Here is a 115,343-nt window from a genome sequence, read left to right on the forward strand (position 1 = left end):
CAGGAATATTATTCATTACGTTGTGTGCCACAAATTTTAGGGCCGGTTTTAGAAACTATCAATAATGTGGCTTCTATTCTGGAAGACGAATTTAACTCGGCAAATGATAACCCGATTATCGACGTAAAAAACAAACACGTTTATCACGGGGGAAATTTCCATGGCGATTATATTTCGCTTGAAATGGATAAACTGAAAATTGTGATTACCAAATTAACGATGCTGGCAGAACGTCAATTGAATTATTTACTGAATTCAAAAATCAACGAAATTTTGCCTCCATTTGTCAATTTAGGAACATTAGGATTTAATTTCGGAATGCAGGGTGTTCAGTTCACAGCCACCTCAACAACTGCCGAAAGCCAAATGTTATCAAACCCAATGTATGTTCACAGTATCCCAAACAACAATGACAATCAGGACATTGTAAGTATGGGAACAAATGCCGCAGTGATTACCTCAAAAGTTATCGAAAATGCTTTTGAAGTTCTAAGCATTGAAATGATTACCATTGTTCAGGCAATTGATTATTTGGGTCAGAAAGATAAAATTTCATCGGTTACCAGAAAATGGTATGATGATGTTAGAAATATCATTCCTGTATTTAAAGAAGATCAGGTGATGTATCCTTTTGTACAAAAAGTAAAAGATCATTTGATAAACAATTAAGATTTTATTTCCAGTATTAATATTGAACCTTAAAAATTATGAAAAAACCACTTATTTTTTTGTTGTCATTCTTTATTCAATTTGTTAATAGTCAAGAACTGGCACTAGTAAAAAAGAATTCAAAAATTGGATATATTTCTAAAGACGGATCTTTTAAAATCGAACCGCAATACAAATCTGCCAGAAGTTTTTCTGAAGGTCTCGCTGCTGTAGAAAAAGACGGAAAATGGGGCTTTATCGATACTAAAGGAACATGGGTAATTCCTGCCGGTTTTAAAGATGCCAAAGATTTTAACAGCGGTATTGCCATTGTGCAAAGAGACAAGGAATGGGTCTATATTAATACAAAAGGAGAAGTTCTAACGGCACCTGCTTCTGAAAAATTATTTGATTTTAACGATGGCGTAGCTTTTATCAGACAGAACAATAAAGTTGGCTTAATCAGTTCAAAAATGGTTGTTGTTTTAGAACCAAAATACGATCAGATCAAGCCTTTTGAAAATGGTTTTGCCAGAGTTGAACTAAATAAAAACTGGGGAATTATAAACACAGCCGGTACAGAATTGGTTGAACCTGCGTATGCAGAAATCGGAAATTATTTCAAAAATACAACCTGGGCAAGAAAAGACAAAACTTTCGGAATTGTTAGTGCCGGGAAATTTATTCCGGTTGACGGAGCCGAAAAAATCTGGGATTTTGAAACGCAGGATTTGACTTATGCCAAGAAGAACGGAAAAATTGGATTTATAGACTTAAAAGGAAATTGGGTAATTACTCCTATATATGATAAGGCGAAAGCTTTCTCAAAAAATTTAGCTCCCGTTTGTGTAGGATCTAAATGGGGATACATCAATCCAAAAGCAGAATTTATTATACCGCCAACTTATAGTGATGCAGAAATTTTTAGTGCAAACGGGCTTGCCCCTGTAAAAGAAAAAAACTGGGGTTTTATTAATGAGGCAGGAAAAATAGTAATCCCAACACAATATGGTATTACAGCAAACGGACTTATAGCCCTTTTTGTACAGCAGGACAAAGGATTCATTAATGGTATCGCCAGAGTAAAAAATGAAGGAAAATGGGGTTTTCTAAAACCAGACGGTACTGTTTTAGGTAACCAGTGGTTTGAAAATGCTGAATTATTTTCAAAAACAACAGAAAAAAGCAACACAAGTGAAGCCGTAGCTGAAAAGCCAAAAGCTGAAACAAAGCCAGCTACAAAACCAGTCAATAAAAAAAAGAAATAATATTTATCTCCTATAAAAACAAACTCAATATATGAAATCGCCACTAATAAAATTGTGCCAGTAAACCAATTAAAAAAAGCGATAACATATAGACCAGTAAAAAATAAACTCCACATATATGAAATGTGTATTAGTAACAGGCGGTTCAAGGGGTATTGGAAGTGCTATTTGTAAAAAATTAGCCGTTGAATCTGATTATCATATTCTGATCAACTATCATTCAAACAAAACTGCTGCCGGGGAAACACTTCAGGAAGTACAAAGATTAGGAGCAACCGGAGAGATTTTGGGTTTTGATGTTTCGAATTTTGAGGAAGTGCAAAAAACGTTAACAGAATGGCAGGAAGCTAATCCGGAAGCGATTGTAGAGGCAATTGTAAACAATGCAGGAATTACAAAAGACGGTCTTTTTATGTGGATGACTCCCGAAGACTGGAACGGCGTTGTCAATACAAGCCTGAACGGATTTTTTAATGTGACGCAATTCTTCATTCAGAAAATGTTACGCAATAAATATGGCCGAATCGTAAATATGGTTTCCGTTTCGGGCGTAAAAGGAACAGCAGGACAAACGAATTATTCCGCTGCAAAAGGCGCAATTGTTGCCGCTACAAAAGCACTGGCCCAGGAAGTAGCCAAAAGAAATATTACGGTTAATGCTGTAGCACCGGGTTTTATCAGAACGGATATGACGAGTCAGTTAGATGAAAAAGAATTATTAAAGCTAATTCCGGTAAATCGTTTTGGCGAAGCTGAAGAGGTTGCAGATTTGGTAAGCTTTTTGATTTCAAAAAAATCGAGTTATATTACCGGCGAAATTATCAACATAAACGGAGGAATATATTCTTAAAATTCTAACACATAGAAACATAGGTTTTAGATGCAAAAGTGTACAAAAAAAGGAATAGATTTCTTTATTATAGAATACTATATTTTTTGCAAATAAGTAAAACGCCTTTTTTTTGAATTTGCAAAAACTATGATTTTAGCCTGCACTGAGCGTAGTCGAAGTGTTAAAAAAAATTACACGTAACGGAAAAAATTACTTTAAAAGAAGATGAACAGGAGAGTTGTAATTACTGGAATGGGAATTTATTCCTGCATCGGAACTTCGCTGGATGAAGTTAAGGATTCATTGTACAATGGAAAATCCGGTATTCAGTTTGATACTGAAAGAAAAGAATTTGGTTTTCAGTCTGCTTTGACCGGAATGGTTCCAAAACCTGATTTAAAAAATTTACTGACACGCAGACAACGCATGAGTATAGGTGAAGAAACCGAATATGCTTATATGGCTACTATTGAAGCGTTGAAAAATGCGAATATAGATGACGCCTTTTTTGACAATCGCGAGGTTGGGATCATGTACGGAAATGATAGTGTTTCTAAAGCTATTATTGATGCTACCGATATTGTTCGTGAGAAAAAAGACACTGCTTTGATAGGTTCAGGAGCTATTTTTAAATCGATGAATTCTACGGTTACGATGAATTTGTCTACCATTTTTAAACTCCGCGGAATCAACCTTACCATAAGTGCTGCCTGTGCAAGTGGTTCACATTCTATAGGACTGGCATATTTTTTAATAAAAAGCGGTTTTCAGGATATTATTATTACCGGAGGCGCACAGGAAATCAACAAATTCGCCATGAGCAGTTTTGATGGTTTAGGTGTTTTTTCTAATAGGGAAAATGAACCTGAAAAAGCTTCCAGACCTTTTGATGCTGACCGAGACGGATTAATTCCGAGTGGTGGTGGGGCAACTTTAATCCTGGAAAGCTACGAATCTGCAATAGCCCGTGGTGCAACCATTATTGCTGAAGTTTCAGGTTACGGATTTTCATCAAACGGAGGGCATATTTCGACCCCAAATGTTGATGGCCCTTCAATTGCCATGCAGAGAGCACTTGATGATGCCCGGTTAAAAGCTACAGACATCGAATATATCAATGCTCATGCCACATCAACTCCGGTTGGAGACGGAAACGAAGCCAAAGCCATTTTTGAAGTTTTTGGAGAAAAAAACCCGCACGTAAGCTCTACAAAATCAATGACAGGCCATGAATGCTGGATGGCCGGAGCCAGCGAAGTGATCTATTCTATTATCATGATGCAAAATGATTTTATAGCCCCAAACATCAATTTGGAAAACCCGGATGAAGACGCTGCTAAATTAAATTTGGTCAAAACTACTTTAAACAAAAAATTTGATATATTTTTGTCCAATTCCTTTGGGTTCGGAGGAACCAATTCTGCATTGGTAGTAAAAAAGTTTAAATTAGACGATGAATAAAGAAGAGATTATAACAAGAATTAATGGTTTTTTGGTTGATGAGTTTGAAGTTGACAATGATGAGATTGAACCAGATGCTAATTTAAAAGATACACTTGGACTGGACAGCCTTGATTATGTTGACCTTGTCGTTTCTATCGAAGCTAATTTTGGCGTAAAACTAGTTGAAGTTGATTTTGTCGGAATTGCTACTTTCCAAAATTTCTATGACCTTATTGAAACCAAAATAAAAGCCAAAACTGCTTAATGAGTCAATGGGACGGGAAATCAAAAGGGACAGTTTTAGGCTATAGAATATTTGTCTTTTTAATACAAAAAGCAGGTATAAAAGCAGCTTATGTTTTACTTTATTTTGTAGCCTCCTATTATTTCCTGTTCCTGAAAAAAAGTAATAAAGCCATTTTTTATTATTTTAAAGAAAGGCTAAACTATTCTTATTTCAAATCAAAAAAAATGGTATTCAAAAGTTACTATACTTTTGGGCAGACCATTATTGATAAAATCTCGATTTCTGCCGGAATGCGAGATAAATTCACTTATGAATTTGACGGAATCGAAGTGCTGAAAACTCTTTTGGCAGAAAAAAAAGGAGGCGTCTTAATTAGTGCTCACGTAGGTAATTTTGAAATCGCCGAACACTTTTTAGGCGACATTAATATTGATTTCAGCATCAATCTGATCACTACAGATCTGGAGCATTCTGCCATTAAAAATTACCTTGAAAGCCTGGCTCACAAACCCAGCGTTAAATTCATCATCATAAAAGATGATCTTTCCCATATTTTTGAAATCAATGCCGCTTTAGCAAATAACGAATTGGTTTGCTTTACCGGAGACCGCTATTTTGAAGGCACAAAATCGCTTTCTGAAAAAATTATGGGCAAAGAAGCTAATTTTCCTGCAGGTCCGTTTTTAATTGCTTCCCGATTAAAAGTTCCCGTTGTTTTTGTTTATGTAATGAAAGAACCGGATTTACATTATCACTTATACGCCAGAGAAGCCACTGTAAAACATCGTGATGAAAAAGCGCTACTTAAGGAATATATAAAAAGTGTTGAAACTATTCTGCAAAAATATCCCTTGCAATGGTTTAATTATTTCGATTTCTGGAATAATAACTAAAGTATAATCCTTAATTAAAATTAAACAGCCACTCATTTCATACTTTAGTAAACACAAACTAAACCCGCTATGAACTGGAAATCCATAGATTTAGTTGGCTGACTGAAAATCCGCAAGGTTGTAACATTATTTAACCACAAATTACACTAATTTATTTATGAAAATTTGTGTAATTTGTCGCTAATATTTTTTAGAAGCTAAATGCACTAAAGCACATAGTTGTAAACTATATCTGAGACCAATAAAAATATGGAAGAATTTGATTCGGTTATCATAGGTTCCGGTGTTGGGGGTTTAGCAACTGCAATTTGTCTGGCAAGAGCGGGGCAAAAAGTTTTGGTTCTGGAACAGCATTATGTTCCCGGTGGCTGGAGTCACAGTTTTACCTTAAACGGACAACGTTTTAGCCCTGGCGTACATTATGTCGGGCTTTTAGGCGAAGGTGAGCCTACGAACGAATTGTATTGCGGCCTCGGAATTGCCAATGATCTGGTTTTTTTCAGAATGAATAAAAACGCTTACGAACATTGTTGTATTGGCAACGAAACTTTTGATTTACCTGCCGGAATTGAAAACTTAAAAAACACACTTTCCAGTTATTTTCCTGAAGAAGGAAAAAACATTCATGAGTATCTTTCTTTAGTTCAAAAAGTAAATGAGGAATTACAGCTCATTCCAAAACTGAAAGGATTTTGGCAAAAAATAACCGTGCCGTTCAGAACTAAACATTTTGGCAAATTTGCTTTATTTTCGTTAAAAAAAGTTATTGGCTGGCATATTAAAAATCCGATGCTGAAAGCCGTTCTGAATATTCAGTGCGGCGATCATGGTCTTTCGCCAAACCGCGCCTGTTTTCCTGTACATTGTTCGGTCATGGGGCATTATTTTAATGGCGGCTATTATCCGATGGGCGGCGGTGGCGGAATCGTAAAAGCCATGACAAACGGAATAAAGAAACATGGCGGAGAAGTTCGTGTACAGCAAAATGTGCAAAAAATCATCATCAAAAATAAAAAGGCAATAGGCGTTCAATTAGAAAACGGTCACCAGATTTTTGCTAAAAACATTATTTCAAATGCTGATCCTTCTACTACTTATCTTCAATTAATTGGGAAAGAACATCTCAGCAATTCACTTCTTAAAAAACTCCAAAAGACCAAATATTCTGTTACATCGCTCATTTTATTCCTGACATTAGATATTGATGTTACCCTTTACGGAATTGATTCCGGAAATTTCTGGCTGATGAAAGACGAAAATGATGACGCCAATTTTGAAGATTTAATGGGCGACACTATAACTTCAGGGGATTTATTTCCGACCGTGTTTATGAGTTGCACAACGCTCAAAGACCCTCCAGGTTTTAACGGACGTTATCATAATTTTGAAATTGTAACGTATGTTAATTACCAACATATTCCTGATTTTTCTGATAACAACGATTACCATTCTGAAGAATATCTTACTTTCAAAGAAAAGATCATCAACAAATTACTGAATAACGTGGAGAAAGTTATTCCGAATGCCAAAAACCATATCGTTCAAGCCGAATTAGGAACACCGAAAACCAATCAGTTTTATATTAATTCGACTAACGGAAATGTGTACGGAACGGAGAAAACCCTGAATCAGGTTGGCCCCTTTTCGTTTAAGAACAAATCTGAAATTGAAAACCTGCATCTCTGCGGAGCCTGCACTTTATCCCATGGTGTAACCGGAGCGACATATTCCGGCGTTGCAGCGGCGGCTTCTATTTTAAATTGTAGTTCAGATGATTTATTGATAGAAGATTCCGGGCAAAAAATACGGATTTACGATGCCGAAGATTCATCCACCTGGCCAGACTGGGTACACACCAAACGAACTGACAAAATCCGTAAATTCGTTTAAAAAAAATACTTATTTTTGTTGCCTACCAAAGCCAAAAACCTAAATGAAAAATGTTCTTGTCATTTATTATACACAATCCGGGCAGCTCGGATCGATTGCGCAGAATATTGCAAAACCGTTTCTGAATTCTGAGGACATAAAAGTAACTTTTTACGAAATTCAACTGGAGAAACCATTCCCTTTTCCCTGGAATAAAGAGGCTTTTTTTGACGCTTTTCCGGAATCCTTTCTTCAAATTCCGACCGGATTAAAACCGGTACCGCAAGAGATTTTAGATACAAAATATGATTTGATATTATTTCATTATCAGGTTTGGTATTTATCACCTTCCATTCCTGTTAACTCTTTTTTGAAAAGTGAAGAAGGGAAAAAAATAATGAACAACACTCCTGTTATTACCATAAGCGGTTCGCGTAATATGTGGATAATGGCACAGGAAAAAATTAAGGTTTTACTAAAAGAAGCCAATGCACAACTGGTAGGAAATGTGGCATTAGTTGACAGGGTTGGAAATTTAATCAGTGTCATTACCATTGTTGAATGGATGTTTTCCGGAGTGAAAAAAAAATATCTGGGGATTTTTCCGTTACCCGGTGTTTCAGAAAAAGACATTCAGGAATCTGATAAATTCGGAGAAGTGATGCTTTCTGAATTCAATCAAAATAATTTTACGCAATTACAGCCTAAGTTAGTTGGAATTGGAGCCATAAAAATTAGCCCATATTTAGTTACGGTTGACAAAACGGCAAATAAAATTTTCAATAAATGGTCTACTTTGATTTATAAAAACCATAAAAAAAGAAAACAACTGCTTAAAGTATTTTACGTTTATTTATTCCTGGCAATATGGTTAATCTCGCCAATAGTGTATATATTGCACCTGATTACCTACCCATTTAAATTAAAATCCATAAAAAAACAAACTCTGTATTATCAGGGAGTTTAGAAATTAGATTATGTTTGAAGTATATATTACCAAAGCCGCAAAATATTTGCCTAATGAAGCTGTTTCAAATGATGAAATGGAAGATTATCTGGGACTTATTAATGATACCGCTTCAAAAGCAAGACGTATTATTTTGCGCAACAATAAAATTACAAGCCGTTACTATGCTGTTGACAAAACAGGCAAAAGTACACATACAAATGCTGAATTAACCCATAATGCAATTGTACAGTTATTTGATGAAAACTTTACGCCGCAGGATTTGGAGGTACTTTCATGCGGAACCTCAACGCCTGATATTTTTTTGCCATCACATGCCGCAATGGTTCACGGTTTACTAAAAAATAAATCGGTAGAATTAAACTCTTCAACCGGTGTTTGTTGTGCCGGAATGAATTCATTAAAATATGGTTTTCTGTCGATAAAATCAGGAAACTCAAATAATGCAATCTGCACAGGATCTGAAAAAGTGTCGACCTGGCTGGCCGCTCAAAAATACAATCACGAGATTACTAATTTAAAAAACCTCGAAGAACAGCCAATCATCGCTTTCAAAAAAGATTTTTTACGCTGGATGTTATCTGACGGTGCGGGAGCTTTTTTATTAGAAAATAAACCGAGAGGTGCTGTTTCTTTAAAAATCGAATGGATGGAAGCATTTTCGTATGCTTTCGAATTAGAAACCTGCATGTACGCCGGAGGTGATAAATTAGAAAACGGAGAAATTAAATCCTGGAGCGATTATGCCCCGGAACACTGGTTGAACGAATCCGTTTTTGCTATTAAACAAGATGTCAAATTGCTGGATGAATTTATACTTGTCAAAGGAGCAGAAAGTATGAAGGATGCCATGTCTAAAAATAATATCACACCAGACCATATTGATTATTTTATTCCTCACGTCTCTTCTAACTTTTTTGTGGAAGGATTAAAAAAAGGTCTGACTGAAAAAGGAATTGGGATGGCTGATGAAAAATGGTTTATGAATCTTTCAAAAGTTGGAAATGTAGGCTCTGCCTCTATTTATTTAGCTTTAGAAGAATTAATGAATTCAGGAAATCTCAAAAAAGGCAACCGTATTCTTTTATCAGTTCCTGAAAGCGGAAGATTTTCTTTTGCGTATGCGTATTTAACTGTTTGCTAATGAAAACAATTTTACTTTTAGAAAAAGAAGCTGTCGAAAATTTATTGCCACAAAAGTTTCCTTTTGTAATGGTTGATACAATGTATTCGTTTACCAAATCGTCATTGGTCTCCGGATTAAAAATTCAAAATGATACTATTTTTATTGACAATGGCACTTTTCTGGAAGCAGGTTTAATTGAACATATGGCGCAATCGGTAGCCTTACATACCGGTTATGATTTTTTTTTAAGAAATGAAATTGCACCAACAGGTTACATTGGCTCAATTAAGGATATTGAAATTAAAAAACTGCCTAAAATCAACGATACGATTCAGTCAACGGTGACCATTTTACAGGAATTTGCCGGAATTACTCTGGTCAATATTGTGACTTCCCTAAATAACGAAGAAATTGCCAGCGGGCAAATGAAAACCGTTTTAGCCCAATAATGCAAAGTATGAATCCTGCAGTCGACATACAAAATTATTTACCGCACCGTTCACCAATGCTGATGGTCGATTTAATTTTGGAGATAGAATCCGACTTCGTAGAAACAATATTTTTAATAAAAGAAGATAATATTTTTGTTGATAATAACATTTTTATTGAAGCTGGCTTAATCGAAAATACAGCTCAAACCTGTTCCTCCATCGTTGGAAAAAAGTATTTTTTTGAGGATGACGGAACAGAAAATGAAAATGTAAACGTTATTGGTTTTATCAGTGCTTTAAAAAACCTGAAAATATATATGTTGCCAAAAGTTGGAGATTCAATTATCACCAAGGCAACTTTGGTTTCAAAATTTGCAGGCGACAATTATACGTTGTGTACCATGAGCTGCCAAAGCTTATTAAAAGACAAAATACTTTTAGAATGCGAAATTAATTTGTTCATTCAAAAAACAATTTCGACTGTTTCATAATTAATTCAGTAAAAAATGAAAAAAACAATTTCTTTATTGCTGCTTTTTCTATCAGCCCTTGTGTACTCTCAAGAAAATGATGATTTCACACAACGTTTAAAAGCAATAAATACTTCCAATGTTGTTTATTATAATGTCGAAGGAGTTGATTTTTCAAGTCAAACCTATAATTATGATTTTTCTGAAAAGTCATTAAAAAAGATTTATAAAAAATTCAATATAAAAGACAGCGATTTAAAAAATAAAGAGAAATTTCTTTCAAACAATAACTTACATATTGTTAAAACAAAAAATATTACAGAAAATTTAGTTCAGACAAATTCCTATTATTTTGTAGAAGATAATAGTAAAACCATTACCATTGTTTGGTTTGGTTACTACAATAAACCAGATGAGGATTTTGAAAAACAATATATAAACCGGATTTTAAAGAATGAAATACCAAAAGATGTTTTTGAATCAATGAATATTGACTCCATCGGTTTTGCAGGAAGAAAGATCAAGCTCGGAAATAATTGTTCCTGGACAAATGTTAATACCGTTCAATGCCCTTATAACGGAGAAATGAATTGGTCTATTCATAAAAATATTGAAAGTGCCAAAACTTCGGTTGAAAACCAATTCACTGTTACAAAAAGCAAGAATGGGATAAAAATTATTTCAGAAGAACAAACTGCTGTCATATTTGAAGGAACCGAAACTACTGCAAAAAAAGTTGTTTTTGATTTTTCAGGGATGAAATCATTATTGGCAGGAATGTCTGGCGGAAAAACTTTGACTGTTTTTTATGTTGCAGAAAAGGTAAGAGATAATTTTGTAAGTTGTGTTATGAGTTTTTGGAACAACGATAATTTGTCCAAAAACGGCTTAGCACCATTATTAGAAAAAGTAATGCACCTTAAAAAATAAACTCTCATGGAAAAAGAAAAAGTACCACAAGACAAGGGTAATCTAACCAAAAATAATCTGAAAGAATTGTTATATGCTACCGATGAAAATGGTGAGTATACCACAACTTTAAGTACGGGATGGGAACCGAAAACCATTGCACTTTCCAATTCTATAGATGAAATAAACGAACGAATTGCCGAAGCAAAACAACAAGTCCAAAATGGCGAAGTAAGTCCGATTTGTTATTATATGGAACTTAATAAAATGGATCTTCCTATTTTGGCAAGCTATGTTGGCCTATGGAAATGGCGGGTAAAAAGACATTTTAAACCAGCGGTTTTCGCCAGATTAAGCGATACCATTTTACAAAAATATGCCGATGCTTTTGAAATTTCAATAGCCGAATTAAAAAATATCAAAACGGATTAATGAAAACGAAATTCACCCATCATCAATCTGCTCATTGCGAAAATGGAGTGGCATCCAACCTATTAAAAAACAGCGGACTGAACATCAGCGAACCGATGATTTTTGGAATTGGTTCGGGGCTTTTATTTGTGTATTTGCCTTTTATAAAAGTGAATCACGCACCGGCTATCAGTTACAGAACATTGCCCGGACAAATTTTTAATAAGGTTGCAAGCCGTTTACATTTAAAAATCAAAAGGCAAAAATTCTCTTCTGTAAGCGATGCCAACAAAGCTTTAGAAGAAAATTTGAAAAATAATATTCCAACCGGGTTACAAGTCGGAGTTTACAACCTGAGTTATTTTCCGGATGAATACCGCTTTCATTTCAACGCACACAATTTAGTAGTTTACGGAAAAACCGAAACTGATTATTTAATCAGCGATCCCGTAATGGAAACCGTTACGACTTTAACTCATACGGAACTGGATAAAGTGCGTTTTGCAAAAGGCGCTTTTGCCCCAAGAGGCCAAATGTATTATCCAATTCATATTCCTGCAGAAGTCAATTTAAAAAGCGCCATCATAAAAGGAATCAAAAGTACCTGTCGAGATATGCTGGCACCAGTACCAATTGTTGGGGTACGTGGAATTAAATTAGTATCCCGCCGAATTAGAAAATGGCCTGTAAAACACGGTGTCCGAAAAGCCAATCATTACCTGGCACAAATGGTGCGCATGCAGGAAGAAATTGGTACCGGAGGCGGTGGTTTTCGTTTTATTTATGCCGCCTTTTTGCAGGAAGCTTCGGTTATTTTGAATAATGAAGAATTGAAGGTACTATCAAAAGAAATGACAGAAATTGGAGATTCATGGCGCGATTTTGCTGTTGAAGCCTCCCGAATTTATAAAAACAGAAGCGCCAAAGAAGATGCTTACAATGCCATTGCTGATGATCTTTTGGACATCGCCAACAGAGAAGAAATCTTTTTTAAAAAATTGAAAAAAGCAATCAGTTAAGATATTTTGCAACCCATTATAAAAATAGAATCCCTTTCGAAAAAGTACAAAGATGCAGAAATGTATTCTTTGAACGATGTTTCGCTGGAAATAAATGAAGGCCAGATTTTTGGATTATTAGGTCCGAATGGCGCCGGAAAAACTACTTTAATTTCAATGCTCTGCGGTTTGATCAAACCAACTTCAGGACATTTTACAATCGATGATTTAAATTACACACATCATGCATCCAAAATCAAAAAAATAATTGGCGTTGTCCCTCAGGAATATGCTTTGTATCCAACGCTGACAGCCCGCGAAAATCTGCATTATTTTGGAAGTATGTACGGTTTAAAAGGTTCAGACCTGAAAGATAAGGTAATTGAAACTTTAGACCTTTTGGGATTATTAAAATTTGCTGACAAACGCATTGAAACTTTTTCAGGCGGAATGAAACGACGTGTCAATTTGATCGCCGGAATCCTGCACAACCCGAAAGTTTTATTTTTGGATGAACCTACTGTTGGTGTTGATGTTCAGTCTAAAAATGCCATTTTAGATTATCTGAAAGTTTTAAATCAAAACGGAACTACAATTATTTATACATCGCACCATTTGGCTGAAGCCGAAGATTTCTGCACCAATATTGCCATTTTAGACCGTGGCAAAATTTATGCAAAAGGAACACCATCAACCTTAATTGAGACTACTGAAAATGCCAGAAATCTCGAAGATGTTTTTATTTCATTAACCGGTAAAGACTTGCGAGATGATATATAAAATTTGGATGTCAATAGTAAAAGAATTTTTGCTGCTTAAACGTGATCTGGGCGGATTAATTATTCTGTTTATTATGCCATTAGTTCTTGTCATCACGGTAACTTTAATTCAGGACAGTACTTTTAAAACCGTAAGCGATTCTAAAATTCCGATTTTATTGGTTGATAACGACCAGGGTTCCGTTTCGAAAACGGTTTTTGAAAATCTTGAAAAAAGTCAATTGTTCAGCGTTGTTACTCAAATCGACAACAAACCCATTACGGAAGAAATTGCCAGAGAAAATGTCTACAAAGGAAAGTTTCAACTGGCGATTATAATTCCAAAAAACCTGAGCATTGATTTACAAACCAAAGTCGATCAGAATGTAGAAAACATTGTGAGTAAAATAGGTTTAACAGAAACGGATAGTACTGCACAAACCGAAAAGGCAGTAATTAAAGAAAAAGAAGTGAAATTGTATTTTGATCCGGCTGTACAGATGAGTTTCAAAAATGCGGTGATGAGCTCAATCGATAAAATGATTTCCCAAATCGAAACCAAATCAATTTATACTACTTTTCAAAATCAGCTTGGCGAAGAAAATACCCAATTCGAGCAAAAAAGTTTTATCACTTTCAAAGAAATAATTCCAAAAATCAATAATAAAGAAGTGTTGCCAAATTCGGTACAGCACAACGTACCGGCCTGGACACTTTTTGCCATATTTTTTATTGTGATTCCGTTGTCCATCAATATTGTAAAAGAAAAATCGCAGGGCACATTTGTTAGGTTATTGACCAATCCTGTCTCCAACTTAATTGTCATCATTGGGAAAACCATTACGTATTCTGTTATCTGTATGATTCAGTTTTATATGATGGTAGCTGTCGCAATTTTCTTGTTTCCACACATTGGTCTTCCTGCGTTAAATATTGAAGGGCATTTATTTTTAATGAGTGTGGTCGCTTTATTTTCAGGTTTTGCCGCCATTGGTTTCGGAATTTTATTAGGAACAATTGCGAGTACACAGGAACAATCAGCTCCATTTGGCGCGACAAGTGTGATCATTTTAGCTGCTATTGGAGGCGTTTGGGTTCCGGTTTTCGCCATGCCGAAAATTATGCAGCTTATTGCCAAATCATCGCCTATGAATTGGGGACTGGAAGCTTTTTACGATGTTTTATTGCGCAACGTTTCTTTCCTTGAAATCATTCCAAAAATAAGTTTGCTATTTTTGTTCTTTATAATCACAACTTCCATTGCCTTATTTTATGACAAAAAGAAAAGAACAGTATAACGAAGCCACAAACCTGACTGTTTCGCATGAAATCCGAATTCGTTTTAACGAAACTGATCCGCTGGGAATCGTTTGGCACGGCCATTATATTACCTATTTTGAAGACGGAAGAGAAGCTTTTGGACGCCAACACGGACTTACCTATTTAGATATTGCTGCAACAGGTTATACAACTCCAATTGTAAAATCAAAATGCGAACATAAATTATCATTACGTTACGGCGATGTAGTGACAATTGAAACAACTGTTGCCGAAACACCCGCAGCGAAGATAATTTACCGTTTTAAAATTATTGATGCAAAAGGTGAAGTGGCCTGCACCGGAGAAACCGTTCAGGTATTTTTAGATAAAGAAGGCAATTTGATGCTGACGAATCCTCCTTTTTATGAGGAATGGAAACGTAAAGTGGGATTATTAAAGTAAAAACATTTTAACCATAAAACAACATGAAGCTAACCAGCAAATTTATTTTTTTAATCTTATTTCTATGTTTACTTAGTTGTAACAAAAATGGAGTTGAAGATTCAAACCTATATTACGGTAACAATAATTATTATATTCCTGCTTTAATAATAGATACTGACAAAGTTTTAAATAATCCAGAAATAGAAAAACTAATAAAAGGATATTATTCAGATGATAAAAAGATAGAAGGAAAAATTAAAACCATATTAAATTACAACCATAAACCTTATAAGATCGTTTATTCGGAGAGAGAACAACTAACTGGAAATATTGATATCAATATTTTAAATTTCGATAAAATCAGAAAAGAGTTTCATCAAAAAATCACAGCATTTAAATCTATACAGAATACAACATCTTTAAAGGATCAAACTATTTATGGATATTATTTTAATCTTGGAAGCTGTGCTCATATTTCCTATATGGATGAGTTAAGTCTTATTTCAAAAGATAAAAAAGGTACTTATTTTTTAACTTCTTTATATAAAAACCAAGTTTCAAGAACTGATACTCTTTTAAAAAAAGAAAATAATTTTGAGAAAAACTATTTAGTTTGGCACGGAATCAACGAACCGCAAACAAAATCTAAACAAATTTTATACGAAACGAAAGATAAAGACATCATTGTTAAAGACCTTGACTATGTGAGTGAAAATGAAGAAAAATATGTTCATTATTATTTTAAACTTGATAAATGACAAGAGAAGTATTTATAAATGAAACCAATTGCATCACGCCTTTAGGATTTGATGTTGACTCCAACATCGAAGCGATTCTTCGCGGTGATTCCGGCATTCAGCTTCATAATGATATTTCTTTGATGCCAATTCCATTTTATGGTTCGGTTATAAGTAATGAAAAAATAAACAGCACTTTTGAAAAAATCAGCACTGAAACAAAATATACCCGCTTAGAAAAAATGATGATTTTGGCTTTAGAGCCGATTATTAAAAGTTCAGGAGTCGAATTGAATTCGAAAACAGCTTTTATCCTTTCGACAACAAAAGGAAATGTTACGGCTTTAAAAGATGATTCTGAAAAGAGTTTTCAAAACGCCCATTTGGATGTTCTAGCAAAAAATATTGCCGATTTCTTCGGATTTAAAACACAGCCAATTGTCGTTTCAAATGCATGTGTTTCCGGAATTTTAGCCGTTTCGGTTGCGAAAAGAATGATTCAGTCTGAGCTTTATGATCAAGTTTTTGTTGTTGCGGGCGATGAAGTATCCGAATTTGTTTTGTCCGGTTTTAATGCTTTTCAGGCAATGAGCGATTTGCCTTGTAAACCCTATTCTAAAAACAGAACCGGTGTAAGTTTGGGCGAAGCAGCCGCAGCGATTTTAATTTCGGCGGAAGCGAAAAATGCTAAAATAAAAGTGATTGGAGACAGTTCAATTAACGATGCGAATCATATTTCCGGACCTTCAAGAACAGGCGAAGGTTTGTTCCGAAGTATTCACAATGCGATGAAAGAAGCGGAAATCAATTCTAATCAAATCGGTTATATTTCAGCACACGGAACGGCAACTCCGTTCAACGATGAAATGGAAGCAATTGCCCTGAATCGTTTAGGTTTGCAAAATGTTCCTGTAAATAGTTTAAAAGGTTTTTATGGTCATACTCTGGGCGCTTCAGGATTATTGGAAACAGTAATCGCGATAGAATCAGCTAATCTAAATATGCTTTTTGAATCGAAAGGTTTTGATGAAATTGGGGTTAGTGAAGCTATAAATGTTATTGAGAAAAATAAAGAAAAGAACATTGAATATTTTTTGAAAACGGCTTCCGGATTTGGAGGTTGTAATACGGCGGTTGTTTTTGAGAAAGTGAAACACTAATTGCACTAATTTTCACGGATTAATTTCTTGAATTTAGTGCTTAATTAAATAAATGGAAAACGACAAAACATTCAAGACAAAAACTGGATTTTGCCACATCCTTCCAGAGAAAATAGTTTTAACTCGAGATGGAATAATTGGAAATATTTCAAAAACAATTGTTGGAAATGGAATGTCAAAAATCTTAATTATTTATTCCGCAGTTGCACTTTTCATGTTTTATAATGCTTTTACATATTTTCAAAATAACCAAAATGGTTCAGCAGTACTATTTAGTTTCTTAGGTGTTTTCTTGATCTATGGAATTATAAAAAGTCTTAACAATTCGGCCACTCCAATAATTGAAAGAAATAAAATTAAAGACGCTCAATTTATTAATGGCAAAAGTGGTTTGACACACACAAGATTTGAAATTATGTTTGAAGATGAAAATGGAAAATTAAAGAAACGTTTAATTATGCTTCCTGGGTCTTTAAATGATGGACAAAATGAAACTGAAAAAGCAGTAGAAATAATGAGAAGCGAAAGAATCCTTAAATCTTAAGTAACTAAATTAGATGAAACTATCGAAATTCATATTTATAACTCTAATCCTTCTTTCATCATTCGGATGCAAAAAGAGAGAAATGTCCGAATCTGATTTTGGAAAAGATGTTTTAAATAGCGTTTTTCTCGAAATTGTAGATTCTATTTATATGGATAGAAGAACTATGTATCCTCCTCCTATGCCGAGGATCGATTTTAAAACCAATAAAGAAGACACAATTGGATATCATGATAAATTAAAAAGATATCAAATTGCACAAGACAGTATTAAAAATGATAAACACAGAATTCTAATTGGCGTTCATGATTTTATAGTAAGCAACGGAATTAACGATAGTAAATTTAATTTGACTCTTTTTAAAAACAACAAAAAATTTGATTTTCAATATGCATCAAAATTTCCTGATCAAATATATTGGGACATAAACGACAAAAAAAGCAAAATGCCTGTTGGCACTATTAAGATTCATAAAATTCATTTCAATAAAACTAAAACATTAGGAACTTTATCTGCGAGTGCATCTTGTGGAGGAGGGAAATGTGGACAAGGATTTGAAATTACAATTGAAAATAAATCTGGGCAATGGCATATTTCAAAAATTGAAAATACTTGGTTATCTTAAATAAATCAATGACTCAAAATAAAACCTACATACAATCCTGCCTCACCATCCAAAACAATGAAATTGTTTTAAACGGAACTTCTGTATTCAAAACTGAACCAACTGATTTTGGTGATTTCGCAAAACAAGCGTATCGCAATTTTGATATTCAATATCCGAAGTTTTTCAAAATGGATGCTTTGAGCAAACTGGCTTTTTTAGGATCTGAATTACTTTTGGCTCCGATAACTTCATCGGATAAAGAAAATAATATCGCTTTGGTTTTGGCTAATAAATCCTCCAGTTTAGACACTGATGTAAAATATCAGGAATCAATTTCGGACAAAGAAAACTATTATCCGAGTCCGGCGGTTTTTGTTTATACGCTGCCCAATATTTGCCTGGGCGAAATAAGTATTCGCCATCAGCTGAAAAGTGAAAATTCTTTCTTTATATTTGATGCCTTCAACACGGATTTTATGTCGAATTATTCCAATATTCTTCTGAATACCAATAAGGCGGATATGGTTTTGTGCGGATGGGTAGAGTTTTTTAATGATAATTACAACGCTTTCCTGTGCACAATCGGCAAAGAAGAAAATACAAAATATACAAACGAAAATATCAATACATTATACAATAAATAATCATGGAAGCATTAAAAGAAGAATTAAAAAATAAAATCATCACGACTTTAAACTTAGAAGATATCGCAATCGAAGACATTGCTGATAACGATCCTTTGTTTGGAGACGGTTTAGGTTTGGACTCGATTGATGCACTGGAACTAATCGTGATTTTAGATAAAGATTACGGAATTAAATTGGTTGACCCAAAAGAGGGGAAAACCATTTTCCAATCCATCGAAACCATGGCGGGCTATATTAGTGCGAACAGAACAAAATAAATTTTTAGATTATTGGATATTCTTATTTATGTAATTTAAAAGTATAACAATCCAAAGATCTAAAAACCTAATAATCGAAATGAAAAAAGGTGTTGCAATAACAGGAATGGGAATTATCTCTTCGATTGGAAATTCAGTCGAGGAGAATTATATTTCGTTAATCGAAAATAAAACAGGCATCTCCCAAATTCAAAATATTCCGACTGTTCATGCTGATATTATCAAAGTTGGCGAGATCAAAAAAACCAATAAAGAATTGGTAAACGAATTGCAGCTTTCTGAAAATAATAATTTTTCGAGAACGGCTATGATTGGAACTTTAGCAGCTAAACAAGCTGTTGAAAATGCCGGGATTACATCAATCAACGAATTCAGGACCGGACTTATTTCTGCCACAAGCGTTGGCGGGATGGACATTACTGAAAAATATTATTACGATTATTTCAAACATCCTGAATTGGTTAAATACATTAGCTGTCATGATGGCGGTGATGTAGCTGAAAAAATTGCCGAGGAATTAGGTTTAAAAGGACTGGTTACAACAATTAGTACAGCCTGCTCATCGGCAGCAAACTCAATTATGCTGGGTGCACGATTGATCAGATCCGGAAAACTGGACCGCGTTATTGTTGGCGGAACAGATGCTTTGGCAAAATTCACCATCAACGGATTCAAAACTTTGATGATTTTATCTGACGATTACAACAAACCTTTTGACAATAATCGAAAAGGTTTGAACTTGGGTGAAGCAGCAGCTTATTTAGTTTTAGAATCAGAAGAAATGGTTCAGAAACAAAACAAAAAAGTTTTGGCCAGAGTTTCCGGTTACGGAAATGCAAACGATGCTTTTCATCAAACTGCCTCTTCAGAAAATGGCGATGGCGCTTATTTGGCGATGAAAAAAGCCTTTAAAGTTTCGGGTTTAAAACCTTCTCAAATTGACTACATCAACGTACACGGAACGGCAACACCTAACAATGATTTATCTGAAGGAAGAGCTATAAACCGGATTTATGGTGACGAAGAAGTGCCGGATTTCAGTTCCACCAAACCTTTTACCGGGCATACTTTGGCGGCAGCGGCGGCTATCGAAGCAGTTTACAGTATTTTGGCGATTCAGAATAATGTTGTTTATCCGAATCTGAATTTCGAAACTCAAATGGAAGAATTTGATTTGAAACCGCAGACTTCCTTAAAAAATAAAAATATTGAACACGTTTTGTCCAACTCTTTTGGATTTGGAGGAAATTGTTCTACTCTCATATTTTCAAAAAGCGAATGAAAACATATATAAATGGAATAGGTTGTATATCTGCTCAAAAAACATTTGATACTGTTTTTTTAGAGGAGGTCGTTGTAAATACTACTGAAAATGTATTGGCCGTGGTTGCTCCGGTTTATAAAGATTTCATTTCTCCTGTTGCTGCGAGACGAATGGCGAAAGGTGTTAAAAACGGAATAGTAGCTTCTGCTTTGGCCATGAAAGATGCCAATGTCGAAAATGTTGACGCCATTATTACCGGAACAGGTTTGGGATGTATTGAAGATTCTGAAAAATTTCTGAAAAATATTCTGGACAATAACGAAGAATTTCTAACTCCAACTTCTTTTATTCAGTCAACTCATAATACTGTTGGTGCTCAAATTGCTTTAACATTACAATGCAAAGGCTATAATTTCACATATGTTAATGGAGCTGTTTCTTTTGAATCGGCACTTTTGGATGCTAAAATGCAAATTGAAGAAGAAGACGTTAAGTCAGTTTTAGTAGGCGGCGTTGATGAAAACGGTGAATACACAACTGCTCTTTTCAAATTAAATGGTCGTATCAAAGCAGATAATACAGCACCTTATGATGTTTTAACCTCAACTTCAGGCGGTGCCGTTTATGGCGAAGGTGCCAGTTTTTTTGTTTTGGAAAATGAAAGAAATGATAATACGTATGCTGAAATTCTAGATATCGCTATTATCAATACTCTTGAAGAAAGCGAAATTGAAGATGAAATTAAATCTTTTCTGAAATCAAATAATTTAGATATTGAAGATATTGATGCTTTGGTTTTAGGTTTTGACGGAAATGCAGATTTTGAAAATTATTATAAAAATCTTGCTAAAAATGCTTTTGAAGAAATTCCTGTCTTGTATTACAAACATTTAAGCGGCGAGTATGATACGGCTTCGGCTTTTGGCTTATGGATGACAGCGAAAATTTTAAAAACACAGGAAATTCCGGAAATTGTAAAAGTAAATTCAATTGAAAAACCGGCTTACAAAACCATTTTATTATACAATCAGTTAAACGGAAAGAATCATAGCTTTACGTTACTTTCAAAATGATAACGCATAAAAACATTTCGTTATTTTTTATTTTTCTCCTGCTTTTATTGGTTCTTCTGAATCTTTATACAGCAATTAACTGGTTATGGTTTCCTGGTCTGATTTTAATCTGGCTTGGGATCAATGCTTTTGGTTCTGCCCGAATTTCTTCTAATTATCATGTAAAAACTTTCTGCAATAATCCATCTGAAACAGCAAAAAAAATTGCCATTACTTTTGATGATGGTCCGGGTTTTTTTACATTGGAAGTTTTAGAGCTTCTGAAAAAATACAATGCAAAAGCGACTTTTTTCTGTATCGGGAAAAACGTTGAACAACATCCGGAAATTGTAAAACAAATTATTGCCAAGGGTCATTTAGTTGGCAATCATTCTTATCATCATTCTCCTTTTTTTGATTTTTACAATGCCAAAAGAATCAGAGAAGAAATTGAAAAAACGGATGCCCTTCTTGAAAAATTCACTTCAAAAAAAATAAACTTTTTCCGTCCACCCTATGGAGTGACGACACCTTCAATTCGCAGGGCTTTGCAACTAACCGGTCACAAGGTTATTGGCTGGAATATCCGGTCCTTTGACGGCGGTACTAAAAATCAAAATTTAATTTTCAGTCGAATTATAAAACGGGTTTCTCCAGGCGGAATCGTACTTTTGCACGACACGGCATCACACTCTGTTTTGGTATTGGAACAGTTTTTGCAATTTCTGCAGCAAAACAATTATAAAGTGGTTTCTGTAGAGGAACTTTTGAACCTTAAAGCTTATGAAGACTAAAATATATTTATTCCTTTTACTAGTAATCGTTTTCGGTAATTCATTTGCTCAGGAACAAAAAATGACTGCAGCAGAAATCGCCACATTCAAACAAGATGTAAATGTTGTGGCAAAAAAAATAAAAACACTAAGTACCGATTTTGTGCAGTACAAACATTTGGATTTTTTATCAAAAGATATTGAAACTTCCGGAAAGATGATTTTCAAGGAACCGGGTCTTTTACAATGGCAATATAAAAAACCATACAATTATACTATAGTTTTTAAAAACGGGAAAATCCTGATTAATGACGAAGGAAAGAAAAGTGCCGTAGATATTGGTAACAGCAAAATTTTTGGACGAATCAATAAATTAATTGTGGGAAGCGTGAGCGGTAATATGTTTGATGACAAAGAATTTACGATTTCGTATTTTAAATTAAAAGGGCAAAATTTGGCGAAGTTCATTCCGAAAGATGCGACACTAAAAAAATACATCAAACAAATTGAACTGACTTTTGACCAGGAAGAAGCCACTGTTATACAAGTAAAACTTTTGGAATCATCTGACGATTATACGCGAATTGTTCTTAAAAATAAAATAATCAATGCAAAAATCGACGATTCAGTTTTTACTAATTAATTGCTTTTTAGCAGTTTTTCTAATTTCTTGCGGCTTGGTCACAAAAAATTATATGCCAAAAAAATTAGACAAAACGTCTTATGAAGTTCCGTATTTCTCCAATTCAAAAACCGATTATGTTTATAAAGCCAATATTATGGTTTACGGCCATGAATTATCCGGGATTTTTATTGCCAAAAAAATAAACGATACCACACACCGAATTGTTTTTACAACTGAGTTTGGAAACAAATTACTGGATTTTGAAATTTCTGAAACTGCTTTTAAAATCAATTCGATTGTTTCTGAATTAGACCGAAAAATACTGATTAATACGCTAAAAGAAGATTTTAGGTTACTGCTTAAAAAAGAATACCTGATTGAGCAACAATTTGAAAATGACGCTTCTGACATCTACAAATCAAAAGATGGAAAGCGTGACAACTACTTGTTTTTATCCAAAAAAGATAAAAAATTAGAAAAAGTCGTTCATTCATCAAAAATAAAAGAAAAAATAACTCTTACTTTTACTTCAGAAAACAATATTTTTGCGGAGAAAGTGGAGATTATTCATCAAAATATTAAACTGAAAATCGAGCTGAATTATTTTAAATCAGAATAGAATTTTAACCTAATCGTAAAATTAAATCTTTCTAAAAAATGAGAAAATTATCTGTAATTGCTTTTGTTTTATTTGTAAGCATCATGAATGCGCAAGTAACATTTAAACCTGGTTTAAGAGCCGGTGCCACTTTTTCTACATTTTCAAATACACGTTCAGATTATAAAACTGATTTTTATATTGGTGGTTTCGGTGAAATCAAATTAACTAAAATTTACACTCTGCAGCCTGAAATTACTTATAGCCAGCAAGGGTCAGATAATGTTAAAACCTTTGTTAGTTACAATAGCGGTCAGGATGTTGTTGAATCCAGGGATTTGGAAATTGACTACCTTTCGATTGCCATGATTAATAAATTTACTTTTAATGGTGGTTTTCAGGTTCAGGTGGGTCCAACTTTAGACTTTAGATTACGAGATAATTTAATCTATGAAAAATCTGATATTGATTTGGCTTTTATTACCGGTATTGGTTATAGACTGCCTTCGGGATTAACTTTTGAGGCTCGTTTCAAAAAAGGGCTGATAGATGTTTTAAACAGTGATTTTTACGGAAGCAAGAGTGATAATAGAGATTATTGGTTTGGTGATTATAATACAAATATCAGTTTTCAGTTGGGTATTTCTTTTCCTTTTGGTAAATAAAAAAATATGGTTTTAAAAGATTTTTACAAAGTTCTTTCAGAAGAGAAAACAGGAGATGCTAAATATAATTTTCGTATATTAGTTAATGCCGATCATGAGGTTTTTAAAGGTCATTTTCCGGGAAACCCAATTATGCCGGGAGTCTGCATGATTCAGATTATCAAAGAACTTACAGAATCTATAACGAAAAGTTCACTAATGATACAAACACTGACTAATGTAAAATTCATGGCACTGATCAATCCCGAAGTTAATCAGGAATTACGTTTGGAGCTTGACATTACAACCACAGATGAAAATTTGGTAAAAGTAAAAAACACCACTTATTTTAACGATACTGTTGCTTTAAAACTGAGCAATGTGTACAAAAAAATATAAAATATGAAACTTCTTTTTTCAATCTTTTTATGGATTGCTTTTATTGGAAATCCCGATTTGGCTTCTATTCGTAAAATGTACCCAACAGTTACAAAATCTGAAAACAATGCCAAAGAGTTTACGGCTAAGTTAGCGACTATTTCAAATGATGATGATAAAATTCTGGTAGCTTATAAAGCAGCTTCCATTTTATTGGAATCTAAGTTTGAGAAGAAACTGAAAGATAAAATGGAACGATTTAAAGAGGGGGCAAAACTATTGGAATCGACCATAAAAAATGACCCAAATAACATAGAAATCAGAATGATCCGTTTGAGCATTCAGGAAAATGTTCCTGGAATTACAGGATATAAAAAGAATATTAAAGAAGACAAAAAATTTATTACCGCACATTATAGTGAGCAAAATGCCACTTTAAAAGAATACTTAAAAGACTTTATTTTACAATCTGATAGTTTCTCTGATAAAGAAAAACAATTCGTGAAGTAAGCTAAAGCAAAACTCCAAATGAATTCTACTTTATCACAGCAAAAACAAGTAAATGCAACACATTTTTGTGTCATTGTTCCCACATACAACAATCACAAAACATTAAAAAGAATGCTGGATTCTATTTTAGATTTCACTACAAATATCATCATCGTCAATGACGGGTCGACTGATGAAACCTTTGGGATTTTAAAACAATATTCGCAGCTTACCCAAATTCATCATCCTAAAAATATAGGAAAAGGAAGAGCGCTGAGAAACGGATTTCGAAAAGCAATAGAAATGAATTTCGAATATGCGATTACGATCGATTCTGACGGTCAGCATTTTGCTTCTGATATTCCAGGTTTTATTGAGGCAATTCAAAAAGAACCCAATTCTTTATTGATTGGAAGCCGAAATATGACACAGGAAAACGTGCCAAAGAAAAGCAGTTTTGGAAATAAATTTTCTAATTTTTGGTTTTGGTTTGAAACCGGAATCAAACTCGAAGATACCCAATCCGGTTTCAGATTGTATCCTTTACGATTAATTCCGAAACAATTTTATACCAATAAATTTGAGTTTGAAATTGAAGTCATTGTGCGTTCAGCCTGGAAAGGAATTGTTGTAAAAAACATTCCGATCAGGATTTTATATGATCCTGCAGAGCGCGTTTCGCACTTTCGTCCTTTCAAGGATTTTACACGAATCAGTATTTTAAATACCGTTCTGGTTATCAATGCATTACTGTATATAAAACCCCGGGACTTTTTTCGAAGAGCAAAAAAAAAAGGCCTTAAAAAATTCTTCCTTGAAGATATTTTAGAGAGCGGAGATTCTAATTTCAAAAAATCTGCAGCTATTGCTTTAGGAGTTTTTATCGGAATTTCTCCTTTTTGGGGTTTTCAAACCGTCTTGCTTTTTACTTTCGCAGCTTTATTCAGGCTTAATAAAGTCATAGCCTACATGGCTTCGAATATAAGTTTTCCTCCTTTTATCCCGTTTGTTATTTATGGCTCATTAAAAATGGGAAGCTATTTTGTACCTACTGATATACCCTTAATTTTAGACAGCTCCATTACAATTGATGATATTCAAAAAAATGCAACACAATATATCGTCGGAAGTCTTACTTTAGCATCCGTTTCAGCGCTGTTTTTTGGAGTTATCAGTTATTTGCTTTTAACTGTTTTCAGTAAAAAAAATATGGAATAACTTTGGCGAAAATTCATATCAGGAAAATCTAAAATTTTAAAAATGCATCAGTATTTCTACGCCATACATCAATTTGTAAACCGAAGAAAATCTTTATCGGTTTTATTGGCTGTTCTGTTGCTTTTTATATTTGGATTTTTTGCTTCTCAAATCAAATTTGAAGAAGATATTACCAAACTTATTCCAACAAGCGACAAAGCGGATGTGACGGCAAAAGTGCTGAAACAGCTCAATTTTGCCGACAAAATCACGGTTATTTTCAAAGTCGGAAAAAACGGAACTGACGAGGATTTAAAAGAAATGGCAGCTGCTTTTTCGGATAGTGTAGCTCAATCCTGTAAACCTTACGTTACAGGAATCCAGGGCAAAATTGATGAGGAAAATATTCAGGAAACTATTGATTTTGTCTACCAAAATCTTCCGCTTTTTCTGGAAAATAAGGATTACGAAGCAATTCAAAATAAACTTCAAAAAGACAGTATTTCAGCAACCGTTCAGGGAAATTACAAATCGATTATTTCACCATCCGGATTTGTAACCAAAGATTTTATTCTGCAGGATCCTCTAGGGATTTCATTTATCGCTTTAAAGAAATTACAACAGCTCAATGTTGGTGATGATTTTATACTGGACAACGGTTTTGTAATGACCAAAGACAAAAAGAAATTGCTGCTTTTTATCACCTCCAATCTTCCATCAAGCGAAACTGAAAAAAATACGATTTTTGCGGCAAAACTCAAATCCATTCAGGAAAATCTCAACCAGCAATATACAACCAAAGCTGCTGTCAGTTATTTTGGTTCAGCTTTGATTGCGGTTGCAAACGCCAATCAAATTAAAAGCGATATTATCTTAACGACAACTATTGCAATGTTTACGTTGATGTTAATTTTGATTTTATTTTACAGAACAATTTTTATCCCCATAATTATTTTTATTCCAACAGTTTTCGGTGCTTTGTTTGCCGTTGCATTTTTATATTTTGTAAAAGAACAAATTTCAGCCATTTCACTCGGAATTGGTTCTATTTTATTGGGAATCACCATTGACTATTCCTTGCACATTCTTACACATTACAAACACAACAGCGATGTAAAAACTTTGTACAAAGACATTACAATGCCTGTAATTATGAGCAGTTCAACGACAGCCGTTGCTTTTTTATGCCTGCTTTTTGTAAAATCTGATGCACTGAATGATCTGGGAATTTTCGCAGCTGTCATTGTAATGACTTCGGCGTTTTTCTCTCTTTTGATCATTCCTCATTTATACAAACCAAAAGAAAATAATTTTGAACACAAGAAAAATGTAATTGATAAATTAGCTCATTTTTCTTTTCATAACAATAAATTTCTAATTAGCTTTTGCCTTTTAATTACGATTGTTTGTTTTTTTACTTATAACAATGTTGGTTTCAACAATGATTTGTCGCAATTGAATTTTGTTCCAAAGGAAATAAAAGCCGCAGAAAAAGATCTGGAAGAAAGTACCAGTTTAACTTCAAAAACAATTTATGTAGCTTCATACGGAAAAAGTATGGAGGAGGTTTTGCAAAACAACAGCCAGCTTTTTCAGGATTTATCTGCAGCAAAACAACAAAATAAAATTCTAAATTTCAGTTCTGTAGGTGGAATAATGCTTTCGCAGAAGGAACAGCAACAGAAAATTAGCACGTGGAATTCGTTTTGGGATGACAATAAAAAGCAGCTTTTAAAATCAGAATTGATTACTGAAAGTTCAAAATTTGGGTTTAAACCCACTACCTATACTGCCTTTTTTGATCATTTGTATTTTAATTTCAAACCCATTTCAGCCGAAGATTATTTAAAAATACAGGCTTTGCAATTGCATGAATTTGTAACTCAAAAAAATGGATTTTTTACGATTTCGACTTTAGTAAAAGTGACACCTCAACAACGTGATGTTTTTGTAAAATCGGCTGCAGCCAAAAATAATCTGATTGCAATTGATCGCCAGCAAATGAATGAAACTTTTTTCAGCACTTTGAAAACCGACTTTAATTCGCTTGTCAATTATTCGTTTATCGCCGTAATTTTAATTTTGTTTTTCTTTTTCCGAAGAATCGAATTGGTTATCGTCAGCTGTATTCCGATTGCCTTAACGGGAATTGTAACAGCCGGAATTATGGCAATCTTTGGTATTCAGATGAATATTTTCAGTATGATTGTCTGCACTTTGATTTTTGGGCATGGTGTCGATTTTAGTATTTTCATGACAAGTGCGCTCCAGAAAGAATATACCACCGGAAAAAACGAAATTGCGATTTACAGGACTTCCATAATTTTGGCCGTAATTACAACGATTTTAGGTATTGGCGCAATGATTTTTGCAGAGCATCCTGCGTTGCAATCTATTTCATCTGTTTCCTTAATTGGAGTTTTTGCCGCATTGATTATTACGTTTATTTTCTACCCTATTCTATTCAAATTATTTATTACGAATCGTGCGAAAAAAGGAAATGCCCCTTTTCAATTGCGAACGTTTTTTCATGGGGTTGTATCCTTTTTCTACTACGGAATGGGCGGTATTTTAATGTCCCTTTTTAGTTTTACCATTATGCCGATTCTTCCCATAAAGGAAAAAACAAAAATGAAAGGTTTTCGATATGTGATTTCAAAATTCATGAAATCGGTGCTTTATTCGAGTCCATATCTTCATAAAAAAGTAATCAATAAATTCAATGAGAATTTCGATAAGCCAGCCATTATAATTGCCAACCATTCTTCATTTCTGGATATTCTGTCCATGGGAATGCTGAGTCCAAAAATTATTTTTTTGGTAAATGACTGGGTGTACAACTCTCCTGTTTTTGGCGGTACGGTCAGAAAAGCAGGTTTTTATCCCGTTTCTGAAGGATTAGAAAGCGGAGTCGAACATTTACGTCAAAAAGTAAATGAAGGATATTCGCTGATGATTTTTCCGGAAGGAACACGGTCTGAAAGCAATCAGATCAACCGTTTTCATAAAGGTGCTTTCTATCTTGCTGAGGAATTCAATTTAGATATTGTCCCTGTTTTGATTCATGGTGCTTCAGAAGCGATTCCGAAAGGTGATTTTGTAATTCATGACAGCACTCTGACCATTTCTATTTTAGAAAGAATCTCACCTGATAATTTTTCGTTTGGAAAAAATTACATTGAGAGAACCAAACAATTAAGTTCCTATTTTAAAACTGAATTTAGTAAAATTCGTAAAGAACTCGAAGGCCCTGAATATTTCAAAAAAATGCTGACCAACAGTTATGACTATAAAGAAATTGAAGTCATAAATAGTATCAAAAACAATTTAAAAACTCATTTGGAAGTATATCATCGCTTAAACGGTCATCTTTCGGCGAAAGCCAAAATATTGCATTTATCAAACGATTACGGACAATTAGATGTGTTATTGACCCTGCAGGAACCACAAAGAAAAATATATTCATATAGTACTGACGAAGAAAAACGAGATGTTGCCAAAACCAATTATATCGTTAAAAAAAGAAAAATCATTTATCTGGAAAATATAGAAACGGTGATTCAAAATCAATACGATGCTGTTTTAATTTCAGATGAAAAACACAAAACCGATTTAGAGAAAATTACTTCAGTGACTTCCTGTATTATTTTAATCGATAATCCAGGTTTAAAAAGCACTTTGATTAATTTTGGTTTCGATTCTGTTTTGGAAGAAGATTCCATAATCGTATTAAAGAAAATTTAGAGATGAAAGAGCAATATGATGTGGTAATTGTTGGGAGCGGTTTAGGCGGTTTAGTTTCATCGATTATTCTGGCTAAAGAAGGCTACAGCGTTTGTGTGCTCGAAAAAAACAATCAATACGGTGGAAATTTACAGACTTTTGTCCGGGATAAAACTATTTTTGATACCGGAATTCATTACATAGGAGGTTTAGGTGAAGGACAAAACCTGTATAAATATTTTAAATATCTGGGCATTGTTGACCAATTGCATTTAAAAAAACTGGACGAAAATGGTTTTGATATTATCTCTTTTGAAGATGATCAAAACGAATATCCGCATGCTCAGGGTTACGACAATTTCGTTAAACAATTAGAGCATTATTTCCCGGAAGAAAAATCAAATATCGAAGACTATTGTCAAAGATTAAGAACAATTTGCGATTCTTTTCCACTCTATAATTTGGAATATGAAGGTAAATATGACAATGCTATTTTAGAATTAAATGCTAAGGCAACTATTGACGAATGCACAAAAAATGAAAAATTAAGAGCCGTTTTAGGAGGTTCTAATTTTTTATATGCCGGAATTGCAGACAAATCTCCTTTTTATGTTCATGCTCTTTCGGTTAACTCCTATATTCAGAGTTCCTGGCGCTGCATTAATGGCGGCAGTCAGATTACGAAACAATTACTCAAACAGCTAAAAAAACACGGAGGAGCGTTTTATAAATACAAGGAAGTTACCCGTTTTAATGTGGAAAACAACAAAGTAACTTCGGTAAATATGAAAGATGGAACCCAACTTTCAGGCTCTTATTTTATCTCGAATATAGAACCAAAAACCACACTGAAATTAGCCGGCGAAGAGAACTTCAGGAAATCATTTTACAGTCGGATCCAGAGCCTTGAAGGCGTTATTTCTGCCTTCAGCATCTATATTGTTTTTAAGCCGGAAACTTTTAAATACATCAATCATAATCATTATCATTTTAAAAAAAGCAACGAAGTCTGGACTGCTCATGATTATGATGAAGATTCATGGCCAAAAGCTTTTATGGCTTCTATGAATGCTTCAAAAAAACAGGAAGAATGGGCAGAAGGAATGACGTGTATTACCTACATGAAATATGACGATGTCGCTCCCTGGATCGATACCTTTAATACAACGGCTGAAAAAAATGACAGGGGAGAAAGTTATGAAGAATTTAAATCCAGAAAAACGGCGAAATTTTTAAATGAAATTGAATTGAAATTCCCCGGAATCAAAGATTGTATTCGATCAGTTCACACCTCAACACCACTTTCTTATCGTGATTATATTGGCGGCGACAAAGGCAATATGTACGGTTACGTAAAAGATTCAAACAATCCGATGAAAACCCTGATTGCATCAAAAACTAAACTGGATAATTTATATTTAACCGGGCAAAGCATCAATATGCATGGTGTTTTGGGTGTTACAATTGGTGCAGTGGTAACCTGTTCTGAAATTGTTGGAAAAGAATATTTAGTAACCAAAATCAATAAAGCATCTGAATAAAAACGTGGGTATGAAGAATCGAGTTATAATACTTTTCTTTGTTGGATTTTGGTTGGTTTTCGCTTCCTGCGGTACCTCAAAATCAAAACGCCATTTACCGGATGTTACGAATTACAATACAGTAAAACCCGTTGTAACCAAACAATCCGATACGGTTTTTATTTCCGGTAAAAATTCATTTTTAAAAAATAAACAAGGTCTTTGGGAGTTGTATGTTGAAGGTGGCCCGTTTGAAATTGGACTAACCACAGGAGCCTTATCCGATTCACTTTTGCAACAACAGGAAAAAATATTTTTCTCCAGAATTGAAGATATTGTTCCTTCAAAATTACAGCAAAAAATACTCCGGAATTTTCTAAAATGGTACAATCGGAAATTATATACTAATGTCCCGGAAGAATATCAAACCGAAATTTATGGGGTTTCGCAATACACTTCTCAGAATTTTAATGATATAGCACCACAATACCAACGCAGTTTATATTTGCATGCTGCCCATGATATTGGTCATGCCTTGCAGGATTTGGCTTTGGTAGGCTGCTCCTCATTTGCCGCCTGGGGAGAAAAATCAGAGAACGGGAGTTTAATTCTGGGTCGTAATTTTGATTTTTATGTAAATGACGCTTTCGCTGAAAATAAAATAGTTGCCTTTATAAAACCAGAAGAAGGATATCCGTTTATGATGGTCACCTGGCCCGGAATGATTGGTGCGGTTTCAGGAATGAATAAGGAAGGTTTAACTGTGACGATTAATGCATCGAAATCTAAAATTCCGATGAGTGCCAAAACCCCGATTTCTATTTTGACCCGGGAAATTTTACAACATGCAAAAAACATTGAGGAAGCTATTGCCATTGCAAAAAAAAGAAAGGTCTTTGTTTCTGAATCTATTATGGTAGGAAGTGCCCAGGATAATAAAGCCATTTTGATTGAAGTTTCTCCCAGGAAAATGGATGTTTACGACGTTCCAAACAGCAATCAATTAATTTGTTCGAATCATTTTCAAAGTAACAATTTAAAAAATGACAAACGGAATCAATCGCAAATTACCACTAGCCATTCTAAATATCGTTATGACAGGATGCAGGAACTTTTTTCAGAAAAACCGAAAATCAATCCTGAAATCGCTTCTGAAATTCTTAGAAATAAAGAGGGCTTGGAAAATATCTCTTTAGGTTATGGCAACGAAAAAGCATTAAATCAATTGATGGCGCATCACGGAATTATTTTTAAACCGAAAGAAAAAAGGGTTTGGGTTTCGGCAAATCCCTATCAATTGGGAGAGTTTGTCTGTTACAATTTAGATTCTGTTTTTAAAGAAAGAAAAACTGATTTTATAATTTCATTTGAAGAAGAAAAACTGACTATCCCTAAAGACCCATTTTTAGAAACTGCTGCATTTCAAAACTATCAGAAATTTAGAATTGAAGATCATAAAATAGATGTATTTTTGAAAAATAAAACGGAAATCACATCTGAATTTATAGCAAATTACCAATCCCTAAACCCTGATTATTGGGTTGTGTATTACAAAGCAGGACTGTACTTTTATCAAAAAAAACAATTTCATCTGGCTCAAAATAATTTTGAAAAAACATTGACAAAAGAAATTACAACAACTCCTGAAAAAACGACAATTGAAAAATATTTAAAAAAAATCAAAAGAAAATGACCATTATTCCAGCAATAGAAAAGGATTCTTTAGAACAGATTAAAATTTTTCAGGAACGAAAATTAGCCGAATTTTTAGAATATATCAGTCAAAATTCACCTTTTTACAAACGGTTATTCAAGGAAAAAAATATTGATCTTTCGAAGATTAAAACCCTTGAGGATTTACAACTTTTACCCGTCACTACAAAAGAAGATTTACAACAATATAATGATGATTTTTTGTGCGTGCCACTGCATAAAATTATTGATTATGCCTCTACTTCCGGAACATTGGGCGATCCCGTAACTTTTGGCTTAACTGATTCTGATTTGGATCGACTGGCGTATAATGAAGCCATTTCGTTTGCCTGTGCCGGAATTGCAGAAGGTGATGTGGTACAATTGATGACGACAATCGACCGGAAATTTATGGCCGGTTTGGCTTATTTTCTTGGACTTCGAAAACTGAAAGTGGGTGTTATCCGCGTTGGTGCCGGAATTCCGGAATTGCAATGGGATTCTATTTTAAAATACAAACCTTCGTATCTGATTACCGTTCCTTCTTTTTTACTAAAGCTAATTGAATATGCCGAAATTCACGGAATCGACTATAATAATTCAAGTATCAAAGGAGCAATTTGTATTGGGGAATCGTTGAGAAATCAGGATTTTTCGATGAACATCTTGTCAAAAAAAATAACTGATAAATGGAATATTAAGTTGTTTTCGACTTATGCTTCTACCGAAATGAGTACTGCTTTTACTGAATGTGAACACGGTGTTGGCGGTCATCATCATCCGGAATTGATTATTATTGAAGTTTTAGATGAAAATAATATTCCTGTAAAAAATGGAGAAGTGGGTGAATTGACGTTTACCACTTTAGGAATTGAAGCCATGCCGTTGTTGCGTTTTAAAACCGGTGATATTGTACAACTTCACAATGAGCCTTGTGCCTGTGGTAGAAATACTGTACGCGTTGGTCCGGTTGTAGGCCGTAAAAAACAAATGATCAAATACAAAGGAACAACACTTTATCCGCCGGCAATGAATGATGTTTTGAGCGATTTTGATACTATTGAAAATCACATTATTGAAATCTCTACCAATGATTTAGGTACTGATGAAATCCTTATCAAAATTGCCGTAAAAAATCAATCACCTGAATTTTTACAGGAAATCAAAGATCATTTCAGGGCTAAATTACGAGTAACTCCTAAAATTGAATTTACTTCAAAAGAAATTTTAAATCCTTTGGTTTTTAACCCGATGAGTAGAAAACCAATTCGCTTTTTTGATTTCCGAAATAACATATAGAACTTTTTTTTCACCATATAGTTCATTCTAGCTTTGTGTAAAGTTTTATATGAACTTATATTACTTATATGGTTTAATTTCAACGCTTTGAATCTCACTATTAATGTTTTGCGTGGATTCAGCTAAAAAGTTGTAATTTTGCAAAAAATAGTGAAGATGGTCAAGATTGGCAACATAGAATTACCCGAATTTCCTTTATTACTTGCACCGATGGAAGATGTGAGCGATCCACCGTTTCGCAGATTATGCAAAACCCACGGTGCTGACATGATGTATTCTGAATTTATTTCTTCGGAGGGGTTGATTCGTGATGCTATCAAAAGCCGAATGAAGCTGGATATTTTTGATTATGAACGCCCAGTTGGAATTCAGATTTTTGGAGGTGATGAAGAAGCAATGGCACTTTCGTCTAAAATTGTTTCTACGGTAAAACCGGATTTGGTTGATATTAATTTTGGATGTCCCGTTAAAAAGGTAGTTTGTAAAGGTGCCGGCGCGGGTGTTTTGAAAGATGTAGATTTGATGGTGCGTTTAACCAAGGCCGTTATCCGAAGTACTGATTTGCCTGTAACGGTAAAAACGCGTTTGGGCTGGGATGACAATTCCATTAACATTGATGAAGTTGCCGAAAGACTTCAGGATATTGGTGTTCAGGCTTTAACCATTCACGCCAGAACCCGAGCGCAAATGTATAAAGGACACGCTGATTGGTCGCATATTGCACGCGTAAAAAATAACCCGAGAATTACAATGCCTATTTTTGGAAACGGCGATATCGACTGTCCTGAAAAAGCATTAAAATATAAAAATGAATATGGCATTGACGGCATCATGATTGGTCGTGCCGCTATTGGTTATCCCTGGATTTTTAATGAAATCAAACACTATTTTAAAACCGGAGAACATTTAGCTGCTCCAACCGTTGCTGATCGTGTTGAAGCTGCCAGAAATCATTTAATCTGGTCGATGGAATGGAAAGGCGAACGTTTAGGAATTGTAGAAATGCGCCGTCATTATACCAATTATTTCAAAGGAATTCACTCGTTTAAGGAATATAAGCAAAAGTTAGTCACCACTGATACACCTGAAGATTTATTCGCTGTTATGAAAGAAATTGAACAGGTTTATGCGGGTTATGAATTTGTTTAAAAAAACATAAAAAAGAGGCTGTCCTTACTTTTCGGACAGCCTCTTTTTCTTTGTAGTACTCGGATTAGAGGAGATGGAGAGTACTCTCGTACAGACGATTCTCAGAGCTTCCATTTTATTTGTAAAACGGACTTTTTAATTTTAGAGGACTTTTCAGTGCCCTCCAAAATAAAGATCTTTTTTTTATAAGCTTATACCTGAATACGTTTCCATTTTCCTCTTTTGTAAAAGAAAATACCTGCAAGAGTTATAGCCGTTTCAGCAACAGGAATTGCAATAAAAACGCCAGTTGGTCCCATTTGAAAATGTTTTGCCAATAAATAAGCCAGTGGAATTTGAAACAGCCAAAACCCAAAGAAATTTATTCCGGTTGGTGTCCAGGTATCTCCTGCTCCATTGAAGGTGTTGATTAAAACCATTCCGATTCCGTAGAAAATAAATCCGATACTCATAATTTGTAACGCTTCGACCGCAACTATTTTTACCATTTCATCATTCGTAAAAAACGAAATAATGTATTTACCAAAACATAATGTAATGACCATAATTGTTGCCATAAAAATCACATTGTATCTGGCCGTTGTAAAAACAGATTTTTCGGCACGTTTAATTTGTTTGGCTCCTAAATTCTGACCGACCAAAGTCGCAGCGGCATTGCTCAATCCCCAGGCTGGAAGAATAAAAAACATCATGATTCTCAAGGCAGTTTGATAACCTGCTGAACCCTGATCGCCACCTGTTGTCGCTACTAATTGTGCAAGAAAAATCCAACTGCAGGATGCTATTACGAATTGTAGAATTCCCGGAGCCGCAATTTTTATCAATGCTTTTATCTGTTTAAAATCCGGTGTGAAATAGGCGATTTTAATTTTTAAAATTCCGTTTCCGGAAAACAAATGATACACTTGATATAATACTCCGATACTTCTTCCTAAAGTAGTAGCCAAAGCCGCTCCTATCAATCCAAAAGCCGGAATCGGACCTATGCCATTAATCAAAATTGGACATAAAATGATATTGCAAATATTGGCCAGCCAAAGACTTTTCATGGCGATGGCGGCATTTCCTGCACCTCGAAATATTCCGTTGATCAAAAATAAAAGCATAATGCATAAGCTCGAACCAATCATTATTTGAGTAAATCGGTAACCATGTTCGGCTGCATCAACAGATGCTCCCATAAGCAACAGTATATCTTTGGCATAAATCACACCCAAAATACTCATTATACTGTTAACAACAAATGCGATAATGACTGCCTGCATTCCTGCTTTTGCCGCAGCAATTGGATCTTTTTCCCCAATTCGCCTGGCTACAACTGCCGTTGCTGCCATACTCATTCCAATTGCTATAGAATATATGATAGTCAGTACAGATTCCGTTAAACCCACCGTTTGAATCGCAAAACTACTATGTTCTAAATGTCCGACGAAATATAAATCGACTAAAGCAAAAACCGATTCCATCATCATTTCTAAAACCATTGGAATGGCTAATAGAATAACTGCTTTTTTGATACTTCCAGCGGTATAATCAAAAGATTCATCGCCTTTGATGGCTTGTTTTAAAGTAATATAAATTTTAGAAAATAAACTTTTCTGTATTATTGTTTCTGTCATGATAGGTTAGGATAAATAATAGAATTAGTCCAGATCCAATATCTGAACTCAAAAATAAAAACGTAAGTATCCTAATTATTTAAAAATAAAATAGGATTAGGCAGAAACAATCATATGCTTGTAGATTTTAAGGCGATAAATATAAGTATTTTTTTTTATGTAAAAATATTAATCCAGCAACTTTTTACTCACACGACTACTGGCAATTAAAGAAGCCACAAATCCAAGAGAAACAATAGTTCCCATAACAATAAGTACGTTTTCGAGTGTAAAAATTACTGGATATGCCAAAGTTGACGTGATCATAATCAGTTCAAATTGCTGTTGCAGCAATACCAAAGCAATACCCAGAACTAAACCAATTATACCTCCAAAAACACTTAACAAAGTTCCCTGAAGCAGGAATATTTTTCTTAAATGATGAATGGGGGTTCCAAGATTAAACAAGGTTTTGAGATTTCCTTTTTTATCCAGAATCATCATTATCAAAGCCCCAATCAAATTAAAAAGCGCCACGATAATCACTAAAGTAAAAATCAGATACACGGCGATATTCTCAGTGTTGAGCATTTTATACAAAGACTCATTGAGCTGTGCCCTGTTTTTTAAAGTAATTTTGTTTTTAAAAATAGTCTGAAGTTCAGCTTTAATTGCATTTTCATCTGCGTTTTCTTTCAGATTCAACTCAATTCCGGAAATTTGGTTCGGTTTGTACATCAGCAATTCCTGTACTAAACCCAAATCGGCAAATACATACTTAGAATCTAACTCTTCGCTTACAGAATAAATTCCTACCGGCAGTACATCTGTTTTATTAAAAGCTTCATCCGGATTTTCAATAGCACCTTTTCCGGGTTTAGGTGCAAATACCTGCAACGGATTTTCAAAGTCCATTATTCCCATCGAAAAATTCTGAGCAATTCCGTAACCAATCACCACCTGATACGTATCCGGTTTAAGCCATTGCCCATTGAAAAGTTTTTTTTTGATATTATTCACTGCCGGATAAAAACTATCCACCCCTTTTAAATTGGTTACCTGTTGTTTGTCTTTAAACAAAAACAAAACCCGTTCTTCGATAATTTTTGTGTACGAAGCAACGCCTTCTGTTTTTTTAATTTGATTTTCCTGATCAGGTGTAATCAAAAATGATTTTCCGTATGTACTGGTGATTTTTAAATCCGGGTCAATTTCATTTGTAAAAGAAAGACTAAACACTTTTAAACCGCTAAAAACAGATAATACCACAAACAAAGCCATTGTACCAACAATGATTCCCATGCTGGCAATATAATTGATAACATTAATAGCATTGTTTTTACTTCTGCTAAAAATATAACGTTTGGCTATGTAAAGGGGGAAATTCAATTTATAATTTTCTTCTTTTATCTAAAAGATCACGATTCTCGATTGGGTTTTCTCTATTTGATAAAGCGTTGTCAATTTTCTCGATATAATCTAACGAGTCATCGATAAAAAACACCAAATTAGGCACACGACGCAATTGCAAACGCACACGTTGAGACAAATCGTGTTTGATTAGGGTTGTATTTGATTTTATCCCTTCTAATGTTTCTTTGGCTTTTTCTTGTGGAAAAATACTTAAATACACTGTTGCCACAGATAAATCTGAAGTTACACTAACTTTGGATACCGAAATTACTAAATTATTAATTCCGTTTTTTCGCACTTCACCTTGCAGGATATCAACCAAATCTTTCTGGATGACACCGCCTATTTTTTTCTGTCTATTTGTTTCCATACTGCAAAAATACTATTTTTAAATTCAATCGTTGCAATTTCATATTCAACAATCAAATGATTTTTTATGTGATTAAACACTCCTTATTATTAAATCTTTGTTATTCGATTCTAAAAGCTGTGAATCTTCTTTCCTTTCTAAAAACATTCCAATCATTTGAAAATGTTTTTTAAGAATGTCAAATCTCAAAAAAACACAGGCTTAAAAAAGAATATTTTCAAAATTAAAACGTCAAAAAATGAATTTTGTATAAGTTATAAAATTCACATAAAAAATACATTTGTACATCTTTAAAAGTTGTATTTTGGATTAAAAAAATAAATATTTTTCATCAAAATGCTTAAAATGGTATTTATTTAATAATTCAAATATGGCAAAATTAGCACCAAGTTTAAATCACAGCGGCTGGGATGAAATGTTTTCTAATAAGGGCGTCCGGGATTCCTATCGTCAGGTTTTTCAAACCCTGCAAAGTCTGAATCATAAAACTTTGACCAATAAGCAAAAACAAGCCTCTGATTTATTTATGAATCAGGGAATAACTTTTACTGTTTACAGCGATGACGATAAAGGAATTGAACGAATATTTCCTTTTGACATTATCCCAAGGATTATCACGCAGGAAGATTGGCTCGAAGTAGAGTCTGGAATCAAACAGCGATTGTTAGCACTGAATTTGTTTTTAGAGGATGTTTATAATGATCAGAATATCATAAAAGATGGTATTATTCCGGCTGGATTAATTGCTTCATGTCCACATTATATTCAGGAAGTACAAGGTATAAAAGTACCCCATAATATTCATGTACATATTGCCGGTATCGATTTGATTCGGGGTTCCAAAGGCGAATTTTATGTTTTGGAAGATAATTTACGTTGCCCAAGCGGTGTGAGTTATATGTTGGAAAATAGAGAAATCACTAAAAGAATTTTTCCTGATATGCTCTCGTCCAATCATGTGAGTATGGTAAGCAATTACCCTATGATTTTTCATAGTATTTTAGTTTCATTATCTCCAAGAAATGTACCCAACCCAAATGTTGTTTTACTCACGCCCGGCGTTTATAATTCTGCTTATTACGAACATACGTATCTGGCGCGACAAATGGGAATTCCGTTAGTAGAAGGTCGGGATTTAGTGGTAAACAACAGCCGGGTCTATATGAAAACCACATCCGGATTACAACAAGTTGATGTTATTTATCGTCGTTTAGATGATGAATATTTAGATCCTTTGGTTTTTAAACCAGATAGCGCCCTTGGTGTCCCTGGTTTAATTAGTGCCTACCGACAAGGAAATGTAGCGCTCGTAAATGCCGTTGGAAATGGGGTTGCCGATGATAAAGCCATTTATGCCTACGTTCCGGATATGATTAAATATTATATGAATCAAGAACCTATCCTTAAAAATGTTCCGACTTATCGTATGGAAAATTTAGATGAACGGGAATACGTTTTTGCCAATATGGAAAACATGGTCATCAAAGAAACCAACCAAAGTGGTGGTTACGGAATGATTATGGGCAACAAAGCGACTCAGGAAGAAATGGACGAAGCCAAAATCGCTATTATTGAAACTCCCAGAAACTTTATTGCTCAGCCAATTATTCAGCTCAGTACTGTTCCCTGTCTGATTGACGGACAACTTAAATTACGCCATGTCGATTTAAGGCCTTATGCATTATGTGGCCCAAAAGGAATTCAAATCGTGCCCGGAGGGTTAACCCGTGTTGCCTTAACCGAAGGATCATTGGTCGTAAACTCATCACAGGGTGGCGGCAGTAAAGACACCTGGATCATTAAATAAATTATAAACATTCAAAATAAAAGTAAATATGCTTAGTAGAGTTGCAGATGGGATGTTTTGGCTCAACCGATACATGGAAAGAACTGATGGAATGTTGCTTACCCTAAACACATCCTATATTTTATCTTTTGATAAAGAAATTAGTGATTCGCAGGGATACAAACCACTTTTAGAATATTACACGAGTTTGTCACAGGCCAAAATTCATTCGATACAATATGATACAACTTATGTATTGAAGTACATTATTTGTGACAATCAAAATGATAATTCAGTAAAAAATTTAGTAGTAAAGGCACGTGAAAATGCCAGAGGTTCGCAAGATAAAATTACCAAAGAATTGTGGGAACACATCAACTCCATGTACCATTTTGTGAATTCACCAGATTTGCCCAAAAAACTGGAGACCTCTGATGCACTAAATGTGATTACAAAACTTAACAAAGATTTATTACTCTATAACGGAATTCTGCAAGTAACCATGCCCCGGGGTTTGGGATGGTGCTTTTCGAGTATTGGCAAACATATCGAAAGATGTTTACAAACCATATCGATGACTCAGGCCTATTTTGCACCTATAAATTACAATCTTGAGGGCGAAGAAGATTTGATGTATTGGCGAAGATTATTGTTGTCACTTTCCGGTTACGAGTTATATCTCAAAAGTTACAGTAATATTTCCCATAATCGAAAAGTAGCGCATCAGGTAATTTTTAATAAAGATTTTGCACATTCTGTAATCTACACGCTGGACTTTATCAATACCTATCTGGATAGTTTGTTTAAAGATAATGATCTGAGTGAAGCACGTACTTTATTAAATCAGTTTGGGCGTCTTAAAAGCTACATTGATTTTACTGATTATCAGCATTTAAGCAATCAGGAATTAGAAGATGTTTTGAAAAATACCAAAAGCCAACTGATTCAATTTTCAACCGATTTCTCAAAATTATTCTTTTCTTATACCTAACAAATATGGCGCTTTTCAAAATAGTTCACCTCACAAAATACCAATACAATTGGCCCATAAAAGAAAGTATCAACGAAATACGTTTATTTCCTCATCATTTCGAAAATCAGGAGGTATTGCAGTACCAACTTTTAATAACACATGCTCCTGATGTTGATATTTCTCAGGATTATTATGGAAACCGGGTTGGCAATTTCAATGTTTTAGACACCCATACCGAAATGACCATTGAATCCAGAATGCTGGTTCGGGTAAATCATTCCCTTAAAATTCCCGAGATTGATTCCACTTCCGTGAAAGATATCCAGACCGAAAAAGAAAAAAGCATTTTATTATTACGTCTTTGTTATATTGATAAAATCGAAAAGCAATCCGAGATTGAAAGTATTTTAAAAGAAATAGGCATAGAAAACAAATCCATAATCGAAATCGCACAACAATGTAATGCGTATGTTTTTGAACATTTTACCTATACCAAAGGAATAACAAATATTGAAACAACTGTTGATGAAATTTTAATGCTTAAAAAAGGGGTTTGTCAGGATTTTGCTCATATTTTATTACATCTTTTGCGTACAATTGGCATTCCATCCCGTTATGTTAGCGGTTACATTTGTCCTAACGAAAGTGGTCTTCGCGGAGAAGGGGCAACACATGCATGGGTTGAAATTTATACCCCAAATCAGGGATGGTTAGGTTTAGATCCCACCAACAACATCTGGACAATGGATAATCATGTGCGTCTTTCAGTCGGTAGAAATTTTAGTGATTGCACACCCATAAAAGGAACTTTTAAAGGACTTGCCAGACAGACACTTTCTGTTTGCGTTTCTATAGGATACGAAGATGGCAGACAATTTGAAGAAATAAACGATGTAAAATTACAGGAAGTCTCCTCGAAAGTAGAGGATCAATTAAATTATATGGATCAATTACAACAACAGCAGTAAACGAAAAGGGAGCCTAATTAAGCTCCCTTTTTTTGTTATCTGTTTTGCAGCCATCCCTCAGGATTATTATTTGATGTGTTTTGAAGAATCAAAAACTTAATAATTGTTTTTCCTGTGTCCCCGCTTGTTCTTACTTTTCCAAGGCTTTGTTTAATATTTACCTTGTCTCCTTTATTGACAAAAACCTGACTCAAATTTTGATATACAGTAAAATAATCTCCATGCTGAATCATAACGGCCCTGTTTATTGGGGATAAAACCATAATGCTTGAAACTACGCCTTCAAATACTGCACGTGCAGTAGCACCTGTCTCTGTGGTAATTTCAACTCCTGAATTATGAACGGTTAATGATGGATAAATCGGGTGTGGCTGATCTCCATATCCTAATGAAATAAAACCCTTTTCTACTGGCCATGGTAATTTACCTCTATTTGCTTTAAAGTCAGCAGCTAAAATTTTACCCTCTGGAGTTAATGCAATTTTTGATGATGAAACCGATGCTTTTGATGTTGAACCAGGATTTTCTTTCTCCCTTTCTGCAGCTGCTTTCCTGTTCGCCTCTGCAATAGCCTCGCGAATTAAACGATCAATTTGTGCATCAATCCTTTTTGCTTCCTGTTGTTTACTTCTGGTATCGGCAATAATTTTATTCTTATCCTTTTTTATAGAATTTACCAGCTTTTCCTGTTCTTTCTTTTCTACTTCTAAACTTTGTTTTTCCTTTTGATTTTCGGCAATTATCTTTTTCTTTACTTGTCTTTGTCCATCTAATTTAGCATTATAATCAATCAACTCTGCTGTTTTAGACTGAATTTCTATACCTTGGTTTTTTCTGAAATTAGTATACTGCTTTAAATATTGTGCCCTTTTATAGGCCTGTAAAAAACTTTCTGAAGACAAAATAAACATTGCCCTGCTTTGCTCAGAACGGCTTTTGTATGATTTCAAAATCATTTTTGCATAATCCGCTTTCAGTACCTCCAATTCTCTTTTCAGCTTATTTACTTTTAACTGATTAATATACATATCATTGCTTAAAAGCTTTTCCTGCTTTGCTGTGGTATTGATCAATTGTTCTTTCAGTTTAATTTTATTGGCCTGAATTAAAAAAACATTTACTGCCGATTTTTCTTTACTCTTTACAGATTGCAGCATTTTCTCATTGTCTCTGATTTCCTGCTGAATCTGAGCTTTTCGCTGTTCCAGTTTTTCTTGTTGCGAATCCTGCGCCCACATAAAAGTTGTGGCACATATAAAAATTAGGCTTAGGAGAAATTTTGGCATTTGTCTGTTATCTTTTTGCAAATTTACTTAATTATAATTTTTTTATAGCCACTTGGAACACTATATGGAAAAGAAAGTTCCTCATTAAACGAAATAGTATTGTAATTTAAATTAATATCTGTCTTTCCTTTTGGCTGAATCGCATTAATTTCAATACTTGTAGGAAGTGTTCCCTGATCGAAAACTTTATGGTTTGAGTACGAAATCTCCAGTTTTCTGTTTTCCTGATCTTGAGATATTTCTTCTTTTTGCAACAAATATTTTTCAGGTTCGAGAAAGAAAGCCTTTTTTAAATTAGCCCCGTTTTCATCTTCTAAACGAAAAAGATTTTCTACGATAGTCTGGGTATATTTGCTTTTTCTTAAATCATCCAAAGCTTCCCCAACCAACAAATTCTGAACTTTACTATAATCTAATTCAGTTCCCAGCCATTTGCTCAAACTGGTAAAATCGCCTTCATAAAAAGTTCCGTTTATCTTCTCATAATAACTTACAGCTGTTGGCGTAATTAGTGCTTTTGCCATTGTGATTCCTAAGAACCGAACACTTACCAAAATTTGTTTGTCATTCTCGATTTTAATCTCTGCAGTAACATTCTGGCTTTGCTTTTCATCAACATATCTGGCACCTGCTTTTATGTATAATGTTTTGAAATCTAATTTATTATCGTAATACTTTTCTATTATCCTATTGTCTTTTTTTGCTTCCACTTCTGTAGTACTGTTTTGTACAGCAACCGCTTTAGATTTACAGGAAAGCATAAAAATTAATACTAATATTATTGCTATATATTTTTTCATCAGAATTTAATCTTTTACTTTTTTTGTTTTAATAACTCATTTGCTCTCAAAAAGTATTCCTCTTTTTTCTTAGCGTCTCCTAATCCATTATGGGCTTCTCCTAACTGAATATTAAAATTTGCTTCCAATTTTATATCATCCACAACATAATCAAGACCCATTTCTAAAACGGTTTTTGCATTTTTAAATTGTTGCTGCTGATTGTTTCCTAAACCTGCATAATAATAAAACTGAGGCTGGCTCGGATAAACTTCGATCATATTCATGGCTCTTTTGGTCATGGCATCAAATTGTTTTGCCTGAAAACAGGCTTCAAGCAAAAGCAAATTGGTCTCACGATCTGTCTCTGAATTGGCGCTTAAATCTTTTTCATAATACTTAATGGCATTCTCAAACTGGCCTTTTGCATGATAAAATTTCCCTATCTCTTTAGCAACATCAACCTCCTTATCGTTATCAAAATAAGCAATTGCTTTTTCTAAATCAGGAGTATATTGTGGATTCTTATTTACATAAATCAAAAATTCATTTAAAGTACGATGCTTTATTTTTGAATCTATTTTTTGACTTGATAAAATAGTATTCATTGATTTTATCGCTTTTTCTGCCTGATTATCGTCTAAATATCCTTTAAACAAACTTACCTGCCCCCACTCTGATGTTGGAATTTCATTTGCTAATTGTTTCGCTATTTCTAAAGCTTTGTCTGTTTGCTCAGCTTTTGAATACAAAAAGATCAGATTTACGTAATTCGATTCTTCTTTTGGATTTTGTTTAATTTGATTAACCAGATTATCAATTTCGGCATTTTGATATTTTCCCTGGGATAAAATTTGCATTTTATAATTGTTCCTTTCTTCAGATTTTCCAAACTTTTCATTCATTTCATTAATCAACAAAAGCGCCTTGTCAAATTGATTGGTAATCATGTAAAGTGTAATCAGATCATCCTTATATTCTTCATCAAAAGGAATGATTTTTTGAATCGTTTCAATTGCCAGGGGATAATTTTTTGTTTCAAAACTCACATCATAAACACCTAACCAAAACCATTTGTTTTTCGGATCTAATTGTGTTGCTTTTTCAAAAGAATCCTGTGCATTTCTGTATTCTTTTAAGGCCAGATAATTTTTCCCTAATTCAAAATAAGCTACAGCATCATTTGGTTTTAACTTAACGCATTTTTCTAATGATACTATTGCTTTGTCATAATTTTCAATTCCTTTCTGTTTTAATGATTCATAAAAAGAGTCCTGATATTCATCGATTGCCATAGCAATATCTTCCGGTTCAGTTTGAGCCATAACCAAAGCTGAATTGCCTAGCAATGCAAAAAATAAAATTACAAAAAACCTTTTTTTCATCATTTACATAATTTTATTTTAAATTATCATTTTATTCCAAAACAGAATAATCACCAATGCTGATACTGCTAAACTGACCATCATAACTAACATGGTTTCCAATCATGGCATTATCCAGATTAGCGTTTTTAATATGAGAATGTGTCTGAATTAAACTATTTCTTATTGAACTGTTACTAACATGGCACCCTTTTCCTAAAGAAACATTTGGTCCTACTGTTGCATTTATCAACACAACATTTTCTCCAATATAACAAGGTGGAATAATTGTTGAATTTTCTGATTTTACACCATAATCAACTAAATGCTCACCATCATTATGTAAAAATCCCAACATTCTGGAATTGGTTTCAACCGTAACATTTTTGTTTCCGCAATCCATCCATTCATCAACGCTTCCGGTTTTAAAAACTTTTCCGTTAGCCATCATAGCTTTTATTCCGTCATTAATTTGATACTCTCCTCCATTTTGAATATTATTGTCCAAAACCCCTTGAAGTTCTTTTTTCAAATCCCCAACTTCTTTAAAATAGTATATTCCGATAACGGCTAAATCACTTACAAACTCTTTTGGCTTTTCTACCAATTCTATAATTTCATTATTAGTGTTTAATTTTACTACACCAAATGCTTCCGGCTGATCTACTTGTTTAACCCAAATCACAGCATCTGCAGCAGGATCTAACTCAAAATCAGCTCTTATTAAAGTATCTGCATAAGCAATTACGGCCGGCCCTGATAAAGAATCTTTGGCACACATGATAGCATGTCCTGTACCTAAAGGCAAATCCTGTCGATAAATAGACGGTTTTGCACCTAAACTCTGTGCCAGTTCTTCTAAACTTGCTACAAGATCATCTCCAAAGAAAGCTTCATCCCCTAAAATAAAGGCCACCTCTTCTATTGGTTCTTTTAATATTTTGGCAATATCTTCAACTAAACGGTGTACGATAGATTTTCCTGCTACTGGAATTAATGGTTTTGGAATAGTTAATGTATGTGGCCTAAGTCTGGAACCCCGACCCGCCATTGGAACGATTATTTTCATGTTATATGAAGGATTGAAAGATTAAATTGAAAGATTAAAATCATTCAATCATTGAATCTTAAAATTATTAAATTTCTATTTTACTCCGGTACTTCCAAATCCGCCTTCGCCTCTTGATGTTACTGAAAGTTCTTCAACTTCTATCCATTCGGCTCTTTCGTGCTTGGCAATAATTAATTGTGCAATTCTTTCACCGTTTTCAATTACAAAAACTTCATTTGATAAATTTACTAAAATTACACCTATTTCTCCTCTATAATCGGCATCAACAGTACCGGGTGAATTTAAAACGGTAATTCCTTTTTTAGCAGCAAGACCACTTCTTGGTCGTACCTGAGCTTCGTAACCAATTGGCAATTCAATAAAAAGTCCCGTTTTTACAATCGTTCTTTCTAAAGGCTTTAGCGTTATCGATTCGGTTAAATTAGCACGCAAATCCATTCCTGCCGAAGCAATTGTTTCGTAATTTGGTAAGTCGTGTTGCGATTTATTAATGATTTGTATTTTCATGTTTTTTTATAAAAAAGTAAAATTGAGTCTATAAAATCAAATTACTTTTTATTCATAATTCCTTTGATTGTGTCCTTTTCGTTATGATAAACAAAATAAATAAAGCACAAAAGTAATGGAATTCCAACGAAATAATTTTCTCTAAATCCGTAAAAAGAAATAGCTGAAAATATAATTGAGATTCCTAAATATGCACCAATCTTGTTCATGTCATAAGGTATTGGATAGTACTTGTTTCCTAAAAAATATGAGATAAGCATCATGCTTCCGTAAGCCGAAATAGTTGCAATTGCTGAACCATAATAACTGTAAATTGGAATTAAGAAATAATTTAATGCCAAGGTTACAATAGCTCCTACAATAGAAATATATGCCCCAATTTTTGTTTTGTCTGTCAATTTGTACCAAACTGATAAGTTATTATAAATTCCTAAAAAGAAATTTGCCAAAATTATTAACGGAACTACTTTCATCGCTTCCCAATACGATTTATTGTCAAGCAAAAGAAACTTTAAAATATCGGCAAAAACAATCACTCCTAATAAAATTAAAGAGCCAAAAATCACAAAGTATTTTGTAATAATGGCATAGGTCTGAGGAGCATTTTCATTTTTGGCATGACTAAAAAAGAAAGGTTCAATTCCTAATCTGAAAGCAGTAGCAAACAAAACCATAAATAATCCTAATTTATAACATGCCGAATAAGCGCCAACTTCAGATTTTGCAAGATTTTCCGGTAACAAATACCCTAGTAATATTTTATCAAAGTGTTCATTAACTGCAAAAGCGATACCGGCAACTAAAATTGGTAATCCATATTGCATCATTTTTTTCCAAAGAGCCGGATCAAATTTTCTTCCAAGCAAAAGATAATTGGGAGAAAGAACTATAAAAGTCAATAAGCTTGCAATTAAATTGGCAATGAAAATATAGGCTATCTCAAAATTTTTAATGTATAAATTATCCCAGACAGAGCCTGGATTTGACATGGCGATTTTAGGCAAATACAATAAGAAAAAGAGATTCAGTAACAAGTTTACAACCACATTGCCAATTTTGATTACGGCATACAGCATGGGCCTCTGATTTGCCCTGAGCTTAGAAAAAGGTACTATAACCAAAGCATCTAATACCAAAATCCAGACTGAGTAAGTAATATATTGCGCATCAACTTCTGCCCAGTTTGCTAAAGTATTTCTAAAAATTAAAGCCGCAAAAAGAAATCCTATTGAAGACCAAAATATGGATATGGTGGCAGTTGCAATTACATTTTTCTTATCCTCTTCGGCACTGTAAAACCTAAAAAAAGCGGTCTCCATTCCGTAAGACAGCACCACGTTGAAAAAAACTATCCAGGACAAAACAATCGAAACTTCACCGTATTCTGCTGTGGGCAAAATACCAGTATACACCCTAACCAATAAAAAACTAAGCATTCGAGGTAATACTGTCGCCAATCCGTAAATAGCAGTCTGTTTGAATAGATTTTTATATAATCCCAAAATAATTTTAATGATAAAGTTTATAAAACAAAAATAACTATTCTTTTGTTTATAATTGTGCATATTGTTTCAATTAAAAAACTAAATACATTTAACCGTGTTAATTTTTCTTTTTAAATTTTGGCAAACCACACATTTAAACTCCTTTAAATTTATAACACCTATACCGTTTCCTGTAATAAATTATCATGAAAATACTTATTTAGTTTATTAATGCTGTATCAAAAAAAATAAAATGTGAAATATATAATTAAATCTAAAAATTATATAAATATTTTCGTTGCATGTCGTATTAAATTTGTTTCACAGGGATTGAGAAAGCTAAATACAACCCTTATAAAAAAGGAAGCACTGGGACTGATAAAGCTTGTTTGTTCCCATAAAAGACAAAGCATAAGGGATTGATTCTGCTGTATTGTAACCCTAAAAAAAAACAGAGCATTGGGATTAATAAAGCTTGTTTGTTCCCATAAAAGACAAAGCACTACAGATTTAATTATCTGTTCAGTAATTTTATAAAATGGTCCTGATTCTCAATTTTTGGGAAATTGAGAATCACCATTTTTAAATACCTTTTTTTAAACTACAATTACCCTATAAAAAGAGCCGGCAATAGTTATTTATCGGAGCCTTTGGTCTTACATTTAAAAACAAGGTTCTCACTTTTTTATTTCAAAATTAACATGTTGTTCTGTTTCTTTTGGCTCTGGAATATCTTCTTCAACAAGTGTTTTTAAGGCTTTATTTGTTATTTTTTTTAATTTAACAATTCTGTTGGCCTGATTTTGAACGCATTTTTCAAATAAATTTCTAACGGCCCTGGCATTTCCAAAACTCTCATTCTTACTCTCGTAAAGTAATTCAAAAGTGTCTTTTAGCTTTTCTTTTGCATCATTAGAAACTATAAAATCGGATTTAGTACAAAATGATTCAAAAATCTGAAATAATTCGGCTGGATTAAAATGGTCAAAATAAAAAAATCTATTAAAACGAGAACGTAATCCTGGATTTGATTCTATAAAATTTTTCATAGGTTCTGTATATCCTGCAACTACAACCGCTAAATCTTCACGATGATCTTCCATTCTTTTAAGCAGCGTATTAACAGCTTCTGCCCCATAATCATTACCAAATGCATTTTGTGTTAAAGCATATGCTTCGTCCACAAACAAAACACCGCCAAGACTTGATTGTACGGCATTATCAACTTTTGCTGCTGTTTGCCCAACATATCCTGCAACCAATCCTTCTCTGTCTGTTTCGTACATCTGCCCTTTAGATAAGAAGCCTAAATGTTTAAAAATTCTGCTTAAAAGTCGTGCAACAGAAGTTTTTCCAGTTCCGGGAGGTCCTGAAAAAACAGTATGCAATGTAATTTCTACATTTTTTAGTTCTTGTTCTGACCGCTTTTTTTGAATTGCCAACAAATTAATAAGTTGTTCAACATCTTTTTTTACAGTTGCAAGTCCAACTAATTCGTTTAATTCTGCCAATACTTTTTCCAGTGTATCTTCTTCTTCGAGTGGAATTTCTTTTTTGTTACTTTCAGATTTATTTAAATTTAAACCTAAATAACTACTCAAAATTGCTGTAGTTTCCACTTTTTTCTCAAAGGCAAAAAAAAGGAAACTCTGATACTGAGTTAAGATTTCTTCTAATTTAGGATGTTTCTCTTCTGCCAAAACCTGAGGCAATATATACTGATTTTGTTGAATGTCTGAAGCTATTATTTTATTTTCTTTTTTGATTTTCAGCAGAAGATTTCTAAATTCATCTGTAAGGATCAATTGGTTTAATTCATTTACAGCATTTTCATTTGCAAAGTGTTTATTTCGCAACACATCATAATAATAAGCTAAAACAAACTGTTCTTTTTGATTTTTATTCTCAAGTTCTTTTTCATAAAGATTAATAATATCCGAAAGAAAAAAATGTTCTGCTTTAAACAATAAACCTTTAGAAAAAGCAGGGTTTACGCCTTTATTTATTTTTTGAATAAAATCGCTATCCTGATTTAATACAGTACAAACTTGAAGTAAACTCGTTGTTTCTTTCTTCAAATCATTAATAAATGAAGCCGTAAAAACGGCTTCACTTGAATTTATATTTGTCTCCAGATATTTTTTCAGAGACAAAAATGATTCTTCTATAATCGATATTGGATTGTTCTTTTTTGACATATACTAAATTTAAGAAATCATCATTTGATGAATAATCTCTTTTGATAATTTATGATGGTCATCACAATAATCTTTCCATGCCAATTCCATATCCCTTAAGTCATATTTGGCAACGATTGTTCCGTAATGTTCCTTTTTACCATTTATGGTTGGATATCCAATAACATAAATAGTCTGTGCTAATTCTATTGCCAGTTCAATATCATGAGTAGAAAAAATAACCGTATTAAAGTCTGAGGAATTACTAAGTAACTCAAAAGATTTTTTTACTTCTTGAATATTTCCTACATCTAAACCAGAGAAAGGTTCATCTAAAACGATAAATTGATCAGATGAAAACAGTTGTTCTATTATGGCTGTTCTTTGTCTTTGCCCACCAGAAAGTTCGTTAGGATATTTGTCCTTACAATTCTCTAATCCCCATTCTTTTAAATAGTGCTGTATTTTTTCTTCTTTTTCAGTATTCGAAAGCGTTGTTTTTCGCAGCGAAAATTTCAAAGCTTCAGTAACAGTTTTATGTCGAAACAAAGTGTATTTCTGATCAACAAAACCAATGTCACCTTCCTTAACAGATTTGGCTGCATTTGGCTCTTTGTTTTCAAAATCACGAATTAATATTTTTCCTGAATTACAAGAAACTAATCCCGTCAATGCTTTAAAGAATGTTGATTTTCCTCTCCCGGATCTTCCAACAAAAGCAATTACTTGTCCTGTGTAATGTATCCCATCCCGAACAACGTCTTTTTCTATAAAACTTATATCTTTTATAATTACAGTATCATCATACGCAACACTAAGATTTTCTACGTATAAAAGTGTTTCCCTATATTCGTGTTTCATGATTATATTTTTGAATATCTAAATATTGCTTTTCTTAAGAAATTTATTCCTGCATCTAAACCTAGCCCTATTAATAAAATGATAATTTGAAGTGCTATAATTCTACCCGTATTCATAAACTTATCAGAGTTTTTGATTAAAAACCCTAAACCGCCTGATGCAACAACTATAGATTCTACCGTAACTAACATCATCCACGTAATGGCGAGATTTTGTCTGATTACATCCATAACATAATCTAATCTTCCTAAAACGATAACTTGCCAAAGCACTTCTAAACGGGTACATTTTAACATTTTTGCGTGATCAAATTCTTCCTGAGGTATATCTTTAATAACAGCAATTAATGATGTCGTTAAAAATGTAGTCAGGAAAATAACTAAAATCCAAACCTGCATTGTTCTTGCTTCGTGAATTACCATAGTAATATAAAAGGAAAGTCCGGTAAAAGGCAGAAAACGAAACTTAGTCACAAATTCAGAAATTGATTTTAATACCGGAATTGGCCAGGAATAAGCCAATACCAATGAAATTACAGTAGCCAGAAAAATAGAAATAAAACACAGTTTCAAGGAATTGAAGATATGCACCACCAAACCTTCATTATACAATTCTGAAAATCCCTTCATGACCTGAGTTGGAGAAGGAAACAGATGTTTTTCACCAGCTGTGGTTGCGAACCAGATTACAATCAAAAGAACCAGCCAACCTGTTAAAATAATAGTTTTATGGAATTTTGATATTTTTTCAAAAGGAGTAAAATATTTTATCATAATTAATAGTAGAAGGCTATCCTGGAAGATAGCCTTCAATTTAAATATTATTTTAAGAAAGTGATAACAACACGTCTGTTTAATGCTTTTCCGGAAGCTGTATTATTATCTGCAATTGGATCGTTTTGACCTTTTCCATCTACCATCTGGAAACGATTTGCCGGAATTCCTTTTTGCTTCAGGTAATCTACAACTGACTGAGCCCTGCTTTTTGACAATGCTAAATTAGAATCTGCATTTCCAACATTATCAGTATGTCCAACAACTGTAAGTTTTGTGTTTTCTGCTTGTACTAAAAGATTGTAAATTTTTTCAACCTCTTTACCAGATGAATTTGAAATTTCTGCACTTCCCGTATTAAAATTAATTTTCCACTCTCCGGAAGCTACAACATCTGTTGCCTGATTACTATAATCTGCTTTATCTGCAGAAGTTGATTCGATGTCGTTAATATTCTTCAGGAAGAATAAATTTACCGCCTGATCGTAAGGGACAACAGCTCCTACATTTTCATTAAATCCAAAGGGATTCAATTCAGTTAAATATCCTGAAACTTGGTTATAAACTGATTTGTATCTGTTCACGCCATCTGATAGGCCAAAATATTGCATCGCATCAGCATAATTGAAAACTTTTGAACCACCCATGTTATAAGTTAATCCTGCTTTAGTTCCTTGTTGTCCTTTAAACATTTTATACCAATAATCCGGAGTTTCCATTTTATAGGTGTCTGTAATTGCCTGAGAAGCTCTTACTCTCCAGTCCTCATAATTTTTCATTTGGTTTGAAGCCGTCAATGCCGATTTCAATATATTAGAAACAATGTCAGGATTTTTTACTGCCCATTCTTTTACACCAATAAGTGCTGTTGGCATTTGGTTATTGAATTCTTTTGTTGAAACAATATCCACAAATCCGGAAAGTTTATCAAAAACTGTTTTATCTCCTGGCGTCCAGGTTGCACAGCCATCGATTTTTCTGTTTACTGATTTTCCTGTCAATTTTCCGTTTACCACTTCTTTCAAAGTAACTGTCCATCCTGTTGTTTGAGATTTAATCAATTCTTCAGCTGATTTAATATAATCATCATTTTCAGATGGATAGATATTTACCGCTTCAGCATCATACGTTGTTGGGTCCGGGTTTACTTTTAATCCGTTTGCAAAACAATAATTTACAGTTGTAACCCAGTCACCATCTCCAAGAACCGCAGATATAACAGAACCTTTCATAGATTTTGGATCTGATTTCCAGTTTGGTGGCCCGATTAATTTATCTTCACCATAACTCATACCAACAACACCCATCACTTGCAGGTGATATTTATCTTTTCCGTATTTTTCGTCTAATGATTTTTGAACAGAACTTATGTAAAATGGAGCGCCATCACCCATAATCATAACTGCAAAAGCACTTTTATCTGAAGTTGGAAAAGCTTCTCCTTTATCAAATTCTTCGATAAATTTCATCTGCATATTACGCAATTCTGAAAGCCAGTCCTGACGGATAATTTCAAGATTAATTCCGTTTTTTTCCATTAACGAACCTTTGGTAGTTTTTGGACCTCCATTAGAAACAATAATTCCTGACTGAGCATTCCACGCATAACCTGCAATTCTTACTAATGGTTTACCGCTAACTTCAGAAGAAATATCTGTAGATGGAATCGCTATTTTTTCAGCATTGGTTACGTTATTAACATCCGTTTGATTAAGATCTATCCCGTCTAATTGTTTTGAAACTGCCGTTTTAATTCCTGGAGAGATATAATAAACCCCTGCTAAAATTGCTCCAATTACAACTATAACAATTATGAATTCAGAAAATGTTGTTAACTTTTCTGTTCTTAAAATTTTTCCCATTTTATTTTTAAAATTTAATTATTTATTAGAAAATATCTCCAAAACCACCACCGGATAATTTATCATCTTTGGTCATTTTATAATTTGGATTTGTGTATTTTGTTGAATCCGGAATAGTATTATCGCCAGTTTTAATTTCATCAGCTAACGAATCTAACCTTGAATAAAGCTCATCGTTGTCAACAGAATATTTAGAAGTTAAAGCATCAATATCAATTAAGTTCTCCGATGTTTTTGCGATATCTAAGGCAATCGTCGATGTCACTACTTCCAAAGCATATTCTAATTCCCAATCTTTAGTAAACAACATGGCGCTTTTAGCACTTTCGGTTGCTTCTTTAGCATTTCTGGCAAACTGATATTCTTTTTGAAGCATTTTAACTGTAACATCAAAATCAGCAATTTTAATATCGATAGCTGTTCCTGCCAAAGTTAGTTTTCTATCCATTTTACCAAGAACATTGGCGCGAACACCATATTTCTGGATAAAACTTTTACTTTGCTCATATTGTGTTGAAATTCTTTGTGAGTCACTTAATTTTCTTGCTAATTCGCTTTGTAAAGTCACATATTCATCGGTATCTTTTGCTGCAACTCCATTAATTTTTACCATTTCGTCCATGGCTGATTTCAGCTTTTCTGACTGACGTTGCAAACTCAAAACATCTTCCTGAAATGCTTTGGCTTCTTTTTCAGATTTATTGGCTTCAATTTCCATTTCATTTTTAAGCCCTTTTAGCTTTGCTTTTGTGTTCTTAAAAACTTCACGGTTTTTAATCATTTTTTGCTTTTGCTCTTCCAGTTCATTAAAAGGATTACTTTGGATTAATGCTTTATGAAGATTTTTTGTTGCAAAACGAAGTCCTTTCATAATCACAGGAAACATCATTACCAAAAAAACTAAAAAAACACCCGTTGCAGATAAAGCTATAGCTTGCCCAAGCATTGTAAATAATGGCGGAATGATATATGTCCAGACTAAATATCCTCCAACTCCCAATAAACCAAGTGCCAAAACCAAAAATAATGACTTTTCTCCTTTTTTAAGAGCCCCGGATTTTAAAGCAATTTCTCCTTTTGATTCATCAAAATGTTTTAAAATTGGGAGTGTTAAAAGCGTGCTTTTTTCTTGTTCGTATTTATTCATTATTATAAATATTGATTAATTCCTGTTATTACAGTATTGATTGATGTTAAGATTTTTTGTTTTGCTAAATTATTGGCATCCATTTTTAATTGAATTTCTGAAAGCTGCTCCATATTAACCGGATCAATTTTTTGAAGTTCTGCTTTTTTAGATTCCAGTTCTTTCTGAAGTTCTATAATTCTCGCTTCTAATTCAGAAATATTTTTAGAAAGATTATTTTTTTCCTTAGTAATATGGTTGTCTAAATCTGCCTTTTTTGTTTTACCAATGGTATCATATTTAGTATGCACTTTTTCAATTTCAGCCATATAAAAACTTCCTTTCTGCAAAAGAAATTCTTTCGTTAAATCTGGCCTTATTGTTTTACCCATTGTAAAAGCCATCTGATAACTTTGTGGATTTGTAACTCCAACAGCTAAAACGGATTTATATAATTCGAAAAAATCAAAACCTGATTCATTTAATGATTCAAAACCTTTATCATAAACTTCAAAAATTTCGTTTAAAAAAGGATTTGTTAAGGAATTAGTTGGAAATGATTCCGTAATTTGAGTTGGAAATTTATTGTCTGGTGATGATAGAGGGGGTGTTGAAGATTGAATATTTGTTGATTCTTCTTTCTTTAATGTCTCATCATTTATAAAGAGACTTTTCCAATTAAAACTTTCTTTTGCCATTGTTTTCTGAGTGATGATGTTTTTTAGCACTTCTATATTTTATCAAATGTAAGACGTAGCAAGTGTTAAAAAGTTACTAATTTAAAAATATAAATATATTCTTTTTTTCAATTAATTCTTATTGAATTTATTGAGTCAGTTTTGTTTCATCTAATATTTTTACAAAATGAAAGCCTTTTGGTACATATCCCTGATTATAATAAAAGCGATGAGCAGCAAAATTACCTGTAAAGGCATCCAAAACAATACTACTACAGTTTAGATCTAATGCTTTTTTTTCAATATAATCTGTTAATAGTTTACCTATTCCTTTTGACCGATGTTTCGGGCTGACTACAAAATTATCAATTTCAAGATATTTGCCTGTCCATAATTTAGTAGCTGACCAACAACCTGTTATTCCTACACAAACATCATTTTCAAAAACAACAATCTGAGTATAATTATGCGGTATCATTTCTAAAAGGTAAGATCTGTATTGTGCCAAAGAAAGTTTAGGATACAAAAATTGCATGATTCCAATCTGATCCAGCATTTCTTCGATTTTGATAAGCTCTTGTATCTTTAATTCCATTCATTGAAAAATTATTTCAAAAGTACATTAATTTTTTTAATGTTAGTATGCCATTTCCGATCTGCCCAAATTTCAGGATTAATTTATCCAATCTATATGATATTTAGAAAAAATGTTTTTTTATGAAAAATCACTAAATATGGGTATTGTGGATACCATCTTATTTTTAAATATTTGTAATAACAAAATGAGTAACCTTTTTTAGTTTTTAAAATTATAAAAAAGTCTTGTTTTTAAAATTATAAGGGACAGATAAAGCTAATATGTAACCCTCAAAAATACAAAGCACTGGGATTAAAAAGCTAATTTGTTCCCATAAAAACAAAGCATTAGGATTGATCAGCTGTGTAACCTAACAAAAAACAAAGCATAACAGGGATTTAGCTATTTGTACCTAAAAAACAAAGCATGGGATTGATATAGCTGTGTAACCCTAACAAAAAAACAAAGCATTGGGATTGATAAAGCTAGTTTGTTCCCATAAAAACAAAGCATTAGGATTGATCAGCTGTGTAACCTAACAAAAAACAAAGCATAACAGGGATTTAGCTATTTGTACCTAAAAACAAAGCAAGGGATTGATACAGCTGTGTAACCCTAACAAAAAAACAAAGCATTGGGATTGATAAAGCTAATTTGTTCCCATAAAAACAAAGCAAACGGGTAAATCCGTTAACGAATGTGTAAAATGGAATTGATTCTTGGGAAGAACAGTTCTCAGGAATCACCCATTTTAACATTATGTTTAAAATTTAATCTATTTATTTTTTATACAAAAAAAAGAGCCAACAATCGTTAGCTCTTTTTTTATGTATTTAGTACAATAACTATCCGTTTAAAGCTTCTGCTCCACCAACAATTTCAAGGATTTCGTTAGTAATAGCTGCCTGACGAGCTTTATTGTATGTTAATTTTAATTGGTTTCTTAATTCTGTTGCGTTGTCAGTTGCTTTGTGCATCGCTGTCATACGCGCTCCATGCTCTGAAGCAAAAGAATCGCGAATACCTTTATATAATTGTGTTTTTAAGGATTTTGGTATCAAAGTCAACACAATTTCTTCTTTTGAAGGTTCAAAAATATAATCTCCGGCTGAAACAGGCACTTCCGATTTAATTGGTGCTAAAGGCAAAAATTGCTCCGTCTGAACGATTTGTGTTGCAGCATTTTTAAACTGATTGTAAATCAATTCTATTCTATCGTAGTCTCCTGATATGAATTTTTCAGTTAAAGTATCTGAAATTGCAGCAACATTATCAAAGGTTAAATGGTCAAAAATAGCATTATGATGACCGTAAACTTTATGCGTTTTGCTTAAAACATCATTTCCTTTTTTACCAATAGCAAAAACGTCAACTTGTTTTCCTGCATAAAATTCAGTCCGGCTTTTAATTTCTTTAATTACATTCGTATTAAATGCCCCGCATAAACCTCTGTTAGAAGTTATAGCCACAAGCAATACTTTTTTTACTTCACGTTGTGTTGTATAATCTCCTCCAACTTCACCCTCAAGTGTAGCAGAAAGATTTTGAAGCAACTCCGTTAATTTCTCGGCATAAGGGCGCATTGCAGTGATTGCATCTTGTGCTTTCTTAAGCTTTGCTGCAGAAACCATTTTCATAGCCGATGTAATTTGCATCGTCGATGAAACGGAAGTAATTCTATTACGGATTTCCTTTAAATTTGCCATTTTATTATAGTTGTTGGTTGTTTGTTATTGGTTGATAGTTTCTTGGATAATTCCAACAACAATCAACCAACAACGATCAACTAAATTTAGATATATTTTGCTGAAATTTCTTTTGCTGCTTTTTCAATAACATCAGTAATGTTATCATCTAATTTACCAGCTTTCAAAGCATTAAGCGTATCTTTATGCTTGCTGTTTAAGTATGCTAAGAAATCAGCTTCGAATTCTTTTACTTTATTTACAGGAACGTTTCTTAATAAGTTTTTAGAACCCGCGTAAATAATAGCTACTTGATTTTCTACTGTATAAGGATCATTTAAACCTTGCTTCAGGATTTCAACGTTTCTCTTTCCTTTTTCAATTACATTTAAAGTAACAGAATCCAAGTCAGAACCAAATTTTGCGAAAGCTTCCAATTCACGGAATTGAGCCTGATCTAATTTTAAAGTTCCGGAAACTTTTTTCATCGATTTAATCTGAGCATTCCCTCCAACACGAGATACAGAGATACCAACGTTGATAGCAGGACGAACTCCGGAATTGAACAAATCCCCATCAAGGAAAATCTGACCATCAGTAATCGAAATTACGTTTGTTGGAATATAAGCAGAAACGTCACCAGCCTGGGTTTCGATAATTGGCAACGCAGTTAATGAACCACCCCCTTTTACGATAGACTTGATAGAATCTGGTAAATCGTTCATGTTTTTAGCAATTCCGTCATCAGCAATTACTTTACAGGCACGCTCTAATAGACGAGAGTGTAAGTAGAAAACGTCTCCAGGATAAGCCTCACGTCCCGGTGGTCTTCTTAATAAAAGAGAAACCTCACGGTAAGCAACAGCTTGTTTAGATAAATCATCATACACAATAAGTGCAGGACGACCTGAATCTCTAAAATATTCTCCAATTGCTGCACCTGCGAAAGGAGCATAAACTTGCATTGGAGCTGGGTCAGAAGCATTAGCTGCAACAATAACGGTATAAGCCATTGCACCTTTTTCTTCTAACATCTTAGCGATTCCTGCTACAGTTGAAGCTTTTTGTCCAATTGCAACATATATACAAAATACAGGTTTTCCTGCATCGTAAAATTCTTTTTGATTTAAGATGGTATCCAAACAAACAGTTGATTTACCTGTTTGACGGTCACCAATTACAAGCTCACGTTGTCCACGACCAACCGGAATCATAGCATCGACTGCTTTTACTCCTGTTTGTAATGGCTCAGTTACTGGCTGACGAAAGATAACCCCGGGAGCTTTTCTTTCTAATGGCATTTCGTATAAATCACCACCAATTGGTCCTTTTCCATCAATTGGAAAACCAAGAGTGTTTACTACACGTCCTACCATTTGCTCACCTACTTTAAGAGAAGCGATACGTTGTGTTCTTTTTGCTGTTGATCCTTCTTTGATTCCTGTTGATGGCCCTAAAAGCACCACACCAACATTGTCTTCCTCAAGGTTCAATACAATAGCTTCAAGTCCGTTATCAAATTCAACTAACTCACCATATTGTACATTAGACAGCCCGTAAATACGAGCAATACCGTCTCCAACCTGAAGTACCGTTCCTACTTCTTCCAGTGTAGCACCAGATTCAAAACCTTCTACTTGCTTTCTTAATATTGCTGAAATTTCAGCAGGTTTGATTTCCGCCATCTTAATTTATAATTTAGACACTTTTATGTGTAATAAAACTAATTACTTAACTCTCTTTTTAATACTTGTAATCTGTTTGCAACAGAAGCGTTGTATTGTTGATCACCTATTCTTAAAATAAATCCTCCAATAATTGACGGATCTACTATATTTTCAATTGTTATTTTTTTATTTGACAAAGTTGCAATTTTAGCTAAAACTTTAGCCTCTAAAGTAGCATCCATGGGGATTGCTGTCGTAACTTTTGCTACTTCAATTCCATTACCTTCGTCAAATACTTTGCTGTATTCTACTGCAATTGCATTTAAAATTTCGAATCTTTTATTTTCGAATAATAAATGAAATAGACCTTTGGTTACACCATTTACATCTGCAAAAACTTCTAAAAGAGCACTTTCCTTAACTTCAACTCTTGTAGTTGGATTTTGAATAAAGTCACTCAATTCTGAATTTGTTTCAATTGTCGAAGCAATTGATTTCATATCGTTATTAACAGCTTCGGCAACACCTTTAGAGTTTGCTAAGTCCAGAATTGCTTTTGCATAACGAATTGCTGCTCTTGTACTTGCCATAATATTAGTTTAGCTTTACGTCACCTAACATTTTCTCTACTAGTTTAGTTTGAGATTCTTTGTTAGATAATTCTTCTTTCAATAATTTTTCAGCAATGCTTAATGATAAAGCTGAAACCTGTGATTTCAATTCAGCCATTGCAGCATTTTTTTCACTTTCGATAGCAGCTTTAGCCTGCTCAATCATTTTTTGACCTTGCGCTTGTGCTTCGTTTTTAGAATCAGCAATCATTTTCTCTTTCATTTCACGAGCTTCTTTTAGCATCGCGTCACGTTCAGCACGGGCTTCGTTCAAAATTCTTAGATTGTCAGCTTGCAAGTTTTGCATTTCCTGTCTGGCGTTTTCAGCAGAAAGCAATGCATCCTTAATACCTTGTTCTCTGTCGTTTACCGCATCAAGAATTGGTTTCCATGCGAATTTTTTCAACAAAAGAATCAATCCAACAAATATTAATATTTGCCAAAAGAACAAACCGAACTCAAACTGATATATTAACTTATCCATTATATATAATTATAAATTTTAAATTATGTCTTTTTAAATTGCTTAGCAATAAAGCAACTTTAATGTTTTAATTTTAAAACAATAGTTGCAACCAACCGTTGCAACTATTGTTTTTGTGTTTTAATTAAGCAGCGAATAACGCAGCGAAACCAATACCTTCAATAAGTGCAGCTGCAATAAGCATAGCAGTCTGGATTTTTCCAGAAGCTTCTGGCTGACGAGCGATAGCGTCCATTGCTGATCCACCGATTCTACCGATTCCTAATGCTGCTCCGATTACAATTAATCCAGCTCCAACGATATTTGGAATTACCATAATAAATATATTAAAAATTAAACATTCGATTTTGATATTAGGATTTCAGATTATTTTTAATCTAAAATCTAAATTTTAATGGTGAGCGCCTTCTTCGTGATGATGCTCTTCTACTGCTGAACCAAAATAAAGCGCAGACAGCATTGTAAAAATATAAGCTTGTAAAAATGCTACTAGTATTTCAAGTATTGAAAGCACAAATGACAATCCAAAAGATAAACTGCTTCCAATCCAGCTTTTAAAGATAAACATTAATCCGATGATACTCATTAAAACTATGTGACCTGCAAAGATATTAGCGTACAAACGAATCATTAATGAAAATGGTTTGATGAAAACCCCTAACAATTCAATTGGAGCTAATATAATTCTCATTGGTTTTGGTACACCCGGCATCCAGAAAATGTGACCCCAGTAATTTTTATTTGCAGTAAGATTTGTAATTAAGAAAGTAAGAAGTGCTAAAGCAAATGTAATGGTTAAATTTCCTGTAGCATTAATTCCCAGTGGTGTTAATCCTAAAATATTTAAAAACAGAACAAAGAAAAAGATCGTCAATAAATAACTCATGTATTTCTTATAATGTTTCTCACCAATATTTGGAATCGCAACCTCATCACGAATATAAACTACCAATGGTTCAAAAATTCTTCCAACACCTGAAGCAATTCCTCCATTTTTAGTATATGATTTTGCTAAGCTTGAAAACAATAAAAACATTAATAATGCAGCTGCAAAAATAGAAACTACAGTTTTAGTAATAGAAAAATCTAAAGGGCGCACATTTGTCGGATGAACTGTTTTTTCATCTTCGTTGATTTTTCCTGATGCATCTGTTTTGTATATTTTTCCATCATGATGATTAATCACATAATAGTTGCCTTTTGATTCTGCTACAGCATGACCGTGATCAAATTTTGCAGAAGAAAAAATATGCAAACCATTATCCCAGATAATAACCGGTAATGGAAAACCATAATACTTTCCAGTTTCATCGTCCTGGGTCAAAGTAAAATCATGAGAATCTAAAACGTGATGACCAATGAAAGCCTTAATTTTAGATTTCACATCTGTTGGTTCTGCATGCTCCCCTTCATGATGGCCTTCCGAAACAGCTTGGTGAGCAACTTCAGTTTGAACATGTGTAGAGTTGTTTTCTGAATTAGCAAAACTCATTGCCGGAAGACAAGCTACTAAAGCTACAAGAATAAATCTGAGTGGTTTGTTTGTAATCCCCATATCTGTTGAAAATCTTATTTTTTTACGTTTCTAAAATTTGGTGCAAAGGTACATTTTTTATTAATATTCAAAAGGATATGAAAAATTATTTTTGAACCTTGTTTTACAGAATCCTTATTTTAATGCTTTTCATTTAATAATCGGATAGTTAAAACCGTTTCAAATAACAAAAACAAAATAAATGTTATAAAAAAATTAGTTTTTTCAACAGCAACATTATGAATTTTATCAGACAAAATTGGTCTCAAAACCAAATAAGAAAAAAACATTTGGATTAAAGTCCCCATCATAAAAATCATTCCAATACTGTCAAAATTATCCTTTTTAAATTTTAATAGTATAATAAAAAATACAACTGTGAATGCAAAAAAAATCAAATACAAAGATTCTATATTGTAGTAAAAATTTTCATCCTGAATCTCAAAAAAAGCAAATATTGCTTTATGCAAAATGCAAGCGCTTAAAGCAAGAAAAAATAAGTGTAAAATAAGTTTATAATTTTTTAAACGCATTTGAAAATTTTATGCAAAGATGCAATATTTATTTAAAGCTGTTTTTAAAAGATAATTTACTTTATTTTATTGATTTCGTTAACCTGGCGTATCACATTATATAAAGCAAGACCAACACCAGCCATAACTAAAATTTTATTATAGTACACTTTTGGACTTGGATGATTCTCATCCAGCCAGGTTCCTAAATAAGAAAATAGAAAAATAATAACTCCCATCTGAATCGGAATATTGATGAGTGCTATCCATTTATTCCTTTGGTTCTTGTTCGGCTCTTTTTCCATCTTTTACAGTTACTTCCTTTTTAGGATTTGTTATCATTGTACAGGTTGCGGTAAAATCAGCGCCTGGTTCAATAGAAAGCTGGCCTACTATTACTTCTCCATGAATCTCTGCTGTGGCTTTTATATTAAGTACTTCCAGAACTTTTATTTTACCATGAAATATTCCTTCAACATCAGCATTATTGCAAAGAATTTCACCTTTTACAACACCTGCCTGACCAATAACTAATTTTCCCTGGGAAGTAAAATTTCCAATTAATTCACCGTCTAACCTAAAATCTGCTTTCGAAACTATATCGCCTATAATTGATGTTCCTTCTACAATTCTGTTCGTTTTTCCTAAAAGTTCGGTTCCGGATTTTTTGACTTTATCAAACATATTTATGGGGTTTTGGGGGCTAAATATTTTTCAATATTTTTTTTAATTTGAACTATTTTGTAATTATCGCTTGATATAATAATAGGCGGATGTGTGATTTTATACTTTTTATCCTCCTTCAGAACACCTGCTACATCATGAGCATACGCTTCAGACTTTATACCATGTATAACAAAAAAGCTTTCAGTTTTATTGTATTTATCAAAAGAAGTTGTTAATCTTTCAAAATTTTCAACTAACAAAAAAACCCTAATTGCTTCTTCAATTATTTTAGCCGTTTTAATATCATTATTAGGAACTGAATATAAAATTTTCCAGTTTTTCCCATCAACTGCAGTAAAATCAAGTTTTTCTAAGCCCGGGATTTGTTTTTCTAAAATTTCACGTGCATTTTTACCTTCTTCGCTATTTGGATAATTGTCTGCAACTTCTTCAAGTCCTTTTTTATAAGCTTCTAAACCGTTTACTTTTGCTAATGTATTTGCTTTTAACAAAACGTATTTAGACACTATATCATCTCCTGAATATTGATTTATTAAATTGTCGAGATTTTCCAGTACTGCATCATATTGTTGTTCTTCATATAATTTATACCATTTTTGATATTCTTTTTCAGGTGAAATGTTCGAATTGTCTTCAGCTGTGTTATTAAGTATTTGGGCATATCTGGAATTAGGATATGCTGAAGAAATATCAGCTTTAACCATTTCTGCTTTTGATGGATTCGTAATTTGATATATTTTATACAAATTATATTTTGATGGCAAAATCCATTTCTCTTCGGGATTATTACGCAATAATTGTTCAAGCTTGTTACTGGCTAAATCGTATTCCTTAAACTTTTCCTTGTAAATCAATCCTAATTGATAGTAAGCGAAATTACGCTCTTTCCCAATACTGTCCATTGCATTTTGTGTTGTGGGAAGTTGTTTTTCGTAGAATGCAGTTGTATACTTTTCGACAACGATTGAATCTTTCAATGGATTTACTGAATCCTGATTCAGGTTTATGGAATCTTTTGATGTATTATTATCAGATTTTGAGGCTAATCTCCAGTTCCCTGCCAAAGCCCTGTTGCCCCACATTTTCTTAAATTGTAATTTTCCGTATGCAACCGTTGATGGATTATAAAAATAAAATACACTTGCAGTTTCATTGCCCGCTGGTGGATTAAAATTGCCTGCTGTATTTATTGGAGGGTTATTTCCTGTTGATTGTGGATTTACTGCTACAGGACCACTACCGGAGTTAGTATTCTGCTCTATATTGGCCAATCTTTCATTTTCTTTTTCTTCTAAAATTCGTTTAGCCTCGTCTTTCTTTTTAAGTTCTGAAATATAATTTTCAAAATATAATTTTCTTTCAGGTTCCGGTAAGCCATGAACCATAATAATACTGTCATTGCGTTTTGCAATTGATTCGTATTTGATAACATTGTCAAGATTTTTTCTGTTCTTTTCGATGTAGGCAAACTCTCTTGTTTTAGGGTCCAGCTTAACCAATGTACTGTCATAATATTTGGCAGCCATTGTATAATCCGTATTTTTAAAATACATATTACCAATATTTCGGTAGGTTGATGCTACTAAATAGGAATCTGTAGATTTTCTTTGCAATGAATAATTATAAAATTCCAATGCTGCTTTCTGATCCTGATTTTTATCAAAGTAAACACCCATTTCATAAAAAAGAAAATCATAATATGGTCTGTTTTCGCGATCCTCTACAAGTTTATTATACGTTTCTATAAACAATTCATGATCGCCATTCTCATAATCAAACATTTGTGCTTTTTTTGCGTAGGCATGCATCATATATTTTCGATCCGCTTTTCGATTCATATCAATTACACCATCATAAAAATAAATCGCACTGTCTTTTTTCCCCGCTTCCTGGTACATTTGCCCCAGAATGAAACCATATCGGGCTTTGTCTTCGTTTATTTTGGTGAATTTTTCGGCTATTTTAAGTTTGACAACTGCACTGTCTTTTTCTTCGAGATTTAAAAAAGCTTCCGCTAATAAAGCATTGGCATCAGAAAAAGTTTGCTTGTCCAAATCATGTTTTTTTAGTAAAAAATTGATGTTTTTTACCACAATAGCATCATTTCCTAAACGCATATTTGTTTTTTCACGCCAAATCTTAGCTGTATAAATATTACTGCTATTAGGATATTTGTATAAAATATAATTAAAAGCATCTAAAGCAGGAATAAACCGTTGGTCATAATATCTTGCTTTTCCAAGCATTAAATATGCCTCATCAATCTGGGTATTTTTTTCTCTTCCTCCAATATTCATCGAATGCTTCTGAATGGCTTTTGTTGCTTTGGTTTCAGCCAGTTCAAAATCAGGGTTTTTAGTTTTCGCTTCCCCCGAAAAATTTTCATCAATCTGCATTTTTTCAATCGGCAACATTTTCCAGAAATTATCCTGGTTATTTGCTTTTATGGATGCCAATCCTTTATCAAGCCCAATTTGTCCATTATATAAAATATTATATTTGGTACTTAACGCATGTGAATTCCTGGATAAAAACGTGTTTTTTTTGGTAGAACAGGCTATCAAAAAAAACAAGGCTATGAGGGTGAAACTATATTTAAATGTATTGTTTTTCAATTAGAAAGAGTTTTTATCCTTTAACTTGTAAAAAGAATTTTTAGTATAATACCTTGTAAAAATACTCTTTTTTTAAAATATAAAAACTTATACCGCAAAAAACGCTTCGAGTTCCTGTAATGTTTCTTTTGATGTTTGAATATCTTTTACAATTTCTCCTTTATTCAGAGCAACAATACGATCACATACCTCAACAGTATGTTGCAAATCATGGCTTGAAACCAGAACAGTAACATTTGGATTTTCAGCTAGTTCTTTGATTATTTTTTTTAATCGGCTTACTGTCGTTGGATCTAAATTGGCAAAAGGCTCATCTAAAATGATCACTTCCGGATTACCAATAAGTGTAGCAATAATGCCCACTTTTTTTTGATTTCCTTTAGATAAATCACGCAGGTATTTTTTGTTTTTCAGGATTTCTCCATTAAAAAATTCTTCGTGTTGAACTAGTAGTGCATCAACATCAGCCTTATTTTGATGGCGTAAATCTCCAATAAAATAAAAATATTCTTCTGGTGTCAGATATCCGATAAGGAAACTTTCATCTAAAAAAGAACCCGTAAATGATTTCCAGTTTTCATTTGCATTTACCTGAATACTATTGCTTGTAATGTTTCCTGTTGTTGGCTGAATCAAATCCAGCAATAAACTAAAAAAAGTTGTTTTTCCGGCTCCATTATTGCCTACTAATCCAAAACTTTGTCCTTTTGGAATTTCAAGATTGTTGATATTTAAAACTGCAGTATCGTTATATTTTTTTGAAAGTTGATTTACTTGTATCATGGTAAGTTTATATTTTAGATTGTTGATTTTAAATTAAAAAAACTGTTTTATGTTGATATTGATTTCAATCAAGATAAAAATTTTCTATTATCCCATTGATTCATTCTCTAATTAATTCTTTTGTTTATATGCACTGATGGTACTGTATTTTTCGATTTTATATCTTTTTTCGATAATTGAAAATACTTTATTCCTAAAGATAAAACCTAAAACCCCTGCTCCGGCAACTAAGGCAAGTGCCAATGTTTTATCTCCAAAATGAAGTCCTGTCCAATACAATAATAAGGGTAGTAATAATTTTGGCAAGGTCAATAGCATAGCACTTACATTGAATGCTTTTTTATCTCCAAATGCGCCACCGGCATTACTCAGATCGATTGGGGTTTTAGTAAATGCACCGCCTAAAAGTACCAGATGTGAGTTGACTCCGATATTGTAAATTGCCCCTACAACAATCGTAAGATAAATTTCCAATCCATAAAAAAGATAAAAAGATGCTAAAATTGTCGAAATAAAAGTAGCAATAACAATCAGCCACCATTTTGAAGTAATATAGCCGCGATAAGGAATATTTTGTGTCATCATTAATTGATAATACGAGCTATCCCAGCTAGGTACAAACTGTCCAAAGACAAATAAAAATCCGCCAGAAACAAAGATCCCTGCAAAAATGTGCATGATTTCAGGCTGGTGTTCGTTTCCGAAAAAAATAAGTCCGTAAAACAAAAACAGGACACTCATTAAAATAGTCGTTTTAGACCTTTTATTTCTTTTAATTAATTTAATGTCGTTTTTAAGAAATGTTCCTAAAGTTCCAAATTGATTCAGCCAGGAAAGATTTTCTGTCATCGCAATATCTTCTTTTTTAGAAAGTCCCGCATCTAAAAATAAATTGTTTTTGAAGTATTTGAATGTAAATCCATATAAACCAATTAACACCAAAACTGGAATCAAAAATAGCCATTTTGTATCGTAAAATCCTTGAAAAACCGGAGTCGTAAAAGTTGTTACATCAAATATCTTATAATATTGTGCCCCTCCCAAAGCAAGAGTAAGTCCAATGAAAATAATAAATAATTTATCGATATTACTCAAAATAATATTCAGGAAATTGTTGATATAGATTAAAGAGAAAATAGCCAGAAGCCAAAAAATAATTCCAACAATATCATATCCTTCTATAGCCAAAACAACAGAAAAAGGCAGGAAGAAAAGAGCATGTACCCAATTAAAAAAAGACAAAGCGGTTTTGCCTAATGAAAAATGAACAATCGTTGGTTTTTTGAAAGGTAAAACCAAAAGCGGTTTTATATTCAGAACCGGAATTGCCTGCATTAATAATCGGATTACTAAGTCAAATAAAAAATAATAAATCAAAAATTTATTGATGGTTACTAATGGTTCAAGGTTCATTTTTTTAAGTATGTAAAATGCTCCTACTCCCATTCCGATAAAAATTATCGAAAAATAGACCATCAAAAAACCTATCAAAATTTTCATCGCCAGATTGGCACCAAAAGATGCTGATCTTGTAAAGGCTTTCCACTCGAGATAAATAAATTTTTTAATCATGGTTGTTTGGTTTTCAGTTTTGTAGTAAGAGATCAAAAATAGGGAAACGTTACAAAAAAAGTTAAAAAAAATAATTTAGTGTCTGTCATTTAACCGCCGTTTGCTACTTTTGCATAAAATATCAAAATCATGCCTTCATTCTTAAAACTTATAATTAAAGAGGTAAAACGTGAAACTGCTGATGCGGTTTCAGTTCTTTTTAATGTTCCCGAAGAACTTAAACCAGACTATAAATTTATAGCCGGACAATACATAAATTTAAAATTAACTCTTGATAATCAGGAAATTCGCCGTGCTTATTCTATTTGTTCAGCACCTGAAAGCGGCGAATTGCGAATTGCTGTTAAAGCAGTTAAAAATGGTCTGTTTTCTCAATTCGCCAATACCAGACTAAAAGCAGGAGATGTTCTTGAAGTAGGTCATCCGGAAGGAAAATTTACCTTTGAACCGGATGCCGAAAGACAAAAAAATTATGCAGCATTTGTTGCGGGAAGCGGAATTACTCCTGTACTTTCAATAATTAAATCGGTTATGAAAGGAGAGCCAAAAAGTTCATTTGTATTGGTTTATGGAAACAGAACTCCCGAAGAAACTATTTTTCATAAGGAATTACACAATTTGCAATTGCAATATGTAGGCAGGTTTTTTGTACATTATATTTATAGTCAGGCTAAAGCCGAAAATGCATTGTTTGGCAGAATTGACAAATCTGCAGTAAATTTTGTGCTGAATAACAAACACAAAGAATTACAGTTTGATAAATTTTTCTTGTGCGGTCCTGAAGAAATGATCAATACCGTTTCTGATATCTTGAAAGAAAAAAATGTAAAAGAATCCGCTATTAAGTTTGAACTTTTTACTTCTTCTTCTCAGGAAAATGAAATCCATGCTTCACTTGAAGGACATACCAAAATCACTGTTTTGGTTGACGATGATGAAGTTACTTTTGAGATGTCTCAAAAACAAACTATTCTGGATGCCTCTCTTAAACAAGGTATTGATGCCCCCTATTCCTGCCAGGGCGGAATCTGCAGCAGCTGTTTAGCGCGTGTAACATCAGGGAGTGCCGAAATGACTAAAAATTCTATTTTAACGGATAAGGAAATTGCTTCTGGTTTAATTTTAACCTGTCAGGCACATCCAACTTCAGAGTCTATTTATATCGATTTTGATGATGTTTAAATAACAAAATAAACTAAAAGGCTTCTCTTAAAAGGGAGTCATTTTTTTGCATGTCGTTTTTTTAGTATCAAATTGTTTTAATATTAATAAAAAAATAACAAGATTTAAGACGCTTTTAATTATTTTAGTGTTAGAAAATTAAGTGAAAGTTTAACTAATGTTTATTAATAAACAACTTTATAATATTAGAATTATGAATTATAGAAAATTAGGAAAGACAAATTTAAATATTTCTGAAATATCATTAGGATGCTCAGGTTTTTGGGGGAATAGAAATTTTTCTGAGAAAAAAGCAACATTATTAATAAATGAAGCTTTCAATCGAGGTGTTAATTTTTTTGATACAGGACATAATTATTCAAATTTTAATGCTGAGCCCCGTTTAGGCAGAATTCTAAAAAACCTACTACAAACAACCGACAGATCCAAAATAATAATTTCAACAAAAGGAGGTACAACAGTGGGTAATGCTTCACTTTTTCCAAAAAATACTGTAACAAAGGATTTCTCAGCAGAGGCTATTGAAAAATCTATTATCAAATCAATTAATAATCTTAATTGTGACTACCTTGATATTTTTCAATTGCATGGTATTTCTGCATCAGAAATAAATCAACAATTAATTGATTGCTTATTAAATTTAAAACAAAGAGGATTATTTAATTATCTTGGAGTAAACTCACACAATGAAAAAGATTTAGAATACATTTCAAAAAGCCCAGAAATATTTGACATGGTTCTTTTGGATTATAATGTACTCCAATTGGATCGCAATTCAATTATTGAAAAATTAGCAAATGAAGAAATTGGTATTATTGCGGGAACAGTTTTAGCTCAAGGTCATTTAATAAAAGGTAAAAATGGCTCAATAAAAACAGGTTCATTTTTTTGGTATTTAGCTAGAGCTATTCTCAAATCTTCAAGCCGTCAGCTGCAAAAAAATTCAAAACATATGAGAGAAACTCTATCGAGAATAACAGAAATGTCGCCATCTCAAGCGGCATTTTCGTATATTCTTGAAAATAAATTTATTTCAAGTTGCGTTTTTGGCACTACAAATCTCAATAATTTAATTGAAATTATTGAAACTTCCGGTAAATCACTTAATAATGAGAATAAAAAAGCAATATGGGAATCTTATGATTCAATACATAATAAAATAAGCAATTAGTATATCACTTTAGCAATTATTTATAAAAGCAAGATTGCATTTTTAAAATCACTTTGTTCACAGCAATGGTTTGCATCGCATTTTCATAACCTTCAACTTTTTTATTACCATAAATCGAGGTAGGTAATTTTGGATACTTATTCCTGTCAGAAATCAAAGCATATTCTAAACTTTGATTGAAAGGCAGAAATCCTGCATACGGATGTGTTGCACCCCAAAGTGTAATCACTTTGATACCCAACATAGCAGCAATATGTGCATTACCAGAATCCATGGAAAGCATCACATCAAGATTGCTTATGAGTTGCAATTCCTGTTGAAATTTAATTTTTCCCGCCATATTAATTACGTTCACAAATGGTTCTGAAAGTGAATCTAAAATTTCGATTTCTTTCTTTCCTCCTCCAAAAAGTAAAATTTTATACGATTGATTTTCGGCCAATTTTGCAATTACTTCTGTCATTAAATCTATCGGATATACCTTAGAATCATATTGTGCAAAAGGAGCAATTCCGATTAACTTTTGACTTTTATTTCCAATAAATTCCAAAACGTCAGAATCCAAATTGGCTTTTTCAGGGAATTCAGGATTTGATAAATCTAAAGGAAAACCTAATTCTTCAAACACTTTGGCGTGTCTTTCAAACATCGTTGGCAATTGTTTGAAAATTTTATTTTCGGCACGAGTCAGTTCTTTTTTCCCCTCGCGGCCTTTGTCAACAGTTGCTCTTTTTTTTCCGCTTAAAGCAAAAAGTAAACTCACCACTTTAGATCGTAAAACATTATGAAGATCTGCAAAGGCATCAATTTTGAGTTTTTTTACGTCTTTGTATAATCTTAAAAGTCCTGAAAAACCTTTATGTCTTTCTTTTTCATCAAACGCAAAAAAATCCAGATTCGGAATCCCTTCAAAAAAAGGCTTAAAAAAAGGACGTGAAATTACGGTGATTTTAACCTCTGAATATTGTTTTACAAAAGCGCGTAAAACAGGAACCGTCATGGCGACATCTCCCATTGCGGAAAGTCTCATGACGGCTATATGTTTAATTGTATTGGACAATTCTGCCAATTATTTTTTATTTTGGTATAAAACAGGATTCAATTCATCATCGTTGTACATTTTCATTTGTTTGTACACTTTCATGAATTTTTCTCCACTTTCGATGTCAGCAAGTAAATCATCAATTGCAGTTGATAAATCGCTTCTTTGTTCTAAGAGAATATTTAATTTTTCCTGACATTTATCTCTATGCTCTTGTGAAGCCTCTGCACGAGTAGCTTCTTCCTGCATATGATAAATTTTTAAAGCTAAAATAGACAATCTGTCAAAAGCCCATGCCGGACTTTCTGAGTTAATTTTTGCACCATTTTTTGGCTGTACATTACTGTATTTTTGCAAAAAATAACTGTCGATATATTCCACCATATCGGTACGCTCCTGATTAGAGGCATCAATTCTTCTTTTTAGCGTTAAAGCCGCTACAGGATCAATTTGCGGATCACGAATAATATCTTCAAAATGCCATTGAACAGTGTCAATCCAGTTTTTTAAATATAATAAATGTTCGAATTTATCTTTTGGATACGGATTATTTATAGGCTGGTCAACGTTATCAAATTGGTGATAATCATTGATACTTTGTTCGAAAACTGAATATGCTAATTTTGAAAACATGTGTTTATTTTTTAGAGATACAAAGATACTTTTTATACTTTTATAGTGAGAAAAAATTACTCTGTTTTTCGTTTACAAAATTCCCACTTACTAACAATTCTAAAAATTCATTATGAAAATTCATTATATCTCTGAAAACAATAGCGTATTAAATCATTTTTTAAGTCAAATCAGAAATATAAATGTTCAGAACGACAGTATGCGCTTTCGAAGAAATATAGAACGGATTGGTGAAATTATGGCGTATGAACTCAGCAAAAAATTATCCTATAAAAATGTCGAGATTCAAACGCCTCTTGGAATTAAAAAAACGACAGAAATCGAAAACGACTTAGTTTTATGTTCGATTTTAAGGGCTGGATTACCGCTTCATAATGGCTTTCTGAATTATTTTGATCATGCTGAAAACAGCTTTGTTTCGGCCAGCAGGCATCATCCCAATAATGATGATGATTTTGAAATTTTGGTTGAATATCAGGCTGTCTCCAACTTAAATAATAAAACGCTGTTACTGCTTGATCCAATGCTGGCCACAGGTCAGTCTATTGTTGCGGTCCATCAAAAATTAATTCAAAATGCAACTCCAAATGAAATTCATATTGTAGTGGTTATTGCAGCACCGGAAGGAATCGCATTTCTGGAAAAGAATCTTCCTGAAAATTGTCATTTATGGGTTGCTTCTTTAGATGAAAAATTAAACGAGAAAAACTACATTGTGCCCGGACTGGGAGACGCTGGCGATCTTGCTTACGGAAGTAAATTATAGCTGTGAGAAAAAAGTAAATAAACTGCACAAAATAAGTACATAAAATACAATTTCATTTTTTAGTTTTTGCTGCATATATTCTACATGGCTTGATGCCATCATTGTTAGCGGAACAATACTAAACAATAGCAAATCGTTACTTTTATCCGGTGAAACAATATAAACAACAGCAGCTATAAAAAAGTAAGCTACAATTTTTTTATACGATATATGTACAATTTGAGGTCTGTTTGATAAAGTGGTTAACATAGAAACAACAAAAAACAGAGCCACGGCGACATATATAGAAAACGCTCCGTTTTCGTAATTATTCTTGAAATAATCCATTCTTAAATCGACAACCGCACGGTTTTGAATAAATGTTATAGCATCAAAATTAAAAATTAAGGATACCATAAAAAATAACGAAGCAACTGCCAAAAGGGCAATAAAAGGCAAAACCCAGTTTCTGTAATCCCTTGAAACATGGAAAATTATCGATATAAAAACCAATATCAGGAAAAGGATGCACCAAAATTGAAATAAGGATGCAATCAAAATCCAGAAGGAAGCATCAAATATTTTTTCTTTAGAAGCCTTTAATGACTGCAGTGAAATTAATCTGCGAATTGCTAACAACACAAAAAAGTTAGCGTATAATACATTTGGGTTATTAAATATTCCGGGGGAAAATAATATAAATAACAAATAGAAAAATATCGCGTAACCGTTGTCTTTACTAAGTCCGTTTTTTTTAACTATAAAATTTACAAGAAAAAAAGAAGCAAAAATAAAACATAGCAAACTTACTTTCTGGAACGCCAGAAAATAAGAACTTATCAAGGAAGGTTCCTGGATTTGAAACAGAAAAAAGAAAACCAGTATCAAAATTACGACCAAAGAATAATTTAATGGCGTAGATTTTTTAAAAACACTTGTTATCATAAGGATATTTTATACTTTTGTGATTGTAAATATAATACTTGTTTAAAAAGGAAAACCAACAAGTTGAAAAAAGATTCTGTCTTACTGAATTATACCTTCAACGCGTTAAAACAATAATAACATATAATTTTATAAATTATGAAAGCTTTTTTCGAAGGAATACAATCACTTTTTGTTGATTTTTTATTTAAGCCACTTGACTGGTTGCGTGAGTTAGAACTTATTACCTGGTTTGGTGCCAACACAATTAACTGGATTTTTATGATTATCTGTGCATGCGCAATCGTTTATTGGATTAAACAATTACGCATTTTTGATGCAGCCGGAACAGAAAACCAAGATACTACGGCTCACTCTTTTTTTAAATAAAATCTATCCCAAGGAGTTAGAATTATTTTTAAAGCAAATCAAAGCCAATATCTTTTCTAAAATACATCTTATCAAAATTTAGTTTATCTATGTTTTGGTAAGATTTTTTTATGGCCTGTTGGAAATCGTCTCCATAAGATGTTACGGTCAATACACGTCCTCCATTACTAACGACATTATTGCCATCTAATTTTGTTCCGGCATGAAAAACAATAGAATCTGTAATGTTTTCTAAACCTGTAATTACTTTTCCTTTTTCAAAATCTTCCGGGTATCCGCCAGAAACCACCATAATTGTAGTAGCACTTCGTGGATCAACTTCTAATGTAAATTCGTCGAGTTTTTGATTGGCAACTGAAAGGAATAATTCAACCAAATCAGATTTTAATCTTGGTACTACAACCTCCGTTTCGGGATCGCCCATTCTCACATTGTATTCAATAACGATTGGCTCATTTTTTACATTAATCAGACCAATAAATACAAAACCTTTATATTCGATTCCGTCTTTCTGGAAACCTTCAATTGTTGGTTTTACAATGCGTGTTTCAATTTTCTCCATCAAAACAGCATCAACATAAGGAACCGGGGAAACTGCTCCCATTCCACCTGTGTTTAATCCTGTATCGCCTTCGCCAATTCGTTTGTAATCTTTTGCCGTTGGCAGAATTTTATAGCTTTTCCCATCGGTTAAAACAAAACAGCTTAACTCGATTCCGTCCAAAAATTCTTCAATAACCACTTTTGAACTTGCTGCTCCAAATTTTTCGTGAACAAGCATATTTCTTAATTCGGTTTTAGCTTCTTCCAGATCCTGAATAATCAAAACTCCTTTTCCAGCCGCTAAACCATCGGCTTTTAAAACGTATGGAGGTTGTAAAGTTTCAAGAAATGCACATCCTTTCTCCACTGTTTCGGCAGTAAAACTGTCGTAAGCTGCAGTTGGAATGTTATGTTTCATCAGGAATTCTTTGGCAAACTCCTTACTTCCTTCTAATTGAGCCCCTAATTTTGATGGTCCAATTACCGGAATATGGTTTAAACTTTCGTCGTTTTTAAAGTAATCATAAATCCCTTTTACCAACGGATCTTCTGGTCCTACAACCACCATTTTTACATTTTCCTTCAGAACAAATGTTTTTATGGCATCAAAATCGGTTGGAGACATTGCAACATTTGTGGCAATACCGGCAGTTCCCGCATTTCCTGGTGCAACAAAAAGTTTTTCGCAAAGCGGACTCTGAATCATTTTCCATGCAAATGCATGCTCTCTTCCGCCTGATCCCAATAATAAAATTGTCATGTGTTGTTGTATTTAGTTGTGGTGCAAAAATAATTGCTTTTATACGTAAAAAATAATTAAATCTTAAAAAGTTCTCGATTCTTCCTTGTTAGTAATTCGTAAATATTATTTTTGATGAAATTTTTCTTCAAATGATTTCTCTTTTTGACATTTCGCTTCAATTAAATGGTTTTCCAATACAGAAAGCAAAAGCCGATCTGGATGCTATTACGCGTCTTTCAGAAGAAGATTTTTTAGAATTCCTTCAAAAACAAAAAGATCAAATTGTTGCTTTTCATTTAAAGAACAACTCTTTTTATCAGGAATTAACAGGAAATGAAAATGTTTACAATTGGGAAAACCTGCCTGTTTTGAATAAACAAAATCTGCAAAAACCCCTCGAAGAAAGACTTTCAAAAGGGTACACTTTAAAAAATATTTACCTCAACAAAACATCCGGTTCCAGTGGAACTCCTTTTGTTTTTGCTAAAGATAAATATAGTCATGCCTTAACCTGGGCTTCTAATATTATGCGTTTTGGCTGGCACGGAATTGATTTTAATCATTCATATCAGGCTCGTTTTTATGGAATCCCGATGGATTTTATTGGATACCAAAAAGAACGTTTTAAAGATTTTTTGAGTTGTCGTTTTCGATTTCCGGTTTTCGATTTATCTGATGCTGTTCTGGAAAAATTCCTTCTGAAATTCACAACAAAAAAATTCGATTACATTAATGGCTACACAAGCTCGATTGTTTTATTTGCCAAATATTTGGAGCAAAAAGGCATCATTTTGACAGCTATTTGTCCGAGTTTAAAAGTGTGTATTGTTACTTCAGAAATGCTTTTTGAAAGTGATAAAAAACTATTAGAAAATCAATTTGGAATTCCGGTTGTTAATGAATATGGGGCATCTGAACTGGATTTGATCGCCTTTGAAAATACCAAAGGCGAATGGCAAATTAATTCTGAAACCCTTTTTGTTGAGATTTTAGATGAAAATAATCAAGCCCTTCCTTACGGGAAAGAAGGCCGCATTGTAATCACTTCTCTGTTCAATAAAGCGCATCCGTTTATAAGATACGATATTGGCGACATCGGAATTTTAGATGAAAAAAGTACGCCACAGAAACCGATTCTGAAAAAATTAATTGGCAGAACCAATGACGTTGCAATTCTTCCAAGCGGAAAAAAATCACCCGGATTGACATTTTATTATGTAACCAAAAGCATTATTGAAGACGATGGAAACGTAAAAGAATTTATCATCAAACAAACAAAACTTGATGCTTTTGAAATTGAATATGTTGCTGAAAAGGAATTAGATGCAGCACAAATTCAAAAAATTGAAGAAGCAATTGCCTTATATCTTGAGCCGAATTTAAACTTCACTTTTACTCGAAAAATAGTTCTTGAAAGAACGAATCGCGGGAAACTAAAACAATTTAAATCATACTTATAAATACGATCATCAGGCCATAAAAAAAAACCTTTTGAAAAACCAATTTACTATCCTTAAATCCTCTTTATATAATTAGGTTTTATTATCAACTGTGTAAATAAAAACCGCACCATTAACAAAACAGAAAACACAAAATTAAAACCGTGAAATTCTCGATAAACTCCAAAATTGTGTTTTATCAATTTGAATTTTGATGAAGAAATAGAATCTCTCCTGATGCGATAAAAAGCCAAGCTTTCAGGAACAGGTTTTGTCTCCTGAATTTGTTTCAAAATCGTTAGCCACAATCTCCAATCCTGTCTTTTTTGAGTGGATTCGAGGATCATCTTACCAAAATATTCGGCATCATAAATGGCGGTTAAATTTCCAACATAATTGCAAAAGAACAATTGATCGTAAGTTAAATCAATCGGAGCTTCAACTCGTCTATTTAAAGAATTTCCTCCTTCATCAATACAATCATAAAAACTAAAAGTGAATGGCAAATTATTCGCTTTTAAAAACTGAATCTGTTTTTCTAATTTCAAAGGAAACCATAAATCATCAGCATCCAAAAAAGCTATATATTTTCCTGTTGCTTTTTCTAAAGCTACATTTCGGGCAAAACCGTTTCCGGAATTTTGAGATAATTGAGATAATTTGAACCTGGCATCTTTTTTGGCAAAATCATTTATAATTTTTACCGTTTGATCTGTTGACGCATCATCAACCAAAATCATTTCCCAATTTTGATAAGTCTGATTTTGTACAGATTCAATAGTTGCCCGAATGTATTTTTCGGCATTAAATGTTGGCGTTATGATAGAAACTAACTCACTCATCAATACGCTTTTTTATCACCTTTAATAATATGGTAAATCGTGGTTAAAATAATTTTAATATCTAATAGAATGGACCAGTTTTCGATATAAAAAATATCATATTTTACGCGATTTATAATGTCATAGTCTGATTCGATTTCTCCACGAAAACCTTTTATTTGTGCTAAACCTGTAATTCCTGGTTTTATAAAATGCCGTACCATAAATTTATCTACTTTAAGTATATACTCCTGATTATAACTTACCATATGCGGCCTTGGTCCAACTACCGACATATCTCCAAATAAAACATTATAAAACTGAGGCAGTTCATCAATACTGGTTTTTCTAATTATTTTTCCAATTTTGGTAACTCTTGGATCGTTTTTGGAAACCTGATTCAGACAATCGTTGTTATTCATTTCCATTGATCGAAACTTATAACAATTGAATTCTATATTGTTGAGCCCGTTGCGTTTTTGCTTTAATAAAATTGGTCCTTTTGATTCCAGTTTTATTAAAATTCCCAAAATTGGAAGAACCCAGGAAAGAACACCAACAATGATGATGATTGAAAAAATAATGTCGAAAGTCCGCTTCATTATTTTATACAAATTTTCATCCAGACGAATACTTCTTAGTGCTATTACAGGAATGTAATCATAATATTCTAAGGTGAAATTTCGAAAAAATATTTGATTTCCATCAGGAATAAATTTTAATGTCTTCAGATTACTATCAGCAAAATCAATAATTTCGTTCATTTGATTCTGTGATAAGCCAATAATGGAGCAATACATTTCGTCCATTTGTCTATTCAGAACAAACTCAAACATTTCTTCAATATGCACGTCTTTTACTTCTTCAAATTCAAAAACATGAATCAGTTCATATCCATAATCCGGATTCTCGGTAAAAAAATGTTTTAAAGGCGAAATACTGGTTTGATTTCCTAACAGCACAACTCTTCTATGATTTCCCCCAAAAACTACCCGATAGGTTTGAAGAAAATAATAGATTGAAAATTTTATGAATAAGATAAGAATAAATACAAACCATATATAAAACAGTAAGGTTTTAAAACTGGTTTGCTTTGCATAAAAAAAAGCTAAAGCAAAAATTACAAAACCAAATAAACAGGCTTGTTTTAAAGCACAATTTAAAATTGCAATTACTTTTGTATAACGATATACTTCGTAAAAACCTAAATCGGAGGCAATACCAATCCAGCCAATATTTAGTACGATTAAAAATAAAATTTGATCTACAGGAAAATGGGCGATATAAACCGCAAAAAAATTGATAATGAGCAGATCAATTAAATAGGAGAATGGGCGGATGTAACCTGAATATTTTCCTGTTTTTGTCCGCATTATTTTATATAGTTTGAAAAATCTTTATGATCCTCTTTTGAAAGTTCTTCTTTTGAAAGTGATTTAAAATAATCATAGGTAATTTTCATTCCTTCGGCACGGTTTACTTTGGCTTCCCAGCCTAATAATTCCTTTGCCTTCGTTGTGTCTGGCTGGCGTTGTAGGGGATCGTTTATTGGTAATGGCTGATACACTACTTTTTGATTGGTACCCGTAAGTTTTATAATTTCTTCAGCAAAATCCTTGATGGTAATTTCATCCGGATTTCCAATATTTACAGGATACGCATAATCTGAATGTAATAATCTAAAAATTCCCTCTACCTGATCATCAACATAACAAAAAGAACGGGTTTGCATTCCGTCTCCAAAAATAGTTAAATCCTCCCCGCGAAGTGCCTGCCCTATAAAAGCCGGAATCACACGGCCATCATTAAGACGCATTCTTGGTCCATAAGTATTAAAAATACGAACAATTCGGGTTTCTACTCCGTGAAAAGTATGATACGCCATTGTTATTGATTCCTGAAAACGTTTTGCTTCATCATACACCCCGCGTGGTCCAATGGTATTTACATTTCCATAGTATTCTTCGGTTTGTGGATGAACTAAAGGATCTCCATATACTTCAGAGGTGGAAGCTATTAAAATTCTTGCTTTTTTTACGCGGGAAAGGCCTAACAAGTTATGCGTTCCTAAGGATCCTACTTTTAAGGTCTGTATAGGAATTTTTAAATAATCGATTGGACTTGCCGGTGAAGCAAAGTGTAAAATATAATCTAAATCACCTGGAACATGTACAAATTTGGTTATATCGTGATGGTAAAACTCAAAATGCTCTAATTTGAATAAATGCTCAATATTTTTAAGATCTCCTGTTATCAGATTATCCATTCCAATAACATAATAACCCTCTTTAATGAACCTGTCACACAAATGCGATCCTAAAAATCCTGCTGCTCCCGTAATAAGTATTCTTTTCATAGTAATTGGTTTCCAGGAGCAAATTTACTTTTTTCAATTTTATTAAATCAACTTCACATTTATCTTTTTTTCTAATATTGATTAAAATTTGTTAGAGTATTTTTTATTTGGCATTTAAAATTTGTTCCAAAATTTTAATTGTGATCAAATATGTAGGTTTTACACCTGTTGTTCCTAAACCACCAGAAGCTAATGTGCTGCCTGTTTCCAAGGGGTTGTCCGAAGCATAATAAGCATATCTTACCTTTATATCATGTGGCACACTTTTTCTGATTTTTGATGCAGACTGAATTGCTTTTTGGTAATAGGAACCTTCCATTTCTAGTCCAATCACGCCCCAGGTTGATTCGTGAAAAAACTTTAACAATTCCCTGTTTTGTAACGAAGTTCCTAAAACCGTTACCATCGCACCTTCAAAAACAGCAATATCGTTTCCTTCAAACATAGCGCCTGTTAATTCATTTTCAAAGAAATAATTATCCGCTGTACCTTCGTTTATATGTGCTGTCGGAATCATGATATCTCCCTTTCCTCCTTCAAGAATTCCGGCTTTTCCCATTATCGAAACTGATTTCACATTTAATAAAGTCTCTTTTTTATACGGTTTCAAAAGCTCATCAATAGTTTCATATGCCTGTTCTCCAAAAGCATAATCCATTACAATTATAACTGGTTTTTCTTCTTCAAGCTTGGTTTTTGGAAAAGCAGTCTTTGCCCAGTCAATTTTAGCCGTATCAAAAATCTGAACATCAATGTTTGTTCCTGAAGTATCAGGCAACGAAATCATTCCGTTTTTTAAGGCTAATTCTTCTACTATATCTCTGGTTTCTTTAGCTGTTGATTTGCTTAATTCTTCATAAATAAAAAAATCTGTTTTGTCCTTAAATTTTGATTTCAATAAAGGAGTAGCAAAAATAGAATTCATCACACTATGCATATTAGCACTGATGATATGAATTGGCCTTTTTAAAAGATTGTTCGTCTTTAAAACTTCCTTGATATTAGTCGCCCAGATTTCACCGTGAATATGATGCCCCAGACGTTCTCTTAAAACGGGGCTGAAAGTAATGGTTCTTTTATTATTATCAATCATTTCTTCAATGGCCAATTTTCCTAACCAATAAATAACGTGCAAAAAGCGATCCGGAGCATTCTCTGAACCAAAAGCATCGTAAATATCCAAAACCTCTTCAAAAGTTCTGGCTAAAATATTTGCTACGTGCGAAATAGCTTTTTCCTTTTCTATCTGCGTCAGTTTTTTGGTCTGCGTTACAACTAGTTCCAATTTAAGCCAATCGCGTGACAATTCACCGGCATCATCCAATAAAATCCTGTTTTTTATTTTGTGTGATTCGATGAAAATAAATGTCAAATGCGTCAGAATATCGTAGATGTCGGAACGTCCGCGAGTGATCTCAACATTCATTTGTTCTTCATCAATACGATAACAATTTCTTTTCCTTTTTGGGGGAACAATAGACTGAAAATGTGATTTTGAATACCCTTCATCCGAAGTTAAATTGATGAATCGACATTGTTCTATTCCGATAGGAAGACGTTCTATAACATACAAAAGCCCATTAAGTTCTACTTTTTCCTCAGCAATATTTCCATAAATCTCAGGACGTAAAGCCAATAATGATTCACGTAAACTATCGCCGGAAACTCCCATTGGCTTATAAAAACCACGGTTGAATAAATGGCGCATGGTAATGTACATTTTTTCTATTGCCGCAGATGATTCCTGTGCTCTTGATCTTGATATATGTTTGGTTTCTTTCATTCTTTTTATTTTAAAAAATTTTCTCTGGATTGAGATAATTCTATTTTTCGATTAACGAATTGTTTATATTATTTATAATCTTCAAAATTAACATCTACTTTTTGATAATTTTTATTTTCTGATAAAAGTAAATTTATCCTATTGATACATTCCTGATTATCATCTGCCATGATGAAAGCTAAATCCCAAATGTCTTTTGAAATCGAAAAAAAACCAAGATCTGAACTGACTTCAATAAAAATTTCATCACAGAGATCATTAATTTTATCAACTTTGGGATTTATTTCTTTAATGGAATCCAGTAAATCAGTAAGAAAATATTCGTTTTCAACACCACTAAATATTTCAATTAACAAATTCTGAGATTCATATCCCGGTCTTAAATGATATTTGTATTTCATCTGGTAAACTTTTATTTCAAATTATCTACAATATCCCTATTATTAGACAATCTCGGAATTTTATTTTGTCCACCCAATTTTCCCTGTGATTTCATGTATTCCTGAAATCCGTTTTTAGAAACTTTCGTTACCACTACTTTTCTTAAAACATTTCCGGTAATCAAGTCGTCGTAATAAATATTTTGTTTTCTCATTGAATTGTCAATCGCTTCTGCAAAAGTTTCCATTTTTTCAGGTTCGTTTTCAAATTCTACCAGCCATTCGTGATAAGGCAGTCCTCCAGACGGATTAATTTGTGGCGCTACTGTAAATTCATTTATTACAATATTGGTTCCTGCAGTTGCTTCTTTCATTGCATTTTCAACTTCATTGGCAATAACGTGTTCTCCAAAAGCAGAAATATAATGTTTAATTCGCCCGGAAACTATAACACGATGTGGAAACAAAGTTGTAAACTGAATTGTATCACCAATATTATAGCCCCAAAGACCGGCATTGGTAGAAACAATCAAAACATAATTAATACCTAATTCTACCTCCCCAATTGTCAATCTTTTTGGGTTTTCAGTAAAGAATTCATCAGCTTTAATAAATTCGTAGAAAATTCCGGAATTCAGCAATAAAAGCATTCCTTTTTCTTTTTGGGAATCCTGATAGGCAAAAAAACCTTCCGAAGCCGGAAACAACTCAATACTATCTACTTTTTTGCCAATCATCTGTTCAAATTTAGCACGATAAGGCTCATAATTAACACCTCCGTAAATAAACAAGTTAAAGTTTCTGAATATTTCGCTTATTTTTTTTCCGCCACTTTTTTCCTGTAAACGCTCAAAATACATTTGCACCCAGGATGGAATTCCCGAAATCACAGCCATATTCTGATGGATCGTTTCGCCTACAATTGCATTTACTTTGGTGTCCCAATCTTCGATGCAATTGGTTTCCCAGGAAGGCATTCGGTTTTTCTGCAGGTATTTTGGAACAAAATGTGCTGCAATACCAGAAAGTCTTCCAAATTTGATTCCGTACTTTTCAGTCAAAATTGGACTCCCCTGCAAAAAAATCATTTTACCATTTACAAAATCAGCATTACCGGTTTCATGAATATAATGCAAAATAGCATTTCGTGAAGCTTTTATATGGGTAGGCATCGATTCTTTAGTAAGCGGAATATATTTTGCGCCGGAAGTTGTTCCCGAAGTTTTGGCAAAATAAAGCGGTTTTCCTTTCCAGAGAATGTTTTCTTCTCCCAATTTAACTTTGTCTATATAAGATTTTAAATCCTCATAATCGCGAATAGGAACATTTTTTTGAAAATCATCGAATGTTTTTATTTTATCAAAATGATGATGCTTCCCAAACTCTGTTTCTTTGGCATTTTGAATCAAACCTTTAAAAACTTCTAATTGGGTTTCAATCGGTTTATGTGCCCAGGATCGCGTTTGATTATATATTTTATGGGCGAAAATTTTTGCTGCTATTGATTTAATAGACATTTTTAAAGATATTATTTTTTGTCGCTTTTATTTTTATTTTTTTTGTCACTCCCTGACTCCTTCTCGATATTGTCAACTTCTTCCCTCAGTTTAATTTCTTCCTCAGAAGCCTTCATATTTACGTCAGCAAGTGGTTCATCGGCTTCAGCCAAAATCGAATCCTTATTGAATTTTGCATATTCTAATTCGCCGTTTAATACTTTCTGAATTCCTTTTATATAGGCTTCGTTTTTCTTTAATGCCATTTCTAATGAGTCAGATTTTATGGCTAATTCCGTTGCGTTTCTTTTTAATTGTGAAGAAGAATAACCCGGAATAAATTCACGTAATGGGGTAAAAGCAATAATGAAAGTAGTAACCAAAATTAGAAATATACCACCTAAAGTAAATGTAACAAATACATTCATTAAAGTAAGTCTGAACGAAAAAATCTCTTCAAAAGTATCTTCATTCAAAATTACCAAACGATTTTTGATAAATAATTTCTTTCTGAAATTCTTTTTCTTTTTTTTAGTCATTATGGTTATTTATACGAGCAAATATAGTAATTAATAGTATTGATGACGCCTGACAAAAATGATCAAATACACTAATTTAATTATTTTATAAAATATTTAACGCAGTCAGAAACAAATATTTTAATCCAAAAACTCTTGTTCTTCGTATATTCTATATACATTTGCAACATAACTTTATATAAATTTGCTTCGGCATTAATTTTACTATCATGGGAAGATTTGGCGTAACAGAAATCCTTATTATATTAGCAGTTGTTTTATTACTTTTTGGAGGTAAAAAAATTCCGGAATTGATGAAAGGTTTAGGAAGCGGAATTAAAGAATTTAAAAACGCAGCTAAAGACGATAATACTCAGCCTGCTGTAAAAAAGGAAGAGGAAGAAATTAAATAATAAATTACTCCATACTAAATCCCAAATTACAATTATATAATTGTGGTTTGGGATTTTTTTTGTCACAATTTTTAAGAGAAAATTATCTTATCATATTTAATTACTGTAAGTATTTTCCTTAAAAAAAATTAATTCAACTCATAAAATAAGGGATTATTGTAAATTTTAACAAATATTTATCTTTTTTCTCCTTATCCTCTGATGTTTATACTACTTTTACTTAGTTCTTTAGTATAAAAGCATAAAATTATGACTGATTTAAAGCGTAGAAATTTTATCAAAAATGTTGGATTTGTAGGCACTACAGCACTTATATGTGGTAGTTCGCTTCTGGCTCAGGATACTTTCACATCTTCTTCAGATAATGCAGAAGAGAGTATTTTATCCCAATTTTCAAAATCAGCTTATTCTGATGCTTTTTTATCAGATTCTGCCCTTCTGGAATGTTATAAAAGCGCGAGTATTAATTGGATAAAAACTGGATATGAACCCTATGGCAATGTTTGTTATGGTTCTAAGGATGGTGATTTAAAGATGTTTCCGATGCATCTTCATACCGGCATAACCGGGAAATTAGACGATGTTTTATTATGTTTTGGGAAAAATTCAACCGGAGAATGGAGAACATTAAAACCATTATCAGGATTTGATTTGGAAGCTATAACTGTAGCCATGAAAGAATTAAAGACAAAAAATAATACTGTTGATTTAACACATTATTTATTCCCTTCTCCAATTCAACAGATAAATCCATATAGTTTTGAAACAAAAAAAGGCCGCGTGTTTTTAAAAACACAACTTTCTTCTTATCAGACTTCAACAGAAATTGTTGTTATGGAAGGTTCTAATATTGTATTTAAAAAAGAAATAATATCCCAACATAACCTTACTGTAAATTCTGTTTTGGTTTAATAAAAAAATAAATATCTAAAATCTCTCATCATGGCAGAACCCTTTTTAGCAGAAACTCGAATTATGTCATTTAACTTTGCTCCACAAGGTTGGGCAATGTGTAATGGGCAATTTTTACCTATCAATCAACATCAAGCCTTGTTTTCATTACTGGGAACTAATTTTGGCGGTAACGGGCAAAATAATTTTGCATTGCCAGATTTAAGAGGAAGAACTCCTATTCATGTTGGAAACAGTCATACTCTGGGCGAAAGTGGAGGCGAACAAGCTCACACCCTGACAATAAGTGAATTGCCAACACATCAACATATTTTAAGCAATACAAATCAAAGTGTATCTACAAATATCCCTGCAATTGCAAGTCAATTAGGAAATACTGCTCCAAATCAGGTGTATAATACTTCTGGTCAAAATCTGGTGGCAATGAATCCTGCGTCAATTTCAAATATTGGTGGCAGTCAGGCTCATTTGAATATGCAGCCGTTTTTAACTTTGAATTTTTGTATTGCCTTACAAGGTATTTTCCCTTCTCCTTTTTAATTTATAACTCAAAAAATTATGGCACAACCTTACGTTGGTGAAATCAGAATGTTTGCCGGAAATTTTGCTCCTGCCGGATGGATGTTTTGTGAAGGACAGCTGATACCTATTTCAGAAAATGAACCATTATTTCAATTAATTGGAACCACTTATGGAGGGGATGGGCAAGAAACTTTTGCATTGCCGGATTTACGTGGCCGTATCCCTATTCACAATGGTAATGGATACATTTTGGCCGAAACAGGAGGTGCTGAACAAATAACTCTTACGACTCAACAAATTCCTGCACATACACATGCCTTATTAGCAACCACAAATTTAGCAAACAGCGCCAGTCCTGCAAATGCTTATCTAAGTGCTACTGCTACTGGTAATAAAATATATTCGACAGCAAACCCAACAATACCATTAAATGCTCAAGGAATAAGTCCGACTGGAGGTAGTCAGCCTCATGACAATTTTCAGCCTTATTTATGTGTTGATTTTATTATTTCGTTATTTGGAATATTTCCAATACCCACATAAAAAATATAGTCTTCTTGAATTTAATCAAAAATAAACATATAAAATCTTCTCGATATGGCAGATCCATTTGTAGCTGAAATACGCATATTCTCATTTAACTTTGCGCCTAAAGGATGGGCTTGGTGCGATGGGCAAATTTTACCTCTTTCTCAAAATACCGCTCTTTTTTCGTTATTAGGTACAACATATGGTGGTAACGGAATGTCAAATTTTGCCTTACCAGATTTACAGGGCAGAGCACCTATGCATCCAGGGCAGGGTCCCGGATTATCATTGCATGATTTAGGAGAAACTGGTGGTTCAGAAACCGTTACTTTAATTCAGTCAGAAATACCATCCCATAACCATACTTTATCGGTTGGCAGTTTGAACGCTCAATCAACGACTCCGGCCAATACCGTTTTAGGACGCGGTAATCCAGTAAAGATTTATTCCCCTATTGGCGCTGTTACTCCAATGGGAGTCAATGCTATTACGCCATCCGGAGGCGATCAGCCCCATAATAATATGATGCCCTATTTAACTATGTGTTTTAGCATTTCGCTTCAGGGGATTTTTCCTCCAAGAACTTAATCAGGGATTTAGTTGGATTTAGTTGTAAAAAATATTGGTTTTCGTGACATTCAGGAAAATGATTTGTCAATTTTATGTGAAATATACGGAAGTACCCGTACAGAAGAACTGGAAAGAGGAACTAATTGGAACGAAGAACAAAAAAAGTTTTTTATCGGGCAGCAGTTTTTTGCTCAGCATGAATATTATCAAAAAAATTATACCGGAGCTAAATTCTATATAATTGAAAAAGAAAATATTGCAATTGGAAGATTGTATATTGATTTCTTATTTGAAAAAAAAGGTGTCCGTATTATAGACATTACTTTATTACCAAATTGGCGACAAAAAAATATTGGAAGTTCAATTTTGGCTGCAATAATAAAAAAGGCTGCAATAAAAAATATGAATGTTACAATTCATGTGGAAAGTTTTAATCCTGCCATTAATTTATATAAAAAATTGGGGTTTACAAAAATTAGCGAAACTAATGGTGTATACCATTTAATGGAATGGAGTCCTAAATAAATTGATTAAATAAAAAAACAAAATGCATGGATATAGCTTTACTTACTTTAAACGATTTTCATCCTTTACTCAACAAAGTATTTATAATTCGTATTTCAGATGAAGTTCAGCTTGATGCAGAATTAATCGAAGTAACCAAACTAAATAATTATTCCCCTTTAGAAAGGAGTCCTTTTTCAATAATTTTTCGCACTGATCAAAAAAATGAATATTATCAACAGGGTATTTTTACAATTGTGCATCCTGAAAAAGGCGATTTGCAATTGTTTCTATCTCCTTTGGGTTTCGATAATATTGGAATGAAATATGAAGCTGTCTTTTCTTAATATGCTAAACTAATTAAATGAAAAAATGAAAAATAACAAACTCTTAAGTATTATAATACTATTAGGATTTATTACATTCGGAATGTCCTATAGTACACTTATCCAGAAAAATTTTGTAGCTCCATTAGTAAAACAGTTAACAGAATCTGAAAACAAATCTGCTCCTAAAATATCTAAAAGTAAAAAAATATTTAAGGCTAAAGAAGAAAAAATTATTAGTTCAGCGGTGGTAGCTACTATTGATGTTACCAATACTGTTGTAGTAAACGGAGGAGGAAATACTGTTCCCGGTTCTCAACTAGATTTTACTCTTACAATTACAAACAGTGGAACGACTGATGCATTAGGTACAATTTTTCAGGACATTTTAGATGCGAATTTGACTTATGTCCCAGGATCTCTAAAAGCAACTCCTATTGCAGTAAGCGATACATATAACAATATTGGAAATGTTGGAATTACAGTAAATGCTGCCCAAGGTGTTTTAACTAATGACATTAGTCCAGATGGAACTGCGTTAACTGTAGCCGTTTTGGCAAGTCCTACTAACGGAACTGTAGCTTTAGCGGCAAACGGATCTTTTACTTATAATTCAAATGCAGGTTATTCAGGAACAGATAGTTTTACCTATACCTTAACAAGTGGGAGTGGAAAAACAAATATAGGAACCGTAGATATAACAGTATCAGCACCCATTTATTTTGTAAATAGCTCAGTAGTTACAAGCGGAAACGGAACTTTATCAAGTCCTTTTAAAGCTGTACAGGACGTTCCTGTTTCAACAACAGCTTCTATATTTGTTTATACAGGTACAGGAAGTAGTGGTACATCTTTAACGTTATCAAACAATCAAAAATTAATTGGTCAGGGAGCTACCGCTAGTCTAACATCGATATTAGGAATTACAGTACCGGCTTATAGCAATGCATTACCATCAACAGGAGGTACAAATCCAAATTTTTCTGTTTTAAATCTTAAATTAAATAATGATGTAGAAGGAATCACCCTTACTGGAACAACTGCAACAATGGCAGGAACAAGCGTTGGAAATTTAAAAGTTAGAGATGTTACTATTAGCGGAGGAACTGCAATTCCCGTAAATATTGGTGCCGGTGGTACATTAGACTGTATTTTTAAAAGCATTTCGGCAAATGGAGCTTCTAAAGGAATATCTGTAGCGAATTCAACCGGAAGCTTTGAGGTTATTGGAACCGGAACAACTGCCGGATCAGGAGGTACTATTCAAAACATAACAAACAGAGGTAGCGAATTTATATCATGTACAAATGTAACTCTTAAAAACATAAATTTTATCAATTCAAATACATCAGGGGTTTGTGGTACACCTGCTGTTGATAATTCTGGTTGTAATGGAGCCATTCATTTAAAAACTGTGACTGGGGTTACATTAGATAATATTTCGATTACGGGTACAAATAATGGAGCAGGTATCAACATAAACAATGTAACTACTTTTTCTCTTAACAACAGTACATTAACTGGCTGCGGAAGTAATACTGCCAGTTCGGAAGTAGGCGGTATTTATGCCTTAAATCTTGGAGGAACCAGTTCCATAACGAATACAAATGTTAATGATTCATGGGGACGCGGCTTTTATGCTCATAATGGTATTCTGTCAACAAATCCAACTTTGAATTTGACGGTTAACGGATGTGAATTTAAAAATTCATTTAACAGAGCAAATGGTGACGCCAATTTTATTTTTGATGGTTACGGAACTTCAAATACTACTTTAACGCTAAAAGGAAATGATTTTTCTAACGCTAAAACATATGGGTTAGCATTAAATTTTGGAGGTAGTTCAATAAATACTGTTCAGGTTGGAGGAAATCTGATTACTGATGGAAACATTATAAACGCCGCAATTGCAACCCCTGGAAGCAATGGCTTGTCTTTGCAATCAACTACTGGATCATCAACAGTAAACTATAATGTAATAAACAACACTTTAAAATCAAGTTTTAACGGTGGTTTTACTTGTAACATTGGAAATCAGGGAACCGGAACCATGAAAGGCCGAATAAATAATAATACTATTGAGGGTGGAGGAATTGGGTCTTCGTGCAATGGTATTTCTGTTGCTGCTTATGGAGATGGTAAACATATAACTGAAATTTTAAACAACACAATTACCAATATTACTAACTATGGTATCGTTTCTGAGGCTAATGATAATGGTGTATTGGGTACTGCCCGAATGGATGCAACTATAAAAAATAACAACATTACCTTGTTAACAAATGCCTATGCACATGTTGCAGTAATTGCTATTGGAAATGTTGTAACGAGTCCTTTAATGAGTGTTGCTAACATAGGTGGTAACACAACTAATGATCCCGTAACCGGTATAGCGGCGACTTTTGACGTTCGTTCTGAAGGAACAAACAGTCAGGTAATTTTACAAGGTGGAGTTGCCTTAGCAAATGGATCGGGTGACAGAACCGCAGCACTTACCACTTTTTGGAATGCTAATAATCCTGCGGGAACAAGAACCGCTATTGACGAACAAGGCGGAGGAACAATAGTATCCGGAACAGCTTTAGTTCCTGACAATACATCAGCTTCTAAATTTGTACCTGTTAAAATTGAAGAATCAGATCCTCCTATAGCAGAAATAAAAGATACTAATGAAAGTAGTGTTTCAACTGCAAAAAACACTTCAAAAGCAGCAGCTGGAGAAACAATTTCTATAGGACCATTTACTTTACCGGCAGGAAAAAATACTATTATAACATTTAGCGCAACAATCAATGCAGCAAACACATTACCAATAAATACATGTACAGTAACAAATCAGGCAATAGTAAGCGGGTCAAATTTTTCAACCGTAAATTCTAATATTACGACCACTTCAATTAAACCTGTAGATGCAACATTTACAAATACAACTGAAAATATTCCTTGTTTAGGAACTGCAACTGTAAATTTAAATGCAACATGCCCATTAGGAACAACTCCTACCTGGTATACTTCATTATCAGGCGGTACTAGTTTTGCTACTGGGGCTTCAGTAACTGCAACACCTACAGCAAATAATACAACCTATTGTGTAGCTTGTGAAGCCGCATATTGTGCCAGCGACAGATTATTGGTAAAAACGGTTACCGGAACTGTATCAACTTCTTCTTCTCAAACAGTTTCTGCTTGTGATAGCTATTTCTGGTCAGAAAATAGTACTACTTATACAACATCCGGGACCTATACAAATGTCGTTGGTTGTGATACCAAAACATTGAATTTAACGATAAGTTACTCTTCTGTAATAAATACTACAATTGCATCAGGTTCAGGTGTGTTAACAGCAAATCAGGCAGGAGCCGCTTATCAATGGTATCAATGTCCTGGTACTCTACTATCAGGTGAAACAAACCAGTCGTATACTCCACTGGCTAATGGAGATTATAAAGTTGAAATTACATTGGCAGATTGTACTGTAACTTCTAACTGTATTACATTCGCTACGCTGGGAGTTGGGGAATTCAAACCAAATGAATTTAAAATTTACCCTAATCCAAGTAAAGGAACAGTAAATGTTATTACACCTTATGAAGGCAACTACGTTATAATAAATGCCTTGGGGAAAACTATAAAATCATTTGATTTACACGCAGATATAGTGAATACTTTAAATTTAGAAAACGTATCTGAAGGAACTTATTTTATCAAAAATAGTAGCAATAGTAAAATAAAAACTCAAAAATTAATAATAAAAAAATAAAATAGTTTTAAGGCTTTTTAAAAACCCAAAATTGTAATTACAATTTTGGGTTTTTTATTTATATAAAAAATCTTACTTTTGTAATCCCTAAATTATATAAACATGAAAAACCTATTTTTACTGGTGAGTATTTTTCTATCTATTGAAAGTTATTCACAAGCACAACCTTTTCCAGCCAATAAAGTGTATGGCAATGGCCTAATGGCTACTTCAAAAAACAGTCAGCATGCTTTGGACAATTACAACATCTGGAAAACCAATTTTGTAGAAGCCTGTTCTAATGGCCGCTACAGAGTAAAATTTGACAACTCCTGGCAAACTGTTTCTGAAGGAATTGGTTACGGAATGCTTTTAAGTGCTTATGCCGCTGACAAAACACTTTTTGATGGTCTCTGGCTATACTATAAAGATAATGTTAACAGCAATGGCGTTATGAATTGGAGAATTAATGGCTGCTCAGGAACTGACGGTTTTAACGGTGCTACTGATGCCGAATTAGATGCAGCATTTGCGTTAATTGTTGCCGATTATCAATGGGCAAGTGCAGGAGCAATCAATTATAAAAGTGATGCAACAACATTAATTACAGCCATTAAAACTCATGAAGTTGAAGCCAATACATTTGTCCTAAAACCCGGAGATCAATTCGGCGGAAGCCAGATTACGAATCCTTCTTACTTTTCTCCTGCCTATTACAGGGTTTTTGGGGCTTTTACTAATGATACCGCTTTTTGGAATCAGGTTGCGGAAAAGTCCTATACGGTTATCAATAATAATTTAACTGTAAATAATGCTGTTGGAGGTTTAGTTTCTGACTGGTGTATGGCAAGCGGTGCTTATTCATCAGAAGCAAGCGGATATGCCAATCAAGGTAAATTGTATACATATGATGCTGCCAGAACACCTTGGAGAATTGCGGTAGATTATGTATGGTATGGAAATTCTGATGCTACAGCCTATTCTAAAAAATCATCTGATTTTGTACTGGTAACTTTAGGCGGATCAGCTAATATTAAGGATGGTTACAATCAAAACGGATCTTTAAGCGGACAATATCACAATGCTACTTTTGTGGGTGCGTTTGCCTGTGCAGCAATGGCCGGTGAAAATCAGTTACATTTGGATGCTTCTTATAATGATTTGAATGGATTAGGAGAACCTACAAGTTATTTTAACCAAACACTTAAAACATTATATCTGTTTCTGTTAACGGGTAATTTTTATCTTCCTCCAACTGCAACTTTATCTAATGATGATTTTGATGTTGAAAAATCGGCTATAGCGCTTTATCCAAATCCAAGCTCTGACCGATTTACGGTTTTTGCTCCTGAAAAATCGGTGATTTCTGTAATTTCTCCGCTTGGGAAAATAATTTCAGAACAAAAGACAACTTCTGAAAACACGGAAATTAATTTATCTAATCAGACTTCTGGTATGTATTTGATAAAAATTACGAATGATAATAAAAGTGTTACGAAGAAGGTTATTTTGAAATAAATACTAAAATAGAAATCCCAAATTACGAACTGTAGTTTGGGATTTTTGTTTTTTGTTTTACAAAACCATCGTCAGCTGAATCCTCTTCCTATCCTCATCAACCTCAGTAACCTTAACATCAACATGCTGATGCAATTTTACAACTTCATTGACATCACTCACAAAACCTGCTTTCAATTGTGAAATGTGAACCAATCCGCTTTCCTTGATTCCGATATCTACAAAACAGCCAAAGTTGGTGATGTTGTTCACAATTCCCGGTAAAATCATTCCGGTCCTCACATCTTTGATCGATTTTACATTCGCATCAAATTCAAAAACCTTAGCTGACTTTCTTGGGTCTAATCCCGGCTTTTCAAGCTCTTTTATGATATCTTTTAAGGTAAGTAATCCAATTTCAGGTGTAATATAGTTTTCAGCCTTAATAAGTGCTGTTTTCTCTTTGTTTGCAATTAAGTCATTTACCGAAAGTTTCAAATCCTTTGCCATTTTCTCCACAACCGGATAAGCTTCGGGATGCACTGCAGAATTATCCAATGGATTTTTTGCATTCGAAATCCTGATAAAAGCTGCCCCTTGCTGATATGCTTTGTCTCCTAAACGAGGTACTTTTTTCAACTGTTTCCTGTCTTCAAAAGGGCCGTTTTCGGAACGGTACTGTACAATGTTTTCGGCCAGTTTCTCTCCTATTCCACTCACGTAACTTAGTAAATGTTTACTCGCAGTGTTGATATTGATTCCAACAGAGTTTACGCAGCGAATTACGGTAGCATCCAGTTCTTCTTTTAATTTCGTTTGATCAACATCATGTTGGTACTGACCTACTCCGATTGCTTTTGGATCGATTTTTACCAATTCTGCCAAAGGATCTGAAAGTCGTCTCCCGATAGAAACTGAACCACGAACCGTTACATCATAATTTGGGAATTCCTCTCGAGCAATTTTTGATGCCGAATATACGGAAGCTCCTGCTTCTGAAACAATAAAAACCTGTAGCGGTTTATCGAACGCGATTTTTTTTATGAAAAATTCGGTTTCTCTTGAAGCGGTTCCGTTTCCTATCGAAATCGCATCAATTTTATACGAATTGACCATCGACCTGATTTTTTTCATTGCCATCGCCTCTTCGTTTTGTGGTGCATGCGGATAAATCGTTTCATTGTATAACAAATCGCCTTTTTCATCCAGGCAAACTACTTTACAACCGCTTCTGAATCCCGGATCGATTGCCAAAATTCGTTTTTCTCCCAAAGGCGGTGCTAATAATAACTGACCTAAATTATTAGCAAAAACCTGTATAGAGTTCGCATCTGCTTTTGCTTTCGCTTCCTGTAAAGTCTCATTTCCAATCGCCGGATTCAACAATCTTTTATAACTGTCTTCAATGGCCAATTGTAAATGTGCAGTTGTGCTGTTTTGTTTTTTAATGATGATTTCATCAATAATATCGTACGCTTCGTCTAAATCAACATCCACTTTCATCTTCACAAAACCTTCGTTTTCTGCACGAAGCATTGCTAATAATCGGTGTGAAGGTGCTTTTGTCAACGGTTCTTCCCAATCAAAATACTGACTGAATTTTTGTGCTCCTTCTTCTTCGCTTTTCTTTTTTACGACCTTAGTTCCTATTATAGCTTTTCGTTGAAATAATCTTCTAAGCTGTTTACGAACATAAATATTTTCGTTGATCCATTCGGCCACAATATCTCTTGCCCCCTGCATGGCAGCTTCTTCGTTTATAACATTTTCATTGATGTATTGCGTCGAAATAAAATCTACATCTACATCATTTTCAGACATGATAATTTTTGCCAAAGGCTCTAAGCCAAATTCTCGGGCTACATCGGCTTTTGTTTTTTTCTTCTTTTTATAGGGAAGATAAAAATCTTCAATTTCCTGCAAATCAAAACTTTGCTCAATTTTTTGTTTCAATTCGGGTGTAAGTGCTTTTTGCTCTTCAATAGATTTTAAAACAGCCTCTTTTCGTTTTACAATCGTTTCATACTCTTTTTGAAGTTTTGCAATTTGCTCAATTTGAACTTCATCCAGATTTCCGGTTGTATCTTTTCGGTAACGGGAAATGAACGGAATCGTACAATCTTCTTCTAACAATTGTACCGTTTTTTGAATATTAATCGCTGCTGTTTGTACAGTCTTGGCAATGAATTGAATATTAGTCATACTTTTAATGAAATAATTTCTTAATTACAAAATGAGAGAATCTGCCAATTAAACTCCTGATCGATTCATCAATCACTTGGCTAAAATAATATCTTTGTTTTTAATTTTAAGCTAATGGAAGTTTTATTACTGTATTTTTTTATTATAAATAGTATTGCCTTTATCTTAGGGGGTTACGATAAATATTTGGCAGTCAAACGTAAACACAGAATTCCTGAAAATATTCTGTTTACAATATCCTTTTTTGGCGGCTCGATTGGTTTGTTGCTGGCCATATTGTTCTTTAAACATAAAACGAGTAAATCTTCTTTTATTATAAAATTTACATTCCTTTTTTTATTTCAGATTGTATTAGTTTATCTAAAATTAACTGATAAAATATAAACATTTACATTGTTAATAACTCCATAAATATCTGTTTATCATATCATTAAATAACTAAATATAAAGATATTCAAACAAAAACCGAATGAATTTAAAAAATTCGCCTGGTTTATATTTTTATTGGTGCGAAGCACCCGAATTTTTTTGACCCTCTTATTGACAAGCGATTTTATTCACTCTGTTTTGATGTCTTCCTCCTTCAAATTCAGTTGCTAAAAAAGTTTCAACAATTTCTACTGCTTGCGGAATCGAAGTGTAACGAGCTGGAATACTTACAATGTTAGCATCATTATGCAAACGCGTTAAATAAGCAATTTCTTTAGTCCAGCATAAACCTGCTCTTACTTTCGAATGTTTGTTCACTGTCATAGCGATTCCGTTTCCGCTTCCACAGATAACAATTCCAAAATCAGCTTTTCCTTCAGAAACATCGTTCGCAACTGGATGTCCAAAATCCGGATAATCTACAGAATCTACAGAATCTGTTCCGTAATTTGTTACTTCATATCCTTTTGCATACAACATCGCAACAATTGCTTTTTTATAATCTGGACCTGCGTGGTCATTTCCTATCGAAATTTTCATTGTAAATACTATTAAGTTGTGTTGTGCAAATTTACTTAAAGAATTTTGAAGTATATCTTTTTTGAAAAAAAGTTCGCCACGAATTTTACTAATTTTTTCATTTTTAATAGTTTTAGCTGCTACCTGTAATTAGTGTAATTAGTAAAATTCGTGGCAAAAAAACCATAATTTATAACTTTCTTCATATCAAATAATTATACATTATTAACAATTTTAAAATCTATATAATTATCTGATAATCAATTTACAATGTTTTGTTTTTTTGTTAAAAATTTACATTGTTAATACCAAAACTTAATTCGTTGATATTCAGTTAACTTTAAATTAACATTAAATGTTAATAAGTTAAGATAGAAAATTAGAAGTATTTTTTGGTTGTATCGAAAAAAAACCTAATCCAAAACACGAATGAAATAACCTAATAAACTTTAATGAATTTTTAGAAAAGTTATCAATATCAAAAATGCCATTTTCAACAAAAACCAAGTTATGAAGTTATCTACAAAATCAATTCATTTTTAGTTGTCAACCGTTGTTAATTAAAATACAAAAAGTCTTATAAATTAATCATTTAACAAAATATAAGTATGTTGATAACTCTATATAACTAAGAGAAACTTCATTTCAATACTTTTAAAAATAAAATTATTGTATCTATTAACACGCTATAATAACCATCAAAAATTAATTAAATTTAAATTTTTCTTTTTGTTGTATTTAATATATGTTAACAACTTTGAAAGTTTAAAAAGAAATTTAAAGTTTAAAAATTGAAAAACAGACTGGATTAAACAATTTGAAGTGGGTTATTAAGATTGTCTAAAATTTTTTGAACTCGTTCGAAATCGTTGGGATGAACTTTGAGTTTGATTCCACCCAGCGCTGTCGTATACATTGGAACAACTGAAAGCGTTATTTCATTTTCAAAATAATATGGAATTTCTTCTTGCTCCAGTAAGTGTTTTAGAACTATTGTTTCGTGCTGATAATTGAATATGGCAATGGTTTTAAAGCTTTCCATAGAAGGTCTTTTTGTAAAGATATGAAAGTTATAATTTTAATAATTTATTTGTTAAAATCTATTATCTGATATCTTATTTGTAATTTTAAACTTTTAAGAAAAAGATATATGAATAAGAAAATTAGAAAACCTATAAAAAATGAGAGTGACTTCTCTAGTAAAATTTTAAAAGTTTTATCAAAAAATGCTAATAAAGCATTCAATTATAAACAAATAGGAGCAAAGCTTGAACTTGATGATACCAAAAGCAGAAATCAAATTATAAAAGATTTAAAAATTCTGGCTGCATCCAAAAAAATAATAGAATCAGAACCCGGAAAATATTTAATTAAGGCTGTTAGCGAAGATTATTACGAAGGAACCATTGATATGACCAGCAGAAGAACGGCTTATTTTGTTTGTCCTGAGTTTACTGAAGATGTTTTTATTCCGACCAATAATTTAAATCGTGCCTTAGATAAAGACAAAGTAAAAGTATATGTTTACAATAGGAGAAAAGGAAAACGTGCTGAAGGCGAGGTTATTGAAGTAGTAGAAAGAAATAAAACAGACTTTGTAGGAGTAATAGATATTCAGCCCAACTTTGCTTTTGTAGCTACTGCAAACCCTAAAATGTATACCGATATTTTTATTCCGAAGGACAAATTTGGAGAAGCAGAAAACGGTGATGTTGTTTTGGTTACAATTGAAGATTGGCCTAAAAGAGCAGATAGTCCGTTTGGATCTGTGATTAAAGTTTTAGGAAAACCGGGAGAACATAATACAGAGATTCATGCTATTTTGGCTGAGTATGGTTTACCATCGGATTTTCCGGTAGAAGTAGAGGTCTTTGCACAAAAAATAGATACTTCGATTCAGGAATCTGAAATAGCTAAACGTCGTGATATGCGTGATACTCTTACGTTTACGATTGATCCAAAAGATGCAAAAGATTTTGATGATGCTTTGTCTTTCAAAAAATTAGAGAACGGAAATTACGAAATTGGTATTCATATTGCTGATGTTTCTTATTATTTAGAAGAAGGAACAATCCTGGATGATGAAGCGTATCAAAGAGCCACTTCGGTATATTTGGTTGATAGGGTAGTGCCAATGCTTCCGGAAGTTTTGTCAAATTTTGCGTGTTCATTACGTCCAAATGAAGAGAAATATACGTTTTCTGCTATTTTTGAAGTTTCTCCAACCGCTCAGGTTATTAACCAATGGTTTGGAAGAACGGTAATTTATTCTGATCAGCGATTTGCTTATGAAGAAGCCCAATATATCATTGAAACAAAAGACAATACGATTCCTGTTGATATTTCAATTACCGGAGATTCGTATGTGGTTTCAGATGAAATTGTTGAAGCAACTCTAAAATTAGATGAATTAGCTAAAATTTTAAGAAAGAAAAGAATGGCCAATGGTGCTATTTCTTTTGATAAAGTTGAAGTAAAATTCAATCTGGATGCCGAAGGTGAGCCGGAAGGAGTTTATTTTAAAATTTCTAAAGATGCCAATCATCTGATTGAAGAATTCATGCTTTTAGCCAACAGAAAAGTGGCTGAATACATTGGAAAACAAAAGAAAACATTCATTTATAGAATTCATGACGAACCAAATGAAGATAAATTAATTGCGATGGCAAGTGTAATTGCTAAATTTGGCTATAAAATAGATTTTCGTAACAAAGGAGATATTTCGAAGTCTTTGAATGCATTGATGGAAGAAGTAAATGGTAAAAAAGAACAAAACTTAATTGATACGCTGGCAATCAGAAGTATGAGTAAAGCTAAATATTCAACTGATAATATTGGACATTACGGTTTAGCTTTTGATTATTACAGTCATTTTACTTCGCCAATTCGTCGTTATCCAGATGTTATGGTGCATCGATTATTGCAGTTTTATCTGGATGCAGGTAAATCTGTAGATGAAGAAGTTTACGAAACAAAATGCCAGCATTGTTCCAATATGGAAAGTTTAGCTACTAATGCTGAGCGGGACAGTATTAAATATATGCAGGTTAAATACATGCAGGATCACAAAGACGAAGAGTTTCTTGGTGTTATTTCCGGTGTTACAGAATGGGGAATTTATGTTGAAATTGTCTCTAATAAATGCGAGGGAATGGTAAGAATCAGGGAAATTAAAGATGATTATTATACTTTCGATGAAAAGCAATATGCTTTAGTTGGAGCAACTTCAGACAGTATTTTACAATTAGGAGATGAAATTTATGTGAAAGTAAAAAATGCCGATTTAGTTAAAAAACAACTGGATTTTCATTTTTTACGAAGAGCAGAATAGATGTTTAATTTAAAAATGATGAAAATGAAAAAATTAATTATAGGCGTTGCAATATTAGTTGCACAATTATCTTTTAGCCAGGTTACCAAAGAATTAGGAGATTTTGATTCAGTTAAAGTATTTGATAAGTTAAGTGTAAAATTAGTTCAGTCATCTGAAAATAAGATTGTTATAAAAGGTGCTAGAGAATCAGAAGTTGAAGTGGTTAATAAGTCTGGTTTATTAAAATTAAGAATGCCTTTTCCTAAATTATTATCAGGTGATGATTTGGATATTACTTTATATTACAAACATATAGAACTTATTGATGTTAATGAAGGCGCTATTGTTTCCAGCAAAGAAACTATCAAAGCAACCTCTTTCAAAGTCAGTGCACAAGAAGGTGGTAAAATCAACGCAGATGTTGATGTAGAAAAACTGAATGTAAGTTCTGTATCAGGTGGAGAAATTACTTTAACAGGTAAAGCTTCCAACCAGAATGCAAAATTAGGAGCTGGTGGATATCTTTTAGCAAGCAAATTAAACACTGCACAAACCAATGTAAGTGTTTCTGCGGGAGGAAAAGCAGATGTAAATGCTTCTACACTTGTTGAAGCAAAAGTAAGCGCAGGAGGTTCTATTTATATTTACGGAAAACCGAAACAAATTAATCAAAAAACAGTTTTTGGAGGAAAAATTGAAGAAGTAAAATAACAAATTGAATTTGAATGATAAATGATATTTTAGCTGGACTACCATGGGGAATTTTTTTAAGCTTTATGGTAGGTCCGGTATTTTTTATATTATTAGAAACCAGTATTACAAAAGGATTCAGAGCCGCAATTGTTTTTGATCTGGGTGTAGTATTAGGTGATATTTTTTTTATAGGTATTGCTTATTTGGGTAGTTACAGGTTAATTCAGAGTTTAAAAGATAAACCTGCATTGTTTATTTTTGGAGGAATAATTATGCTGGCTTATGGAATAATTTCATTTGTAAGATTAAAGCAGGGAGAAAAAATTAATGATGAAGAAATAGATCGTGATATCATTAAAAGAAACTATGGAAGCTTGTTTATAAAAGGTTTTTTACTGAATGTTATTAATATTGGAGTATTAGGTTTTTGGTTAGCCGTTATCATTTCTGTTGGACCAAAACTGGGAATGCAAAATTCACGAATGATTACTTTTTTTACTTCTGTAATTATCACTTATTTAGTAGTAGATAGTCTTAAAATACTATTAGCTAAACAATTAAAATCTAAAATGACACCAATTAATATTTTAAAAATAAAGAAAGGAATCAGTATTGTTTTAATGGTTTTTGGAATTGTTCTAATGATTCAGGGTTGGTTTCCAAAAGAAAAAGCAATGGTTAAGAATGCTTTTGAAAAGATTGAAAAATAGTTTATTTATAACTCAAAATATATATCAAACCTCTGAATTTCAGAGGTTTTTTGTTTATAAGTGTTGTTGTGATTGTGAGGAACGAAGCAATTATATCCAGTATTTAATACAGTTTATCATTCTGAGAAAGGAGGAATCTTCGCAACAGTTTTCTATAAATTTTATCAATTTTTGTAGAGTTACTTGCAGAGATTCTGAGGAAAGAAGAATCAAAAGAATAGGTAGTTACATAAAGTTTGTCATTTCGACCGAAGGGATAAATCATACATGTAACTCTACAAAGATTGGCAATTTTCTTTGCGGAATTCCTGGTGCGATTTCTCCTCCGTCGAAATAACAAGATTGTGGAAAATAGCATGCATAAAAAATCTCTAAAGCAATTTAGAGGTTTTAGAAGTATCATCCGGATTCGAACATATCTTTATGTAATTTTTTCTAAAAATTAAGTATAAAAAAACCTCCAAGTTTCCTTGAAGGTTTTAGAGGCATCGTCCGGATTCGAACCGGAGTAGGAGCTTTTGCAGAGCCCAGCCTAGCCGCTCGGCCACGACGCCGTAGTTGAACGGATGGCAAAAGTAACTAAAATCTTTAAAATTCGAAAGTTTAAAATGAAGTATTTTAAAAATTAAGTTTTTTAGATTAAAAAATCACTTTCTAATCTCAGTCATTTTTATAGTAACTGATTCAACATCACCACCAATAGGCGGATTTATTTTAGAAACCCAAACCGTTGTTTTTTCAATCATTTCAATTTCAGTCAATACACGAATATTGATTCTTTTTGCCACATGTTCTAATAAATGTGAACGAATAGCCATTTCTTCAGTAACAATTTTGTTCAAATGTACATAATCAACTGTATCAGCAAGATGATCAGATTCTGCTGATTGTTGTAAGTTAGTTTTAATTTTTAGATCGACAGTGTAATCAGATCCAATTTTTCCTTCTTCGATTAAACATCCGTGGTACGAAAAAGTTCGAATGTTTTTAAGTTTTATAACTCCCATTTTTATAATTTTATTGATCTCAGAAGTAGTTTAAAACTATGCACTTTAGTGTATTTAGCTTTAGCTTCTAAAAATATTTTAACCACAAATTAGCGCTAATTAATTTGTGTAATTTGTGGCTAATAAATAAGTAATATAATCTTCTGGTTTAGCGTTTTTGATGCGTTCTAAAACCATTTCTTGCTGCCATAGCGGAATCTCATTCGCAGTATTTTCGTCTTTAGAAACATCTGGAACATGTTTGAAAAAACCAATAAAAGTTTCGTAAAAATCGTCTGGAATTGTAACAGTTAATTGTCTCATAACTTTCAATATTTATACAAAAATACTAATAAAATTAGTTTCAAGTTGTAAGTTTCAGGTTTACTGAGAAGTTTCTAAAGAAAACTGTAAACTGTAAACCGAAAACTGTAAACTTTTTTATCTTTGCTAAAATTACTATAAATAATGGCATCAGAAGAGAAATCACTCAATTTTATTGAACAAATCATAGAAGAAGATTTGAAATCAGGTCTTTCAAAAAGCAAACTTCATTTTCGTTTTCCACCAGAACCAAATGGTTATTTACATATTGGACATGCAAGTTCTATTGCGTTAAATTTCGGATTAGGTATTGATTATCAATCTCCTGTTAATTTAAGATTTGATGATACCAATCCTGAAAAAGAAGAACAGGAATTTGTGGATGCTATTAAAAAAGATGTTGAATGGTTAGGATATACCTGGGCTGAAGAGCGTTATGCTTCTGATTATTTCCAACAATTATACGATTGGGCCGTTTTATTAATTAAGAAGGATAAAGCCTATGTTGACAGCCAGTCTTCTGAAGATATGGCAATTCAAAAAGGAACTCCATCGACTGTTGGAACTGATAGTCCGTACAGAAATCGTTCTGTTGAAGAAAATTTAGAGTTGTTTGAGAGAATGAAAAATGGTGAATTTGAGGCAGGAACTCATATTCTTCGTGCCAAAATAGACATGAAATCTACCAATATGCTGATGCGTGATCCAATCATGTACAGGATTTTACACAAGCATCATCACAGAACCGGAGATACCTGGAAAATTTATCCAATGTACGATTGGGCACACGGACAAAGTGATTATTTAGAAGCTATTTCACACTCATTTTGTACGCTTGAATTTTTGCCTCACCGTGAATTATACGATTGGTTTTTAGATCAGATTATTGATGAAAATCAGATTCGTCCAAAGCAAAGAGAATTTGCAAGACGTAACCTTTCACATACTGTTGTTAGTAAAAGAAAATTACAGCAACTAGTTAAGGAAAAGCATGTTAACGGTTGGGATGATCCCAGAATGTCAACTATTTCAGGATTAAGAAGACGTGGTTATACAGCTGCTTCATTACGTAATTTTGCTAATACAATTGGAATTGCAAAGCGTGATAATTTAATAAATGTATCGGTTTTAGAATTCTGTATTCGGGAAGATTTAAACAAAATTGCACCTCGTGTAATGGCAGTTTTAGATCCTGTGAAATTGGTAATTACTAATTATCCGGAAGGAAAAGAGGAGTGGTTGGAAGCCGAAAATAATCAGGAAGATGAGAATGCAGGTTTTAGAAAAGTACCTTTTTCCCGTGAATTATACATTGAAAGAGAAGACTTTTTAGAAGAAGCTCCGGCCAAGTTTTTCCGTTTGACTTTAGGAAAAGAAGTACGTCTTAAAAATGCCTATATCATTAAAGGAGAAAGTGTTATAAAAGATTCTGACGGAAATATCACTGAGATTCATGTAACTTATGATACAGATTCTTTGAGTGGAAGTGGTACTGAAGCAAGTCAGCGAAAAGTATCTGGAACTTTACATTGGGTTTCTATTCAACATGCAGTTGAAGCTGAAGTTCGTTTGTACGATCGTTTGTTTACAGATGAGGCCCCTGACAGTTACAAAGAGAAAAATTTCCTTGATTTTGTGAATCCTTATTCGCTTGAAATTATAAAAGGATTTGTAGAACCAAGTTTATCAACGGCTCAAAATGAAGATAAATTTCAGTTTCAGCGTTTGGGTTATTTTACTGTTGATAAAGATTCAACTCCTTCAAAATTAGTCTTTAACAAAACTGTTGGATTAAAAGATGCCTGGGAAGAAAAAGGTAAAAAAGAAGAAAATAGTATCAATAATTCTTTAAAAGAAATCAATAAATATTTTAAAGTTGAAAGTAAACCTGAACGTATTGCAATTGAAAGTGCAATAGGGGAGAGCATCGCAACTATTTCTAGTTTTTCATTGTTGCAAAATTCATTAAAAAAGAACATCAACAATAATAAAGGTTCATTATTATTTGCTCAATTTATTTTGAAATATTCAAATTGGAAATCTTCTGATTTTGAAGAAGATGATATTAAAAAATTATACACGATGTCTCTTAGAAGTGAATCGACTTATGTTAGATCAAAAGCACTTTTGAATTTAAGAGATATTGAAAAAGAAAATTTAAAAAATCAGTTTAAAGATGATATTTTAAAGTTATATTCAAATCCACCGAAAAGTGCTTCGGAACGCGAAATTGAAATTCTTCAGGAAATGGTTAAAAAATAACATCAATATTATCTATTAAAAGCGCTTTTTATAAGCGCTTTTTTTATTATTTATTTTTTCTATTAAATATTTAATTTCTATAATTATTTTTTATTAAAAACAACCTTCATAAATTGATTTTAAGCCATTTTTTTACTTGTTCCGAGAGATAATTCATCTTTTTAAAAAACATTAAAATTATATACCTTATTTTAATTTTAGCCTTCGGTTTGTCCCTCTTTAAAGCTTATTAACATTGAATTGTTTATAACATTGGTTTTTAATCAATTTTAATAACCAATAAAAAGTTTCACTTTCAATAATTGAATAAAAATTAATTATATAAATTTTATTTATTAAAAATTATTTTTTAATTGTTATTTATAATTATTTAAAAAATCTATATTATTTTTAATAATCATAGATTTTTTAAAGCAAAATCAACCTTCATAAATTTAATTTAAGGCTCGTTTTTATTTGTTTTAATAGTATACTCATTTATTGAATTATTGTTTAATAACAGGCTTTATTTTAATTTTAGTTGTTATTTTTCTTAGTTTAACGGGTTATTAACATACAATTGTTTATAAAGTTGCTATTTTTATCGAAAGGTCAAATATGAAATAGTATAATTTTAAAATTGGCACTTTAAGAATCGAATCTGAGTTTTTCTAAAATTCAAAAATGTATTTTTGGTTTTAGAATTTATTTCAAGTCTGAATTCTGAAAATTGGTTTTATGGTCAATTTTTAATTATGGTTTTTGTTTGATAATACTTCTGGCGTAAAAGTATTTTCATTTCATAATTTCATAATTTAATGAAATTGGTTTTATGATTATTAAAATTTTGATTTTGAACTAAGAAATTTTTTAATCTTTAAATTTTAATCTCATGATTTTTTTACGCTAGCTATTTTATTTAGCAACATCACAATTTCTCCAACTCATCAAATAACAAAACACAATGGTGATGAGTTGGAGGTTAATTTTATGTAATTACTTTTAATCAGTATTTTATCATATTAGAAAAGAGTATCTTTATTAATCATTTTAAATTTTACTATTATGTCAAATAATTCAAATACAATTGCAGCGATTTTAGCTGGTGCTGCCGTGGGTGCAGCAATAGGAATTTTATTAGCTCCGGACAAAGGTTCTAATACAAGAGCAAAACTTAAAGAAAATTTAGGTGATACTGCTCATAATTTAAAAGATTCTTTAGTAGCAGGTTCTGAAGTTCTTCGTGAAAAATTCGCGAATGCCACACAAAATATTGATGGAACTTTTGATGAACTACTTTCGAATGTGAGTCATAAAACTGAAGAAGTTATTACATTTTTAGAATCTAAACTAGCTGATTTAAAAGCACAGAACGCTAAACTTCAGAAGTAATATCAAACCAAAAAGCACAAAAGCACTTATTAATAAGTAATTTTGTGCTTCTTTTTTAAAATTAAATCACAATTATGGCTTTTGAAGAATTAAAAGAAAATACTGAAAATATTCAGGAACAAGCTAAAGTTTATTTTGACAGTCATTTAGCATATTATAAACTTTGGGGTTTTAAAGTTGCCATGAAATCGACAACTCTAATTTTTAAGTTTGCCTTGATTTTATTGTGTTTTAGTATGGTTTTGTTTTTTGGGTCTTTTGCTGCTGCTTATGCTTTTGGTTCTTTTTTTGAAAGTAACGCACTAGGATTTTTGACAGTAGGAGGGATCTATTTTGTCCTCACAATTTTACTTTTCTTTGTAAAAGACAAGTTTGTCGAAGGTCCTATTTTAGAGAAATTTTCAGATATATTTTTTAACGACTAATTTATGGAACAAAAAAAATACTCATCATATGCAGAAATCGAAAGGGATTTGGAAATTCTAAAATTGGAGAAAGAGATTAATTATCAAAAATTAGTTTTAAGTTTTCAAAAAACAAAAGAAAGCATCACACCTGAAAAAGTAATAAACGGATTCTTTTCTTCTTATAAAGATTATTTTTCTAACCATTATCCTAAGATTTTGCAATCTGTTTTACCGTATATAATTGGTTGGTTTGTAAATAAAAAAAGAGGCAATTAAGCCTCTTTAGTTTTTTGTTATTATTTTGTTTCGGGTTGAATGTCATCTTCATAACCAGATTGGAGAGGTTCAATTTTCTTTGGTTTCTCAATTTTTTTATTATTTTTCTTCATCATTTCCCCAACCTGATTGGATGCAGAAAATGATGCTACCATATTATTCAGCATATCACTTCCGGCTTGTGGAGAATTTGGTAACAATATTAAGCTTGAATTGGCATCAGCTCCAATTGCCTGTAGTGTATCATAATGTTGTGTAACTACAATAAGGGCAGAAGCTTCCTGAGAATTGATTCCAACATTGTTTAAAACTTCAACACTTTCTACTAAACCTCTTGCAATTTCGCGACGTTGATCTGCGATTCCCTGACCTTGTAAACGTTTGCTTTCAGCTTCAGCTTTTGCTTTTGCAACGATCCTGATTCTTGAACTTTCAGCTTCAAATTCGGCAGCTGTCTTTTCTCTGTCTGCAGCGTTGATCCTGTTCATGGCATTTTTTACCTGAATATCCGGGTCAATATCCGTTACCAAAGTATTGATTATATCGTATCCGTAGGTTGACATTGCTTCGTTTAACTCTCGTTTAACTGCAACTGCAATATCATCTTTCCTTTCAAAAACATCATCTAATTTTAGTTTAGGAACTTCTGCACGAACAACATCAAATACGTATGATGTAATTTGATCATGTGGATATTCTAGTTTATAAAAAGCTTCATACACACTTTCCTGAATAACTTTAAACTGAACAGAAACTTTCATTTTAATAAAAACGTTGTCTTTGGTTTTAGTTTCGATGATAACATCTAACTGTTGAATTTTTAGATTTACGCGTCCGGCCAATCGGTCTACTAATGGAATTTTTAATTGCAATCCCGAATTTCTAACACTCTGAAACTTTCCAAATCTTTCAATAACAACTGAACTTTGTTGTTTTACGGTAAAGAAAGAGGACATGAAAATAAAGAATGCCAATACTAATAAGATAATTAATGTTGTACTCATAACGATATTAATTTAAGTTTTTTTAATGAACTGTCAAATTACGAAATTTATTCTTACTTAAATTTTTAAAAACAAAAAAAACGCTAAAAACATTTTATGAATGTTTGTTAGCGTTTAATTAGAATTAAATATTTATTTACTTATTCTTTTAATGACAAAATTATAAAGTTGCAATTGCTTTCTGAATTCTCGAAATAGTTTCTTCTTTCCCGATGATTTCTACAATGTCAAATAGGTGAGGACCTTTCAAGGCTCCAACCAAACTCAATCGAAATGGCTGCATAATTTTCCCCATTCCAATTTCGTTTTTTGTTAACCAATCTTTTACGATAGCTTCAATATTTGCAGAACTAAAATCTTCAATATTTTCTAAAACCGAAATTAGTTCCTGCATTAAAGTTGGTGTTTCTCCCTTCCAGTTTTTACTTGCTTTTTCATCATAAGCTGTTGGAGCCTGGAAAAAGAAATCAGTCAAGTCCCAAAATTCAGAAACAAAATGAGCTCTTTCTTTAATAAGGGAAACAATTCTTGCAACATCATATTTAGAAACATCAACACCTTTTTCAACTAAAATAGGAGTGAAGTCTTTCGCTAAATCAACATTATTTTGTCTGATTAGATATTGGTGGTTGAACCATTTGTTTTTCTCTGGATCGAATTTTGCTCCCGATTTATGAACTCTGTTTAAGTCAAAAGACTCAACCAATTCTTCTAATGAAAACAATTCTTTATCAGTTCCGTCATTCCAACCTAATAAAGCAAGGAAATTTATAACTGCTTCCGGGAAAAATCCTTTCTCTCTGTAGCCAGAAGAAATTCCGTCTTCGGTTTTCCATTCTAACGGAAACACTGGAAAACCTAATTTGTCTCCATCTCTTTTAGATAATTTTCCGTTTCCAACAGGTTTCAAAATCAAAGGTAAGTGTGCAAATTCAGGTGCATCCCAATCAAAAGCTCTGTACAATAAAACGTGAAGCGGCATTGATGGTAACCATTCTTCCCCACGAATTACATGTGAAGTTTCCATCAAGTGATCATCAACAATATTGGCCAAATGGTAGGTTGGCATTCCGTCACTTTTAAACAATACTTTATCGTCAAGAAGATTTGTTTCGAACTTAACATCGCCACGAATAATGTCTTTTAAATGTAAAGTTTCATCAACCGGAGTTTTAAAACGGATCACATAATGTTCTCCATTAGCAATTCTTTTAGCAACTTCTTCGGCAGAAATTACTAAAGATGTATCTAACTTTTCACGATTATGGTGGTTGTAAATAAATGTTTTTCCTTCAGCTTCGTGTTGTTTTCTATGTGCATCTAAAGCTTCCGGAGTATCAAATGCATAATACGCCCAACCCGAATTGATCAATTGATCGGCATATTGTTTATATAATTCTTTACGTTCACTTTGTTTGTAGGGACCAAATTTTTCATTTTTACCAACGGTTTCACCGGGAGCAATTCCTAACCATTCTAATGCTTCCATGATATAGGCTTCGGCACCAGGAACAAAACGCGTTTGATCAGTATCTTCAATTCTTAAATAAAAAACACCATTGTTTTTTTTGGCAAATAAATAATTAAATAGGGCAGTACGAACTCCGCCAATATGTAATGCTCCTGTTGGACTTGGTGCAAAACGCACACGAACTTGCTTTGACATTTGTTTAAATTTTGATGCAAAGATACAATATTAGTCAAAAGCCAAAAGTCGAAAGTCTGAAAGGTTTTACGTTAGACAGGTAACTTTTGACTTTCGACTTTTGACTTTCAAACTTATTATTATAATTACTACTTTTATAGGTTATAATCAAAACAGATTCACTTTGAAAACAACATCTGCAATATACCTAAAGTTAGAAGGATTTATAAAGAAATATTACATGAACGAATTGATAAAAGGAGGGCTTCTTTTTATTGGTTTTGGATTGCTGTACTTTTTATTTACGTTATTTATTGAGTATTTTCTTTGGCTGAAACCTGTCGGAAGAACGCTTTTATTTTGGCTATTTATAGGAGTAGAAGTTTTTCTTTTGTTCCGATTCATTTTGTTTCCTGTTTTTAAGTTGTTCAAACTTCAAAAAGGAATCGATTATAATCAGGCTTCAGCTATTATTGGAAATCATTTTTCAGAAGTAAGTGATAAACTAACCAATTTTTTGCAGTTGTCTGTTTCTGATAATTCCGCTGAAAGTTCTGAATTAATGTTAGCATCGATTGAACAAAAAGCAAATTCGTTGCAACCAATTCCGTTTGGGAATGCAATTAACTTCAATTCGAATAGAAAGTATTTACCATTAGCTTTAGTTCCAATTTTGCTTTTTGCGGTGTTTTATATTTCTGGAAACAGTACTATAATTTCTCAAAGTTTAAATAGAGTAGTGCACTTCAATGCTACATTTTTACCACCGGCACCTTTCAAATTTGTGGTACTGAATCCGAATTTACAAACAGAACAAAATAAGGATTTCGTTATCAAGATGGAATCTGTTGGAAATATAGTTCCTGAAAATGTAATGATTCATATTGGTAATGAAAGTTATTTCATGGAATCATCACAGCCAGGAAAGTTTGAATTCAAAATTGAAAAACCGGTTTCAAATGTTGAATTTTCTTTTGAAGGAAATTCGGTTTCTTCTGAAGAATATGAATTGAAGGTAATCACAGTTCCGTCAATTGCCAACTTCGAAATGGTATTGAATTTTCCATCTTATCTAAAAAAGAAATCAGAAACTATTCAGGGAACCGGAAATGCTATTGTCCCGGAAGGAACTTTGGTAACGTGGAAAATGAATACACAATCGACTGAAGAAATAGTTTGGAAGGATGAAAATGCTGTTTTTAAGTTCAATAAAGCTGAAAATGAGTTTAAATTGACTAAAAATATCAGCCAAAATACAGATTATCAAATTCTTACCTCAAATAATAAGGTTAAAAACTATGAAAAACTCGATTATCAGCTATCAGTCATTAAGGATCAGCATCCAACAATCAATGTAGCCCCCGCACCAGACAGTTTGAAGCTGGATAAAAATTATGTTTTAGGAAGGTTAGGTGATGACTATGGTTTATCAAAATTGCAAGTTGTGTATTACGAACGCAATAAACCAAATACTGCCAAGCGTACAAACATTCCTGTGAAGCAAGCTGTGTTCGATCAGTTCGTTTTTAGCTTTCCAGGTAATTTACCAGCAGAAGAAGGAGTGTCTTATGAATACTATTTTGAGGTTTTTGATAACGATGCGGTTCATGGCTATAAGGGAACAAAGTCTTCTGTTTTTTCAGATCGTGTAGCTACAACAGATGAAGTTCAGGATTTAGAATTGCAACAGCAAAATCAAAATATAAATAGTCTTGAGAAATCTTTAAGAAACCAAACGAAGCAAATTTCTGAGATGGAGAAGATTCGAAATACCGGAAAAGAAAAGGATAATTTAGAGTTTAAAGACCAACAAAAAATCAATGATTTTATCAAACGCCAGAAACAACAAGACGAATTGATGAAGCAATTTGCTGAGAAGATGAATCAGAATTTGGATAAATTCAAATCAGAAAAGAAAGATAAGGTGGCTGATGATTTACAAAAACGATTGGATAATGCTGAGAAAGATTTAGAGAAAAATCAAAAACTTCTTGATGAGCTGAAGAACTTAAATGATAAATTAAACAGCGAAGAGTTGTTTGATAAGATGGAGAAATTTAAACAAATTAGTAAAAACCAATCTCGGAATCTGGAACAATTGGTAGAACTTACGAAACGTTTTTATGTAGAAAAGAAAGCAGGGCAAGTAGCTGAAAAATTAAATAAGCTTTCAGATCAGCAAGAGAAGTTGTCAAATAAAGAAAACGAAAACACTAAAGAGAAACAAGATGATATCAATAAAGCTTTTGATAAGATTAAGGATGATTTAAAGGATTTAAAAAACGAAAATAAAACATTGAAATCTCCTTTAGATATTCCTTCTGATGTTTCAAAAGAAAAAGATTTGGAGAATGATTTGCAAAAAGCTTCGGAAGAGTTAGGTAAAAAAAATACTTCATCGGCTAAACCAAAACAAAAAAATGCTGCAAAGAAGATGAAAAGTATGGCGCAGGAAATGTCTTCAAGTATGGAAAGCGGAGATCAGGAACAATTAGAAGAAGATGTTGCTATGCTTCGTCAGGTTCTGGATAATCTTTTAGCTTATTCTTTGTCTCAGGAAGATGTGATGAAACAATTCAAATCGATGAAATTAGGTTCTTCTGCTTATACAAAGAATATTAAAATTCAACAGAATTTAAAGCAACAGTTCAAACATGTTGATGATAGTTTGTTCGCTCTGTCATTACGTAATCCAAAAGTAGCTGAAGATGTAACCAAAGAAATTGGAAACGTACAATACAATGTAGATAAAGCTATCGAAAGTTTGACAGATGTTCAGGTTCCTAAAGGTGTTTCACATCAACAATATGCTACTTCAAGCGCAAATAAATTAGCCGATTTTCTAAGTGATTTATTAAACAACATGCAAATGTCTATGTCTAAACCGGGGTCTGGAAAACCAAAACCTGGTGATGGACAAGGAATGCAGTTGCCGGATATTATTCAAAAACAAAAAGGATTGGGTGAGAAGATGAAGGCAGGAATGAAAGAAGGCGATAAACCCGGTCAGGGACAAAATGGAAAAAGCGGTGAAGGAAAAGATGGAAAGCAAGGACAAGGGAGAGAAGGTCAGGGCAAAAACGGTCAGGGTAAAGATGGAGGAGGAAAACAATCTGGTGATAAAGGGAATGATGGTAAAGAAGGAAATGATGGGGAAGGCGATGCTGAAGCTATAATGGAAATCTACAAAGAACAAGTTAAACTTCGTGAAGCTTTGCAAAATGAATTAGCAAAGAAAGGATTTGATGCTCAGGGAAAATCTGTAATTGAACAAATGAAAGCTTCTGAAAAACAACTTTTGAATAAAGGTTTTAAGAATGAGAATTTGCAACGCATACTTAATATTCAGCAAGAATTATTAAAATTAAACAACGCTGTCCAGGAACAAGGTCAGGATACCAAGCGTCAATCTGAAACCAATAAAGCTGAATTTACTAACCGTTCAAATGCATTACCTAAGTCCTTATTGGAATATTTAAACAGTGTAGAGATTTTAAACAGACAATCACTACCTTTGCGCTCGAATTTTAATCAAAAGGTTCAAGAATATTTTAATACAAAATGATCAATTTTAATTACGAAACTAAATTTATTTTAGACAACGAACAAGCTTTTACAGATTGGTTAAGTGCTGTTATTGTTTCTGAAGGCAAAAAAGAAGGAGAGATAAATTACATCTTTTGTGATGATGAATATCTTCATAAGATTAATGTTGAATACCTTAATCACGACACTTTAACGGATATTATTAGTTTTGATTATACTATTGGAAACGAATTAAATGGTGATATTTTTATTTCTGTAGAAAGGGTAGAGGACAACGCAAAGGATTTTAATGTTTCTTTTGACGAAGAATTAAAACGTGTTTTAGCTCACGGCATATTACATTACTGTGGATACAAAGATAAAACAGAGAGTGATTCTGATTTAATGCGTTCTAAAGAAAATGAAAAAATCACAATGTTTCACGTGGAACAGTAGACTGTTTGTTTTAAGTTTCAGGTTTCAGGTTTCGACTCTTGATTATATTTTAGTGTTCCACGTGAAACATACAAGAATTAAAAATATCAGTTTTTCTGTGTTTTAAATAAGTAAATGTTCCACGTGAAACATACATGAGTTTGAATTTAAGTTTGATTATGTTTCACGTGAAACATATAGATTTTTGTTTAAAGATTAAATTTAGAAATGATTAAAGGTGTTCTACGTGGAACCTTAGTTTTGGTTTAACCTGAAACTTGAAACAAAAAAGCTGAAACAAGTAAACCTGAAATGAAAAAAATCGTTCCACGTGGAACAAAAGAATAAAGAAATTAATTCTGTGAACTATTTTAAAAGGTTTACAGAGAATAAAAAAACAAATGTTTTTAGAAGAATACGATGTTATTGTGGTTGGAGCGGGTCATGCTGGTTCTGAAGCTGCGGCTGCTGCCGCAAATTTAGGATCCAAGACTTTATTGGTTACTATGAGCCTGCAGAATATTGCACAAATGTCTTGCAATCCAGCGATGGGCGGAATTGCAAAAGGACAAATTGTACGTGAGATTGATGCGCTGGGAGGATACTCTGGAATTGTTTCAGACCGAACTGCAATTCAATTCAAGATGTTGAACAAATCAAAAGGACCTGCAATGTGGTCGCCAAGAGTTCAAAGTGACAGAATGCGTTTTGCTGAAGAATGGAGAATGATGTTGGAGGGAACTCCAAATTTAGACTTTTACCAGGAGATGGTAAAAGGCCTGATCATTGAGAACGGAAAGATAAAAGGAATCAAAACTTCGTTAGGAGTAGAGATTCGGTCGAGGTCGGTTGTGTTGACAAACGGAACTTTTTTGAATGGTTTGATCCATATTGGAGAAAAACAATTCGGAGGGGGCAGGGCAGGTGAAAGTGC

General features: G+C 33.0%; 110 protein-coding genes and 1 tRNA gene (2 of these 111 only partly in view). 65 read left to right on the plus strand and 46 right to left on the minus strand.

What is annotated here, in order from left to right; all coding sequences use genetic code 11:
* The 37 genes from flxA to dusB form a co-directional block, all read left to right on the plus strand.
* Window positions 1–669, plus strand: partial view of a flexirubin biosynthesis tyrosine ammonia-lyase FlxA gene (gene flxA / locus J2W48_RS02465; protein ID WP_310277528.1) — the 3' portion only. It extends 852 nt beyond the left edge of the window; 669 of the gene's 1,521 nt are visible here — the last part of the coding sequence; its start codon lies beyond the left edge, outside the window; it ends in the stop codon at window positions 667–669.
* 38 nt (window positions 670–707) lie between these two features.
* Window positions 708–1,916 carry a WG repeat-containing protein gene (locus J2W48_RS02470; RefSeq protein ID WP_310277531.1) on the plus strand — a complete coding sequence of 403 codons (1,209 nt, stop codon included), beginning with the start codon at window positions 708–710 and terminating at the stop codon, window positions 1,914–1,916.
* 118 nt (window positions 1,917–2,034) lie between these two features.
* Window positions 2,035–2,766 carry a flexirubin biosynthesis SDR family reductase FlxB gene (gene flxB / locus J2W48_RS02475; RefSeq protein WP_310277534.1) on the plus strand — a complete coding sequence of 244 codons (732 nt, stop codon included), beginning with the start codon at window positions 2,035–2,037 and terminating at the stop codon, window positions 2,764–2,766.
* Between the two features lie 207 nt (window positions 2,767–2,973).
* Complete coding sequence (locus J2W48_RS02480; protein WP_310277537.1) at window positions 2,974–4,209, plus strand: beta-ketoacyl-[acyl-carrier-protein] synthase family protein; 1,236 nt, start codon at window positions 2,974–2,976, stop codon at window positions 4,207–4,209.
* On the plus strand, window positions 4,202–4,456 hold the full coding sequence (locus J2W48_RS02485) for an acyl carrier protein (RefSeq protein WP_310277540.1): 255 nt from the start codon (window positions 4,202–4,204) through the stop codon (window positions 4,454–4,456). The genes J2W48_RS02480 and J2W48_RS02485 overlap by 8 nt, the downstream gene beginning before the upstream one ends.
* Window positions 4,456–5,331, plus strand: coding sequence for an LpxL/LpxP family acyltransferase (locus J2W48_RS02490; RefSeq protein WP_310277543.1), 876 nt, complete (start codon window positions 4,456–4,458; stop codon window positions 5,329–5,331). Before J2W48_RS02485 ends, J2W48_RS02490 begins: the two co-directional genes overlap by 1 nt.
* Window positions 5,332–5,580: 249 nt before the next feature.
* Window positions 5,581–7,221 (plus strand): phytoene desaturase family protein, encoded by a 1,641-nt coding sequence (locus J2W48_RS02495; RefSeq protein WP_310277546.1) that lies wholly within the window; start codon window positions 5,581–5,583, stop codon window positions 7,219–7,221.
* Window positions 7,222–7,264: 43 nt separating this feature from the next.
* Window positions 7,265–8,167, plus strand: a complete 903-nt coding sequence (locus J2W48_RS02500; RefSeq protein WP_310277549.1) for a dialkylrecorsinol condensing enzyme DarA — start codon at window positions 7,265–7,267, stop codon at window positions 8,165–8,167.
* Window positions 8,168–8,177: 10 nt separating this feature from the next.
* Entirely contained in the window at window positions 8,178–9,311 is a 1,134-nt protein-coding gene (gene darB / locus J2W48_RS02505; protein WP_310277552.1) for a dialkylresorcinol biosynthesis protein DarB, read from the plus strand.
* A complete protein-coding gene (locus J2W48_RS02510; RefSeq protein ID WP_310277555.1) occupies window positions 9,311–9,742 on the plus strand; it encodes a hotdog family protein in 432 nt (143 codons plus the stop codon). The genes darB and J2W48_RS02510 overlap by 1 nt, the downstream gene beginning before the upstream one ends.
* 8 nt (window positions 9,743–9,750) lie before the next feature.
* Complete coding sequence (locus tag J2W48_RS02515) at window positions 9,751–10,215, plus strand: hotdog family protein (RefSeq protein WP_310277558.1); 465 nt, start codon at window positions 9,751–9,753, stop codon at window positions 10,213–10,215.
* Between the two features lie 15 nt (window positions 10,216–10,230).
* Window positions 10,231–11,124 (plus strand): hypothetical protein, encoded by an 894-nt coding sequence (locus tag J2W48_RS02520; protein WP_310277561.1) that lies wholly within the window; start codon window positions 10,231–10,233, stop codon window positions 11,122–11,124.
* A gap of 6 nt (window positions 11,125–11,130) precedes the next feature.
* The gene (gene DarG, locus J2W48_RS02525; protein WP_310277564.1) at window positions 11,131–11,535 is read left to right on the plus strand and encodes a flexirubin biosynthesis protein DarG; all 405 of its coding nucleotides are present in this window, start codon (window positions 11,131–11,133) and stop codon (window positions 11,533–11,535) included.
* A complete protein-coding gene (gene darH, locus J2W48_RS02530) occupies window positions 11,535–12,533 on the plus strand; it encodes a BtrH-related acyltransferase DarH (protein WP_310277567.1) in 999 nt (332 codons plus the stop codon). Before DarG ends, darH begins: the two co-directional genes overlap by 1 nt.
* Window positions 12,534–12,593: 60 nt before the next feature.
* Complete coding sequence (locus J2W48_RS02535) at window positions 12,594–13,292, plus strand: ABC transporter ATP-binding protein (protein ID WP_310277569.1); 699 nt, start codon at window positions 12,594–12,596, stop codon at window positions 13,290–13,292.
* On the plus strand, window positions 13,282–14,568 hold the full coding sequence (locus J2W48_RS02540) for an ABC transporter permease (RefSeq protein ID WP_310277572.1): 1,287 nt from the start codon (window positions 13,282–13,284) through the stop codon (window positions 14,566–14,568). The genes J2W48_RS02535 and J2W48_RS02540 overlap by 11 nt, the downstream gene beginning before the upstream one ends.
* Window positions 14,543–14,992, plus strand: coding sequence for an acyl-CoA thioesterase (locus J2W48_RS02545; RefSeq protein WP_310277574.1), 450 nt, complete (start codon window positions 14,543–14,545; stop codon window positions 14,990–14,992). Before J2W48_RS02540 ends, J2W48_RS02545 begins: the two co-directional genes overlap by 26 nt.
* Before the next feature lie 23 nt (window positions 14,993–15,015).
* Complete coding sequence (locus J2W48_RS02550; RefSeq protein ID WP_310277577.1) at window positions 15,016–15,732, plus strand: hypothetical protein; 717 nt, start codon at window positions 15,016–15,018, stop codon at window positions 15,730–15,732.
* Entirely contained in the window at window positions 15,729–16,871 is a 1,143-nt protein-coding gene (locus J2W48_RS02555) for a beta-ketoacyl synthase N-terminal-like domain-containing protein (RefSeq protein ID WP_310277581.1), read from the plus strand. Before J2W48_RS02550 ends, J2W48_RS02555 begins: the two co-directional genes overlap by 4 nt.
* A gap of 52 nt (window positions 16,872–16,923) precedes the next feature.
* Window positions 16,924–17,415, plus strand: a complete 492-nt coding sequence (locus tag J2W48_RS02560) for a phosphoribosylaminoimidazolesuccinocarboxamide synthase (RefSeq protein WP_310277584.1) — start codon at window positions 16,924–16,926, stop codon at window positions 17,413–17,415.
* A gap of 82 nt (window positions 17,416–17,497) precedes the next feature.
* Entirely contained in the window at window positions 17,498–18,040 is a 543-nt protein-coding gene (locus J2W48_RS02565) for a hypothetical protein (RefSeq protein WP_310277587.1), read from the plus strand.
* 8 nt (window positions 18,041–18,048) lie between these two features.
* The gene (locus tag J2W48_RS02570) at window positions 18,049–18,666 is read left to right on the plus strand and encodes a beta-ketoacyl-[acyl-carrier-protein] synthase family protein (protein WP_310277590.1); all 618 of its coding nucleotides are present in this window, start codon (window positions 18,049–18,051) and stop codon (window positions 18,664–18,666) included.
* A 2-nt stretch (window positions 18,667–18,668) separates the two neighbouring features.
* The gene (locus tag J2W48_RS02575; protein WP_310277593.1) at window positions 18,669–18,926 is read left to right on the plus strand and encodes a phosphopantetheine-binding protein; all 258 of its coding nucleotides are present in this window, start codon (window positions 18,669–18,671) and stop codon (window positions 18,924–18,926) included.
* A 79-nt stretch (window positions 18,927–19,005) separates the two neighbouring features.
* On the plus strand, window positions 19,006–20,208 hold the full coding sequence (locus tag J2W48_RS02580) for a beta-ketoacyl-[acyl-carrier-protein] synthase family protein (RefSeq protein ID WP_310277596.1): 1,203 nt from the start codon (window positions 19,006–19,008) through the stop codon (window positions 20,206–20,208).
* Window positions 20,205–21,263 (plus strand): beta-ketoacyl synthase N-terminal-like domain-containing protein, encoded by a 1,059-nt coding sequence (locus J2W48_RS02585; RefSeq protein WP_310277599.1) that lies wholly within the window; start codon window positions 20,205–20,207, stop codon window positions 21,261–21,263. Before J2W48_RS02580 ends, J2W48_RS02585 begins: the two co-directional genes overlap by 4 nt.
* Window positions 21,260–22,036, plus strand: coding sequence for a polysaccharide deacetylase family protein (locus tag J2W48_RS02590; RefSeq protein ID WP_310277603.1), 777 nt, complete (start codon window positions 21,260–21,262; stop codon window positions 22,034–22,036). Before J2W48_RS02585 ends, J2W48_RS02590 begins: the two co-directional genes overlap by 4 nt.
* Complete coding sequence (gene lolA2, locus J2W48_RS02595) at window positions 22,026–22,658, plus strand: flexirubin biosynthesis/transport protein LolA2 (protein ID WP_310277606.1); 633 nt, start codon at window positions 22,026–22,028, stop codon at window positions 22,656–22,658. Before J2W48_RS02590 ends, lolA2 begins: the two co-directional genes overlap by 11 nt.
* Window positions 22,624–23,259, plus strand: coding sequence for a flexirubin biosynthesis protein LolB2 (gene lolB2, locus J2W48_RS02600; protein WP_475690757.1), 636 nt, complete (start codon window positions 22,624–22,626; stop codon window positions 23,257–23,259). The genes lolA2 and lolB2 overlap by 35 nt, the downstream gene beginning before the upstream one ends.
* A gap of 38 nt (window positions 23,260–23,297) precedes the next feature.
* Window positions 23,298–23,903 carry an outer membrane beta-barrel protein gene (locus tag J2W48_RS02605; protein WP_310277613.1) on the plus strand — a complete coding sequence of 202 codons (606 nt, stop codon included), beginning with the start codon at window positions 23,298–23,300 and terminating at the stop codon, window positions 23,901–23,903.
* A 6-nt stretch (window positions 23,904–23,909) separates the two neighbouring features.
* Window positions 23,910–24,281, plus strand: a complete 372-nt coding sequence (locus J2W48_RS02610; protein ID WP_310277616.1) for an ApeI family dehydratase — start codon at window positions 23,910–23,912, stop codon at window positions 24,279–24,281.
* 3 nt (window positions 24,282–24,284) lie between these two features.
* Window positions 24,285–24,770, plus strand: a complete 486-nt coding sequence (locus tag J2W48_RS02615; protein WP_310277619.1) for a hypothetical protein — start codon at window positions 24,285–24,287, stop codon at window positions 24,768–24,770.
* A gap of 18 nt (window positions 24,771–24,788) precedes the next feature.
* Window positions 24,789–25,967 (plus strand): DUF2062 domain-containing protein, encoded by a 1,179-nt coding sequence (locus tag J2W48_RS02620; protein WP_310277622.1) that lies wholly within the window; start codon window positions 24,789–24,791, stop codon window positions 25,965–25,967.
* A 42-nt stretch (window positions 25,968–26,009) separates the two neighbouring features.
* A complete protein-coding gene (locus tag J2W48_RS02625) occupies window positions 26,010–29,690 on the plus strand; it encodes a 1-acyl-sn-glycerol-3-phosphate acyltransferase (RefSeq protein WP_310277625.1) in 3,681 nt (1,226 codons plus the stop codon).
* Window positions 29,691–29,692: 2 nt separating this feature from the next.
* Window positions 29,693–31,210 carry a phytoene desaturase family protein gene (locus tag J2W48_RS02630; protein WP_310277629.1) on the plus strand — a complete coding sequence of 506 codons (1,518 nt, stop codon included), beginning with the start codon at window positions 29,693–29,695 and terminating at the stop codon, window positions 31,208–31,210.
* Window positions 31,211–31,220: 10 nt separating this feature from the next.
* Window positions 31,221–32,882, plus strand: coding sequence for a C45 family autoproteolytic acyltransferase/hydrolase (locus tag J2W48_RS02635; RefSeq protein ID WP_310277632.1), 1,662 nt, complete (start codon window positions 31,221–31,223; stop codon window positions 32,880–32,882).
* Between the two features lie 2 nt (window positions 32,883–32,884).
* A complete protein-coding gene (gene flxY / locus J2W48_RS02640) occupies window positions 32,885–34,180 on the plus strand; it encodes a flexirubin biosynthesis putative acyl-CoA ligase FlxY (protein WP_310277911.1) in 1,296 nt (431 codons plus the stop codon).
* Between the two features lie 156 nt (window positions 34,181–34,336).
* Window positions 34,337–35,329 carry a tRNA dihydrouridine synthase DusB gene (dusB, locus tag J2W48_RS02645; protein ID WP_310277636.1) on the plus strand — a complete coding sequence of 331 codons (993 nt, stop codon included), beginning with the start codon at window positions 34,337–34,339 and terminating at the stop codon, window positions 35,327–35,329.
* Window positions 35,330–35,520: 191 nt separating this feature from the next.
* Here the strand turns inward: dusB and J2W48_RS02650 are convergent, their stop codons facing one another.
* From J2W48_RS02650 to rbfA, 3 genes are all read right to left on the minus strand, one after another.
* Window positions 35,521–36,948, minus strand: a complete 1,428-nt coding sequence (locus J2W48_RS02650) for an MATE family efflux transporter (protein ID WP_310277639.1) — start codon at window positions 36,946–36,948, stop codon at window positions 35,521–35,523.
* A gap of 168 nt (window positions 36,949–37,116) precedes the next feature.
* Window positions 37,117–38,316 (minus strand): ABC transporter permease, encoded by a 1,200-nt coding sequence (locus tag J2W48_RS02655; protein ID WP_310277644.1) that lies wholly within the window; start codon window positions 38,314–38,316, stop codon window positions 37,117–37,119.
* A gap of 1 nt (window position 38,317) precedes the next feature.
* Window positions 38,318–38,710, minus strand: a complete 393-nt coding sequence (rbfA, locus tag J2W48_RS02660; RefSeq protein WP_310277647.1) for a 30S ribosome-binding factor RbfA — start codon at window positions 38,708–38,710, stop codon at window positions 38,318–38,320.
* Window positions 38,711–39,080: 370 nt separating this feature from the next.
* On the opposite strand from rbfA, the gene J2W48_RS02665 reads away from it, so the two are divergent.
* The 3 genes from J2W48_RS02665 to J2W48_RS02675 are packed head-to-tail and all read left to right on the plus strand — an operon-like array spanning window position 39,081 to window position 42,437.
* Entirely contained in the window at window positions 39,081–40,517 is a 1,437-nt protein-coding gene (locus J2W48_RS02665) for a circularly permuted type 2 ATP-grasp protein (RefSeq protein WP_310277650.1), read from the plus strand.
* Window positions 40,518–40,545: 28 nt separating this feature from the next.
* Window positions 40,546–41,487: an alpha-E domain-containing protein gene (locus J2W48_RS02670; RefSeq protein ID WP_310277653.1), complete on the plus strand. Its 942-nt coding sequence runs from the start codon at window positions 40,546–40,548 to the stop codon at window positions 41,485–41,487.
* Between the two features lie 5 nt (window positions 41,488–41,492).
* Window positions 41,493–42,437, plus strand: coding sequence for a transglutaminase family protein (locus tag J2W48_RS02675; RefSeq protein WP_310277657.1), 945 nt, complete (start codon window positions 41,493–41,495; stop codon window positions 42,435–42,437).
* A 35-nt stretch (window positions 42,438–42,472) separates the two neighbouring features.
* Here J2W48_RS02675 and J2W48_RS02680 read toward each other — a convergent pair whose 3' ends face one another.
* The 24 genes from J2W48_RS02680 to J2W48_RS02795 form a co-directional block, all read right to left on the minus strand.
* On the minus strand, window positions 42,473–43,723 hold the full coding sequence (locus J2W48_RS02680) for a murein hydrolase activator EnvC family protein (RefSeq protein ID WP_310277658.1): 1,251 nt from the start codon (window positions 43,721–43,723) through the stop codon (window positions 42,473–42,475).
* Between the two features lie 23 nt (window positions 43,724–43,746).
* Complete coding sequence (gene lolB1, locus J2W48_RS02685; RefSeq protein ID WP_310277660.1) at window positions 43,747–44,523, minus strand: lipoprotein insertase outer membrane protein LolB1; 777 nt, start codon at window positions 44,521–44,523, stop codon at window positions 43,747–43,749.
* 14 nt (window positions 44,524–44,537) lie between these two features.
* Entirely contained in the window at window positions 44,538–45,887 is a 1,350-nt protein-coding gene (locus J2W48_RS02690; RefSeq protein ID WP_310277913.1) for a tetratricopeptide repeat protein, read from the minus strand.
* A gap of 31 nt (window positions 45,888–45,918) precedes the next feature.
* Complete coding sequence (locus J2W48_RS02695) at window positions 45,919–46,935, minus strand: sugar phosphate nucleotidyltransferase (protein WP_310277664.1); 1,017 nt, start codon at window positions 46,933–46,935, stop codon at window positions 45,919–45,921.
* Window positions 46,936–47,010: 75 nt separating this feature from the next.
* Window positions 47,011–47,445: a dUTP diphosphatase gene (gene dut / locus J2W48_RS02700; RefSeq protein WP_310277667.1), complete on the minus strand. Its 435-nt coding sequence runs from the start codon at window positions 47,443–47,445 to the stop codon at window positions 47,011–47,013.
* Between the two features lie 41 nt (window positions 47,446–47,486).
* Window positions 47,487–48,947, minus strand: coding sequence for a lipopolysaccharide biosynthesis protein (locus tag J2W48_RS02705; protein WP_310277670.1), 1,461 nt, complete (start codon window positions 48,945–48,947; stop codon window positions 47,487–47,489).
* A gap of 659 nt (window positions 48,948–49,606) precedes the next feature.
* A complete protein-coding gene (locus J2W48_RS02710; protein ID WP_310277673.1) occupies window positions 49,607–51,127 on the minus strand; it encodes an AAA family ATPase in 1,521 nt (506 codons plus the stop codon).
* Window positions 51,128–51,136: 9 nt separating this feature from the next.
* Complete coding sequence (locus J2W48_RS02715; protein WP_310277676.1) at window positions 51,137–51,967, minus strand: ATP-binding cassette domain-containing protein; 831 nt, start codon at window positions 51,965–51,967, stop codon at window positions 51,137–51,139.
* A gap of 2 nt (window positions 51,968–51,969) precedes the next feature.
* Entirely contained in the window at window positions 51,970–52,740 is a 771-nt protein-coding gene (locus J2W48_RS02720) for an ABC transporter permease (protein ID WP_310277680.1), read from the minus strand.
* 47 nt (window positions 52,741–52,787) lie between these two features.
* Entirely contained in the window at window positions 52,788–54,602 is a 1,815-nt protein-coding gene (locus J2W48_RS02725; RefSeq protein ID WP_310277682.1) for an OmpA family protein, read from the minus strand.
* 25 nt (window positions 54,603–54,627) lie between these two features.
* Window positions 54,628–55,749, minus strand: coding sequence for a hypothetical protein (locus tag J2W48_RS02730; protein WP_310277685.1), 1,122 nt, complete (start codon window positions 55,747–55,749; stop codon window positions 54,628–54,630).
* A 2-nt stretch (window positions 55,750–55,751) separates the two neighbouring features.
* Window positions 55,752–56,426, minus strand: coding sequence for a hypothetical protein (locus tag J2W48_RS02735; protein ID WP_310277689.1), 675 nt, complete (start codon window positions 56,424–56,426; stop codon window positions 55,752–55,754).
* 127 nt (window positions 56,427–56,553) lie between these two features.
* Window positions 56,554–57,000 carry a GNAT family N-acetyltransferase gene (locus J2W48_RS02740; RefSeq protein WP_310277692.1) on the minus strand — a complete coding sequence of 149 codons (447 nt, stop codon included), beginning with the start codon at window positions 56,998–57,000 and terminating at the stop codon, window positions 56,554–56,556.
* A gap of 827 nt (window positions 57,001–57,827) precedes the next feature.
* A complete protein-coding gene (atpG, locus tag J2W48_RS02745; RefSeq protein ID WP_310277696.1) occupies window positions 57,828–58,688 on the minus strand; it encodes an ATP synthase F1 subunit gamma in 861 nt (286 codons plus the stop codon).
* Between the two features lie 86 nt (window positions 58,689–58,774).
* Window positions 58,775–60,352: a F0F1 ATP synthase subunit alpha gene (atpA, locus tag J2W48_RS02750; protein ID WP_127338104.1), complete on the minus strand. Its 1,578-nt coding sequence runs from the start codon at window positions 60,350–60,352 to the stop codon at window positions 58,775–58,777.
* Window positions 60,353–60,390: 38 nt separating this feature from the next.
* Window positions 60,391–60,924: an ATP synthase F1 subunit delta gene (atpH, locus tag J2W48_RS02755; protein ID WP_310277704.1), complete on the minus strand. Its 534-nt coding sequence runs from the start codon at window positions 60,922–60,924 to the stop codon at window positions 60,391–60,393.
* Window positions 60,925–60,928: 4 nt separating this feature from the next.
* Window positions 60,929–61,429 (minus strand): F0F1 ATP synthase subunit B, encoded by a 501-nt coding sequence (locus J2W48_RS02760; protein ID WP_310277707.1) that lies wholly within the window; start codon window positions 61,427–61,429, stop codon window positions 60,929–60,931.
* Window positions 61,430–61,553: 124 nt separating this feature from the next.
* Window positions 61,554–61,745 carry an ATP synthase F0 subunit C gene (gene atpE, locus J2W48_RS02765; RefSeq protein WP_155076101.1) on the minus strand — a complete coding sequence of 64 codons (192 nt, stop codon included), beginning with the start codon at window positions 61,743–61,745 and terminating at the stop codon, window positions 61,554–61,556.
* 75 nt (window positions 61,746–61,820) lie between these two features.
* Window positions 61,821–62,984 carry a F0F1 ATP synthase subunit A gene (gene atpB, locus J2W48_RS02770; protein ID WP_310277712.1) on the minus strand — a complete coding sequence of 388 codons (1,164 nt, stop codon included), beginning with the start codon at window positions 62,982–62,984 and terminating at the stop codon, window positions 61,821–61,823.
* Between the two features lie 568 nt (window positions 62,985–63,552).
* Entirely contained in the window at window positions 63,553–63,780 is a 228-nt protein-coding gene (locus J2W48_RS02775; protein ID WP_310277715.1) for an AtpZ/AtpI family protein, read from the minus strand.
* Window positions 63,746–64,159, minus strand: coding sequence for a bactofilin family protein (locus J2W48_RS02780; RefSeq protein WP_310277719.1), 414 nt, complete (start codon window positions 64,157–64,159; stop codon window positions 63,746–63,748). The genes J2W48_RS02775 and J2W48_RS02780 overlap by 35 nt, the downstream gene beginning before the upstream one ends.
* A gap of 2 nt (window positions 64,160–64,161) precedes the next feature.
* Window positions 64,162–66,777: a type IX secretion system periplasmic lipoprotein PorW/SprE gene (gene porW / locus J2W48_RS02785; RefSeq protein ID WP_310277722.1), complete on the minus strand. Its 2,616-nt coding sequence runs from the start codon at window positions 66,775–66,777 to the stop codon at window positions 64,162–64,164.
* Window positions 66,778–66,864: 87 nt separating this feature from the next.
* The gene (locus J2W48_RS02790) at window positions 66,865–67,560 is read right to left on the minus strand and encodes an ABC transporter ATP-binding protein (RefSeq protein ID WP_310277725.1); all 696 of its coding nucleotides are present in this window, start codon (window positions 67,558–67,560) and stop codon (window positions 66,865–66,867) included.
* A gap of 111 nt (window positions 67,561–67,671) precedes the next feature.
* Complete coding sequence (locus J2W48_RS02795) at window positions 67,672–69,132, minus strand: DUF5687 family protein (RefSeq protein WP_310277728.1); 1,461 nt, start codon at window positions 69,130–69,132, stop codon at window positions 67,672–67,674.
* A 129-nt stretch (window positions 69,133–69,261) separates the two neighbouring features.
* On the opposite strand from J2W48_RS02795, the gene J2W48_RS02800 reads away from it, so the two are divergent.
* The gene (locus J2W48_RS02800) at window positions 69,262–70,314 is read left to right on the plus strand and encodes a ferredoxin--NADP reductase (protein WP_310277730.1); all 1,053 of its coding nucleotides are present in this window, start codon (window positions 69,262–69,264) and stop codon (window positions 70,312–70,314) included.
* A gap of 193 nt (window positions 70,315–70,507) precedes the next feature.
* On the plus strand, window positions 70,508–71,485 hold the full coding sequence (locus tag J2W48_RS02805) for an aldo/keto reductase (RefSeq protein WP_310277732.1): 978 nt from the start codon (window positions 70,508–70,510) through the stop codon (window positions 71,483–71,485).
* Between the two features lie 16 nt (window positions 71,486–71,501).
* On the opposite strand, the gene J2W48_RS02810 is transcribed toward J2W48_RS02805, so the two are convergent.
* Together J2W48_RS02810 and J2W48_RS02815 are read right to left on the minus strand one after the other, a co-directional pair.
* Window positions 71,502–72,515, minus strand: a complete 1,014-nt coding sequence (locus J2W48_RS02810) for a glycosyltransferase family 9 protein (protein WP_310277736.1) — start codon at window positions 72,513–72,515, stop codon at window positions 71,502–71,504.
* A 39-nt stretch (window positions 72,516–72,554) separates the two neighbouring features.
* Window positions 72,555–73,160: a DUF4254 domain-containing protein gene (locus J2W48_RS02815; protein WP_310277739.1), complete on the minus strand. Its 606-nt coding sequence runs from the start codon at window positions 73,158–73,160 to the stop codon at window positions 72,555–72,557.
* Window positions 73,161–73,272: 112 nt separating this feature from the next.
* Here J2W48_RS02815 and upp point away from each other — a divergent pair, with 112 nt between their 5' ends.
* The gene (upp, locus tag J2W48_RS02820) at window positions 73,273–73,926 is read left to right on the plus strand and encodes a uracil phosphoribosyltransferase (protein WP_310277742.1); all 654 of its coding nucleotides are present in this window, start codon (window positions 73,273–73,275) and stop codon (window positions 73,924–73,926) included.
* On the opposite strand, the gene J2W48_RS02825 is transcribed toward upp, so the two are convergent.
* The gene (locus J2W48_RS02825; RefSeq protein ID WP_310277746.1) at window positions 73,921–74,850 is read right to left on the minus strand and encodes a DUF6427 family protein; all 930 of its coding nucleotides are present in this window, start codon (window positions 74,848–74,850) and stop codon (window positions 73,921–73,923) included. The two genes, upp and J2W48_RS02825, sit on opposite strands and share 6 nt — an antisense overlap.
* Window positions 74,851–74,988: 138 nt before the next feature.
* Between J2W48_RS02825 and J2W48_RS02830 the strand changes: the two genes are divergently transcribed.
* Window positions 74,989–75,219 (plus strand): DUF6341 family protein, encoded by a 231-nt coding sequence (locus J2W48_RS02830; RefSeq protein ID WP_310277750.1) that lies wholly within the window; start codon window positions 74,989–74,991, stop codon window positions 75,217–75,219.
* A gap of 28 nt (window positions 75,220–75,247) precedes the next feature.
* Here J2W48_RS02830 and purD read toward each other — a convergent pair whose 3' ends face one another.
* On the minus strand, window positions 75,248–76,522 hold the full coding sequence (gene purD / locus J2W48_RS02835; RefSeq protein ID WP_310277755.1) for a phosphoribosylamine--glycine ligase: 1,275 nt from the start codon (window positions 76,520–76,522) through the stop codon (window positions 75,248–75,250).
* Between the two features lie 131 nt (window positions 76,523–76,653).
* On the opposite strand from purD, the gene J2W48_RS02840 reads away from it, so the two are divergent.
* Window positions 76,654–77,964: a phenylacetate--CoA ligase family protein gene (locus J2W48_RS02840; protein ID WP_310277758.1), complete on the plus strand. Its 1,311-nt coding sequence runs from the start codon at window positions 76,654–76,656 to the stop codon at window positions 77,962–77,964.
* A gap of 53 nt (window positions 77,965–78,017) precedes the next feature.
* Here J2W48_RS02840 and J2W48_RS02845 read toward each other — a convergent pair whose 3' ends face one another.
* The 7 genes from J2W48_RS02845 to J2W48_RS02875 all read right to left on the minus strand — a co-directional run bounded on the left by J2W48_RS02845 (window position 78,018) and on the right by J2W48_RS02875 (window position 85,318).
* Window positions 78,018–78,785, minus strand: coding sequence for a glycosyltransferase family 2 protein (locus J2W48_RS02845; RefSeq protein WP_310277760.1), 768 nt, complete (start codon window positions 78,783–78,785; stop codon window positions 78,018–78,020).
* Entirely contained in the window at window positions 78,785–80,137 is a 1,353-nt protein-coding gene (locus tag J2W48_RS02850; RefSeq protein WP_310277763.1) for an exopolysaccharide biosynthesis polyprenyl glycosylphosphotransferase, read from the minus strand. Before J2W48_RS02850 ends, J2W48_RS02845 begins: the two co-directional genes overlap by 1 nt.
* Window positions 80,137–81,120, minus strand: coding sequence for a UDP-glucuronic acid decarboxylase family protein (locus tag J2W48_RS02855; protein WP_310277766.1), 984 nt, complete (start codon window positions 81,118–81,120; stop codon window positions 80,137–80,139). The genes J2W48_RS02850 and J2W48_RS02855 overlap by 1 nt, the downstream gene beginning before the upstream one ends.
* Window positions 81,121–81,223: 103 nt before the next feature.
* Window positions 81,224–82,903: a DUF6909 family protein gene (locus J2W48_RS02860; protein WP_310277769.1), complete on the minus strand. Its 1,680-nt coding sequence runs from the start codon at window positions 82,901–82,903 to the stop codon at window positions 81,224–81,226.
* 68 nt (window positions 82,904–82,971) lie between these two features.
* Window positions 82,972–83,304: a hypothetical protein gene (locus tag J2W48_RS02865; protein WP_310277771.1), complete on the minus strand. Its 333-nt coding sequence runs from the start codon at window positions 83,302–83,304 to the stop codon at window positions 82,972–82,974.
* An 11-nt stretch (window positions 83,305–83,315) separates the two neighbouring features.
* Window positions 83,316–84,800 (minus strand): GH3 auxin-responsive promoter family protein, encoded by a 1,485-nt coding sequence (locus J2W48_RS02870; protein ID WP_310277774.1) that lies wholly within the window; start codon window positions 84,798–84,800, stop codon window positions 83,316–83,318.
* Window positions 84,801–84,811: 11 nt separating this feature from the next.
* Window positions 84,812–85,318 carry a peptidase gene (locus J2W48_RS02875; RefSeq protein ID WP_310277776.1) on the minus strand — a complete coding sequence of 169 codons (507 nt, stop codon included), beginning with the start codon at window positions 85,316–85,318 and terminating at the stop codon, window positions 84,812–84,814.
* A gap of 209 nt (window positions 85,319–85,527) precedes the next feature.
* Between J2W48_RS02875 and J2W48_RS02880 the strand changes: the two genes are divergently transcribed.
* From J2W48_RS02880 to J2W48_RS02920, 9 genes are all read left to right on the plus strand, one after another.
* The gene (locus J2W48_RS02880; protein WP_310277779.1) at window positions 85,528–85,710 is read left to right on the plus strand and encodes a Sec-independent protein translocase subunit TatA/TatB; all 183 of its coding nucleotides are present in this window, start codon (window positions 85,528–85,530) and stop codon (window positions 85,708–85,710) included.
* Between the two features lie 249 nt (window positions 85,711–85,959).
* On the plus strand, window positions 85,960–86,622 hold the full coding sequence (locus J2W48_RS02885; protein ID WP_310277782.1) for a hypothetical protein: 663 nt from the start codon (window positions 85,960–85,962) through the stop codon (window positions 86,620–86,622).
* Window positions 86,623–86,652: 30 nt separating this feature from the next.
* Window positions 86,653–87,162 (plus strand): phage tail protein, encoded by a 510-nt coding sequence (locus tag J2W48_RS02890; protein ID WP_310277785.1) that lies wholly within the window; start codon window positions 86,653–86,655, stop codon window positions 87,160–87,162.
* A gap of 18 nt (window positions 87,163–87,180) precedes the next feature.
* A complete protein-coding gene (locus tag J2W48_RS02895; protein WP_310277789.1) occupies window positions 87,181–87,687 on the plus strand; it encodes a phage tail protein in 507 nt (168 codons plus the stop codon).
* 54 nt (window positions 87,688–87,741) lie between these two features.
* The gene (locus J2W48_RS02900) at window positions 87,742–88,260 is read left to right on the plus strand and encodes a phage tail protein (RefSeq protein WP_310277792.1); all 519 of its coding nucleotides are present in this window, start codon (window positions 87,742–87,744) and stop codon (window positions 88,258–88,260) included.
* A 12-nt stretch (window positions 88,261–88,272) separates the two neighbouring features.
* The gene (locus J2W48_RS02905; protein ID WP_310277795.1) at window positions 88,273–88,767 is read left to right on the plus strand and encodes a GNAT family N-acetyltransferase; all 495 of its coding nucleotides are present in this window, start codon (window positions 88,273–88,275) and stop codon (window positions 88,765–88,767) included.
* 26 nt (window positions 88,768–88,793) lie between these two features.
* Window positions 88,794–89,093, plus strand: a complete 300-nt coding sequence (locus tag J2W48_RS02910; protein WP_310277797.1) for a DUF6916 family protein — start codon at window positions 88,794–88,796, stop codon at window positions 89,091–89,093.
* A 25-nt stretch (window positions 89,094–89,118) separates the two neighbouring features.
* The gene (locus J2W48_RS02915; RefSeq protein ID WP_310277798.1) at window positions 89,119–92,832 is read left to right on the plus strand and encodes an Ig-like domain-containing protein; all 3,714 of its coding nucleotides are present in this window, start codon (window positions 89,119–89,121) and stop codon (window positions 92,830–92,832) included.
* Between the two features lie 102 nt (window positions 92,833–92,934).
* A complete protein-coding gene (locus tag J2W48_RS02920; protein ID WP_310277802.1) occupies window positions 92,935–94,329 on the plus strand; it encodes a glycosyl hydrolase family 8 in 1,395 nt (464 codons plus the stop codon).
* A 57-nt stretch (window positions 94,330–94,386) separates the two neighbouring features.
* Here J2W48_RS02920 and J2W48_RS02925 read toward each other — a convergent pair whose 3' ends face one another.
* On the minus strand, window positions 94,387–96,510 hold the full coding sequence (locus J2W48_RS02925; RefSeq protein WP_310277805.1) for a Tex family protein: 2,124 nt from the start codon (window positions 96,508–96,510) through the stop codon (window positions 94,387–94,389).
* Between the two features lie 114 nt (window positions 96,511–96,624).
* Between J2W48_RS02925 and J2W48_RS02930 the strand changes: the two genes are divergently transcribed.
* Window positions 96,625–96,894 (plus strand): DUF1294 domain-containing protein, encoded by a 270-nt coding sequence (locus tag J2W48_RS02930; protein WP_310277807.1) that lies wholly within the window; start codon window positions 96,625–96,627, stop codon window positions 96,892–96,894.
* 153 nt (window positions 96,895–97,047) lie between these two features.
* Here the strand turns inward: J2W48_RS02930 and rpiB are convergent, their stop codons facing one another.
* Together rpiB and J2W48_RS02940 are read right to left on the minus strand one after the other, a co-directional pair.
* The gene (gene rpiB / locus J2W48_RS02935; protein WP_310277809.1) at window positions 97,048–97,479 is read right to left on the minus strand and encodes a ribose 5-phosphate isomerase B; all 432 of its coding nucleotides are present in this window, start codon (window positions 97,477–97,479) and stop codon (window positions 97,048–97,050) included.
* A gap of 787 nt (window positions 97,480–98,266) precedes the next feature.
* Complete coding sequence (locus J2W48_RS02940; RefSeq protein WP_310277812.1) at window positions 98,267–98,500, minus strand: DUF2007 domain-containing protein; 234 nt, start codon at window positions 98,498–98,500, stop codon at window positions 98,267–98,269.
* Window positions 98,501–98,608: 108 nt separating this feature from the next.
* Here J2W48_RS02940 and rnr point away from each other — a divergent pair, with 108 nt between their 5' ends.
* Genes rnr through J2W48_RS02955 form a run of 3 tightly spaced genes read left to right on the plus strand, consistent with a single transcriptional unit; the run spans window position 98,609 to window position 102,174 of the window.
* Window positions 98,609–100,789, plus strand: a complete 2,181-nt coding sequence (rnr, locus tag J2W48_RS02945) for a ribonuclease R (protein WP_310277815.1) — start codon at window positions 98,609–98,611, stop codon at window positions 100,787–100,789.
* 24 nt (window positions 100,790–100,813) lie between these two features.
* The gene (locus J2W48_RS02950; RefSeq protein WP_310277818.1) at window positions 100,814–101,482 is read left to right on the plus strand and encodes a head GIN domain-containing protein; all 669 of its coding nucleotides are present in this window, start codon (window positions 100,814–100,816) and stop codon (window positions 101,480–101,482) included.
* Window positions 101,483–101,496: 14 nt separating this feature from the next.
* Window positions 101,497–102,174: a LysE family translocator gene (locus tag J2W48_RS02955; protein WP_310277821.1), complete on the plus strand. Its 678-nt coding sequence runs from the start codon at window positions 101,497–101,499 to the stop codon at window positions 102,172–102,174.
* 483 nt (window positions 102,175–102,657) lie between these two features.
* On the opposite strand, the gene J2W48_RS02960 is transcribed toward J2W48_RS02955, so the two are convergent.
* The 3 genes from J2W48_RS02960 to J2W48_RS02970 all read right to left on the minus strand — a co-directional run bounded on the left by J2W48_RS02960 (window position 102,658) and on the right by J2W48_RS02970 (window position 103,484).
* Window positions 102,658–102,728 (minus strand) — tRNA-Cys (locus J2W48_RS02960).
* A gap of 93 nt (window positions 102,729–102,821) precedes the next feature.
* Entirely contained in the window at window positions 102,822–103,181 is a 360-nt protein-coding gene (gene folB, locus J2W48_RS02965) for a dihydroneopterin aldolase (protein WP_310277825.1), read from the minus strand.
* A 99-nt stretch (window positions 103,182–103,280) separates the two neighbouring features.
* The gene (locus J2W48_RS02970) at window positions 103,281–103,484 is read right to left on the minus strand and encodes a hypothetical protein (protein WP_310277828.1); all 204 of its coding nucleotides are present in this window, start codon (window positions 103,482–103,484) and stop codon (window positions 103,281–103,283) included.
* Window positions 103,485–103,628: 144 nt separating this feature from the next.
* Here J2W48_RS02970 and J2W48_RS02975 point away from each other — a divergent pair, with 144 nt between their 5' ends.
* The 4 genes from J2W48_RS02975 (at window position 103,629) to J2W48_RS02990 (ending at window position 107,800) form a co-directional block, all read left to right on the plus strand.
* Window positions 103,629–105,746, plus strand: a complete 2,118-nt coding sequence (locus J2W48_RS02975) for a glutamine--tRNA ligase/YqeY domain fusion protein (protein WP_310277831.1) — start codon at window positions 103,629–103,631, stop codon at window positions 105,744–105,746.
* A gap of 1,044 nt (window positions 105,747–106,790) precedes the next feature.
* Window positions 106,791–107,117 carry a YtxH domain-containing protein gene (locus J2W48_RS02980; RefSeq protein WP_310277833.1) on the plus strand — a complete coding sequence of 109 codons (327 nt, stop codon included), beginning with the start codon at window positions 106,791–106,793 and terminating at the stop codon, window positions 107,115–107,117.
* Window positions 107,118–107,191: 74 nt separating this feature from the next.
* Window positions 107,192–107,542, plus strand: a complete 351-nt coding sequence (locus tag J2W48_RS02985) for a competence protein (RefSeq protein WP_310277836.1) — start codon at window positions 107,192–107,194, stop codon at window positions 107,540–107,542.
* A gap of 3 nt (window positions 107,543–107,545) precedes the next feature.
* The gene (locus J2W48_RS02990) at window positions 107,546–107,800 is read left to right on the plus strand and encodes a DUF6327 family protein (protein ID WP_310277839.1); all 255 of its coding nucleotides are present in this window, start codon (window positions 107,546–107,548) and stop codon (window positions 107,798–107,800) included.
* A 20-nt stretch (window positions 107,801–107,820) separates the two neighbouring features.
* Here J2W48_RS02990 and J2W48_RS02995 read toward each other — a convergent pair whose 3' ends face one another.
* Together J2W48_RS02995 and gltX are read right to left on the minus strand one after the other, a co-directional pair.
* Window positions 107,821–108,804, minus strand: coding sequence for an SPFH domain-containing protein (locus J2W48_RS02995; protein ID WP_310277842.1), 984 nt, complete (start codon window positions 108,802–108,804; stop codon window positions 107,821–107,823).
* Between the two features lie 160 nt (window positions 108,805–108,964).
* A complete protein-coding gene (gene gltX, locus J2W48_RS03000) occupies window positions 108,965–110,470 on the minus strand; it encodes a glutamate--tRNA ligase (protein WP_310277845.1) in 1,506 nt (501 codons plus the stop codon).
* Between the two features lie 163 nt (window positions 110,471–110,633).
* On the opposite strand from gltX, the gene J2W48_RS03005 reads away from it, so the two are divergent.
* From J2W48_RS03005 to mnmG, 3 genes are all read left to right on the plus strand, one after another.
* Complete coding sequence (locus J2W48_RS03005) at window positions 110,634–114,014, plus strand: coiled-coil domain-containing protein (RefSeq protein WP_310277846.1); 3,381 nt, start codon at window positions 110,634–110,636, stop codon at window positions 114,012–114,014.
* Window positions 114,011–114,430 carry an rRNA maturation RNase YbeY gene (ybeY, locus tag J2W48_RS03010; RefSeq protein WP_310277849.1) on the plus strand — a complete coding sequence of 140 codons (420 nt, stop codon included), beginning with the start codon at window positions 114,011–114,013 and terminating at the stop codon, window positions 114,428–114,430. The genes J2W48_RS03005 and ybeY overlap by 4 nt, the downstream gene beginning before the upstream one ends.
* 380 nt (window positions 114,431–114,810) lie before the next feature.
* A protein-coding gene (gene mnmG, locus J2W48_RS03015; RefSeq protein WP_310277852.1) for a tRNA uridine-5-carboxymethylaminomethyl(34) synthesis enzyme MnmG crosses the window boundary here: on the plus strand, window positions 114,811–115,343 show its 5' end (the start). It continues 1,339 nt past the right edge of the window; the window shows 533 of its 1,872 coding nt (coding positions 1–533); it begins with the start codon at window positions 114,811–114,813; the stop codon falls past the right edge of the window.

Source organism: Flavobacterium piscis, assembly GCF_031457575.1.
GTDB classification, from domain to species: Bacteria; Bacteroidota; Bacteroidia; order Flavobacteriales; family Flavobacteriaceae; genus Flavobacterium; species Flavobacterium piscis_A.

Coding starts and splice junctions, on each gene's coding strand:
- J2W48_RS02470 (WP_310277531.1), top strand. CDS start 708: ATGAAAAAACCACTTATTTTTTTGTTGTCATTCTTTATTCAATTTGTT.
- flxB (WP_310277534.1), top strand. CDS start 2,035: ATGAAATGTGTATTAGTAACAGGCGGTTCAAGGGGTATTGGAAGTGCT.
- J2W48_RS02480 (WP_310277537.1), top strand. CDS start 2,974: ATGAACAGGAGAGTTGTAATTACTGGAATGGGAATTTATTCCTGCATC.
- J2W48_RS02485 (WP_310277540.1), top strand. CDS start 4,202: ATGAATAAAGAAGAGATTATAACAAGAATTAATGGTTTTTTGGTTGAT.
- J2W48_RS02490 (WP_310277543.1), top strand. CDS start 4,456: ATGAGTCAATGGGACGGGAAATCAAAAGGGACAGTTTTAGGCTATAGA.
- J2W48_RS02495 (WP_310277546.1), top strand. CDS start 5,581: ATGGAAGAATTTGATTCGGTTATCATAGGTTCCGGTGTTGGGGGTTTA.
- J2W48_RS02500 (WP_310277549.1), top strand. CDS start 7,265: ATGAAAAATGTTCTTGTCATTTATTATACACAATCCGGGCAGCTCGGA.
- darB (WP_310277552.1), top strand. CDS start 8,178: ATGTTTGAAGTATATATTACCAAAGCCGCAAAATATTTGCCTAATGAA.
- J2W48_RS02510 (WP_310277555.1), top strand. CDS start 9,311: ATGAAAACAATTTTACTTTTAGAAAAAGAAGCTGTCGAAAATTTATTG.
- J2W48_RS02515 (WP_310277558.1), top strand. CDS start 9,751: ATGAATCCTGCAGTCGACATACAAAATTATTTACCGCACCGTTCACCA.
- J2W48_RS02520 (WP_310277561.1), top strand. CDS start 10,231: ATGAAAAAAACAATTTCTTTATTGCTGCTTTTTCTATCAGCCCTTGTG.
- DarG (WP_310277564.1), top strand. CDS start 11,131: ATGGAAAAAGAAAAAGTACCACAAGACAAGGGTAATCTAACCAAAAAT.
- darH (WP_310277567.1), top strand. CDS start 11,535: ATGAAAACGAAATTCACCCATCATCAATCTGCTCATTGCGAAAATGGA.
- J2W48_RS02535 (WP_310277569.1), top strand. CDS start 12,594: ATGTATTCTTTGAACGATGTTTCGCTGGAAATAAATGAAGGCCAGATT.
- J2W48_RS02540 (WP_310277572.1), top strand. CDS start 13,282: ATGATATATAAAATTTGGATGTCAATAGTAAAAGAATTTTTGCTGCTT.
- J2W48_RS02545 (WP_310277574.1), top strand. CDS start 14,543: ATGACAAAAAGAAAAGAACAGTATAACGAAGCCACAAACCTGACTGTT.
- J2W48_RS02550 (WP_310277577.1), top strand. CDS start 15,016: ATGAAGCTAACCAGCAAATTTATTTTTTTAATCTTATTTCTATGTTTA.
- J2W48_RS02555 (WP_310277581.1), top strand. CDS start 15,729: ATGACAAGAGAAGTATTTATAAATGAAACCAATTGCATCACGCCTTTA.
- J2W48_RS02560 (WP_310277584.1), top strand. CDS start 16,924: ATGGAAAACGACAAAACATTCAAGACAAAAACTGGATTTTGCCACATC.
- J2W48_RS02565 (WP_310277587.1), top strand. CDS start 17,498: ATGTCCGAATCTGATTTTGGAAAAGATGTTTTAAATAGCGTTTTTCTC.
- J2W48_RS02570 (WP_310277590.1), top strand. CDS start 18,049: ATGACTCAAAATAAAACCTACATACAATCCTGCCTCACCATCCAAAAC.
- J2W48_RS02575 (WP_310277593.1), top strand. CDS start 18,669: ATGGAAGCATTAAAAGAAGAATTAAAAAATAAAATCATCACGACTTTA.
- J2W48_RS02580 (WP_310277596.1), top strand. CDS start 19,006: ATGAAAAAAGGTGTTGCAATAACAGGAATGGGAATTATCTCTTCGATT.
- J2W48_RS02585 (WP_310277599.1), top strand. CDS start 20,205: ATGAAAACATATATAAATGGAATAGGTTGTATATCTGCTCAAAAAACA.
- J2W48_RS02590 (WP_310277603.1), top strand. CDS start 21,260: ATGATAACGCATAAAAACATTTCGTTATTTTTTATTTTTCTCCTGCTT.
- lolA2 (WP_310277606.1), top strand. CDS start 22,026: ATGAAGACTAAAATATATTTATTCCTTTTACTAGTAATCGTTTTCGGT.
- lolB2 (WP_475690757.1), top strand. CDS start 22,624: ATGCAAAAATCGACGATTCAGTTTTTACTAATTAATTGCTTTTTAGCA.
- J2W48_RS02605 (WP_310277613.1), top strand. CDS start 23,298: ATGAGAAAATTATCTGTAATTGCTTTTGTTTTATTTGTAAGCATCATG.
- J2W48_RS02610 (WP_310277616.1), top strand. CDS start 23,910: ATGGTTTTAAAAGATTTTTACAAAGTTCTTTCAGAAGAGAAAACAGGA.
- J2W48_RS02615 (WP_310277619.1), top strand. CDS start 24,285: ATGAAACTTCTTTTTTCAATCTTTTTATGGATTGCTTTTATTGGAAAT.
- J2W48_RS02620 (WP_310277622.1), top strand. CDS start 24,789: ATGAATTCTACTTTATCACAGCAAAAACAAGTAAATGCAACACATTTT.
- J2W48_RS02625 (WP_310277625.1), top strand. CDS start 26,010: ATGCATCAGTATTTCTACGCCATACATCAATTTGTAAACCGAAGAAAA.
- J2W48_RS02630 (WP_310277629.1), top strand. CDS start 29,693: ATGAAAGAGCAATATGATGTGGTAATTGTTGGGAGCGGTTTAGGCGGT.
- J2W48_RS02635 (WP_310277632.1), top strand. CDS start 31,221: ATGAAGAATCGAGTTATAATACTTTTCTTTGTTGGATTTTGGTTGGTT.
- dusB (WP_310277636.1), top strand. CDS start 34,337: ATGGTCAAGATTGGCAACATAGAATTACCCGAATTTCCTTTATTACTT.
- J2W48_RS02650 (WP_310277639.1), bottom strand. CDS start 36,948: ATGACAGAAACAATAATACAGAAAAGTTTATTTTCTAAAATTTATATT.
- rbfA (WP_310277647.1), bottom strand. CDS start 38,710: ATGGAAACAAATAGACAGAAAAAAATAGGCGGTGTCATCCAGAAAGAT.
- J2W48_RS02665 (WP_310277650.1), top strand. CDS start 39,081: ATGGCAAAATTAGCACCAAGTTTAAATCACAGCGGCTGGGATGAAATG.
- J2W48_RS02670 (WP_310277653.1), top strand. CDS start 40,546: ATGCTTAGTAGAGTTGCAGATGGGATGTTTTGGCTCAACCGATACATG.
- J2W48_RS02675 (WP_310277657.1), top strand. CDS start 41,493: ATGGCGCTTTTCAAAATAGTTCACCTCACAAAATACCAATACAATTGG.
- J2W48_RS02680 (WP_310277658.1), bottom strand. CDS start 43,723: ATGCCAAAATTTCTCCTAAGCCTAATTTTTATATGTGCCACAACTTTT.
- lolB1 (WP_310277660.1), bottom strand. CDS start 44,523: ATGAAAAAATATATAGCAATAATATTAGTATTAATTTTTATGCTTTCC.
- J2W48_RS02690 (WP_310277913.1), bottom strand. CDS start 45,887: ATGAAAAAAAGGTTTTTTGTAATTTTATTTTTTGCATTGCTAGGCAAT.
- J2W48_RS02695 (WP_310277664.1), bottom strand. CDS start 46,935: ATGAAAATAATCGTTCCAATGGCGGGTCGGGGTTCCAGACTTAGGCCA.
- dut (WP_310277667.1), bottom strand. CDS start 47,445: ATGAAAATACAAATCATTAATAAATCGCAACACGACTTACCAAATTAC.
- J2W48_RS02710 (WP_310277673.1), bottom strand. CDS start 51,127: ATGTCAAAAAAGAACAATCCAATATCGATTATAGAAGAATCATTTTTG.
- J2W48_RS02715 (WP_310277676.1), bottom strand. CDS start 51,967: ATGAAACACGAATATAGGGAAACACTTTTATACGTAGAAAATCTTAGT.
- J2W48_RS02720 (WP_310277680.1), bottom strand. CDS start 52,740: ATGATAAAATATTTTACTCCTTTTGAAAAAATATCAAAATTCCATAAA.
- J2W48_RS02725 (WP_310277682.1), bottom strand. CDS start 54,602: ATGGGAAAAATTTTAAGAACAGAAAAGTTAACAACATTTTCTGAATTC.
- J2W48_RS02730 (WP_310277685.1), bottom strand. CDS start 55,749: ATGAATAAATACGAACAAGAAAAAAGCACGCTTTTAACACTCCCAATT.
- J2W48_RS02735 (WP_310277689.1), bottom strand. CDS start 56,426: ATGGCAAAAGAAAGTTTTAATTGGAAAAGTCTCTTTATAAATGATGAG.
- J2W48_RS02740 (WP_310277692.1), bottom strand. CDS start 57,000: ATGGAATTAAAGATACAAGAGCTTATCAAAATCGAAGAAATGCTGGAT.
- atpG (WP_310277696.1), bottom strand. CDS start 58,688: ATGGCAAATTTAAAGGAAATCCGTAATAGAATTACTTCCGTTTCATCG.
- atpA (WP_127338104.1), bottom strand. CDS start 60,352: ATGGCGGAAATCAAACCTGCTGAAATTTCAGCAATATTAAGAAAGCAA.
- atpH (WP_310277704.1), bottom strand. CDS start 60,924: ATGGCAAGTACAAGAGCAGCAATTCGTTATGCAAAAGCAATTCTGGAC.
- J2W48_RS02760 (WP_310277707.1), bottom strand. CDS start 61,429: ATGGATAAGTTAATATATCAGTTTGAGTTCGGTTTGTTCTTTTGGCAA.
- atpE (WP_155076101.1), bottom strand. CDS start 61,745: ATGGTAATTCCAAATATCGTTGGAGCTGGATTAATTGTAATCGGAGCA.
- atpB (WP_310277712.1), bottom strand. CDS start 62,984: ATGGGGATTACAAACAAACCACTCAGATTTATTCTTGTAGCTTTAGTA.
- J2W48_RS02775 (WP_310277715.1), bottom strand. CDS start 63,780: ATGGAAAAAGAGCCGAACAAGAACCAAAGGAATAAATGGATAGCACTC.
- J2W48_RS02780 (WP_310277719.1), bottom strand. CDS start 64,159: ATGTTTGATAAAGTCAAAAAATCCGGAACCGAACTTTTAGGAAAAACG.
- J2W48_RS02790 (WP_310277725.1), bottom strand. CDS start 67,560: ATGATACAAGTAAATCAACTTTCAAAAAAATATAACGATACTGCAGTT.
- J2W48_RS02795 (WP_310277728.1), bottom strand. CDS start 69,132: ATGATTAAAAAATTTATTTATCTCGAGTGGAAAGCCTTTACAAGATCA.
- J2W48_RS02800 (WP_310277730.1), top strand. CDS start 69,262: ATGCCTTCATTCTTAAAACTTATAATTAAAGAGGTAAAACGTGAAACT.
- J2W48_RS02805 (WP_310277732.1), top strand. CDS start 70,508: ATGAATTATAGAAAATTAGGAAAGACAAATTTAAATATTTCTGAAATA.
- J2W48_RS02810 (WP_310277736.1), bottom strand. CDS start 72,515: ATGAGACTTTCCGCAATGGGAGATGTCGCCATGACGGTTCCTGTTTTA.
- J2W48_RS02815 (WP_310277739.1), bottom strand. CDS start 73,160: ATGTTTTCAAAATTAGCATATTCAGTTTTCGAACAAAGTATCAATGAT.
- upp (WP_310277742.1), top strand. CDS start 73,273: ATGAAAATTCATTATATCTCTGAAAACAATAGCGTATTAAATCATTTT.
- J2W48_RS02825 (WP_310277746.1), bottom strand. CDS start 74,850: ATGATAACAAGTGTTTTTAAAAAATCTACGCCATTAAATTATTCTTTG.
- J2W48_RS02830 (WP_310277750.1), top strand. CDS start 74,989: ATGAAAGCTTTTTTCGAAGGAATACAATCACTTTTTGTTGATTTTTTA.
- purD (WP_310277755.1), bottom strand. CDS start 76,522: ATGACAATTTTATTATTGGGATCAGGCGGAAGAGAGCATGCATTTGCA.
- J2W48_RS02840 (WP_310277758.1), top strand. CDS start 76,654: ATGATTTCTCTTTTTGACATTTCGCTTCAATTAAATGGTTTTCCAATA.
- J2W48_RS02845 (WP_310277760.1), bottom strand. CDS start 78,785: ATGAGTGAGTTAGTTTCTATCATAACGCCAACATTTAATGCCGAAAAA.
- J2W48_RS02850 (WP_310277763.1), bottom strand. CDS start 80,137: ATGCGGACAAAAACAGGAAAATATTCAGGTTACATCCGCCCATTCTCC.
- J2W48_RS02855 (WP_310277766.1), bottom strand. CDS start 81,120: ATGAAAAGAATACTTATTACGGGAGCAGCAGGATTTTTAGGATCGCAT.
- J2W48_RS02860 (WP_310277769.1), bottom strand. CDS start 82,903: ATGAAAGAAACCAAACATATATCAAGATCAAGAGCACAGGAATCATCT.
- J2W48_RS02865 (WP_310277771.1), bottom strand. CDS start 83,304: ATGAAATACAAATATCATTTAAGACCGGGATATGAATCTCAGAATTTG.
- J2W48_RS02870 (WP_310277774.1), bottom strand. CDS start 84,800: ATGTCTATTAAATCAATAGCAGCAAAAATTTTCGCCCATAAAATATAT.
- J2W48_RS02875 (WP_310277776.1), bottom strand. CDS start 85,318: ATGACTAAAAAAAAGAAAAAGAATTTCAGAAAGAAATTATTTATCAAA.
- J2W48_RS02880 (WP_310277779.1), top strand. CDS start 85,528: ATGGGAAGATTTGGCGTAACAGAAATCCTTATTATATTAGCAGTTGTT.
- J2W48_RS02885 (WP_310277782.1), top strand. CDS start 85,960: ATGACTGATTTAAAGCGTAGAAATTTTATCAAAAATGTTGGATTTGTA.
- J2W48_RS02890 (WP_310277785.1), top strand. CDS start 86,653: ATGGCAGAACCCTTTTTAGCAGAAACTCGAATTATGTCATTTAACTTT.
- J2W48_RS02895 (WP_310277789.1), top strand. CDS start 87,181: ATGGCACAACCTTACGTTGGTGAAATCAGAATGTTTGCCGGAAATTTT.
- J2W48_RS02900 (WP_310277792.1), top strand. CDS start 87,742: ATGGCAGATCCATTTGTAGCTGAAATACGCATATTCTCATTTAACTTT.
- J2W48_RS02910 (WP_310277797.1), top strand. CDS start 88,794: ATGGATATAGCTTTACTTACTTTAAACGATTTTCATCCTTTACTCAAC.
- J2W48_RS02915 (WP_310277798.1), top strand. CDS start 89,119: ATGAAAAATAACAAACTCTTAAGTATTATAATACTATTAGGATTTATT.
- J2W48_RS02920 (WP_310277802.1), top strand. CDS start 92,935: ATGAAAAACCTATTTTTACTGGTGAGTATTTTTCTATCTATTGAAAGT.
- J2W48_RS02925 (WP_310277805.1), bottom strand. CDS start 96,510: ATGACTAATATTCAATTCATTGCCAAGACTGTACAAACAGCAGCGATT.
- J2W48_RS02930 (WP_310277807.1), top strand. CDS start 96,625: ATGGAAGTTTTATTACTGTATTTTTTTATTATAAATAGTATTGCCTTT.
- rpiB (WP_310277809.1), bottom strand. CDS start 97,479: ATGAAAATTTCGATAGGAAATGACCACGCAGGTCCAGATTATAAAAAA.
- J2W48_RS02940 (WP_310277812.1), bottom strand. CDS start 98,500: ATGGAAAGCTTTAAAACCATTGCCATATTCAATTATCAGCACGAAACA.
- rnr (WP_310277815.1), top strand. CDS start 98,609: ATGAATAAGAAAATTAGAAAACCTATAAAAAATGAGAGTGACTTCTCT.
- J2W48_RS02950 (WP_310277818.1), top strand. CDS start 100,814: ATGAAAAAATTAATTATAGGCGTTGCAATATTAGTTGCACAATTATCT.
- J2W48_RS02955 (WP_310277821.1), top strand. CDS start 101,497: ATGATAAATGATATTTTAGCTGGACTACCATGGGGAATTTTTTTAAGC.
- folB (WP_310277825.1), bottom strand. CDS start 103,181: ATGGGAGTTATAAAACTTAAAAACATTCGAACTTTTTCGTACCACGGA.
- J2W48_RS02970 (WP_310277828.1), bottom strand. CDS start 103,484: ATGAGACAATTAACTGTTACAATTCCAGACGATTTTTACGAAACTTTT.
- J2W48_RS02975 (WP_310277831.1), top strand. CDS start 103,629: ATGGCATCAGAAGAGAAATCACTCAATTTTATTGAACAAATCATAGAA.
- J2W48_RS02980 (WP_310277833.1), top strand. CDS start 106,791: ATGTCAAATAATTCAAATACAATTGCAGCGATTTTAGCTGGTGCTGCC.
- J2W48_RS02985 (WP_310277836.1), top strand. CDS start 107,192: ATGGCTTTTGAAGAATTAAAAGAAAATACTGAAAATATTCAGGAACAA.
- J2W48_RS02990 (WP_310277839.1), top strand. CDS start 107,546: ATGGAACAAAAAAAATACTCATCATATGCAGAAATCGAAAGGGATTTG.
- J2W48_RS02995 (WP_310277842.1), bottom strand. CDS start 108,804: ATGAGTACAACATTAATTATCTTATTAGTATTGGCATTCTTTATTTTC.
- gltX (WP_310277845.1), bottom strand. CDS start 110,470: ATGTCAAAGCAAGTTCGTGTGCGTTTTGCACCAAGTCCAACAGGAGCA.
- ybeY (WP_310277849.1), top strand. CDS start 114,011: ATGATCAATTTTAATTACGAAACTAAATTTATTTTAGACAACGAACAA.